This is a genomic window from Salinibius halmophilus, from assembly GCF_003577475.1.
Lineage (GTDB): Bacteria > Pseudomonadota > Gammaproteobacteria > Pseudomonadales > Natronospirillaceae > Salinibius > Salinibius halmophilus.
Map to the genome: position 1 here is coordinate 1 of NZ_QPEP01000004.1, position 115,343 is coordinate 115,343.

At 49.3% G+C, this 115,343-nt stretch carries 98 protein-coding genes and 4 tRNA genes (1 of these 102 running past the window's edge); 53 read left to right on the top strand and 49 right to left on the bottom strand.

Annotation, left to right across the window (positions count from 1 at the left end; translation table 11 throughout):
* Positions 1-251: 251 nt before the first annotated feature.
* The gene (locus tag DUW71_RS04980; protein ID WP_119394152.1) at positions 252-1,304 is read right to left on the bottom strand and encodes a glycosyltransferase family 4 protein; all 1,053 of its coding nucleotides are present in this window, start codon (positions 1,302-1,304) and stop codon (positions 252-254) included.
* Complete coding sequence (gene zapE / locus DUW71_RS04985; protein ID WP_119394153.1) at positions 1,273-2,358, bottom strand: cell division protein ZapE; 1,086 nt, start codon at positions 2,356-2,358, stop codon at positions 1,273-1,275. The genes DUW71_RS04980 and zapE overlap by 32 nt, the downstream gene beginning before the upstream one ends.
* 145 nt (positions 2,359-2,503) lie before the next feature.
* Between zapE and DUW71_RS04990 the strand changes: the two genes are divergently transcribed.
* The 6 genes from DUW71_RS04990 (at position 2,504) to DUW71_RS05015 (ending at position 11,278) form a co-directional block, all read left to right on the top strand.
* Positions 2,504-2,878 (top strand): YhcB family protein, encoded by a 375-nt coding sequence (locus DUW71_RS04990; RefSeq protein ID WP_119394154.1) that lies wholly within the window; start codon positions 2,504-2,506, stop codon positions 2,876-2,878.
* Between the two features lie 164 nt (positions 2,879-3,042).
* Positions 3,043-3,957, top strand: a complete 915-nt coding sequence (gene cysD / locus DUW71_RS04995) for a sulfate adenylyltransferase subunit CysD (RefSeq protein ID WP_119394155.1) — start codon at positions 3,043-3,045, stop codon at positions 3,955-3,957.
* 11 nt (positions 3,958-3,968) lie between these two features.
* Positions 3,969-5,567: a sulfate adenylyltransferase subunit CysN gene (cysN, locus tag DUW71_RS05000; RefSeq protein ID WP_119394156.1), complete on the top strand. Its 1,599-nt coding sequence runs from the start codon at positions 3,969-3,971 to the stop codon at positions 5,565-5,567.
* A 335-nt stretch (positions 5,568-5,902) separates the two neighbouring features.
* Entirely contained in the window at positions 5,903-7,111 is a 1,209-nt protein-coding gene (locus DUW71_RS05005; RefSeq protein WP_119394157.1) for an acetate/propionate family kinase, read from the top strand.
* Positions 7,112-7,114: 3 nt separating this feature from the next.
* On the top strand, positions 7,115-9,253 hold the full coding sequence (pta, locus tag DUW71_RS05010) for a phosphate acetyltransferase (protein WP_119394158.1): 2,139 nt from the start codon (positions 7,115-7,117) through the stop codon (positions 9,251-9,253).
* Between the two features lie 102 nt (positions 9,254-9,355).
* Entirely contained in the window at positions 9,356-11,278 is a 1,923-nt protein-coding gene (locus tag DUW71_RS05015) for a VacB/RNase II family 3'-5' exoribonuclease (RefSeq protein ID WP_119394159.1), read from the top strand.
* On the opposite strand, the gene DUW71_RS05020 is transcribed toward DUW71_RS05015, so the two are convergent.
* From DUW71_RS05020 to DUW71_RS05030, 3 genes are all read right to left on the bottom strand, one after another.
* Positions 11,275-11,715, bottom strand: coding sequence for a MarR family winged helix-turn-helix transcriptional regulator (locus DUW71_RS05020; RefSeq protein WP_119394160.1), 441 nt, complete (start codon positions 11,713-11,715; stop codon positions 11,275-11,277). The genes DUW71_RS05015 and DUW71_RS05020 overlap by 4 nt on opposite strands.
* 155 nt (positions 11,716-11,870) lie before the next feature.
* A tRNA-Ser gene (locus tag DUW71_RS05025) sits at positions 11,871-11,960 on the bottom strand.
* Between the two features lie 39 nt (positions 11,961-11,999).
* The gene (locus tag DUW71_RS05030) at positions 12,000-12,560 is read right to left on the bottom strand and encodes a nitroreductase family protein (RefSeq protein WP_119394161.1); all 561 of its coding nucleotides are present in this window, start codon (positions 12,558-12,560) and stop codon (positions 12,000-12,002) included.
* Between the two features lie 88 nt (positions 12,561-12,648).
* Between DUW71_RS05030 and DUW71_RS05035 the strand changes: the two genes are divergently transcribed.
* Positions 12,649-14,073: an adenylate/guanylate cyclase domain-containing protein gene (locus tag DUW71_RS05035; protein ID WP_119394162.1), complete on the top strand. Its 1,425-nt coding sequence runs from the start codon at positions 12,649-12,651 to the stop codon at positions 14,071-14,073.
* Positions 14,074-14,100: 27 nt separating this feature from the next.
* Here DUW71_RS05035 and queF read toward each other — a convergent pair whose 3' ends face one another.
* From queF to DUW71_RS05050, 3 genes are read right to left on the bottom strand one after another with little or no spacing between them, the layout of a single operon-like run.
* Positions 14,101-14,922, bottom strand: a complete 822-nt coding sequence (queF, locus tag DUW71_RS05040; protein ID WP_119394163.1) for an NADPH-dependent 7-cyano-7-deazaguanine reductase QueF — start codon at positions 14,920-14,922, stop codon at positions 14,101-14,103.
* The gene (locus DUW71_RS05045) at positions 14,922-15,689 is read right to left on the bottom strand and encodes an ABC transporter permease (protein WP_119394164.1); all 768 of its coding nucleotides are present in this window, start codon (positions 15,687-15,689) and stop codon (positions 14,922-14,924) included. The genes queF and DUW71_RS05045 overlap by 1 nt, the downstream gene beginning before the upstream one ends.
* Positions 15,686-16,603: an ABC transporter ATP-binding protein gene (locus tag DUW71_RS05050; RefSeq protein ID WP_119394165.1), complete on the bottom strand. Its 918-nt coding sequence runs from the start codon at positions 16,601-16,603 to the stop codon at positions 15,686-15,688. Before DUW71_RS05050 ends, DUW71_RS05045 begins: the two co-directional genes overlap by 4 nt.
* 98 nt (positions 16,604-16,701) lie before the next feature.
* On the opposite strand from DUW71_RS05050, the gene DUW71_RS05055 reads away from it, so the two are divergent.
* Both DUW71_RS05055 and DUW71_RS05060 read left to right on the top strand, forming a co-directional pair.
* Positions 16,702-17,577, top strand: coding sequence for a TIGR01777 family oxidoreductase (locus DUW71_RS05055; RefSeq protein ID WP_119394166.1), 876 nt, complete (start codon positions 16,702-16,704; stop codon positions 17,575-17,577).
* A complete protein-coding gene (locus DUW71_RS05060; RefSeq protein WP_119394167.1) occupies positions 17,574-17,930 on the top strand; it encodes a hypothetical protein in 357 nt (118 codons plus the stop codon). Before DUW71_RS05055 ends, DUW71_RS05060 begins: the two co-directional genes overlap by 4 nt.
* A gap of 4 nt (positions 17,931-17,934) precedes the next feature.
* On the opposite strand, the gene malQ is transcribed toward DUW71_RS05060, so the two are convergent.
* Positions 17,935-19,854 carry a 4-alpha-glucanotransferase gene (gene malQ / locus DUW71_RS05065; RefSeq protein WP_119394168.1) on the bottom strand — a complete coding sequence of 640 codons (1,920 nt, stop codon included), beginning with the start codon at positions 19,852-19,854 and terminating at the stop codon, positions 17,935-17,937.
* 8 nt (positions 19,855-19,862) lie between these two features.
* Complete coding sequence (locus DUW71_RS05070; RefSeq protein WP_158583881.1) at positions 19,863-20,813, bottom strand: glucokinase; 951 nt, start codon at positions 20,811-20,813, stop codon at positions 19,863-19,865.
* Positions 20,814-20,958: 145 nt separating this feature from the next.
* Here DUW71_RS05070 and hexR point away from each other — a divergent pair, with 145 nt between their 5' ends.
* The 6 genes from hexR (at position 20,959) to DUW71_RS05100 (ending at position 30,269) form a co-directional block, all read left to right on the top strand.
* A complete protein-coding gene (hexR, locus tag DUW71_RS05075) occupies positions 20,959-21,828 on the top strand; it encodes a transcriptional regulator HexR (RefSeq protein ID WP_119394170.1) in 870 nt (289 codons plus the stop codon).
* Between the two features lie 271 nt (positions 21,829-22,099).
* Positions 22,100-23,530 (top strand): pyruvate kinase, encoded by a 1,431-nt coding sequence (gene pyk, locus DUW71_RS05080; protein WP_119394171.1) that lies wholly within the window; start codon positions 22,100-22,102, stop codon positions 23,528-23,530.
* 96 nt (positions 23,531-23,626) lie between these two features.
* Positions 23,627-26,287, top strand: a complete 2,661-nt coding sequence (gene aceE, locus DUW71_RS05085; RefSeq protein ID WP_119394172.1) for a pyruvate dehydrogenase (acetyl-transferring), homodimeric type — start codon at positions 23,627-23,629, stop codon at positions 26,285-26,287.
* Positions 26,288-26,327: 40 nt separating this feature from the next.
* A complete protein-coding gene (aceF, locus tag DUW71_RS05090; protein WP_119394173.1) occupies positions 26,328-28,193 on the top strand; it encodes a pyruvate dehydrogenase complex dihydrolipoyllysine-residue acetyltransferase in 1,866 nt (621 codons plus the stop codon).
* Between the two features lie 77 nt (positions 28,194-28,270).
* Complete coding sequence (locus tag DUW71_RS05095) at positions 28,271-29,461, top strand: methyl-accepting chemotaxis protein (protein WP_119394174.1); 1,191 nt, start codon at positions 28,271-28,273, stop codon at positions 29,459-29,461.
* Between the two features lie 136 nt (positions 29,462-29,597).
* Complete coding sequence (locus DUW71_RS05100; RefSeq protein WP_119394175.1) at positions 29,598-30,269, top strand: sulfotransferase family protein; 672 nt, start codon at positions 29,598-29,600, stop codon at positions 30,267-30,269.
* Between the two features lie 22 nt (positions 30,270-30,291).
* Here DUW71_RS05100 and DUW71_RS05105 read toward each other — a convergent pair whose 3' ends face one another.
* Both DUW71_RS05105 and mtnA read right to left on the bottom strand, forming a co-directional pair.
* Positions 30,292-31,377: a diguanylate cyclase gene (locus DUW71_RS05105; RefSeq protein WP_119394176.1), complete on the bottom strand. Its 1,086-nt coding sequence runs from the start codon at positions 31,375-31,377 to the stop codon at positions 30,292-30,294.
* A 67-nt stretch (positions 31,378-31,444) separates the two neighbouring features.
* Positions 31,445-32,455, bottom strand: coding sequence for an S-methyl-5-thioribose-1-phosphate isomerase (mtnA, locus tag DUW71_RS05110; RefSeq protein WP_119394177.1), 1,011 nt, complete (start codon positions 32,453-32,455; stop codon positions 31,445-31,447).
* 133 nt (positions 32,456-32,588) lie between these two features.
* Here mtnA and DUW71_RS05115 point away from each other — a divergent pair, with 133 nt between their 5' ends.
* From DUW71_RS05115 to DUW71_RS05135, 5 genes are all read left to right on the top strand, one after another.
* On the top strand, positions 32,589-33,902 hold the full coding sequence (locus tag DUW71_RS05115; RefSeq protein ID WP_119394178.1) for a TRZ/ATZ family hydrolase: 1,314 nt from the start codon (positions 32,589-32,591) through the stop codon (positions 33,900-33,902).
* Between the two features lie 2 nt (positions 33,903-33,904).
* On the top strand, positions 33,905-34,603 hold the full coding sequence (gene ubiG, locus DUW71_RS05120) for a bifunctional 2-polyprenyl-6-hydroxyphenol methylase/3-demethylubiquinol 3-O-methyltransferase UbiG (protein ID WP_119394179.1): 699 nt from the start codon (positions 33,905-33,907) through the stop codon (positions 34,601-34,603).
* Positions 34,603-35,280: an HAD family hydrolase gene (locus DUW71_RS05125; RefSeq protein WP_119394180.1), complete on the top strand. Its 678-nt coding sequence runs from the start codon at positions 34,603-34,605 to the stop codon at positions 35,278-35,280. Before ubiG ends, DUW71_RS05125 begins: the two co-directional genes overlap by 1 nt.
* Positions 35,264-36,034: a YciK family oxidoreductase gene (locus DUW71_RS05130; RefSeq protein ID WP_119394181.1), complete on the top strand. Its 771-nt coding sequence runs from the start codon at positions 35,264-35,266 to the stop codon at positions 36,032-36,034. The genes DUW71_RS05125 and DUW71_RS05130 overlap by 17 nt, the downstream gene beginning before the upstream one ends.
* Positions 36,035-36,175: 141 nt before the next feature.
* Positions 36,176-37,096: a GGDEF domain-containing protein gene (locus tag DUW71_RS05135; protein WP_119394182.1), complete on the top strand. Its 921-nt coding sequence runs from the start codon at positions 36,176-36,178 to the stop codon at positions 37,094-37,096.
* Between the two features lie 20 nt (positions 37,097-37,116).
* Here DUW71_RS05135 and rluB read toward each other — a convergent pair whose 3' ends face one another.
* Genes rluB through DUW71_RS05160 form a run of 5 tightly spaced genes read right to left on the bottom strand, consistent with a single transcriptional unit; the run spans position 37,117 to position 41,019 of the window.
* On the bottom strand, positions 37,117-37,950 hold the full coding sequence (gene rluB, locus DUW71_RS05140) for a 23S rRNA pseudouridine(2605) synthase RluB (protein WP_119394183.1): 834 nt from the start codon (positions 37,948-37,950) through the stop codon (positions 37,117-37,119).
* Positions 37,937-38,773: an SMC-Scp complex subunit ScpB gene (gene scpB, locus DUW71_RS05145; RefSeq protein WP_119394184.1), complete on the bottom strand. Its 837-nt coding sequence runs from the start codon at positions 38,771-38,773 to the stop codon at positions 37,937-37,939. The genes rluB and scpB overlap by 14 nt, the downstream gene beginning before the upstream one ends.
* The gene (locus tag DUW71_RS05150) at positions 38,751-39,542 is read right to left on the bottom strand and encodes a segregation and condensation protein A (RefSeq protein WP_119394185.1); all 792 of its coding nucleotides are present in this window, start codon (positions 39,540-39,542) and stop codon (positions 38,751-38,753) included. The genes scpB and DUW71_RS05150 overlap by 23 nt, the downstream gene beginning before the upstream one ends.
* Positions 39,543-39,547: 5 nt before the next feature.
* On the bottom strand, positions 39,548-40,168 hold the full coding sequence (locus DUW71_RS05155; RefSeq protein WP_119394186.1) for an L-threonylcarbamoyladenylate synthase: 621 nt from the start codon (positions 40,166-40,168) through the stop codon (positions 39,548-39,550).
* The gene (locus tag DUW71_RS05160; RefSeq protein WP_158583882.1) at positions 40,165-41,019 is read right to left on the bottom strand and encodes a PHP domain-containing protein; all 855 of its coding nucleotides are present in this window, start codon (positions 41,017-41,019) and stop codon (positions 40,165-40,167) included. Before DUW71_RS05160 ends, DUW71_RS05155 begins: the two co-directional genes overlap by 4 nt.
* Before the next feature lie 225 nt (positions 41,020-41,244).
* Here DUW71_RS05160 and DUW71_RS05165 point away from each other — a divergent pair, with 225 nt between their 5' ends.
* The 14 genes from DUW71_RS05165 (at position 41,245) to DUW71_RS05230 (ending at position 52,343) form a co-directional block, all read left to right on the top strand.
* Positions 41,245-41,544 (top strand): YciI family protein, encoded by a 300-nt coding sequence (locus DUW71_RS05165; RefSeq protein ID WP_119394433.1) that lies wholly within the window; start codon positions 41,245-41,247, stop codon positions 41,542-41,544.
* The gene (locus DUW71_RS05170) at positions 41,541-42,206 is read left to right on the top strand and encodes a TIGR04211 family SH3 domain-containing protein (RefSeq protein WP_119394188.1); all 666 of its coding nucleotides are present in this window, start codon (positions 41,541-41,543) and stop codon (positions 42,204-42,206) included. The genes DUW71_RS05165 and DUW71_RS05170 overlap by 4 nt, the downstream gene beginning before the upstream one ends.
* A 3-nt stretch (positions 42,207-42,209) precedes the next feature.
* Positions 42,210-42,554, top strand: a complete 345-nt coding sequence (locus DUW71_RS05175) for a hypothetical protein (protein WP_119394189.1) — start codon at positions 42,210-42,212, stop codon at positions 42,552-42,554.
* Complete coding sequence (locus tag DUW71_RS05180) at positions 42,551-43,108, top strand: peptidylprolyl isomerase (RefSeq protein ID WP_119394190.1); 558 nt, start codon at positions 42,551-42,553, stop codon at positions 43,106-43,108. Before DUW71_RS05175 ends, DUW71_RS05180 begins: the two co-directional genes overlap by 4 nt.
* A gap of 16 nt (positions 43,109-43,124) precedes the next feature.
* Entirely contained in the window at positions 43,125-45,035 is a 1,911-nt protein-coding gene (gene mnmC, locus DUW71_RS05185; protein WP_119394191.1) for a bifunctional tRNA (5-methylaminomethyl-2-thiouridine)(34)-methyltransferase MnmD/FAD-dependent 5-carboxymethylaminomethyl-2-thiouridine(34) oxidoreductase MnmC, read from the top strand.
* Complete coding sequence (gene greB / locus DUW71_RS05190) at positions 45,035-45,517, top strand: transcription elongation factor GreB (protein WP_119394192.1); 483 nt, start codon at positions 45,035-45,037, stop codon at positions 45,515-45,517. Before mnmC ends, greB begins: the two co-directional genes overlap by 1 nt.
* A gap of 200 nt (positions 45,518-45,717) precedes the next feature.
* Complete coding sequence (locus DUW71_RS05195; RefSeq protein ID WP_119394193.1) at positions 45,718-46,935, top strand: EAL and HDOD domain-containing protein; 1,218 nt, start codon at positions 45,718-45,720, stop codon at positions 46,933-46,935.
* A 51-nt stretch (positions 46,936-46,986) separates the two neighbouring features.
* Positions 46,987-47,835, top strand: coding sequence for a 6-pyruvoyl trahydropterin synthase family protein (locus tag DUW71_RS05200; RefSeq protein WP_119394194.1), 849 nt, complete (start codon positions 46,987-46,989; stop codon positions 47,833-47,835).
* A 1-nt stretch (position 47,836) separates the two neighbouring features.
* Entirely contained in the window at positions 47,837-49,216 is a 1,380-nt protein-coding gene (cysS, locus tag DUW71_RS05205) for a cysteine--tRNA ligase (protein ID WP_119394195.1), read from the top strand.
* Positions 49,217-49,220: 4 nt separating this feature from the next.
* Positions 49,221-49,469: a membrane protein insertion efficiency factor YidD gene (gene yidD / locus DUW71_RS05210; protein WP_233546033.1), complete on the top strand. Its 249-nt coding sequence runs from the start codon at positions 49,221-49,223 to the stop codon at positions 49,467-49,469.
* On the top strand, positions 49,462-49,665 hold the full coding sequence (locus DUW71_RS05215; RefSeq protein ID WP_407690490.1) for a Trm112 family protein: 204 nt from the start codon (positions 49,462-49,464) through the stop codon (positions 49,663-49,665). Before yidD ends, DUW71_RS05215 begins: the two co-directional genes overlap by 8 nt.
* Positions 49,662-50,057 carry a sirohydrochlorin chelatase gene (locus DUW71_RS05220; RefSeq protein WP_119394197.1) on the top strand — a complete coding sequence of 132 codons (396 nt, stop codon included), beginning with the start codon at positions 49,662-49,664 and terminating at the stop codon, positions 50,055-50,057. The genes DUW71_RS05215 and DUW71_RS05220 overlap by 4 nt, the downstream gene beginning before the upstream one ends.
* A 75-nt stretch (positions 50,058-50,132) precedes the next feature.
* The gene (locus tag DUW71_RS05225; protein WP_119394198.1) at positions 50,133-51,899 is read left to right on the top strand and encodes a sensor domain-containing protein; all 1,767 of its coding nucleotides are present in this window, start codon (positions 50,133-50,135) and stop codon (positions 51,897-51,899) included.
* Between the two features lie 36 nt (positions 51,900-51,935).
* Positions 51,936-52,343, top strand: a complete 408-nt coding sequence (locus DUW71_RS05230; RefSeq protein ID WP_119394199.1) for a (deoxy)nucleoside triphosphate pyrophosphohydrolase — start codon at positions 51,936-51,938, stop codon at positions 52,341-52,343.
* Here DUW71_RS05230 and trhP read toward each other — a convergent pair.
* From trhP to DUW71_RS05250, 4 genes are all read right to left on the bottom strand, one after another.
* On the bottom strand, positions 52,340-53,692 hold the full coding sequence (trhP, locus tag DUW71_RS05235) for a prephenate-dependent tRNA uridine(34) hydroxylase TrhP (protein ID WP_119394435.1): 1,353 nt from the start codon (positions 53,690-53,692) through the stop codon (positions 52,340-52,342). The genes DUW71_RS05230 and trhP overlap by 4 nt on opposite strands.
* A gap of 95 nt (positions 53,693-53,787) precedes the next feature.
* Positions 53,788-54,609 (bottom strand): alpha/beta hydrolase, encoded by an 822-nt coding sequence (locus DUW71_RS05240; RefSeq protein WP_119394200.1) that lies wholly within the window; start codon positions 54,607-54,609, stop codon positions 53,788-53,790.
* Complete coding sequence (locus DUW71_RS05245) at positions 54,606-55,991, bottom strand: GTPase/DUF3482 domain-containing protein (protein WP_158583883.1); 1,386 nt, start codon at positions 55,989-55,991, stop codon at positions 54,606-54,608. The genes DUW71_RS05240 and DUW71_RS05245 overlap by 4 nt, the downstream gene beginning before the upstream one ends.
* Entirely contained in the window at positions 55,988-57,082 is a 1,095-nt protein-coding gene (locus tag DUW71_RS05250) for a DUF2868 domain-containing protein (RefSeq protein ID WP_119394202.1), read from the bottom strand. Before DUW71_RS05250 ends, DUW71_RS05245 begins: the two co-directional genes overlap by 4 nt.
* Positions 57,083-57,225: 143 nt before the next feature.
* Between DUW71_RS05250 and DUW71_RS05255 the strand changes: the two genes are divergently transcribed.
* On the top strand, positions 57,226-57,540 hold the full coding sequence (locus tag DUW71_RS05255; RefSeq protein WP_119394203.1) for an isoamylase early set domain-containing protein: 315 nt from the start codon (positions 57,226-57,228) through the stop codon (positions 57,538-57,540).
* Positions 57,541-57,591: 51 nt separating this feature from the next.
* On the opposite strand, the gene DUW71_RS05260 is transcribed toward DUW71_RS05255, so the two are convergent.
* Together DUW71_RS05260 and DUW71_RS05265 are read right to left on the bottom strand one after the other, a co-directional pair.
* Positions 57,592-58,206: a riboflavin synthase subunit alpha gene (locus DUW71_RS05260; protein ID WP_119394204.1), complete on the bottom strand. Its 615-nt coding sequence runs from the start codon at positions 58,204-58,206 to the stop codon at positions 57,592-57,594.
* A 3-nt stretch (positions 58,207-58,209) separates the two neighbouring features.
* The gene (locus DUW71_RS05265) at positions 58,210-58,524 is read right to left on the bottom strand and encodes a DUF2185 domain-containing protein (protein ID WP_119394205.1); all 315 of its coding nucleotides are present in this window, start codon (positions 58,522-58,524) and stop codon (positions 58,210-58,212) included.
* Between the two features lie 392 nt (positions 58,525-58,916).
* Between DUW71_RS05265 and DUW71_RS05270 the strand changes: the two genes are divergently transcribed.
* From DUW71_RS05270 to DUW71_RS05280, 3 genes are all read left to right on the top strand, one after another.
* On the top strand, positions 58,917-59,117 hold the full coding sequence (locus DUW71_RS05270; protein ID WP_119394206.1) for a hypothetical protein: 201 nt from the start codon (positions 58,917-58,919) through the stop codon (positions 59,115-59,117).
* 76 nt (positions 59,118-59,193) lie between these two features.
* A complete protein-coding gene (locus DUW71_RS05275; protein WP_119394207.1) occupies positions 59,194-60,966 on the top strand; it encodes a M61 family metallopeptidase in 1,773 nt (590 codons plus the stop codon).
* Between the two features lie 63 nt (positions 60,967-61,029).
* On the top strand, positions 61,030-62,124 hold the full coding sequence (locus DUW71_RS05280; protein ID WP_119394208.1) for an HD-GYP domain-containing protein: 1,095 nt from the start codon (positions 61,030-61,032) through the stop codon (positions 62,122-62,124).
* A gap of 15 nt (positions 62,125-62,139) precedes the next feature.
* Here DUW71_RS05280 and DUW71_RS05285 read toward each other — a convergent pair whose 3' ends face one another.
* From DUW71_RS05285 to DUW71_RS05310, 6 genes are all read right to left on the bottom strand, one after another.
* Positions 62,140-62,787, bottom strand: coding sequence for a DsbA family oxidoreductase (locus DUW71_RS05285; RefSeq protein WP_158583884.1), 648 nt, complete (start codon positions 62,785-62,787; stop codon positions 62,140-62,142).
* A gap of 14 nt (positions 62,788-62,801) precedes the next feature.
* Positions 62,802-63,704: a L,D-transpeptidase family protein gene (locus DUW71_RS05290; RefSeq protein WP_119394210.1), complete on the bottom strand. Its 903-nt coding sequence runs from the start codon at positions 63,702-63,704 to the stop codon at positions 62,802-62,804.
* A 46-nt stretch (positions 63,705-63,750) separates the two neighbouring features.
* Positions 63,751-64,080: a DUF3301 domain-containing protein gene (locus tag DUW71_RS05295; RefSeq protein WP_119394211.1), complete on the bottom strand. Its 330-nt coding sequence runs from the start codon at positions 64,078-64,080 to the stop codon at positions 63,751-63,753.
* 58 nt (positions 64,081-64,138) lie between these two features.
* Positions 64,139-65,206, bottom strand: coding sequence for a DUF3810 family protein (locus DUW71_RS05300; RefSeq protein WP_119394212.1), 1,068 nt, complete (start codon positions 65,204-65,206; stop codon positions 64,139-64,141).
* A gap of 135 nt (positions 65,207-65,341) precedes the next feature.
* A tRNA-Leu gene (locus tag DUW71_RS05305) sits at positions 65,342-65,426 on the bottom strand.
* A gap of 87 nt (positions 65,427-65,513) precedes the next feature.
* The gene (locus DUW71_RS05310) at positions 65,514-65,951 is read right to left on the bottom strand and encodes a DUF3465 domain-containing protein (protein WP_233546035.1); all 438 of its coding nucleotides are present in this window, start codon (positions 65,949-65,951) and stop codon (positions 65,514-65,516) included.
* Between the two features lie 122 nt (positions 65,952-66,073).
* On the opposite strand from DUW71_RS05310, the gene queA reads away from it, so the two are divergent.
* The 7 genes from queA (at position 66,074) to DUW71_RS05345 (ending at position 75,592) form a co-directional block, all read left to right on the top strand.
* A complete protein-coding gene (queA, locus tag DUW71_RS05315; RefSeq protein ID WP_119394213.1) occupies positions 66,074-67,108 on the top strand; it encodes a tRNA preQ1(34) S-adenosylmethionine ribosyltransferase-isomerase QueA in 1,035 nt (344 codons plus the stop codon).
* A 14-nt stretch (positions 67,109-67,122) separates the two neighbouring features.
* Positions 67,123-68,247, top strand: a complete 1,125-nt coding sequence (tgt, locus tag DUW71_RS05320; RefSeq protein WP_119394437.1) for a tRNA guanosine(34) transglycosylase Tgt — start codon at positions 67,123-67,125, stop codon at positions 68,245-68,247.
* Positions 68,248-68,607, top strand: a complete 360-nt coding sequence (gene yajC, locus DUW71_RS05325; RefSeq protein ID WP_119394214.1) for a preprotein translocase subunit YajC — start codon at positions 68,248-68,250, stop codon at positions 68,605-68,607. It abuts the gene before it with no gap.
* Between the two features lie 66 nt (positions 68,608-68,673).
* Positions 68,674-70,536 (top strand): protein translocase subunit SecD, encoded by a 1,863-nt coding sequence (gene secD / locus DUW71_RS05330; protein ID WP_119394215.1) that lies wholly within the window; start codon positions 68,674-68,676, stop codon positions 70,534-70,536.
* Positions 70,537-70,546: 10 nt separating this feature from the next.
* Positions 70,547-71,482, top strand: a complete 936-nt coding sequence (secF, locus tag DUW71_RS05335) for a protein translocase subunit SecF (protein ID WP_119394216.1) — start codon at positions 70,547-70,549, stop codon at positions 71,480-71,482.
* Positions 71,483-71,738: 256 nt separating this feature from the next.
* Positions 71,739-74,543: a hypothetical protein gene (locus tag DUW71_RS17685; protein ID WP_199671158.1), complete on the top strand. Its 2,805-nt coding sequence runs from the start codon at positions 71,739-71,741 to the stop codon at positions 74,541-74,543.
* Positions 74,543-75,592 carry an OmpA family protein gene (locus tag DUW71_RS05345; protein ID WP_119394217.1) on the top strand — a complete coding sequence of 350 codons (1,050 nt, stop codon included), beginning with the start codon at positions 74,543-74,545 and terminating at the stop codon, positions 75,590-75,592. Before DUW71_RS17685 ends, DUW71_RS05345 begins: the two co-directional genes overlap by 1 nt.
* A gap of 285 nt (positions 75,593-75,877) precedes the next feature.
* On the opposite strand, the gene DUW71_RS05350 is transcribed toward DUW71_RS05345, so the two are convergent.
* Positions 75,878-77,386 (bottom strand): fumarate hydratase, encoded by a 1,509-nt coding sequence (locus DUW71_RS05350; RefSeq protein WP_119394218.1) that lies wholly within the window; start codon positions 77,384-77,386, stop codon positions 75,878-75,880.
* A 242-nt stretch (positions 77,387-77,628) separates the two neighbouring features.
* Here DUW71_RS05350 and DUW71_RS05355 point away from each other — a divergent pair, with 242 nt between their 5' ends.
* The gene (locus DUW71_RS05355; protein WP_119394219.1) at positions 77,629-80,148 is read left to right on the top strand and encodes an ATP-binding protein; all 2,520 of its coding nucleotides are present in this window, start codon (positions 77,629-77,631) and stop codon (positions 80,146-80,148) included.
* Here DUW71_RS05355 and DUW71_RS05360 read toward each other — a convergent pair.
* From DUW71_RS05360 to hemA, 4 genes are read right to left on the bottom strand one after another with little or no spacing between them, the layout of a single operon-like run.
* Positions 80,102-80,836: a HesA/MoeB/ThiF family protein gene (locus DUW71_RS05360; protein WP_119394220.1), complete on the bottom strand. Its 735-nt coding sequence runs from the start codon at positions 80,834-80,836 to the stop codon at positions 80,102-80,104. The two genes, DUW71_RS05355 and DUW71_RS05360, sit on opposite strands and share 47 nt — an antisense overlap.
* Complete coding sequence (gene prmC / locus DUW71_RS05365; protein WP_119394221.1) at positions 80,830-81,645, bottom strand: peptide chain release factor N(5)-glutamine methyltransferase; 816 nt, start codon at positions 81,643-81,645, stop codon at positions 80,830-80,832. Before prmC ends, DUW71_RS05360 begins: the two co-directional genes overlap by 7 nt.
* A complete protein-coding gene (gene prfA, locus DUW71_RS05370) occupies positions 81,642-82,724 on the bottom strand; it encodes a peptide chain release factor 1 (protein WP_119394222.1) in 1,083 nt (360 codons plus the stop codon). The genes prmC and prfA overlap by 4 nt, the downstream gene beginning before the upstream one ends.
* Positions 82,721-83,992: a glutamyl-tRNA reductase gene (hemA, locus tag DUW71_RS05375; RefSeq protein ID WP_119394223.1), complete on the bottom strand. Its 1,272-nt coding sequence runs from the start codon at positions 83,990-83,992 to the stop codon at positions 82,721-82,723. The genes prfA and hemA overlap by 4 nt, the downstream gene beginning before the upstream one ends.
* 217 nt (positions 83,993-84,209) lie before the next feature.
* On the opposite strand from hemA, the gene DUW71_RS05380 reads away from it, so the two are divergent.
* The gene (locus DUW71_RS05380; RefSeq protein WP_158583885.1) at positions 84,210-85,832 is read left to right on the top strand and encodes a tetratricopeptide repeat protein; all 1,623 of its coding nucleotides are present in this window, start codon (positions 84,210-84,212) and stop codon (positions 85,830-85,832) included.
* Entirely contained in the window at positions 85,786-86,370 is a 585-nt protein-coding gene (gene lolB, locus DUW71_RS05385) for a lipoprotein insertase outer membrane protein LolB (RefSeq protein ID WP_158583886.1), read from the top strand. The genes DUW71_RS05380 and lolB overlap by 47 nt, the downstream gene beginning before the upstream one ends.
* 53 nt (positions 86,371-86,423) lie before the next feature.
* On the opposite strand, the gene ychF is transcribed toward lolB, so the two are convergent.
* From ychF to DUW71_RS05410, 5 genes are all read right to left on the bottom strand, one after another.
* Positions 86,424-87,521: a redox-regulated ATPase YchF gene (gene ychF / locus DUW71_RS05390; RefSeq protein ID WP_119394226.1), complete on the bottom strand. Its 1,098-nt coding sequence runs from the start codon at positions 87,519-87,521 to the stop codon at positions 86,424-86,426.
* 13 nt (positions 87,522-87,534) lie between these two features.
* Positions 87,535-88,116, bottom strand: a complete 582-nt coding sequence (pth, locus tag DUW71_RS05395; protein ID WP_119394227.1) for an aminoacyl-tRNA hydrolase — start codon at positions 88,114-88,116, stop codon at positions 87,535-87,537.
* Between the two features lie 115 nt (positions 88,117-88,231).
* Positions 88,232-88,846, bottom strand: coding sequence for a 50S ribosomal protein L25/general stress protein Ctc (locus DUW71_RS05400; protein WP_119394228.1), 615 nt, complete (start codon positions 88,844-88,846; stop codon positions 88,232-88,234).
* Between the two features lie 72 nt (positions 88,847-88,918).
* Complete coding sequence (locus DUW71_RS05405) at positions 88,919-89,857, bottom strand: ribose-phosphate pyrophosphokinase (protein ID WP_119394229.1); 939 nt, start codon at positions 89,855-89,857, stop codon at positions 88,919-88,921.
* Positions 89,858-90,054: 197 nt separating this feature from the next.
* Complete coding sequence (locus tag DUW71_RS05410; protein ID WP_119394230.1) at positions 90,055-90,432, bottom strand: VanZ family protein; 378 nt, start codon at positions 90,430-90,432, stop codon at positions 90,055-90,057.
* A gap of 159 nt (positions 90,433-90,591) precedes the next feature.
* Between DUW71_RS05410 and DUW71_RS05415 the strand changes: the two genes are divergently transcribed.
* From DUW71_RS05415 to DUW71_RS05425, 3 genes are all read left to right on the top strand, one after another.
* The gene (locus tag DUW71_RS05415; RefSeq protein WP_119394231.1) at positions 90,592-93,402 is read left to right on the top strand and encodes a hypothetical protein; all 2,811 of its coding nucleotides are present in this window, start codon (positions 90,592-90,594) and stop codon (positions 93,400-93,402) included.
* 11 nt (positions 93,403-93,413) lie between these two features.
* Positions 93,414-97,991 carry a hypothetical protein gene (locus DUW71_RS05420; RefSeq protein WP_119394232.1) on the top strand — a complete coding sequence of 1,526 codons (4,578 nt, stop codon included), beginning with the start codon at positions 93,414-93,416 and terminating at the stop codon, positions 97,989-97,991.
* Between the two features lie 99 nt (positions 97,992-98,090).
* Positions 98,091-99,452 carry an MBL fold metallo-hydrolase gene (locus tag DUW71_RS05425; protein ID WP_199671159.1) on the top strand — a complete coding sequence of 454 codons (1,362 nt, stop codon included), beginning with the start codon at positions 98,091-98,093 and terminating at the stop codon, positions 99,450-99,452.
* Between the two features lie 21 nt (positions 99,453-99,473).
* Here the strand turns inward: DUW71_RS05425 and DUW71_RS05430 are convergent, their stop codons facing one another.
* Complete coding sequence (locus DUW71_RS05430) at positions 99,474-100,643, bottom strand: nucleotide sugar dehydrogenase (RefSeq protein WP_119394233.1); 1,170 nt, start codon at positions 100,641-100,643, stop codon at positions 99,474-99,476.
* Positions 100,644-101,098: 455 nt separating this feature from the next.
* Here DUW71_RS05430 and DUW71_RS05435 point away from each other — a divergent pair, with 455 nt between their 5' ends.
* Positions 101,099-101,776: a hypothetical protein gene (locus DUW71_RS05435; RefSeq protein ID WP_119394234.1), complete on the top strand. Its 678-nt coding sequence runs from the start codon at positions 101,099-101,101 to the stop codon at positions 101,774-101,776.
* Positions 101,777-101,977: 201 nt separating this feature from the next.
* Here the strand turns inward: DUW71_RS05435 and DUW71_RS05440 are convergent, their stop codons facing one another.
* The 7 genes from DUW71_RS05440 to DUW71_RS05470 form a co-directional block, all read right to left on the bottom strand.
* A complete protein-coding gene (locus tag DUW71_RS05440) occupies positions 101,978-102,274 on the bottom strand; it encodes a GIY-YIG nuclease family protein (RefSeq protein WP_119394235.1) in 297 nt (98 codons plus the stop codon).
* 463 nt (positions 102,275-102,737) lie between these two features.
* A tRNA-Gly gene (locus DUW71_RS05445) sits at positions 102,738-102,812 on the bottom strand.
* Positions 102,813-102,814: 2 nt separating this feature from the next.
* Positions 102,815-102,890, bottom strand: a tRNA-Glu gene (locus tag DUW71_RS05450).
* Between the two features lie 186 nt (positions 102,891-103,076).
* Positions 103,077-104,147, bottom strand: a complete 1,071-nt coding sequence (locus DUW71_RS05455) for a peptidase M42 (RefSeq protein ID WP_119394236.1) — start codon at positions 104,145-104,147, stop codon at positions 103,077-103,079.
* Between the two features lie 802 nt (positions 104,148-104,949).
* Positions 104,950-108,843, bottom strand: a complete 3,894-nt coding sequence (gene purL, locus DUW71_RS05460; protein WP_119394237.1) for a phosphoribosylformylglycinamidine synthase — start codon at positions 108,841-108,843, stop codon at positions 104,950-104,952.
* 79 nt (positions 108,844-108,922) lie between these two features.
* Entirely contained in the window at positions 108,923-110,455 is a 1,533-nt protein-coding gene (locus tag DUW71_RS05465) for a serine protease (protein WP_119394238.1), read from the bottom strand.
* Between the two features lie 161 nt (positions 110,456-110,616).
* Positions 110,617-112,326 (bottom strand): serine protease, encoded by a 1,710-nt coding sequence (locus tag DUW71_RS05470; protein ID WP_158583887.1) that lies wholly within the window; start codon positions 112,324-112,326, stop codon positions 110,617-110,619.
* A 582-nt stretch (positions 112,327-112,908) separates the two neighbouring features.
* On the opposite strand from DUW71_RS05470, the gene DUW71_RS05475 reads away from it, so the two are divergent.
* A complete protein-coding gene (locus DUW71_RS05475; protein WP_158583888.1) occupies positions 112,909-113,196 on the top strand; it encodes a helix-turn-helix domain-containing protein in 288 nt (95 codons plus the stop codon).
* 138 nt (positions 113,197-113,334) lie between these two features.
* Here the strand turns inward: DUW71_RS05475 and DUW71_RS05480 are convergent, their stop codons facing one another.
* Together DUW71_RS05480 and DUW71_RS05485 are read right to left on the bottom strand one after the other, a co-directional pair.
* Positions 113,335-114,300, bottom strand: a complete 966-nt coding sequence (locus DUW71_RS05480; RefSeq protein WP_119394241.1) for an Rpn family recombination-promoting nuclease/putative transposase — start codon at positions 114,298-114,300, stop codon at positions 113,335-113,337.
* Between the two features lie 229 nt (positions 114,301-114,529).
* Positions 114,530-115,343: the 3' portion of a mannose-1-phosphate guanylyltransferase/mannose-6-phosphate isomerase gene (locus DUW71_RS05485; RefSeq protein WP_119394242.1), read on the bottom strand. Its footprint extends 620 nt past the window's final position; the window shows 814 of its 1,434 coding nt (coding positions 621-1,434); its start codon lies beyond the right edge, outside the window; the stop codon is at positions 114,530-114,532.

Genomic DNA, 115,343 nt, shown 5'->3' on the forward strand with positions numbered 1-115,343 from the left:
AATGATTCCCCGCAGCGTGTCAACCAGTTTTTCTAAGAAAGTTTCGAAAAGTTTTTCAGAACTTTCAGCAACTTAGCGAAGAGTGAACCCTCGCCAGCCGCTTGGCTGACTCAGCGTTGCTTGCCGTTTTGGCTGTGCCCCGCTGGTGTGGAGGCGCATTATAGAGACAAAGCCAAATGCGTCAACACTTTTTTTGAAGTTTTTTTTAAATTAATCCACCCTTCTAAAATGAGCTAGTAAGGAGGGCCCTTTCAATGCTTTAGCGGCGCTGCACTGAATAGACTGTTATAAGCATTAATGATACCGCTCGCCTCATTGTCTAGGCTGAACTTTCTTACATGATTCAGCGCATTAGTCTTACATGCCAACAACTTTTCAGGTGAAGCAATCAACTTTTCTATCGCACTAGCAAGTTGCTGAACACTGCCGATGTCTATCAAGCTACCAACTTCTGGAGAAACAAGATCCGGGTATGCGCCTGTTTTACTGGCCACAACTGCTGTTCCACACGCCATCGCCTCTAGCGGCACAACACCAAACCCCTCATAGCGAGCCGGAGCACAGACAACATCCAGACTCTGATAAAAAGCAGGCATATCAGCCAAGGCTAGCTCCCCAAGCCAAGCCACTTGAGATTGAACCGGCATAAGTTGCTGTTTTAACCGACGAGCGAACATTTCATATTTAGGTGTCACAGCACCAGCAATTAGCAGCCGTATATTTGGGTAGCGCTTTAGTAGTGGCAACATCGCTTCAACTAGTATGTCAGTTCCTTTTTCGGGCCGCACTCGTCCAGAAACACCAATGGTTAGCGAAGCATCACGTTTTGGCTTAGCCGAAAAGGCTGACAAGTCCACACCGTGAGGGACTATCGCTTGCGCATTTACATACCCAGCCGCAGAGGAGCTCGTGGCAATGATGTAATCCATCGAAGCAATTAGCTTACGAGGCCACCATGAATGGCGACGTATCGCAGCACTGGTAAAAACAATCTTAATTGGTAGGCGCAGCACATGCTTGGCAAACAAGGCTAGCTGCATCTCGTTGTTACGCCTTGCATGCCAGATAAAAAAGCCTCTTTCAGGCTGGTGTTGACGTAATAACTCAACCAATTTCCAAAAGCTGCTTATATGTGTCACGCCACTTAAAGGGTTTTTGCTAAGCAAAATGGTTCGATAGTGCTTCGCAACTAGAGGGGTCACCGCACGACAAGTTGAGCTTACACCAGAAATGCGATGATGAAGGTCAGAGACAATTACTTCTGGCGCCAAATCAAGCCTTGTGTTCACGAGCCAAGTACTCATGTGATTGCATTTCCAATAGTCGGCTTTGCGTGCGTTCAAACTCGAAACTTAGCTTTCCGCTTTCATACAAATGAGCTAGCGACACCTCTGCCGTGATAATCAACTTGACACCGCGGTCGTAAAATTCATCCACTAAGTTAATAAAGCGCCGCGCCTGATCATCTTTTTCAGCGGTAAACTTTGGTACATTTTGTACTAGCACCGTGTGAAACAAACGCCCCAGTTCGATATAGTCATTCTGACTGCGCGGCCCGTCGCATAGAACCAAAAAGTCGAACCAAGCAACATCATCAGCAACTTGCAGTGCAACAAGCTTGCGCCCAAGCACCTCTACCGGCTCGTTGATTTTAATGTCACTATGACCAGGAATCAGATTATCAAATGATGATTGCAATGATGTCTTGGCAGCGTCATCTAACGGGTAGTGATAAAGCTCAGCCTGCTCTAATTGACGCAATCGGTAGTCGGTACCACCATCAACATTCAGCACGTCACAATATTGTTCTATCATTCTAATCGCTGGCAAGAAACGATCTCTTTGCAAACCATCCTTATACAAACCTTGCGGTTCAATGTTTGAGGTAGCAACCAGCGCGACACCACGTTCGAATAGCCCGCCCACAAGGTTAGCTAGAATCATTGCATCACCGATATCAGAGACAAAAAACTCATCAAAGCAAAGCACGCGCGTATTACTTGCCCATTCTTGCGCTACTTTATCGAGCGGGTTTTTCTCACCGGCCAACTCTGACAGGCGCGCATGAACCATTTGCATAAAGCGGTGAAAATGCACCCTTCGTTTGTTATCGAAAGGCAAGCACTCATAAAAGGTATCCATTAAGTAGGTTTTGCCGCGGCCAACGCCGCCCCAAAAATATAGACCACGAGGTGGAACGACCTTTTTGCGTAGCAGCTTTTGAAACATTGTCGGGCCACCATCATCAAGTAGCCGATGGTATAAATCGTTTAATGCCATCACAGCCTCTTTCTGTGCTGCGTCGGCGATGAACCCTTGTTTGTTCAAATCATTTTCATATGCTGCCAATGGCGTCATGATGTCCCCCCTACAATCGCTGCACGCACTTTAGCGCCGACGGCAAATAAAGCAAATTTATCTGAATAATTTTGCCACCGTTCATTCATAGTCGATTCCCGCGCAGTGATTTATACTGCAGCTATGCCATGCAAGAGGATCACACATGGAACTTTCAACTTTAATTCTTGGCACTGCTGTTGGTGCAATTATTGGTGCACTGGTTACTTGGCTGGCATTGCGCAACACAAGCCAAACAGAACTTCAAAAGAAGTACGAAGCATTAAAAGCAACTCACGAAACCTACCAAGTGCAGGTAAATAATCATTTTCAGCATACGTCTGAGCTGATCGAGTCATTGAATGAGCGTTACCAAGCGGTAAACCTTCATATTGCCAAGGGCATCGACGAACTGACCCAGCCGGATGCATTGGTAAACCAAACACGCGACCAAGAAGGCCAAATAGCTGATCAGTCGAAGCAAGACGAACCCGAGATTGAGCCTCCTTCAGCGCCTCGGGACTACGCCGAAAAACACTAACCTTTTGGATAGCAGGCAGGTGGCACCTGCCTCAGTTAAGTAAATCTATACATGCTAACAACCATATTCTTATCACCCAATCTTCTAAATTGCTGACTTATTATTCTCATATGTTTCTGTTAGATTAGCGCCGTTTACGAAATTTCACTTGTTGGAGCACAAGCGTGAGCGACTACAATCTAACTCACCTCAAGGCACTTGAGGCAGAGAGTATCCACATTATTCGCGAAGTAGCTGCAGAGTTCGACAACCCTGTGATGCTTTATTCGATTGGTAAAGATTCAGCAGTAATGCTGCACTTGGCACGCAAGGCGTTTGCACCGGGCCGTTTACCGTTTCCGTTGATGCACGTTGATACCACGTGGAAGTTCAAGGAAATGATTGAATTTCGTGACAACTTAGCGAAGGAGTACGACTTCGACCTAATTGTCGCTAGAAACGAAGAAGGTGTGGCGCAGGGCATTAACCCGTTTGATCATGGCTCTGCTAAGCATACAGACATCATGAAAACACAGGCGCTCAAGCAAGCACTTACCAAATATGGGTTTGATGCGGCATTTGGTGGCGCCCGTCGTGATGAAGAAAAATCTCGTGCAAAAGAGCGCGTTTTTTCATTCCGTGATGAAAACCACCGTTGGGATCCGAAGAACCAACGCCCAGAGCTTTGGAACCTTTACAACGGTAAAGTGAACAAAGGCGAATCGATTCGGGTATTCCCATTGTCGAACTGGACTGAGCTGGATATCTGGCAGTACATCCATTTAGAAGACATCCCGATTGTACCTTTATATTTGTCTGCCCCACGTGAGGTGGTTGAGCGCGATGGCACTCTCATTCAAGTGAACGACGACCGCATGCGCTCTCGCCTTCGCCCTGATGAAGAAGTGATGGTGAAAAACGTTCGCTTCCGCACACTAGGCTGCTACCCGCTGACGGGCGCGGTTGAGTCCAACGCCACCACGCTACCTGAAATCATTCAGGAGATGTTATTAACCACAACATCTGAGCGCCAAGGCCGCGTAATTGACCACGACCAAAGTGCGTCAATGGAGAAAAAGAAACAAGAAGGTTATTTCTAAGCGAGGTATTTATGGCACACCAATCAGAACTCATTGCACAAGATATCAATGAATACCTCGAACAACACGAGCGCAAAGAGCTATTGCGCCTGCTTACCTGCGGCAGTGTTGACGATGGTAAAAGTACGTTAATTGGCCGCTTGCTACACGATTCAAAGATGATCTTTGAAGACCAGCTTGCAGCCATCGCCAATGATTCAAAAAAAGTCGGCACGCAAGGCGATAAAATCGACTTGGCACTACTAGTAGATGGCTTAGCAGCCGAGCGTGAACAAGGCATTACCATTGATGTTGCGTACCGCTATTTCTCTACTGACCGCCGCAAGTTCATTATTGCCGATACACCAGGACACGAACAGTACACGCGCAACATGGCAACCGGTGCATCGACGGCGGATCTTGCGATCATTCTTGTAGATGCCCGTCATGGCGTAATGACGCAGACTCGCCGCCATACGTACTTAGCACACTTGCTCGGTATCAAGCACATAGTCGTGGCGATCAATAAGATGGACTTGGTTGATTTCAGCGAAGACCGTTTCAACGAAATTAAAGCGGACTATCAAGCCTTTGCCGATCAGCTAGGTGTTGAGCATCCAATTTATGTGCCTATTTCAGCGCTCGATGGTGACAACGTTGTATCAAATAGTGAGAAATCACCTTGGTACACCGACAAGCCATTAATGCAGATTTTGGAAGAAGTGCAGATTGTCGATAAGAAAGACCTCGCACGCTTCCGCTTGCCGGTGCAGTACGTTAACCGCCCGAACCTAAACTTCCGCGGTTTTGCTGGCACCATTGCAGCAGGTAAAGTTCATCCAGGTGATGAGGTCATCGCGCTACCGTCAGGCAAGCGCAGTAAGGTTAAAGAAATAGTTACCTTTGATGGCAACCTTGACGAAGCATTTGTTAACCAAGCGGTGACCATTACGCTGCAAGACGAAATCGATGTGAGTCGCGGTGACATGTTGGTAGGCGTTGAAGACCAACCTGTGACCAGCAACTCAATTGATGCAACGCTTGTTTGGATGCATGACCAAGCGATGCAGCCGGGTAAGTTGTACGATATCAAAGTTGGCACCAACATGGCTTCAGGCACGGTGTCTAACATTGCTCATCGCATCGACGTTAATACGCTAGAAAAGCACGATGCCAAGCAACTTGAGTTGAACGAAATCGCTGAGTGCACGGTAACACTAAATAAGTCGATTGCCTTCGACCCTTATTCAGTCAACCGTCACACTGGTGCGTTTATCGTGATCGACCGCCTAACCAACGTAACGGTCGGCGCCGGCATGATCACAGGCAAAGCCGATACATCTAGCGATAAAGACCCAGTGACCGCAGACGAACGTGCCAAGCGTTTTGGTCAGCATGCGCGAGCCGTGAATGTGAGCACATCTGAACTTGCCATCGCACTAGAGCGTCGTTTGTTTGATGCAGGCCATGCCGTTGTTCGCATTGATAGCCCTGATCATGGGGCAACCAAAGCACTACTCAATGCCGGACTAATCGTTATTTGCCAAAATAACGTCGAGGCCGACACACTTGACGGTGACAATGTTGACCAATTACTTAATCAGCTGACTGCTTCACATGATCTAGACTAAACACTAGATGACTAACGAAAAACCCAGCCCACGTGCTGGGTTTTTTTATATTCGCTAAATTGTTCGTTAAACTTTCCACTACTTTTTGAGCTAGATCGTTTAGAAACACTAAACCTTGTTGTAAAATTACGTTTAAGAACTGAATTAAGCAAAACAGTCACCGTTAAAAGCCGAATTGACTGGATAAATCAAGTCACATAGGTAGCTTTTTTACAAAATAAGCCCTAATACCGGCTTAGATCAATGACCTTTGCTGACCTCAGTCCTACACTTGGGCATTCGCTGCCGATAGGTAGCAAAATTTACAAACCACTTTCGTTTTGGTGATCTCTCTCATGTCAGTAGCTAATATTGCAGAAGCTGTTCTTGTTCTTAACAGCGGCAGTTCTTCTCTAAAAACCGCCTTGTTTGTCAATCGTGAAGACCAACCCATCGCAACCTGCTTAGCAGAGCGATTAGGCACAGCTGAAGCGGTATTGCACTGGAGCAACGAGGCCGGCAAAACCACATACGAACTAACTGACGGCTCTATGGCAGAAGCGCTAGCGAAGGTAGTGGAGTTGGTTGAAGCAGCACTAGGCAGCTTGGCGCCATTGGTTGCAGTCGGTCACCGTGTCGTACACGGTGGCGAGTCTTTTGGTAAAGCAACATTGGTAGATGAAGAAGTCGCAGCCGAAATCGCGCGCTTGTCTGCCCTGGCCCCCCTGCATAACCCAGCAAACTTAGCAGGCATCCATGCCATGCGCGATCGCTGCCCGGCCGTACCACAAATAGCCGTATTCGATACCGCCTTCCACCAAACATTACCTGAGCACGCTTACCTATACCCTGTGCCAAAAACCTTGTACCAGGCACATAAAGTTCGCCGTTATGGTTTCCACGGTACATCACACCAGTTCGTCTCTCGCGAGGCGGTAAAAGTTGCGAGTTTACCCGCCGACGACCATGGGTTAATTGTTGCCCACTTAGGTAATGGCTGCTCGGCTACGGCAGTGGTAAACGGTGAGAGCCGTGACACAACAATGGGCCTCACGCCACTTGAGGGGCTAATGATGGGTACTCGCTCGGGCGATGTTGACCCAGGACTCTTATCTTTTTTAGCTGATCAAACTGGCAAAACACTTGATGAAATTACTAGCATGCTTAACAAAGAGAGTGGCTTGCTTGGGTTATCTGGGTTGTCGAACGATATGCGCACCGTGAGCGAAGCAGCCGAGCAAGGTAATCAAAACGCTCAAATTGCGCTAGACGTTTTTTGCTACCGCCTCGCACGACAAATAATGGCACTAACAGCCGCCCTGCCAAAACTCGACGCACTAGTCTTTACTGGTGGTATTGGTGAAAATTCTCGCTTGGTGCGCAAGCGCGTCACCGAGCATCTACGTGTATTAAAAATCGAAATTGCCGATGAGCGAAATGCCGACAACGGTAAGTCTTCGAATCATGTGATCAGCCCAGAGGATGCTGCCGTTAAAGTAATGGTGGTGAATACCAATGAGGAATGGGAGATCGCAAACCAAAGTTTGGCACTACTGGAGAAATAATCGATGCAACATAGCTTTTTTCTTGCTCCAACAGGCCCAGGCACAGGTCTTACCTCGGTATGTATGGGGTTAGTTCGCTCCCTAGATCGGCTTGGCGTGCGCGTGGCGTTCTGCAAGCCAGTAGCACAAACCTTTGGTACCGACACCAACCCTGAGCGTTCAACCTCCTTGATTCGCCAAACCGTAGGTCTTCAGCCAGCTGCCCCTATGACGCTAGAGCGTGCGAAGCAACTGATTGCCGACGGTCAACTCGATCGACTACTAGAGAACGTCGTCGACATCTTTAACCAAAGTGCGCAAGATGCCGACGTCGTCGTGATCGAGGGTCTTGTACCCATTAAAGGCGAAACCTTCGTTACTCGCCTTAACCAAGAAATTGCCAGAGCACTAGGTTCCGAAGTCATTCTGGTAGCTGCCAAGAATGAAGATCGCTCAGCGCAACTTGACGAACGCATTCGAATGGCGGCCAACTTGTTCGGCGGCCCACGTGCACCACATGTTTTAGGTTGTATTCTCAACAAAGTTGGCGCGCCACTACCTGAGCACCAACAAGTGATCGCTGGCGAAGAGCCAGACGAAGCGGAAGTAATTGAACCCGATCGCGAGCGCATTATGCGCAAGCTACCGGTATTCCGTGAACCAGGCTTTCGCTGCCTAGGTGCCATTCGCTGGAATCCAACCTTGGTTGCACCGCGCACCATAGATGTAGCGAACTATCTCAAAGCGGACATTATTAACCCAGGTGCCGCCAAGGAGCGTCGGGTACAGACCGTTACCCTGTCTGCCCGCACTGTACCGAACATGCTGCATACGCTAAAGCCTGGCGCACTCGTGGTAACACCCGCTGATCGCGATGATATTTTTCTAGCGTCCTGCATGGCCACGCTAAATAGCACACCATTGGCCGGCATTCTTCTCACCGGTGAGATGGAAATGGACGCGCGCGTGTTTGAACTCTGTCAAGCTGCGCTGAAGTCAGGCCTACCTGTATTACAAACTCAAACCAATACTTGGAACACCGCCAAACGCTTAACCGAGATGAATACCGAAGTGCCGGCAGATGACCTATCACGCATGGAAATGGTAATGGATGCCGTAGCGGCCGATGTTGACGGCTACTGGATGGCCGCACGTGCTCGTATTCCGCGAGAGCGTCGCATGTCACCGCCAGCCTTCCGCCATATGCTGGTTGAAAAAGCGCGTCGTGCCAACAAACGAATCGTACTACCAGAAGGCGAAGAGCCGCGCACCATTCAAGCAGCCATTCAATGCCAAGAGCAAGGCATTGCCCGTTGTGTCTTGTTGGGTCGCGAAGATGTCATTCGCCAACAAGCCGCTACTGCTGGATTGGTATTACCAGAAGGCATTGAAATCCTTGCACCTGATAGTGTTGCACCCACTTATGTTGAGCCATTGGTTAAACTTCGCCAACACAAGGGCGTTACCCATCAGATGGCGGAAAGCTACCTAGAAGATTGCAACGTGTTGGGCACCATGATGCTGGCTCAGGACGATGTAGACGGCTTGGTATCGGGGGCCATCAACACCACTGCCAATACCATCCGCCCTGCTCTGCAATTAGTCAAAACTAAGCCAGATGCGTCCATCGTATCTTCGATTTTCTTTATGCTCTTGCCCGATCAAGTACTTGTTTACGGTGATTGTGCTGTTAACCCAGACCCAAGTGCAGAACAGCTTGCCGAGATTGCAATCCAATCCGGCGATTCGGCACTAGCATTTGGCATTGAGCCAAGAATTGCCATGATTTCCTACTCAACTGGTCAATCTGGCAGCGGTAGCGACGTGGAAAAAGTGCGTGAAGCCACGGCACTGGTGAAGCAGAAGCGCCCAGACCTATTGGTCGATGGCCCACTGCAATACGATGCGGCATCTGTTGAGTCAGTAGCAAAATCAAAAGCACCAGACTCGCCAGTCGCCGGTCGTGCAACCGTGTTTATCTTCCCAGATCTCAACACCGGCAACACCACCTACAAAGCGGTACAACGTTCAGCGCACGTGGTGTCGATCGGCCCAATGTTGCAAGGTTTGCGCAAGCCAGTAAACGATTTGTCGCGCGGTGCACTCGTTGAAGACATCGTCTACACCATTGCATTGACGGCAATTCAAGCGGATGCACAATAACAGTTGAGCAAAAACCCTGATATAGTATGCAGGCAGTTAAATAAGGGTAGTCATCACTACCCTTTTTTTTGTCATGTCAATTATGGAAAGTAGAAGTCCCCGATGTTCGACGCAAAAACCTTGGCGCAACTTGGCGCACTGAAAAACCAGCTTCATGAAGCGAAAGAAATGCACACGGGCACTGTGCGGGGCTCAAACGGCCGTTTTGGCTTTGTAATTGACGATACCGGAGCCAGTCATTTTTTACCGCCGGAAGAAATGGAAAAAGTCTTTCCGGATGATCGCATTGAGTTTTCCCTTACTACCGGTCGCGACGATAAAGAACAAGCCGAGGTTGAGACGCTGCTTGAAACAAATCTGAGCACCTTTGTTGGTCGTTATGTGGTGCGCGGAAAAGCGCACTGTGTGGAGCCAAGCTTACCAGGATTATCGCGCTGGTTATTCATTCCCCCGCCGTTGCGCAATGGCGCTAAAGAAGGCGACTGGCTGGTTGCTCAGGTACATCAACACCCGTTTGAGCAAGGCAAAGCGCAAGCAAAGGTTGTCGACATCATTGGTGACGCCAGCACCCCTCACCTAGTGCAAAAGGTAACCGCTGCTAAGTACGGCCTAGATTGGCAACTGCCTGAAGCAGCAGAAGCTGAAGCCAGTGCAATCAGCGAAGCAGATATTGAATCACTCGCCGCTGGTCGCGATGATCTGACCGACTTACCGCTGGTGACCATTGACTCAGCATCAACAAAAGATATGGATGATGCGGTGTTTGTTGAAACCACTAACTCAGGCTGGAAGTTAACGGTGGCCATTGCCGACCCGGCAGCCTTTGTTACCCCAGGCACCGCCATGGATGCGTTTGCCAAGGCTCGCGCCGCTACGGTTTATATGCCCGGCAAAACTTTCACCATGCTACCAAGGCCATTAACTGAAGTGGCATGCTCATTGGTGCCAAACAAAAAACGCCTTGCGCTGGTCATCACTCAGAACTTCTCAGCCAGTGGCGAGCCTAGCGGAGAGCCAGTATTACAACGTGCAGTGGTGGAATCAAAAGCAAAGCTTAGCTACGAGGCGGTCAGCCAGTCGCTTGAATCAGGCGAAACAATTGAGTCGCCGGCGATCACCGAAAGCTTAACCGCTGCCAAAGCGCTGGCCGAGCAACTTCTAGCACAACGCCATGCCAATAACATTGTGATGACCGACCGTCCGGATTATGAGTTTAACGTTGATGAACTAGGTGCGCTAAACAATGTCTTGGTAAAGCCACGGACGCTAGCGCACAAGATCATTGAAGAGTTTATGCTTGCCACAAACCAAAGTGTTGCCCGATGGCTAGCCGCACAACAACAAGGGTTCTTCGTCACTAACGCTGGCGTGCGTGATGAGCGAAAAGACGTGGTCAAGTCCGCTCTAGCAGAAACCTGGCAATTAGATGCTAGTAACATAGAATCACTTGCAGGCTACCTAACGCTTGTTCGCCAGCTGAATGATCACGAACAGGGTGAGCACATTCGCCGCCTGCTAGCGAGAAATTTTAGCCGAACTGAAATCAAACACGAGCTATCGCCGCATATGCCACTGGGCATGTCTCACTACACCACCGTCACCTCACCTATTCGCAAATATACCGATCTGATGCTGCACCGTATCATCGTTGCTCTGCTCGAACAGCAGCCGGTACCAAACCTTACGCCAGAAGACCTTGCAATCATTAGTGATCGCCAAGGCGCGTCTCGCCGTCCGGCAAATGAAGCGGAAAGCTGGATGATGTGTGAGTATTTGCAGCGCGATATCGACAAAACTTTCCGAGGCCAAGTAGTTGGTATCAGCAAGGGCGGCGTCAACGTTGTATTAACTGACGTCGGTGCCATGGGCTTTGCACCAATGAAACGGGATGAATCGTTCGAATTTCTAGGCGACAGCCAGCTGGCCAAGCTGGCTGATAAAACCTTAACACTAGGAATTGAGGTGGATGTCCTGCTAGCAGGTGTCGACGTTGAGCGTCGAGCGCTCACCTTTAAGCTCGTTTAAAGTAGATGGCGACTGGCTTCTTCAAGTGCTTTGTCAACATTTGGCCGAATAGCCTGCAAAGCCTTGAAGAGCTCAGGTTCAGACTCCTGGAATGATTGCTGCATCGCCTTGCATTGCCGAGCAAGGCTCTCTCCTCGATCCGTTAATGAGACATATATTACTCGCTCATCCTGCTGGCTTCGCTGGCGATTTACAAGACCATTTACTTCCATTCGTTTTAGTAGTGGCGTAAGCGTATTGGTATTTAACACCAATCGACGGCCAATCTCTCGTACTGGAAGCTTGTCTTCGGGTAAAAGTACTAACAGCACTAAGTATTGTGGGTAGGTGATTGACAAGGCATCTAAGAATGGCTGCTGGCGACGAATCAACACTCTTGCGAGGGCTGCGATAGGAAAACAGCAAAGATCGTCTATCGGTGATGAACTATCTGACATGAATTAGCCTGAGTTATGTAAATTGTTACAGATATTTACACTATGTAACATTTAACAAAAACTGACAATATGGCTAGCATAAATTAAGTGAAAAACGAGACAGACGGCATATTATTGGTGCAAACGGTTTCAAAGGTAGGATATGGGGCATGGCATGGCGGAGAGGAAGGGATTCGAACCCTCGATACGGTTTCCCGTATACACGCTTTCCAGGCGTGCTCCTTCAACCACTCGGACACCTCTCCACTGCGGCTACTATACCTACATCAAAAAGCCTTGGCAAATCAATCGTTTAGCAAATTAGACAAGCTAACAACAGGCAACTCATTGGCGGATTCTGGACGCGTTTTCTCTGCCCCACTTTTGCTACCAATGTATAAAAAACCCACTATTTTTTCATTTGCTTTCAGCTTTAGCAGCTCCCGCACAGCATCGCTATCAGCCATCGCACCCGTGCGCCAGATAGTACCAAACCCTAATGACTCAGCTGTTAACTGGCTATACGCCAAAGCAACACAGGTGGTGGCAACCTGCTCCCATTGCGGGACCTTTGCATGCATCTGCTGTCGACAAACAGCAATAAGCAACATAGGCGCTCTATTAGCCATACTCGCTGCTTTTTCTAACTGTGCCGGCGTACCACCAGTTGCCAAAGTATGGCGATAAAAGGCTTGATTTAGGGCCTCTCGCTCTTCATCGGCAACAGTTATAAAGTAAGTTGGCCTCAACCAAGCGTGATCGGGTGCTCGAACAGCAGCCTGGGTGATTATTTTAACTTGCTCAGCACTTGGCCCTGGCGCTACGAGCTTCCCATGCGAGCTACGTTGGTTAATTAGGTCTATCATAAAAATATCCTGGGGTAAGTATTGAAGTAACCTACAAAAAGTGTGGTATAACTACCTACTAATAATTATTAAAACGCTTTGAAGCCTTATGTCGAGAAACCAGCAGCCGAAAGCAGTTAAAGCAAAGCAACCTAGCTTTGCAGACGCTCGGCAACACGATTTTAACTTGCGTCCAAAAATCTACGCTCGCTACATTGCCTACCTGACACTTGCTTTCGTAACCATGACTGCAACGTGGCGCAGCGGCGTGCCATTATGGGTAGTGCCAATTCTTGCCTGGCAAGTGATTTATCCTTACGCAAGCTCTGTAATATTGCGTCAACGCAGTGAAAACCCAGAGCGCACTAGTCAAGTGTTAACCATCATCGACTCAGTTTTCTTTGGTGCTATGGTCGGCCTATTAAGCAACTATCCAATCACTGGCTTGCTGATCATAATCATGGCGAATGCGTCATACATCGCATTGGGCAGTATTTTAATCTATTTTATTAGTTTGATCACAACCGTCGCCGCAGCAATCCTAGTTTTTCAGGGGAAAAACATACTGCAAGTTGGGAACATTGAACAAATTAGCAATGTAACCCCTTATGTTTGTGGCATCGGTGCAGGTATCTACATTGCTGTTACATCCTATTTCTCTACGCGTCACGCGCAAACATTGATCCAAACGCGCCAGCAGCTGGAGCAGCAGTCGCGCGAGTATCGAAACCTATCAAGACAAATTGCCAAGTACATTTCACCGCAAGTCTGGCAAACCATTTTTTCTGGTAAACGCGATGTCAAATTAGAGAACCAACGCAAGCGTCTAGTTGTGTTCTTCTCAGACATCAAAGGGTTCACCGAGATGTCGGAAATGCTAGAGCCGGAAGCCTTAACGTCCATCTTGAATGAGTACCTCAATGAGATGTCTAAAATTGCGCTTAGATACGGCGGCACGATAGACAAGTTCATGGGCGATGCTGTAATGGTGTTTTTTGGTGACCCAGAAACTAAGGGCGTTAAACAAGACGCCGAATCTTGTGTCGCCATGGCTTTAGAAATGCGCCGCACCATGCACCACCTTTATGCAAAATGGCGCAAACAAGGTATCACACAGGGTCTTGAAATCCGCATGGGTATCAACGCGGGCTACTGTACGGTAGGAAACTTTGGTGCCGAAACACGCTTGGATTACACCATTATTGGCAAAGAAGTAAACCTTGCTAGCCGCCTAGAAACGGCCGCGTCGTCAGGCGAAATCCTCATTTCCTCTGCGGTTTACGAGCTAGTAAAAGACACGATTTCCTGCCGCGAAAAAGACCCAATATCAGTTAAAGGCTTCACTAGACCAGTCCCTGTGTTTAGCGTGGTAGATCACAGACGAGAGCTAGGCTCTAGGCCAAGTTTCACCAATGTAGATATGGACGGGTTCTTCATGCAGCTTGATCTTCAGCACGTGAAAAACTATGACATTGACCGCATTAACACAGCGCTAGAAAAGGCGCGTGAGGCGATCCAGAAAAGCCTTATTTAATCTGGGAGCCACTGCTCCCAGATTAACTTACTGCCTTACATGGCGTCCGTTTTCTGCTTCTGCCTTATCAGTTGAGCGCCAAGGATTAATGTCTAGCCCACCTCGGCGCACATAACGCGCCCACACCGTAAGTGAATCGAATTGACCAATAGCAGCTAAGTCAGCGAAAGCCCGTTCTACGCATTGTTCATGAAAATCAGTGTGTTGGCGAAACGAGATGACATAACGCAGCAGCGCCTCACGGTCAATTTTACTGCCGCGATAGCGAACATAGAGCGAGCCCCAATCGGGCTGTCCGGTAACTGGGCAGTTAGATTTCAACAAATGACTTACTAGCGTTTCATTTGCCTGATCGTTATTGACCGCCAAAAGGTTACCCTGCGGCTGATACTGATCGATCTCAACCGGTAAGTCGTCAATACATATCGCATCGTCGTGCTGCACAGCAAAGGCCGCTTGCGCCTCATTCAAGCCAACTAGGCGAACCTCTACTTCTGCGCCTGCTGCATTCGAGAGGTCTGTGGCAATTGTTTTACCCACCACTTCGGCATCAGGCGATACATGTTGATTCCAAGAGTTTAGGTAGAGTTTTAAGCTTTTTGATTCGATCAAAAACGGGCTCAAAGCAGGTACTCGAATCTCAGCGATCACCACGACAGGCTTGCCCGATGGCAGCAACCAGCTTACCTCCCAAGCATTCCAAACATCTTGACCGACAAAACCCGGTTGCTCAGGTGACAAGCCAATTTCCTCACGCTTTGGCGCTCGTGGCACGGGGAAGAGCAATGATGGATCATACTGCTCTGGATATTGTGAAACCTGCCCCAGTGGCATTTGCTTGGTAGACATTAGTGTCGAAGCCCCTTTCCGCGCTTTAGCAGCCATAGTGCTAACGACCAGAACACCAAGGTGAACGCTGCTAGCATGGCAAAAGCGATGTAAATATTAATGTCCGAATAACCCAAAATTCCGTAGCGAAATGCATTCACCATGTAAAGAATAGGATTAAACAAAGACAAGCCTTGCCAAAACTCTGGCAATAATGAAATCGAATAGAAAACACCGCCTAAATAAGTTAGTGGCGTTAGAATAAAGGTGGGCACAATGGCAACATCGTCAAACTTGTTGGCAAAGATTGCATTAATAAAACCACCAAGTGAAAACACAATCGCTGTCAGTAGAATGACACTGATGACAACAAACAAGTGATGCACTGCTAGGTCAGTAAAGAACAGTGACAATAGAGTAACGATAAAACCAACCGCTAACCCACGGGCCACACCACCTGCCACAAACCCTGCCAACAACACCCAGTCGGGCATTGGCGACACCAACATTTCCTCAACCGAACGTTGAAACTTATTGGAGAAGAAACTTGAAGCGACATTGCCATAACTATTAGTGATCACCGACATCATAATTAAGCCAGGCACAATAAACTGCATGTAATCAAAGCCACCCATCTCGCCGATCCGGCTACCAATCAAGTTACCAAAAATAATAAAGTACAGCACCATGGTAATGGCCGGTGGAACCAATGTTTGCGGCCAAATTCTAAGGAATCGGGTGACTTCCTTGCGCACTACAGTTAACAAGGCAACACTTGTATGCTTCATTGTTTTGACTCCGCCACTAAATCGATAAACATAGACTCAAGTCGGTTCGCTTCTGGGCGAATACTTGCCACGTTTATCCCCTTCTCGTTTAACACCGCAAATAATTCGTTCAAACTAATCGACTTATTCACCTCAACTAAAAAGCTGTGCTCATCAAGAACTTCAATGCTAAACGGCGATAGTGCTGGCAGGCTCTCAGTCGTGCCGGTCACATCGACTACAAAGTAGGCCTTATCCGCTTGTTTTAACAAGGCTTTCGTCGACGTGTTGGTGATTATTTTGCCCTCAGAAATGATTGCCACTCGCTTACACATGGCCTCGGCTTCTTCTAAGTAGTGCGTGGTCAAAATAATCGTAAGCCCTTGCTGATTGAGCTTTTGCAAAAACTCCCACATTGAACGACGAATCTCTATGTCTACCCCTGCAGTTGGCTCGTCTAGAATCAGTACCCGAGGTTTGTGAATCAGGGCCCGGGCGATCATTAGTCGCCGCTTCATGCCACCCGAGAGCATGCGCGCCGGCGTATGACGTTTTTCCCAAAGGTCTAGTTGCTTAAGCAAGGTTTCACAATAAGGCAAAGCTTCTTTGCGGGAGATACCATAATAACCAGCTTGATTAAGTACGATCTGCTCTACTTTCTCGAACGAGTTAAAATTAAATTCTTGTGGCACTACACCTAAATGGCGGCGAACGGCTTGTGGGCTTTGGTCAAGATCATCACCACAAACACTTACACGACCACTACTCTTTCGAACCAGTCCACAAACAATGCCAAGGGTTGTCGACTTGCCAGCACCGTTGGGCCCTAACAGCGCGAAAAACTCGCCAGACTCCACCGAGAATGACACCCCTTTTAGTGCTTGAAAACCGTTGTCGTAGGTTTTCTCAAGCCCCTCTACTGTTAGTGCTTGCATCTATACTCCAACTATCTTTTAGCATAAGGCATCTATGCTAACCCATAATAGCGTAACAACATGGGGGCAAAAGCGATGAATGCAATAGGGAAGGTATTATGAAAGTATTGATCACCGGCGGGCGTGGTTTTCTAGCTAGCCATTTATTAAAACACTTAGGCGAACATGACCTCGCCGTGATTAGCCGATCTGGCAAATCACTAAAGCATTGCCAACAAGTATTTACCAATTTTGAGCAGGCGGCATCGTTCAAACCAGAGGTTGTCATCAACTTAGCAGGCGCTTCACTGTTCGACCAACGCTGGTCGGACAAACGTCGTTTGGAAATGTATCAAAGTCGCGTTGACTATACTCAAAAACTACTTGCAACCCTTGCAAGCCGAGGTGCCCTTCCAAGCACCCTGATTTCAGGCTCAGCTGTGGGTTTTTATGGTGATCAAGGCAATCAGACGATTACCGAAGCTAACGCTAGCGGCAATGATTGGAGTGCCAAACTCTGCGCCAATTGGGAGTCGCAAGCGCTCGCTTACAGTAACAGAGTACGTGTTTGTGTTGTTCGCACCGGGCTAGTGATGCACCCATCAGGCGGTGCAATGGCGCCTTTAATGACACCAGCGAAACTTGGCCTTTTAGGCCCATTCGGCAAAGGCGATAACTACTGGCCTTGGATTGCCCTCAAAGACTGGCTGAATGCGGTCACTTTTTTAATTAACCAACCAACTTGCCAAGGCGCATTCAACCTTACGGCCCCGATGCCGGAAACACAAAAAGACTTCCTAAAACAGCTTAGCAAGTCGTTGTCTCGCCCTAGCTTTTTTGCTATCCCAAGCCCCGCAGTAAACATATTGTTAGGCTCAGACAGAGCTGAGCTTTTAATGGCAAGTCAGCGCGTAAGCCCCTCACGCTTACTAGACGCTGGCTTTGAATTTGTGTATACCAATGCCAACTCCATGTTAGAAGCCTACGCAAAATGAAATATACATTAGCTGCCGAAATCAATCCGTTGATCAACTCGCTAGATAAAGTGCTAGCAGATGAAGGCCTAAGCGATGATGAAGGCAGCCGTGGCTCGCTGAGCTCAGTCAAGCAGGCACTTAATGATGGTAAAGAATGGCGAAACGACCTTGCCGATACACTGCAGCAAGTCTTTCGTAACCTGCCACACATTGGCCACAAAGTCCCTCGCGACCTGCTCTGGTTTGCTGGCAGCGAGTGTTTGCACTTTTTAGATGATGCCGAGATTGAACGGTATGCCAGCATTGATGAAGTCTGGCAAACCACTCAGCTTAGCTGGCAAGAAGCCGTTGCTAAAACACTGTCAAATTAAGTTATCAGGCGAAGCCGCGCTCGCTTGCCATTACCTGTAATACACGTTGCGCCGCTTTGCTCTCATCTAGCGCTATAACAGACTGGGTTAGGCGGCGTCGCCAATTTGGATACTGTGACTCCTCGGTGCCAGGAATATTGACGGGCCGGCTCTCAAACAGCAAATCTTCTAATTGAATACTTACCCATTGAGCTGGGCTAGCTGCCAAGTACTCGTGTAAGCGCACAAGCATTTCTTCATCCCAATGATCGCTACGATAGCCGATGGTGTTAGCGATAGCCCACCGTGCATGCTCCCGTTCTTGGTATTGCTCATTGGCCTGCTGCTCATCCAGTAGCCCGAGCTGGCGGCGAAGATCGATATCCTCCCCCTGCCAATAACAAGCTAATGGCGGCATGTCGTGGCTACTCAATAATGCCAATGCTTGGCGCTTTACTGTCCGGTAAGTGGGTAAACGATCCCCTTCACGCTCGTACAACAATACCTGCATCGACAAGTAGTTCTGCGCCGGGAAGGTCTCGCGCACTTCGTCGGGGACAGTTCCTAAGTCCTCGGCGACCACAACACAGTCGCGCTTTTGTGAGACTAAGTTAAGCAATGCCACGTGCGATTGAAAATCATAGTTCACATACGCACCCTCGGTTGCGGGTGCATGCGACGGTACCGCCCATATCCGCATCAAACCCATAGCATGATCAATGCGTAAAGCGCCACCAAGGGCCATATTAGCATCCATTAGTTCAACAAAATCTTTACCACTCGTAGCTGCTAATGCTTCGGGGTGAGTGATTGGCATGCCCCATATTTGTCCGGTTGGACCAAATGGATCCGGAGGTGCGCCCATATCAAGGCCAGAAACCAGCTGTTTAGCACGGCGTTTGCCTTCTGAACCAGACCCTACACAGCCAACGGCCAAGTCGATGTACAACCCAACCGGCATATGCAACTTTTCGCAAGCAGCCTGTGCTTGCTGTAACTGCATGACCGCTAACCATTGGCAGAAAGCGATAAAGGTCACCAAGCGTGATTTGACGTTTTTACCACGTTTACAGATCGATTTGGCTTCGTGCTGTGCATAATACTCGAGCGTATCACCCTGCTCCGCTCGCCAATTACAAAACGCTTGCCAGTGTGATGATTTCGACGCAACAGCGAACTGCCTCGCAAGTGCCTGCCATTTAATTTTTACCACAGCGGGGTAATCGATGAACTCCTGCTGACGAACTCGCTCACGCCATTCAGTAACATCTTTGCGCGCTCGCCATCCACTAATTGCGTCAGCAAACGGCGTAGCATCTGGATCCAAGTACCAAATATTTAACCATGCTCGGTCGCCAGGGCTATAAGGACTTGCCATCTCAGGCGTTGCCAAAGACAGGGCATGAAGCGGATTTAAGCCGATAAACCCTGGCTGATACGGTGCCAGCTGCTCGATTAATGCCACCAATGAGCTAAAATCGCCGATCCCCCAATCATCATGGCGGCGAAGCGAATAAAGCTGCACCGCAGGCCCCCACAATCTGTTCGTCGGCGGCGCAACGGCACAACTTGGCGCAATGGCAATGATCGAATGGTAAACAGATACGCCTGCCACATTAATCGTTAACTCACCATGCTGACCCTCTCGCCAGGGTAAACAAACACTCAGCAGCCCATTATCAAAAGGTAAATCATGACTTAAATAGCGGTATTGTTCGCCTGCCCAGTTTACTTCTATCACTTGCCCTATTGCTTGCTGGTCGAAGGGCACTTGAACGCAGCCGTCTTGCGTGATCACGTGAAACTGATGTTTTAGGTTGTTTGCTGTTTTGCTCAAAGCCGATGCAACGATATTGCGAGACTTCTCGTCGATTTCTTGCCACTGGCCTGCCGCGTTTACAAATCCATGTAACAACTCATGACCGTAGTATGTGCGCTTACTCATTTAGGCAATCAGCTCCATGTTTTAGCAATTTGTGCAACACCTAGTAGCCCAGGTTGTTCCGCTATGACTAAGTGTAGTGGCACTTGTTGAAGATAGGATGTAAATCGGCCTTTATTAACAAACCGTTGTAGCAATCGGTCATGCTCTAACCAAGGGCGCAAGTGAGACACCAAACCACCAGATAGATACACGCCGCCGGTCGCACCATGCACAAGGGCCATATCACCGGCGTAGCTGCCCAATAGCTCACTAAATAGCACCATGGTGCGCAAGGCTAAACTATCGCCATCTAGCGCTGACGCAGTAATCTGTGCGGGCGATTCACAATGGCCTGGCTGGGCGTGCAAGCGCGCCAATGCCTGGTATAGGTTCAGTAATCCAGGGCCAGATAAAATACGCTCCCATGACACCCGACCAAAACGAGCAGACAAGATATTACCAATCTGCCATTCTTCTTCAGTAACTGGGGCAAATTGAGCGTGGCCAGCCTCAGTTTCAAGCGTAACCAACTGATTGTGTGGTCGTGCGCAAAGGCCCAAACCTGTACCCGGGCCTGTCACTATTCGATTGCCAGCGGCCTGTGGATTAGCTTGTAGTGTAACGAGTTCCTTATCTCCCAACAGTTCTAGTGAGGACCCCTGTGCGGCAAAATCATTAACAAAGCGAACATCACAACCCAAACGCTCACTCAGCCCCTGCTCTGAGAGCGACCACGAACAGTTCGTCATCTGCACCTGTCCATGATTGACTGCGCCAGCAATGGCAAGCACAACAAATTCTGGTTGCCCGGCTAGTTGTTGAACGCACGCAGCCATATAGTCATCACCAACCACAACATCTGTTGGATGCTGGTGAGCAATCACTTCCGATAGAACCTCAGGTATGATGGGCAAACTAGTATCCAGCGCGAACAATCTCACGTTGGTACCACCTATATCGCCAACGACCACCTGTTTCATATTACCTCCTGACATAGTGCAAGGTTTTTCCAAATCTTACAGACTAAACTGTAGTTAAATTACTAAGTTGACTTGACCAGCAACAAAAAAACCGTATTACTTCTTGTAATAAAATTACAAACCCTGCATGGCTGGAGAAGTTCCGATGAGCAGCAACATCCTAGAAGTATTAAAATCCAGGTTGGATTCACTCAGTCGATCTGAGAGGAAAGTAGCAGAAGTCATCCGTGCCGATCCTCAATCAGCCATCCGTTCAAGCATTGCCGCACTAGCGAAGTCTGCCGATGTCAGCGAGCCGACTGTCAACCGCTTTTGCCGCAGCCTCGACTGCAGTGGTTTTCCAGACTTTAAACTTCGCTTAGCTCAATGCCTTGCAACAGGAACGCCATACGTTAGTAAAAATGTAGAAGCCAATGACGGGGTTCGCGAGTTTAGTAGCAAAATATTCCAAGCAACGATCAATGCGCTGAACGACACTAAGCGGAATTTAGATGCACATGAAGTGGAGCGTGCTACCGATGCATTAGCGCAAGCACGGACGATCACGTTTATAGGGTTAGGCGCATCCGGCCCTGTAGCACAAGACGCGCAACACAAGTTTTTCCGCCTCAATACACCAGTCAACTATTGGGTAGATATAATGAGTCAGCGCATGGCCGCCGCAGCTGCTCATCGCGGCGATGTGCTTGTTTTTATTTCTAATACCGGGAGAACCATAGCTTTAGTTGAAGCGGCGGAGCTAGCACGCAACGCTGGTGCAACAGTTATCGCTATCACCCATGCTAACACGCCTTTAGCCGACAAAGCCCATATCATTTTAGATGTTGACTGCTCTGAGGACACTGAGATTTACACGCCAATGACATCTCGAATTGTACACCTAACCTTACTAGATGTTCTGGCGACTGGCGTTTTACTGCGCCGCGGCGAAGACTTCCATGGCCATTTACGCCGCGTTAAAGAATCCCTGTCTGCCACACGTTACGCGGAGCAACGACTGAAAGCTGATAACTAACTCAACAGCTCATTAATTTTTGTCTATAGTGGCTTCGTCGTTCAAATTTATGATATCATCCTGTAAGAAAGTTACAGAAATGCGCTTTGAATCGATTTGGCCACTAGTCGGTATTTTATAGGGCATACCTATAGGCCGAAATTAGTCATTCTTGCAGCGGAAGTCATCCCAAACCTAAGAATGAAACGTAAGCGTTTTTCAGTAGTGACTAGGGCAGCACTATTGAGGCAACCACATCCGTTGGTTGGTGTTTTGGTAATCAGAGTATTTAATGCACCGCAGAACAAAAATTGTTACAACGATTGGACCAGCATCCAGCGATGAGTCGATGCTTGCTCAGCTTATTGAGCATGGCACGAATGTTGTGCGGTTCAATCTTGCACATAATACGCCTGAACGCCTAGCCGCGCACATCGAGAGAGTACGCGCCATCTCGTCGTCGCTGCACAAGTCAATTGGCATATGGGTTGAACTCACCAGTGCACACTTACAGCTTGCTAGCCCTAACCGCCCCACCCTAGATGTGATCGCAGGCGATACGATTTATCTTACTGATGACGACAGCGCTTCTGCATATCATTTTGCTTGCGACCTGGATGTCATTCTGCCTCACATTCGTATCGACGACACCCTATTTTTAGATCGCGGCCGAATACGGCTAACGGTTATCCGTGTCGACAAAACCCTGATTGCTTGCACCGTCACATCGAAAGGATACATTCACGGTAACGAAAGCCTGCATCGAATGGGGGGTGGCCTAAATTACTCAAAGCCATCCGCTCAGTTAGAGCAGGAACTTGCAGCCTGTGTGGCGGTGAATGCAGATTTTATCGCACTACCCAATGTGACCAATGCAGATGAAGTGTTACAGGCAAAAAAACTTGTGCAATCGGCAGATATTCAAGTACTTGCTAAGATCGAACGAGCCGAGGCGGTCGCCAACGAAGATACCCTGCAAGCTATCATTGCAGCGTCCGATGGCGTTATCGTGTCTCGCCGCGACTTAAGCACAGAAGTTGGCGATGCCGAACTGATTGGTCACCAGAAACTGATTATCCAGCGGGCCCGCTTACTCAATAAGTGTGTTGTGACCGCAACTGAAATGATGGCATCCATGCAGCACAACCCTTACCCAACCAGGGCAGAGGTGTTTGATTGTGCTAATGCTGTATTGGATGGCACCGACGCCGTTATGTGTTCAGCAGAAACCGCAACAGGTGAGTTTCCATTGGAAACCCTGCAAGCAATGCATAACGCTTGTATTGGCGCAGAGAAGCAACCTGCAGCCAAAACATCAACGCATAGAATGGATGAAGCATTTACTCGAACTGATGAGGCCATTGCCATGTCGGTTATGTATGCTGCCAACCATTTAAAAGGCGTTAAAGCCATTATCTGTTTGACTGAGTCCGGCTCGACGCCGTTATGGATGTCGCGCATTCGCTCTGGCTTACCGATTTTTGCATACACCCGTCACGCCAAAGCGGCACGCCGTGTTTCGCTTTACCGTGGGGTAGAAGCCATACCATTTGATGTAACCAAACACCCTAACCAGCAAGTGAACCACTTAGCGGTAGATGTACTGCGCCAGCGCGGAACGGTTCGCGACGGTGATCTTGTTATTTTGTCGAAAGGCGATTTTATGGGCGTACATGGAGGCACGAATGGTATGCAAATATTGAGTGTGGGCAGCATTCTTTAAACATTTTTTAAAACTGGTGAAAGCATCAATCGATGATTGGTGCTTTTAATTTTACAATCGCGTTTTTATCGCAACCGCGTCAGAGGTTGAAACTCTATGGAACACGATATCGATCCTATCGAAACGCAGGAATGGCTCGATGCTTTGGCATCTGTGGTACGCCACGAAGGTTCGGACCGAGCTCAATACCTGTTAAAGCAATTGTCTAATGAAGTATCTAGCCAATCAGATACTGATGTGCCATTTGCGATCAACACCCCATACCGCAACACCATTTCAGTGGATGACCAACCACGCTACCCTGGTGACTTGGAGCTTGAACGTCGCATCCAAGCGGTGATCAACTGGAACGCGGTTGCCATGGTTGTTCGTGCAAACAAGAGTGGTGATGACCTTGGTGGTCACATGTCATCATTCCAGTCATCGGCACTGTTATATGATATTGGTTTCAACCACTTTTGGCGTGCGCCAAATGATGGCAAAGAAGGCGACCTAATTTATTACCAAGGCCATATTGCGCCGGGTATCTATGCGCGTTCATTCGTTGAAGGCCGCCTAACTGAAGACCACATGGATAACTTCCGACGTGAAGTAGATGGCAAGGGCCTATCGTCTTATCCACACCCTTGGTTAATGCCTGACTATTGGCAGTTCCCAACAGTTTCTATGGGCCTAGGTCCTATTCAAGCGATCTACCAAGCGCACGTTATGCGCTACCTAAACAACCGTGGTGTTGATATGGGTGATCGTCGTATCTGGGCCTTCCTTGGTGATGGTGAGTGTGACGAGCCAGAAACACTGGGTGCAATCTCACTGGCGGCGCGCGAAAAGCTAAACAACCTGACTTTCGTGATCAACTGTAACCTACAGCGTCTAGACGGCCCGGTACGTGGTAACGGCAAGATCATCCAAGAACTTGAAGGCGTATTCCGCGGTGCCGGTTGGAACGTGGTTAAAGTAATCTGGGGTGCTGGTTGGGACAAGCTGTTCGCTCGTGATAAGTCAGGCCTTCTACAGAAGCGCATGGACGAAGTAGTTGACGGTGAAATGCAAGCCTATAAGGCCCACGGCGGCGCTTATACGCGTGAACACTTCTTTGGCAAGTACCCAGAGCTACTCGAACTTGTTAAGGACATGACTGACGACGAGATCTACCACCTAGCTCGCGGTGGTCACGATGCGTACAAGGTTTATGCAGCGTACAAAAATGCTGTCGAAAGCCAAGACAAGCCGACTGTTATTCTTGCTCACACAGTTAAAGGCTATGGCATCACCGCTGGTGAAGCACAGAACTCTACACACCAGTTGAAGAAACTAGATGTTGATTCACTAAAAGCCTTCCGTGATCGCTGTGGTGTACCAATTACTGATGAACAGTTAGAAGCTGGCGAGATTCCGTTCTACCGCCCAGACGAAAACTCAGACATCATTCAGTACATGAAGAAGCGTCGCCTAGCACTAGGTGGCTACCTGCCGCAACGTCGCACTGAGGCAGATGTACAGCTAGAAGTACCATCATTAGATGCCTTCAAAGCGCAGCTAAAAGATACAGGTGACCGCCAGATCTCTACCACTATGGCTTTGGTGCGCATGATTTCAACGCTGGCAAAAGATAAGAAAATTGGCGACCGTATCGTGCCAATCGTGCCAGACGAAGCGCGTACCTTCGGTATGGAAGGCATGTTCCGCCAGATCGGTATCTACGCTGCTGAAGGTCAGAAATATATCCCACAAGATAAGTCTTCTGTGATGTGGTACAAAGAAGACCAATCTGGCCAGATTCTACAAGAAGGTATCAACGAAGCAGGTGCATTCAGCTCATGGTTAGCCGCTGCAACGTCTTACAGCAGCCACAACCACACGTTGATTCCATTCTACTTCTACTACTCAATGTTTGGCTTCCAGCGCATTGGCGACCTAGCATGGGCCGCTGGCGACATGCAAGCTCGTGGTTTCTTGATTGGTGGCACATCAGGTCGTACAACTCTAAACGGTGAAGGCCTGCAGCACCAAGATGGTCACAGCCATATCCAAGCTGGCACCATTCCAAACTGCGTGACTTACGATGCAACCTTTAGCTACGAAGTAGCTGTGATCGTACAAGACGGTCTACGCCGCATGGTAGAAGAGAACGAGAGTGTTTATTACTACATCACGACGCTGAACGAAAACTATGCGCACCCAGCGATGCCGGAAGGCGCTGAGGAAGGCATTAAGCGTGGTATGTACTTGTTCGAAAGCAACACCAGTAAAGACAGCAAGCGCGCAGTGCAGCTATTGGGCTCAGGTTCAATCTTTAATGAAGTAACGGCTGCCGCTGAATTGTTGAAAGCGGACTGGGATGTTGATTCAGACATTTGGTCTGTAACCAGCTACAACGAGCTAACGCGTGACGGCCTAGATGTAGATCGCCACAATATGCTAAATGCCGATGGCGAGCAAAAAGTTGCTTATGTAACCGAGCAGCTACAAGGCCGTCCAGGCCCTGTTATCTCGTCTGGTGACTACATGAAGAACTATGCCAACCAGATCCGCGCATGGGTTCCTTCAACCTACCGTGTATTGGGTACTGACGGCTTTGGTCGCTCAGACTCTCGCAAGCAGTTGCGCCACTTCTTCGAAGTAAACCGCTACTGGGTAACGGTTGCCGCCCTTAAGTCATTGGCAGATGACGGCGTAATCGAAGCGAAAGTCGTCGCTGAAGCAATCAACAAGTACGGCCTGGATATTAACAAGCCGAACCCTGTAACCGTTTGATGCCCTGCCCGCCTGTTGGCGGGCAGCTTAGGAGTCACACATGGCAACTGAAATTATTCGCGTACCAGACATTGGTACAAGTGACAAAGTCACGATTATTGAAGTATCGGTGAGTGCCGGCGACACGGTAGCAGAAGACGATACACTGATTGTACTTGAGTCAGATAAAGCCTCGATGGACATTCCAGCACCTAAAGCTGGCAAGATCACCTCAATCAAGGTCGCGGAAGGCGATGAGATTGGTGAAGGCGATGAGATCGCTTACATCGAAGTAGAAGGTGCCGCCTCTGAAGAAGCAGCACCAGCAGCCGAAGCACCTGCAGCCGCAGAGCCAGCAGCTAGTGCATCGGAAGTGGTAGAAGTCAAAGTACCAAACATCGACAGCGAAGATGACGTTGAGATCATTGAGATCAATGTTGCAGTCGGCGATACCATTGCAGAAGACGACACTGTCGTCACACTTGAATCGGACAAAGCATCGATGGAAATTCCATCGACGGCAGCTGGTGAAGTGGTCTCTTTAAAAGTTAAAGAAGGCGACAAGGTTAACGAGGGTGCATTGTTGATTGAAGTTCGCACTGCCGGTGGCGCAGCCCCTGCGGCAGCAGAGGCACCTAAGGCCGCAGCGCCTGCAGCCGGTGGCGTCGAAACGATCGAAGTACCAGATATCGACGGCGCCGAAGGTGTTGAAGTCATCGAGGTATCCATCGCGGTCGGCGACGAAGTAGCTGAAGAAGACACGCTTATCACGCTTGAATCTGACAAAGCGTCAATGGAGATTCCAGCGCCTAAGGGTGGCAAAGTCGTGAAGCTGCACGTTGCAGAGGGCGATAAGGTTTCTCAAGGCGACAAGATTGCTGACATTGAAGTTGCCGGTGGCACGGTTGAAGTCGCAGCACCGGCGGCTGAAAAACCAGCAGCACCTGCTCCAGCGGCACCAGCAGCGGTTGAAAAGCCACAAGCAGCGACTTACGCAACAGACGACGAAGAGCTAACGCGTCCAAGCAAGATCGTTCATGCAGGCCCTGCAGTACGTATGCTAGCGCGTGAGTTTGGTGTTGATCTTGCGTTTGTTACGCCAACAGGTCCACGTGGTCGTATTTTGAAAGAAGACGTTGCGAACTGGGTTAAGCAGAAGCTCAAAGAGCCTAAGCAAGTATCTGGTGGTGCTGGTCTTCCTGAGATTCCAGATCAAGACTTCAGCAAGTTCGGTGAAGTGTCTGTTGAGAAGATGTCTCGCATCCAACAGCTGACTGCACAGAACATGGTTCGTAACTGGTTGAACATTCCGCACGTAACGCTGAATGAAGAAGCTGACATTACTGAACTAGAAGCTTTCCGTAAGTCACTAAAAGCAGAAGCAGAGAAGCGTGGCTCTAAGCTATCTTCACTCGCATTTGTTGTGAAAGCGGCAGCATCAGCACTTGAAGCCTTCCCTCAGTTCAACGTATCGCTACTAGCGAACGGCACTGAGTTCGTGCAGAAGCACTACATCAACATCGGTATCGCGGTAGACACGCCTAACGGCCTAGTGGTACCTGTGATTAAAGATGCGGATAAGAAGTCTGTTTGGCAGATTGCTGATGAGATCATTGACGTTGCAACACGCGGCCGTAAAGGTCAGCTGAAAGCAGCAGATATGCAAGGTGGCTGCTTCACGATCTCAAGCCTAGGCGGCTTGGGCTCAACGTCATTCACGCCAATTGTGAATGCACCAGAAGTGGCAATTCTTGGCCTATCGAACAATCAGATCAAACCATTGTGGAATGGCAAAGAGTTCGAACCACGCACGGTTCTACCTATGTCACTATCGTTCGACCACCGCGCGATTAACGGTGCCGACGGCGCCCGTTTTGCAACGTTTATTAAGAACGCCCTGACTGATCTTCGCCGCTTGGTTCTATAAACAAGCAGTTGAAAAAAACCGGCGCCAAGCGCCGGTTTTTTTATGTCTACACTTAGCCATAGCAAGGAGAAATTGCTATGCGCAGCATATTAAAAAAGACCCTGTTATCGTTTCTAGCATTCGGCCTAGGCATGGGAGCCGTGTTCCCGGTTTATGCTCAGTTTTTTGTAGAGTGGAAACCGGGCATGTTTGGCTTCTTTGCTGGTGGCTGTTTGCTCGCCGGTACCTTTATTGGCATCGCCAACTATTGGATAGTGAAAGCCGTTATCATTCGCGAGCTCGACAAGATTGCCGTAGTCAGCAAAGCCATTGTGCAAAAAGATTTAAGCCAATCATGTGACAGCCGAAGTGAAGATGTGGTGGGCGACATCATCAATAGTGTTCATGACAGCCAAACAACTCTGATTCATATGATAAAAGAGTTTCGCAAGCTGCTCAGCCGTCTACTCACTACCCGCAATGAAATGGATCAGCAAGTTGAAACGCTAAATAGCACGACAAGTCAACAAACCGATATCAGCGAAACCATGCAAGCGCGCATGACGGTGCTCACTAGCCTGTGCACAAACTTGCGCACTGAGGCAGATACCGTCGACCAATTCCTCTGCGAGGTAATCGAGCAAATCGCTGAAGCGCAAAAAGCTCAGCACCTGGCCAGCAAACAGTTACACGCATTACAGGAAGGTATAGACGAATCGAGTCGCACGACTAGTGAACTGGTTGCACAAAGTCAGCAGATAGACGAGCTGGTCACCAGCATTAGCAATATTGCCGAGCAAACCAACCTGCTTGCACTCAATGCAGCAATTGAAGCGGCACGAGCTGGTGAGTCTGGTAGAGGCTTTGCAGTGGTGGCAGATGAAGTACGCGACCTTGCGCAAAAAGCCGCGCAAGCCAGCGAGCAAATTCATACCACTATGCACTCAATCAGCACGGGCATTGAAGGCAACCAAAAACAAAGCACGACCAATCAAAACAATATCGTTGAGACGCTCACACAAATCACTAGCATTGCCAGCCAAACTGAGCAGGTACAGAACAATGCCGAGCAACTATCGCTGGCAAATCAACGAGCACTTTCAGTGCAACACGATTTGCAAAGCGAAATAGAGCGCGCCAAAGCCGACACCGAAACACTTACATCCTCTGCACAAGCCTTGCGTACCCTTGGACAACAAACCAAAACATCCAGTAACGCCCTAGAAGTCTTAAACTCTACACTCAACGCCATAACCTTCGCATTCAAACTCCCTGGTGATAAGAATTAACTCAGTTACATAGATGCACAAACACGGCAAACGCGATAAAGTACCGCAAGCGTTGCCTATGTGTGCAACCAAGGAAATAGCAAGCTAGTTGCTGACTCAATTGTCTCGATGCTAACAATCACCAAGGGAAGATTTTATGTCGATAAAAGTTATTGGTGCAGGTTTTGGCCGAACCGGCACCTTGTCCCTCAAAACCGCACTTGAAGAAGTGGGCTTTGACAAGTGCTACCACATGGTAGAGGCCTTTAAGAATCATCAGCATGTAAAACACTGGAAGCGTGCTTCGAAAGGTAAATCTGTCGACTGGGATACTGTCTTCAATGGCTACCAATCTGTCGTAGACTTTCCTGGCTGCCTCTATTACGAAGAGCTATTACAGCACTACCCAGACGCTAAAGTGGTACTCACATACCGAGACCCAATGAGCTGGTACAAAAGTGCATACGATACGATTCTGACGATTCGCCCACGCGATGATCAGATCAAAAAAATGCTAAAAAACTATTTATTCTCGAGCAAAGCACGAAACGTGTTTCATATGGGTCTACAGAACCGCTCGATGATTGTTAAAGATTTATTCCAAAACCGAGTTGAAGATCAACAGTTTGTTGTTGATGTATTTAACAAGCACCTAGAAGAAGTGAAAAGCAAGGTACCGGCAAACCGCCTACTGGTTTATCAAGTATCGGAAGGCTGGCAACCGCTATGTGACTTCCTAGGCGTACCTGTACCAGACAAGCCTTTCCCACAAAGCAATAAGCGCGCAGACTTTGATACTGACTTGCGTGACGAGTTTTTCTCGATCTAATCTCACCTTGCGATGTGAGTGCTTACGCCGCAACCCGCCATTGGTTGCGGCCACTGTGTTTCGCTAGATACAATGCCTCATCCGCTCGCTGCCACAGCGTTTCAAGCGTGTCAGCTGGTTTGCGAACCGCGACGCCGGCACTAAAGGTAATTGGATGATGTTCCAAATCCACACGTTGCCAAGTCGCTTTTAACGTAAACAAGACCCGCTCCAACACCACCGAAGAGTCATTCTCGCAAATGAGCATGAACTCCTCGCCGCCAATTCTACCCACCTCACCAGCGCCACTCTCCGATAACACGCGGCTGAACTCGACCAACACATCATCACCAAACGGGTGACCATAGGTGTCGTTAATCTGCTTGAAATAGTCCAAATCGAAAATAATCACCGACATTGGCGTGTGCCTAGCCATCATAGCGCGAGCATATTCAAAGATGGCTTTGTGATTATAAATATTAGTCAGGCCATCTAAGCGGGCGCGGCGCTCAAGTTCAACCGTTAATCGCCGGGCTCGATAGAGCTCCTGTTTAAAGCGACGTACATGACCAGCCACTATACTGATAAGAAGCGAGGCACAAAGAAAAAAACTGACCCACAAGTCGAGCATTTTAACGCTTGTACTACTGTAGAGATAAACCGCGCTAGGCTGTTGATACTCTAGCACCATGAGTGGAATGGGAATTGTGATACTCAGTGTCATTAACACTATCTTTTCAATGCTGCCTTGTTTAAGCACACCATAGCAGTAAGTCATAACCACTAACGCGTAAAGTAATGCTGGCCCGTTAATACCGCCATTTGCTAGATAAATGGCCGGCAGCAACATAACAATAAGCAAAGCAAGCACACACACCGTAGCGACATAGCAGATGTTGCGCCATCGCCCCAAATACCAGAACCCCGTAGTAACGATCGCCAGCAGCATCATGCCATATGAAAATAATATGTAACCGATACCAAAATACAGGTTAAAAAAGGCGGTCACCCACATGTATATCGCAGCAATCACCATTAGTGATAGCTGCAGCTGTTGCAGCGGTTTGTTGGCAGGGCCTACTAACCATTCTATGGTATTGCGCATTGTTTGTTGGCGACGTCGTTCCACTACAACCACCTAAAGAAACCTGATCCTTTTAGGCTATTTAACCAGCTTTTTTACAAAATGTAACCCGTCAAAGATTGAGCAAGCACTTTGCTATCACTACTTCATTTGGCGATTTAATCACACCATGCTCGCAGACGATGACATCGATTAATTCTGCGGGGGTGACATCAAACACTGGGTTTTCAATCCTCACGCCGGGTGCAATGGTGTTACTAGCGCTAAACTGCTCAAACTCTGAGCCTGGTCGACTTTCGATCTCAATGTCATCACCCGACTTAAGCGTTAGATCAAAAGTTGTCGACGGAGCAACCACCATCACTTTGCAACCTAGCTGTTTAGCTTGTAGTGCAACAGCGAATGTACCCACTTTGTTGGCAACATCACCGTTGGCAGCAATGCGGTCAGCGCCAACAATAAACCATTGAATGTGATGCTTTTTTATCAATAGCGCCGCGGCACTATCGGCATTGAGCGACACTGGCACACCTGCTTTATTTAGCTCCCAGGCTGTTAGCCGTGCACCTTGCATCCACGGGCGCGTCTCATTGGCAAACACCCGGCTGATTTTATTATCTTCGTGGGCACGTTTTATTACCCCTAGAGCAGTACCCAAGCCAGCTGTGGCCAATGAGCCCGTATTGCAATGGGTCATTACGGCACTGTTAGGCGCAATTAACCCAGCGCCAAACTGCGCCATGGCTTCACAAGCTGCTTCGTCATCATTGGCAATTTGCCAAGCACAGCGTTCAATATCTGTGGCACTTGCTGAGGATTCAATTAACGGACGCAGTATTTTCAGGGCCCAAAACAAGTTCACCGCCGTAGGCCTAGAAGCTGCCAATGTATCACAGGCCGACAGTAGCGCCGCTTGACTTGCCCCATTCTTGGCATCCATTGCCAAAGCGAACCCCGCTGCAATCGCGATGGCAGGCGCGCCTCGCACAACCATATCTTTAATCGCTTGCGCACATGCTTGGCTGTTAGTAATTTGCAGCCATTTTTCTTGCTTGGGTAGCAAGCGCTGGTCAAGTAGGCTGAGTTGCTGATTGTGATACTGGATGGCAGATAACTGATTCATAGGATAACAGGCAAATTGATGGATAACGCGTTATTATAAGGCCAATAGTGAATATGCGAAGCAAATTAGCCACTTAATGGATCAAGCGCGTACACATTCGCGAATTTGATTAGTCCATGGCGTAAGGAATTTTATGCAAACTGTAGACCTCATTGTTCATGCAAGCTGGATCATCCCGGTTAACCAAGCACGAGATGTTCTGGCAGACCACGCACTCGTGGTGGATCAAGGCAAGGTTGTTGCCACACTGCCATCAAAAGAAGCGAATCTGGCCTATCAAGCCAAAGAGGAACTAGACCTGGCAGGGCGAGCGCTTATACCGGGCCTCATCAACACTCACGGCCATGCTGCCATGACTTTGTTTCGAGGTATGGCCGACGACCTGCCGCTGATGACTTGGTTAAACGATCACATTTGGCCAGCCGAAGGCAAATGGGTAAGCAGCGAATTTGTTCATGATGGCACTCAAATTGCCATTGCTGAAATGTTGCGCAGCGGTACCACGACCTACAGTGATAACTATTTCTTTCCTGAAGACGCCATTCGCGCCATCTTGCCAACCAAAATGCGTGCACAGTTGAACTTTGCTGTGCTCGACTTTCCCAACAACTGGGCAAGTGGGCCAGATGACGCCTTAGCAAAAGGGACTGAGCTAGTAAAAAGCTACCGCGAACATGATCAAGTGCGTGTAATTTATGGCCCGCACGCGCCTTACACAGTGAGCGATGAGCCACTGCTGAAAATTAAAGCGCTTGCAGAAGAACATGGTGTTGGCATTCAGATGCACGTCCACGAAACCCAAGGCGAAGTGGACGACGCTGTCAAAGCTAATGGTGAACGACCTGTGGCACGCTTGCACAGACTTGGCTTACTTGGGCCACACTTTCAAGCGGTACACATGACAGCCCTGAACGACGATGATATTCGTATGTGTGCCGAGACAGGTACCCATATTATTCACAACCCCGAATCAAACCTAAAGCTTGCATCAGGCTTTTGTCCAGTTGATGCCCTACAAAAATCCGGCGTCAATGTGGCACTAGGCACCGACGGTGCTGCCTCGAACAACGATTTAGATATGTTGGGTGAAATGCGCACTGCCGCCCAACTAGCAAAAGCCGTTGCAATGAATGCCGAAGCTCTGCCAGCTTACGAAGCCTTGGCGGTTGCCACCATCAATGGCGCAAAAGCGATGAACCGCCATCATGAACTAGGGTCACTAGAAGCCGGCAAGCTCGCTGATTTTGCTGCCATTGACCTGTCTGATATCGAGTCGGCGCCAATTTACGACCCAGTTTCACATATCGTCTACGCAACCAGTCGCCAGCAAGTAGAACACGTTTGGATTGGTGGTGAGCAAGTCGTTAAACATCGCGAACTACTGACCATTGATCGCCAAGAAATGATTGCCAAAGCCAGTACTTGGCGCAGCAAAATCAAGGAGTAAACATGAACGTTGATCAGGCTGAAGTGAAAAAGTTTGAAGACCTTGCGGCGCGCTGGTGGGATCCAGACAGTGAGTTTGCGCCCTTGCACGCCATCAATCCATTGCGCGCAAACTGGATTGATAGTCACGCGCAAGTAGCAGGAAAAACCTTATTAGATGTAGGCTGCGGCGGCGGCATTCTCTCGGAAGCGATGGCACAGCGTGGCGCCATGGTAACCGGTTTAGATATGGGCGAGAAACCACTCGCCGTGGCGCGTTTACATGCCTTGGAGTCACAACTAGAGATTGATTACATTCAGCAGCCGGTGGAAACCTTAGCAGAAGAACAGCCGGAGTCGTTTGATGTCGTCACCTGCATGGAAATGCTAGAGCATGTGCCCGATCCAGCATCCGTCATCAGCGCTTGTGCCAAATTGTGCAAACCAGGTGGCTATTTATTTTTCTCCACCATTAATCGCAACCCTAAAAGTTATGCATTTGCCATTTTAGGCGCTGAATACGTGCTCAAGTTATTACCGCGTGGCACCCATGACTGGCAGAAGTTTATCAAACCAGCGGAACTGGCGGCAGCAGTTCGACAAGCAGATTTACTGGTTGGCGAAACACTCGGCATGACCTACAACCCAATTACCAAGCAGTACAAGCTAGTGAACCACGATGTTGACGTCAACTACCTGATGGCAGCAAGGAAACCGGGTTAATGCGTGGCGTTCTATTTGACCTTGATGGCACATTGATCGACAGCAGTGCCGGCTTTTGTAATGCCGTCAATGACGTACTAAGCGAGTTATCGCTGCCACCGGTGGATCTTACTTGGGTTAGTCATCGCTTATCCGGTGGTGCCCGCGGCCTGTTAGCGGACTACTTCGCTACCACACCCGACAGCGAGCAAGTAACCCAGTTGCGCCAACGCTTCCTCGAGCACTATTTGGCCAAACATGTGACTACGAGTGTGCAAGCCTATGCGGGTATTGAGCAGGTGCTCGCATGGCTTGATCAACGTGACATCCCTTGGGGTATCGTTACGAACAAGCCAGAAATGCTAACCACACCAACACTGGAATTTTTGAACTGGCAAGCTCGCTCGCACGTCACCATCTGCCCAGATCACGTGCAACAGGTAAAGCCAGACCCAGAAGGCATTCGCCTAGCCTGTCGCGCCTTGGCACTAACGCCAGAACAAATCATTTATGTTGGCGATCATCGCAAAGACGTGCAAGCTGCTCATAATGCTGGCAGCCGCGCCATCGCATGTGCTTGGGGATTTTACCCGCCCAGCGATGCACCAGAGTTATGGCAAGCCAACTGGATTGCACGCCAACCAACAGACTTAATCAAAATATTCGCGGAGCAAGCGCACAATGCAACCTTGGCATAATTATCAAGCCCCAGACCAACTCTTCGCCCAAAAAGTTGCGCTCGTCACTGGTGCCGGTGCGGGTATCGGTGCTGAGCTGTCGATACAACTAGCACGCCTAGGGGCCACAGTGATTTTACTAGGGCGAACACAAAGCAAACTAGAAGCGGTTTATGATGAGATCGTCGGTAACGGCTATCCGGAACCGGCCATTTTTCCGTGCGATCTAAATGAGCTCGATGAAGCGCAAGCGAAAGGCATTGCCGAAGCCATTCATGAGCAGCTAGGTCAACTAGATATTCTTGTTCACAATGCAAGTGTGCTCGGGCAAAAAACGCCGTTGGAGCAATATAACTTGTCGGCATACGATCAAGTTATGCAGATCAACTGCAAAGCGCCACTGGTATTAACCCAAGCACTATTGCCACTGCTGAATGAATCGACTGCTGGGCGGTTACTCTTTACCTCTTCAAGCGTTGGGCGGCAAGGTCGTGCCTTCTGGGGGGCCTATTCGATCTCAAAGTTTGCCACCGAATCCATGATGCAAATTTTTGCTGCGGAACTAGATCGCGTTACCAACATTGCAGTGCATGCTGTTAACCCTGGTGCTACGCGCACCAATATGCGCGCACAGGCTATGCCTGGAGAGCACCCCGAGAGTGTTACGCCGGCAAGTGATATCATGCCGACCTACTTGTATCTACTAGGCCCAGAAGGTTCTGCGCTTCACGGTCAATCAATTGACGCACAGACCCCAAAAACCGCGTCAAAATAGCACCACGCTCCTATAGGCTAGCCGTTGTGCGGCTAGTCTATCGTGCCTCACCTCGCACTATAAGCGGTCTTCATCGCTTTTTTCAAACTGGCATAGCTTTTGCTGATAAGTAATTAAATTGTCTTAGCGAGAGTAGGCGTCATGGACAGCAGCAACATTTCATCGACCCATCTAAAGGTGATCAGCAACTCACCTGCCGTTCACCAACATAGTGCCGACATCAGCACGGAGCGCCTGCGTCATAGCGTTCTGGAAGTGATGCAAACATCCCTTGATATTGAGCGACAAATTGAACTGTTGTTCGATACACTGCGCGCACCGCTGCAGTTAAGTGGCATTACCTATAAGCACGAGCCTGAGGGGGTGCGACTATTTACCGGCAATAATACCCGCCACAGGGTTCAGTATCAGCTCACAAGTAAAGGCGACTACTATGGCGACCTAGCCTTCACGCGCTCAAAGCGCTGGGACGAAGCAACGCTCACGCTGCTTGAGAATACGCTTGAGCGAGTCGTTTGGCCGCTTCGCAACGCCCTAGCCTATCGCCAAGCTGTGCGTATTTCGTTAACCGATCCACTTACTGGCATTGGCAATAGAGGCGCATTAGAACAAGCCATGGTGCGGGAAATTGCGGGTGCACTGCGTTTTAAACAGCCGTTGTCGCTAATTATTGCTGACATTGACCATTTTAAAGCGATAAATGATCGCTATGGGCACGAGCGAGGCGATACAGTGCTACAAGAGGTAGCCAATAATATTGCCGACTCACTGCGCAAAACCGATACGGTGTATCGCTATGGTGGCGAGGAGTTCGTTGTATTGCTACCGCGTACATCGACCGAGCTTGCAAGAATTGTTGCTGAGCGCCTGCAAAAGGATGTTCAGCAAGTTGTACTGCCAGACAGTAACAAGGTGACCGCCAGCTTTGGTATCGCTGAACTACACAATGGCCAAGATGCAGCCACATTATTGCAGCGGGCAGATCAGGCGCTATACCGCGCGAAGAATGCAGGCCGCAATTGCATTCAATGCGACCAGCTAACGCAGTCCAAGTTTGGCTAGTTTGTGACTAGCCAACGAACCTACTTACGTCGAACAGGCTTGGCTCTGTGCTGCTGAGCCGCCTGTTTGCGCTTAGTTTCTTTATCAGTTTTCACATCCACTTTATTCGACACAACATCCAAGCCAACCAAGTTAGACAACCGGTTCACTTCCGCCTGCTCTAGCTCGCGCCAAGTACCCACTTTGACGGAGTCGAGCATTTGCGTACCGTAGCGAACACGCTTAAGCCGGCTAACTTTATGCCCAACCGCTTCCCACATACGGCGAACTTCTCGGTTGCGCCCTTCCATTAGTACCGCATGAAACCATTGATTAATGCCTTCACTTTCTTTGTAGCGCTGCAAGTCAGTAAAGCGGGCTTTACCATCTTCTAACATGACGCCATCTTTAAGCTGTGTCATGGTTTCATCTGTCACCGCCCCGAGCACACGAATGGCATACTCACGGTCGACATTGTAAGACGGGTGCATTAGCCGGTTGGCCAACTCACCATCTGTGGTAAACAATAGCAACCCAGAGGTATTTAAATCCAAACGGCCAACCATAATCCAGCGCTGGCCTTTCACTTTAGGCAACCGATCAAAAACAGTTGGTCGGCCTTCCGGGTCGTTTTGTGAGCAAACTTCCCCCTCAGGTTTGTTGTACATGAGTACACGGCGAGCATTAACACCTTGGCGCTTTAGTGGCCGCCCATCAATGGTAATCTTCTCTGTTCCATCGACCCGCATGCCTAGCTCTACCGGCTCATCATTAACTTGAATGCGGCCATCCGTAATCATTCGTTCTACTTCACGCCGACTAGCCACGCCCTGATTGGCTAGGTATTTTTGCAATCGATCTTTATTCTGCGTCATTTTCATCTTCTCTTTTTCTAGCAAGCAGTGCTTCCTGCTCAGCAAGCTTGCGGGCAATCAAGGCCTCTTGCTCGTCATCGGTCAGCAAGACTGGCGTTGTATCTTCAGCCACCTGCACGTCATCATGCACTTCATCGGGTGCTTGCGGGGCGGCCATTAGTGCATCAAACTCGGCATTCACATCATCAGCGGCAGTTATCGCTTGATTGATGTCATCATCGTTCGGTGCTTCTTGTTGTTTTTCCATATGCTTGGCTAACAACTTAGCAAAGCTCATGACTTCTTGGTCTTCTACTTCAGCTTCTTGCCACTCACTTGGTTCAACTAACGGAGGCAAGTCTTCTAGGCTGGTTAATCCAAACTCTTGTAAAAATAGATCCGTTGTACCAAATAACGCTGGTCGCCCTGGCACATCCTTATGGCCAACCACAACAACCCAGCCATAATCAACCAAGGTGCGCATCACATTTGATGAGACAGTGACCCCTCGAACGTCTTCAATGGTGGCTCGAGTAACGGGCTGCTGCCAGGCAATGACGGCAAGCGTTTCCCATACGGCGCGCGACAATCTTGGTGCTCGGTCTTCCCATAACCGACCAACCCATGGGGCAAGGCTTTGCTTCGTTTGTAGGTAATAGCCATTGGCTGAATGAGCAAGGTGAAAACCACAATCGGCGAACTGTACTTCGATTGCCGAAAGGATACTAGTGATGTCAGCCACATTAGGCCGCTCGTGATCGTCAAACAAGGCTTGCAGTGTTGCGACCGACAAAGGCTGGCCACTAGCAAATAACGCCGCCTCAATGACTTGTTTCGGTGTCATCTTCAACCTCAACCGATTGTATCCAAATGGGCTCAAATGCTTGCGATTGGTTAATGGTGAGCATTTTTTCTCGGGCTAGCTCAAGCAAAGCGAAAAAAGTCACCACTAAACCGGTACGACCCTCTTGCGGGTCGAGCAACTCATCAAACGCCAGCACAGGTGACTGCTGCAAGCGCAGTAAAATCTGGCTCATGCGCGCACGTGTCGACAACTGTTCTGGGGCAATATCATGGGCTTGCTCGTTTTGTTGGCGCTGCTGCAGCGATTGGTAGGCCTGTTGTAGCCGCGCGACCGAGACAGTCGGGCGCAGTTCACGTCCAGAAGCGATTGGTCGCTGCGGCCCCATCCACCAGTTCATCCCTGCACGAGGCTGGTCAGCCAACCAGATAGCGGCTTGGCGTGTTTGTTCATAAGCCTGCAAACGCCGGATGAGCTCGGCCCTAGGGTCCGACTCTTCGTCGTCTCCTTCTTGACTGTTGCGAGGCAACAGCATGCGCGACTTAACTTCCGCCAATGTTGCAGCCATCACAAGATAGTCAGACGCTAACTCAACGTTGAGTTCCTGCATCATCTGTATGTACTGGCTATATTGCTCACTGATGGCAAAGACATCAATCTCTAGTACATTGATATTTTGTTTTTTGATCAAGTAGAGCAATAAGTCGAGCGGCCCTTCAAAAGCCGACAAAAAGACTTCCAATGCTTGTGGTGGAATATATAAGTCGAGCGGTAACTGCTCGAGCGGCTCCCCATTGATCACAATTGACATACTAGTTACTCAAAAGGTGTTGGATCCCCTGCACCATGGCGAACGATTTCAGGCACCTCACCCGTGCAATCGACCACAGTCGTTGCCTCCATGCCACAAAATCCGCCATCAACCACCAAGTCTAGCTGATGCCCTATGGTATCTTTTATTTCCCATGGCTCTAGCATCGGCATGGTTTCACCGGGCAAAATTAATGACGCACTTGCCAGCGGTTCGCCAAGCTCTGCCAATATCGCCTGGGCAATATTGTTAGCAGGTACACGCAACCCTACTTCGCGTTTCTTTGGGTGCAGTACCAACCTTGGCACTTCTCTCGTTGCCGGCAAAATGAAGGTGTACGCGCCAGGCACGTTGTTTTTCAGCACCCGAAACATGGCGTTGTCGACTTTGGCAAACACAGCCAGCTCGGACAAGTCCCGACAAACCAAAGTGAAATGGTGGTTTTTATCAAGTTGGCGAATTGTGCGCATGCTTTCAACCGCTTTGCGCTCTCCCAAGCAGCACCCCAAGGCATAGCCCGAGTCGGTTGGGTAAGCAATCAGCCCGCCGGCTCTCAGTACTTCCACCACCTGTTTGATTAATCGCTCTTGCGGGTCTTCTGGGTGAATCGACACTAATCTACTCATGATTCTGCATACCTCTGCTGCCACCAAGGGCGGCATTGCTGAAGAACGTTGGGGGCCTGATTAACGCGCGCCCAGCCGCCCAAAAAATGAAAATCAGATCCACGCGAAACACAAAGCGCGTGTTCATCTAGGGTCCGCACTAAACTCACCGCCCAATCCTCACGAAAGCCCGGCGAAGCCATTTCAATGCCTTCACAGCCTAACTCAGCCAGCTGCTCGGTGAGTTTACGCAGCTTAGAAAGGCTCAACTTATACTTGTGAGGGTGAGCCAATATGCACACACCCCCGGCTTGTTTGACCCCAGCAATAATCTCCTCCACTGGCGCCCAAGGCGTTTTCACATCGCCAATTTTGCCTGTTCCCAACCAACGTTTAAAAGCATCTCTGGTATCATTGAGAATTCCTTGCTGCACCATAGCTTGGGCAAAATGAGGGCGACCGACGGCTGCACTACCGGCAATATCTTTCGCTGTGGCCAGCAAGTTAGGTAGCTTGGCGTGCTTCACTAGCTTCTCAGCAATCAGCTCAGCTCGCTTTTCGCGCGACGCGGTTTGCTGAGCCTGCAGTGCCAAAATTGCCTCATGCTGGGGGTCAAAGTCATAAGCCAATAAGTGAATGGGTTGTTTACCTACCTGAGTCGACCATTCTATGCCTGTGCAAAAGTCTATACCTAGGGCATCACTCTCACGTTTGGCCTCTGCCAACCCAGCCACGGTATCATGATCGGTTAAAGACCAAAGCTGTACGTTGGCCTGAGACATCGCTAAAGCTAGCGCTTTTGGGCTTAGCTGACCGTCTGAGTAATAACTATGACAGTGCAAGTCAACGAAGCTTGAATCGTAATGCGACATGATTTCGAGTGGCCCGTAATGCGAAATAGCAAGGCAGATGAGGCAAATAAGCCTACCCATTTGCTTAACTGTAGGTGACTAAGTGGCTTGCCACTAACACTGACAGTGAAAATGTGGCACATTATTGTGTATCATCATGGTAACGAAATTTATCTCAGCATTCATCACTTGATCGCTAGAATTCTAGCCAAGCGCAAGTGTTTCGCTGACTTTAGGGAAGGTTTTATGTGGTACGCCATTATTTCTCAAGATATTGACAACAGTTTGCCGCTGCGCCAGCAGGCACGCCCAGCGCATATCGAGCGCCTAAACACATTAAAAAACGAAGGGCGGCTACTCATCGCCGGCCCGCACCCAGCAGCCGACTGTGGAGACCCGGGTGAAGCCGGTTTTACCGGCTCGCTAGTGGTGGCGCAATTTGATTCATTAGCACAAGCACAAGCGTGGGCCGATGCAGACCCTTATGTCGCCGCAGGGGTATACCAAAGCGTTGTCGTAAAACCATTTAAAAAGGTTCTACCATGAAGAAGATTGCTACCCTAGCCGCAGGCTTGTTAGTGGTTGCAAGCAGCGCCTTGGCTCAAACCTTTTATATCAAAGATGAATTGACGCTCCGCTTACGTGAGGGCCCAGGTACGTCATACGGTGTGGCACACAACGGTGTTGTGTCTGGCACGGCACTAGAAGCCACTGGCAACACCGATTCGGGTTGGCGGGAAGTGATTTTTGAAGGCAAAACTGCTTGGGTCAATGACTTCTACTTGCAAGAAGAGCCTATCGCTGCGGTACGCCTTGAAGCACTGCAAGCAGAGTACGAAGCCTTGCAAGCACAATTAGAGCAAGCCCTAGCGGATGGCCCTTTAACAGCCGAACAAGTAGCACAACTGCGCGCCGACATCGAAAACGCCTACAGTGAACGTGATGCAGCCCTTGCACGGGTAGAAGAAGTTGAGCGCCTATCAGAGAACGCGATCAGCTTAAATGAGCGCAATAATGACCTAAATATGCGCAACCGCGAGCTTGAGCAAAAACTGCAACAACTAGAAGCCGAAAACCAGTTATTGCGCGATGAAGACGCCACCCAGCGCTGGTTAATCATTGGCGTTGCCGTTGTATTAGCACTTTGTGTCGCACTGTTTGTTGTATCGGTGCGACCTAAAAGCAAACGTCATGATACCTGGGTATAGCGCATGACATGGGCAAGTGAAACCATACAGTTTCCCTATGAAGTCGACAGCTTCATCAAGCTGTTGCAAGAAGGCACAAAGGGAAGCTTGTCGCACTATGCCCATGCGCACATCATCGACTGGAGCGATCGGTTCGCGAAGCATTTAGCGGCATTTGCCGTGGCCAACAGCCAGATGGCGGCCATTCAGCAGGTTGCCGATGACCTAGTGGTGCAGTGGGAGCTATTTATTGCTGCCACGTACACACTCGAGCAAATGCAGCAGTTTGATCAAACACACTTATTATTGCCAAGTTATCATTTTGAAGCAGGCCTGGCCGGCGTTGCGACCATTTTGGAGACAACATGAAAAAATTGATCGCCACCATTGCATTGACGACTGCTGCGTGGGCAGCAAGCGAAACCCAAGTTGTGATGGAAACCAGCATGGGTGACCTAACCATCACGCTACATGAAGAAGCAGCGCCCATTACCGTTGAAAACTTTCTTAAGTACGTTGATGATGGTTTTTATGAAGGTATAGTCGTTCACCGCATTGAACCAAACTTTGTTATCCAAGCCGGTGGTTATGATGCGAACCTGAACTACATAACACCCACCTACCCGGGCATTCAAAACGAAAGCGACAATGGCCTCGCTAATGAGCGCGGCACGTTATCCATGGCGCGTACAAGCGATCCAAATTCGGCCAACAGCCAGTTTTTCATCAACCTGGTTAACAACAGCAACTTAAATGGTTCCGCAAGTCGTCCAGGTTATGCGGTGTTTGCCACTGTGGTAGAGGGCATGGACGTGGTGGACGCCATCGCGAGTGTAGAAACCCGTCGCGCACGTGAGTTAGGCGGCATGCCAACCCCAGTAGAGCCTGTGATCATCAAATCTGTTCGCCGCTTAGCTGAGTAGTACGTCAGAATCTCTAATGAGTCAGCCAATATCCCCTGCCAATATCTCGTTTGTTGGCGGCACCCCCTATGCCGCCGACTATGATGATCACTATTTCTCCCAAGATGACGGCTTAGCCGAAAGCCGCTTCGTTTACTTGGATGGCAATCACACAGCCCAAAGGTTTGCCGCGCTCACCGGTAGTTTTCACATTGTTGAAACTGGCTTTGGCACCGGGCTGAATTTTTTATTAACTTGGCAGCAATTTAGCGAGCTGGCAAATCAAGATGCTCGACTGTATTTCACGAGTATTGAACGCCACCCACTGCAAAAAGACGACTTGCGCCAAGCGCTCAGCAACTTCCCAACGCTAGCCCCGTTTGCCGAGGCCTTGCTTAAACAATGGCCCCACCTAGCACGTGGCATGCATCGACTGCATTTTGGCAAGGTAGTGCTGACCTTGTGTTTCGATGATGTCGAAACCGCCCTACCCGACCTAATCAGTCCAGTAGATGCTTGGTATCTAGATGGCTTTGCACCGGCGAAAAACCCACAAATGTGGCAAGCCTACCTGTATCAAAACATGGCACGCTTAGCTAAGCCCTACACAACAGCGGCTAGTTTCACCTCTGCCAACCCAGTTCGACGCGGGTTAGAGCGCTGGGGCTTCGAAGTTACCCACGCACCCGGCTTTGGTCGCAAGCGTTATATGACGCAAGCAGTGTTTAACGCCAATAAAGGCCCACTACGCCCGCAACAAGGCAAACATTATTGGAGCCTACCAACGACTAACCGCCCTGGTCGCGTGGCTATTATTGGTGCCGGCATTGCCGGTATTCAAACCGCTTATGCGCTGTCGCAAAAAGGCATATCCACGACGGTATTTGATGCCCAAGCATTGTGTGCTGGGGCGAGTGGCAATCGCCAAGGCGCGTTATATATTAGGCCTTCTATTGCCACCAGCCCACTGGCCATATGGCAGGCAACTGCTTATCAGTATGCGAGCCGCCAACTGGCACAACTAGATCTTGCCGAGGACGACTACCAACGCTGCGGCGTATTACAACTGCCATTAAACGACAAAGATCAACAGCGCCAGCAAACCATCAGCAACGGCCATGCGCTCTACCCTCGCAGCATGGTTGAGCATATTGATGCACAACGAGCTAGCCAGATTGCCGGCGCCACGCTAGATTGCGGGGGCCTCTATTTTGCTGATGGCGCCTGGGTCTATCCCAAAGCTTGGATGCAAGCATTAAATATCGCCGTCAAAGATGGCCACACACTGAGCAGCATTCAACGCCAGCAAAATGCTTGGCAGCTAGATTTTGAAAACGGCCATAGCGAACAATTTGACCAGGTCGTTTTTTGCAATGGCTGGCAAGCTCAAACGTTTTGCCCAGCGCTGCAAATTAAACCAATTCGTGGCCAAGTGAGCCGATGCGCAACCACGGTTGCATGCCATAGTGTGATATGTAGCGAGCGTTACATCACGCCTGCGCTAGCCAGTAATGAACAGCACTTTGGTGCAACCTATGACCTTGGTAGCAGCCATAGCGAAGTTAGCGATGCGGATCATCAAGAAAACATCCGCGAGCTAGTAGCCCGCTTTGGTGAACGGCCAATCACCATTACAGGTGGTCGCGCGTCAGTTCGAGCAACCACACCAGATACCCTGCCATACTGTGGTGAAATCCCAAACGATGGATTCGCTGACTGGATAAAGCAAAAGCAACGCCAACGCTTGCCAATTAGCGAACAGCCACCGGTTGCATCAGGTTTATATGTCAATACGGGTCATGGCTCGCGAGGCTTGGCTACTAGTGCCTTGGCAGGCGAGGTCATTGCCTGTTTAATCAGTGGTGACCCTCTGCCAGTTGGGCAAGACTTATTAGCCGCCATTCACCCTGGACGCACCTGGTACAAACGAATCATTAAGGGTCAATAATGCCAGCACCGTATATCACACCAGAAGGCCATCAAGCCATGCAGGATGAGCTGGACTTTTTATGGCGCGATGAGCGACCGCGTATTACCCAGTCGGTACACGAAGCAGCACTGCAAGGCGACCGTAGTGAAAATGCCGAGTACATTTATGGGAAAAAGCGACTACGCGAAATTGATCGCCGCGTGAGGTTTCTGCGCAAGCGCCTTGCGGCACATAAAGTCGTGGATCAACTGCCGGACGATACCAGCCGCATTTTTTTTGGTGCTTGGGTGCGGCTGTCTAATGAACAAGACGAGATAATGCATTTGCGTATTGTGGGTAGCGATGAGTTTCGCCCGGACAAAAACTACATCAGCATCGACTCCCCCATGGCCAAAGCGCTACTAGGGAAACAGGTCGACGATGAAGCCCTAGTTAGAACTCCGACGGGGGCAAAGCTTTGGTTTGTTGAGCAGATTTCCTATCACGGGCCGCTTGATTAAGGGAGTCGATCTGCTCGCGCAAAGCTTTCATTGAGGTTGCAACTTGCTCGGCAGCAAGATAACTCGGTGCAAGTGATGCGCGCAGCGTTTTTGCTACATCACCCACGCCATGAATTTGTCCTGATTTCATTAGATGCCTCGGTACATGTCGGCTATGATTTAAGCATAGTGTGAAAAACCGTGTTTGGTAAGGAACCAATATGAATGCTCGACCAGCAGCGCTGTTCGCTCGCCAACCGATCGTAACAGATTCGATGCGAATCGTCGGCTACGAGCTGCTATTTCGTGGCGAAGGATACGACAGCAAAAGCTTCGACGGCGATCGTGCGACCACTGAAGTACTACTTAACGCCTTTACCGAACTTGACCTAGAAAGTGCCGTAAATAATGAACTGGCATTTATCAACTACACGAAACCCCTACTGTCTAATCCGCCCGAGCATTTCAAAGGGCAGCTAGTCATTGAGCTGCTGGAAACCATTGATGTGGATGAAGAGTTTGTACAACTGATTGCCACATTATCACAAAGCGGCTACGTTTTTGCCCTCGACGATTTTGAACCAGGAAGCAAAGCCGAGGCATTAATCCCGCACATAAAGTACATCAAACTAGATGTGCAAGCGCTAACTAATGATCAGATCCAGGCTTTTTGCCACAACACCAAATATCAGCACCTTACAATCATTGCTGAAAAAATTGAAAGCTACGAACAGTACGAGTTCTGCCGAAACCTTGGCATTCCGTTATTTCAGGGCTACTACTTTGCTAAACCTGAAGTCATGTCGGGTGAGAACTTATCGCCTTCAAAGCTCGTTACGCTGCAGCTGTTGGCGAATTTATCGAATCCCAAAGTAGGCTTTGATGAAATACAGGATATTGTTGCCTCGGATGCAACACTCACCTATAAATTACTCAAGCTGGTTAACTCAAGTTATTATCGGCGAGCGACCGAGATAGAGTCATTGCGCCATGCCATGGTAATACTTGGCATCAACGGCATGCGATCTGTGGTCAGCATGCTGTTAATGGTAAGCCTCAATGAAAACAACCCAGCAATGCAGAGCATTTCTCTCACACGGGCACACTTTATGGAGGCGCTCGCACAACGTTTGCAGCCAGATTTAGCCGCCCAAGCATTTACCACTGCGGTACTGTCGGCTTTACAGCAGAGCCTGGGTGAGCGCGCTGACGTGATGATTGCTTCTTTGCAAATCATCGAGCGCATTAAACTGGCCCTGAAAGATCGTTCTGGTTTATTGGGTAGCATGTTAACCATTGCCATCGCCAACGAGCGGCTAGTTGAAGAAGACATGGATTGGAACCTACTTACCTCAAGTGGAATTGATCGCAGTGAGCTAGCAGAAATGTACATCGAAGCAGTTAAAAAAGCCGATGCCTGTATTCGTGCGCTGTCATGAATACAATGCATAACTCCTCTGTTACAATAGCCCGCTGATTTTGGAGGGCATATGGCAACCCTGTTTGTAGACAACCTTACCGTAATTGATTTCAGCTATTTGCATCCGCAGCGTGGTGTTGTGGGCGAAAGCTGGATAGTAGATGTTGAGCTAGATGGCGAGCTAAACGAGGAAGGCATGGTGTTTGATTTTGGCCATGTCAAAAAGCAGATCAAAGCCTGGATTGACCAGTCGGTTGACCACTGTTTGTTGGTCCCTGAAGCCAATCCGGCCATTACTGTCATGTCGGGCAATGACCAACACGACATTCAGTTGTTTGATCAACCTGACCACCTATTAGCTCGCATCACCTGCCCGGCGGAAGCCGTTGAGCTACTTGATTGTGAGAAAATTAGCATCAACGCAGTAACCGAGCTGTTAGAGTCGTCGATCAAAGCCAAGCTGCCCTCTAACGTCTGTGACGTTCGATTAACCTTACGGGTTGAGGCAATTTCTGGTGCCTATTATCACTATTCGCACGGGCTCAAAAAACACAAAGGGGATTGCCAACGCATTGCCCATGGTCATAGATCAGCCATTCATGTTTTGGTAGATGGCCAGCGGGATGAAGAACTTGAAGCCTACTGGGCAAACAAGTGGCAAGACATCTATTTGGTGACAGATGAAGACATCATAAGTGTAAAAGACGGTCTTATTCACTCAGGCTATGAAGCAGAGCAAGGGCGATTTGATATTTGGTTACCTGAAGAGCGCTGTGATGTACTGGCTACCGACACAACAGTAGAGCTGATTGCGCAACACCTAGCGCAAGAAACCGCCACGTTCCAACCAGGTAAAACAGTGCGTGTGCGAGCATTTGAAGGCGTGCAAAAAGGCGCGATAGCAGAATTTAAGGTTTAACATGGCATTATCCATCTACAACACACTAACCGGTTCAAAAGAAGTATTTCAGCCACTAGACCCAAACCGGGTGACACTTTATGTGTGTGGACCAACTGTTTATAACTATTTACATATTGGCAATGGCCGCTCAGCAGTCATTTTCGACACCCTAGTGCGCTTACTACGCTTCCAATATGATCAGGTTGTATTCGCGCGCAATATCACCGACGTCGATGACAAAATTAATCAGGCAGCCGCGCAAGAAGGCATTAGCATTCGTGAGCTAACCGATCGCTACATTCAGGCCTATCACGAAGATATTGACGGCCTAAACGTTGCGCTACCTGATATCGAACCTAGGGCAACCGATCACATTAGCCAGATGATCGCAGCAATTGAACAGATGATCTCTGCCGGCCACGCCTATGCTGCCGATGGTCATGTTTTGTTTAACGTGCCGTCGTTCAAGGACTACGGCAAGCTTTCTAAGCGCAACACCGATGACATGCTAGCCGGTGCCCGCGTAGAAGTAGCAAGCTATAAAAAAGATCCGATGGATTTTGTTTTGTGGAAGCCTTCAGCCGACGACCAACCAGGCTGGGAAAGCCCATGGGGGCGCGGCCGCCCTGGCTGGCACATCGAATGTACCGCTATGATTCAAGCCCATCTTGGCAACACCATCGACATTCATGGTGGTGGTCGTGACTTAACGTTCCCACACCATGAAAACGAGTTAGCTCAGGGCACATGCTGCCATGATGACGAAGAGTATGTACGCTACTGGATGCACAATGGCATGTTAACGGTAGACGGCGAAAAGATGTCTAAATCTTTAGGCAACTTCATCACCATTCGTGACGCACTACAACAATACCACGGTGAGCATTTACGCCTAATGATGCTGTCCTCTCAATATCGCTCGTCGCTCGATTGGACCGATGCACTCATAAAGCAGAGCAAACAAACGCTCGACCGCTTCTACAACGCCCTAGCAGAGGCACAGTCATTAGAAGCCAAGGAGAAACCAGAGCTATTGGCCGATTTTGTCGCGGCAATGAATGACGACCTCAATACGCCGCTTGCCATTGCAGCCATGCATGAGCTAGCCGGTCATATGTTCAAAGCCGAAAGCGATGACGAAAAGCAGCAGCTCAAATGGGCCCTGCTTACTGCTGGCGACCTCCTAGGTATTTTGTATGAATCACCAGAGCAATGGTTTACTGCGGCTAGCGACGACGCAATTAGCCCAGAAGCCATTGAACAGCTTATTGCAGAGCGCACCGCCGCTAAGAAGTCAAAGGACTTTGCCAGGGCTGACGCCATTCGTGTTGAGCTAGATGAAGCCGGCGTTGAAATCCAAGATACCCCTGAAGGGGTTCGTTGGCGCCGTAAAGGGTAATCCAATGAAGCGACTGTTATTGTTATTATTAAAAGGCTATAAGTATTTCATTAGCCCCATGCTTGGCAATAACTGTCGCTACTACCCAAGTTGCTCAGACTATGCCCAAGAAGCCATCCATGTGCATGGCCCCTTTAAAGGAACTAGGCTAGCGCTGTGGCGAATTTTACGATGTAATCCATTTGCCAAAGGTGGTTTAGACCCGGTGCCACCAAAAAAGCAGCCAAACTCTAACGAGGACTCTCATGATTGACCCACAATTATTGGCCATTTTAGTGTGCCCAGTGACCAAAACATCTCTTCAGCTATCAGATGATGGCAATGAACTGATCGCCACTGGCAGCCGTAAAGCTTACCCAATACGTGACAGCATTCCTGTGATGCTGCCAGAAGAAGCTCGCGAGTTAAGCGACGACGAATACGATACCTACATCAAACGGAAATCATGAGTATCAACACACCCGCACTACTAATGGTTGCTCACGGCAGTCGACGCCAAGCAGCCAATCAAGAGTTTACCCAACAAGTCGCCACGACTGCAGCGCAGATTGGCCACTTGTACAGTGCCGTGGAAGCGGCCTTTTTAGAACTTGCCGAGCCAACGATCGAGCAGGGTTTAGAGGCGCTTCGAGATCGTGGGCATTCGGAAATTTATTTGCTACCTTGTTTTCTCAACCGTGGCCGCCATGTTGCACAAGACATTCCAGAAGACATAGAAGCATTCCGATCAAAAAACCCGAACATCACCGTAACCTGCCTACCCTACATTGGCAGCGAAGCGAGTTATCTAGGGTTATTAGCAGAACTTGCAGCGAATGGCTTACAAACTGCAAGCAAATAATAGCTAAGCCAATTTGGCAGTTTATTAACCATTCTGCCAAACTTACCTAGATGTAACGATTGAAGGTAGTTTGGCATGTTCGACTGGCTAGTAACAAACTGGGATACAGGCCTCGCGCTACTCAGCTCTGTTCTGTTGCTCGCTTTAGCAATCAAGTATGGACGCGACCGACAACGCTACAGCGCACTCATCGACAACATTCCCGACCTTGCTTGGGTTAAAGACAAGCAAGGTAGATTTGTTATGGTCAACAAAGCCTTTGGCGAGATATGGGGCGTTAGCCCGAAATCCCTCATAGGTAAAACGGATTTTGACCTGTCCAATGATCAAAACGCCAAACAGTATCAAATCGACGACCTCAATATTATTCGAACTGGCAATCTAATTCGCCGTGAGTCGAAATCTCCGAACGATCTAACCGGCGATTACCAGTGGATCGACCTTATCAAAGCGCCAGTGCGGGCACGCAGTGGCAAAATAATTGGTACTGCAGGTTTGGCTCGCGATATCAGTGAGCGCAAACAGGCAGAAGCCAAGCTACATTGGCTGGCATGGCACGACAATCTAACGGAACTGTTTAACCGAGCCTATCTTGAAAAGCAGCTCAGCAACTTGTGCGCACGTAACGAAGCTTTTTATCTTTTTTTAATCGACTTAGATAACTTTAAACGCATCAATGATGCCTTAGGCCATGCTGCCGGGGACGAGGTTATTGTCACCATTGCATCAAGGTTGAAGACGATTCCAGGCGAATGCTTCCGTTTAGGTGGTGATGAGTTTGTGATCCTAGCCAAAGCAAGCAATATTGATCATGTGCGACCTCTAATTGCACAAGCCTTTCAGGCCCCTGTGATTATTCGCAAGCTGCCATTTGATATCGGCTTTACAGCAGGTGAAGTCGCCTTTCCTCAACATGGCGTTAGCGGCCATAGTTTATTGCAAGCGGCCGACGTGGCACTTTATGAAGGCAAGCGCGCTGGCCGTGGTCAGGTAATGCAGTATCAAGAAGATATGAGCCGCCAAGCCATGCGCCAGCTAGAGCTTGAACAAGACTTGCGCGAGGCATTGCGCAGCAACCAGTTTCGCTTGGTCTATCAACCTCAGGTGGATGTGCAAAGTGGTCAACTGGTTGGTGTTGAAGCATTGATTCGTTGGCGCCATCCAGAGTATGGTGAAATCTCTCCTGGCGAGTTTATTCATTTTGCTGAGCAAACCGGTGTTGTTGCTGATATTGGTAACTGGGTATTGCGCCAAGCCATTAGCCAAATTAAGCAGTGGTACCAACTAGACCTGCCACTACTAGACGTAGCCGTTAATGCCTCCGTCGTACAGTTTGAACAGCACGGATTTGTCGATTCAGTACTCAACATGCTATCGGCGCTGCCCGTTGATGCTGCTGGTAAGTTACATCTAGAGTTAACCGAATCCGTATTAATGAATCAGCGTGCCCGCAAAGCCATTGGCAAGCTGACACTCGCGGGCGTCCACGTCATTATGGATGATTTTGGCACCGGCTACTCCAACCTATCAATGTTATCCGAGCTGTCATTAAGCAAAATCAAGTTCGATCGAAGCCTAATTCAGCAGGTAGCGAGCAATGAAGCCAAGGGCAGAATCTGTGCCGCTCTAATGGCCCTCGCACAAGATTTAGGGCTAACAGTCGTTGCAGAAGGCGTAGAAAGCCAAGCAGATGCCCAGTGGCTTATAGCAAACAACTGTCCACTCGCGCAAGGTTACTTCTTTTCTAAGCCATTAGAAGTAAAGGAAGTGAATGCGCTGTTGCACTCCACCCCGATTGTATTGCCCCTAACCAATCGCAGCATTGTTTCGAATCTTCACTAGCGCTAGACTGCCGACGGATTTAAACCGAGGAACACCATGAGTAAATCAATTCACGTAGCAGTTGGCGTGATAGCGCGCAATAACCAATACCTAGTTGCAAGGCGTGCCAAGCACAAACACCAGGGCGGTTGCTGGGAGTTTCCGGGTGGTAAAGTAGAAGCCTCGGAAGCGGTAACCCAGGCACTGACACGCGAGCTTAAAGAAGAGCTTGCAATCAATGTTGTGGCCAATGACTGTACAAAGTTATGTGATGTAAAACATCAGTACGATGATTTACATGTATGGTTAGACGTTTGGTTAGTACCTCTTGCTAATGATGAAACCCCTCACGGTGCAGAAGGGCAAGAGGTTCAATGGGTAGACTTACCAACCCTGTTAGCACTTGAGTTTCCCGCTGCAAACGCCGAAATCCTTGCGCATTTGCAACAGGCTATGCAGCATTAGAAATTACGCATCAGCAAGGAGAACTCATCCGCTTGCACATCTTCGTCGAGTGTAATCGTCATTTCATGGCCTGACCCTGGCGCAACGTCTGTTGTGCCTTTCATCTTCTTGCTGTACAGAGATTTTAAGGTGAAACGTTTATTACCAGCCGGTGTCATAAGCTCTAACTCATCTCCCACTTGGAAGCGATTTTTCACCGCCACAGTAAGTTTGTTAGCACTTGGCTGATCTAATACTTCGGCTACAAACTGCTGCTGGCTTGCCTTTGAGCTACCGTAATCATAGTTTTGATACGCATCATGCGTATGACGTCGGTAGAAACCTTCGGTGTAACCACGGTTTGCCAAGTTCTCAAGCTCTCCTAGCAGGCTAGGGTCAAACGGTCGCCCCGCTACCGCATCGTCTATGGCGCGCCGATAGGCCTGGGCGGTGCGAGCCACGTAGTAGTGCGACTTGGTGCGACCTTCAATTTTTAACGAGTGCACACCCATTTTGGTTAAACGCTCAACATGCTCCACTGCGCGCAGGTCTTTTGAGTTCATAATATAGGTGCCATGCTCATCTTCAAAAGCAGGCATTAACTCACCGGGGCGCGTTGCTTCTTCTAGCAAGAAGGTTTTACTCGTTGGTGCACCGGCACCCAGGGTAGCATTATCGGAGGCAATCTTATTTTGTGCTGGCGTCCAAATACCAGGCTCAACCGGCACCAAATCACCACTGTCATCTTCTTTGGCTTCATGTGCTTGGTAACCCCAGCGACAGGCATTCGTGCAAGTTCCCTGGTTTGGGTCACGGCGGTTCATATAACCAGATAACAAGCAACGTCCAGAGTAAGCAATACACAGTGCACCATGAACAAAGACTTCCAACTCCATTTCTGGACATTCTTTGTGCACATCTTCAATTTCGTCCAGCGATAGCTCACGCGATAAAATAATGCGTTCTATGCCTTGTTTATGCCAAAACTTGGCCGCGGCAAAGTTGACCACATTCGATTGCACCGACAAGTGCACAGGCATATCCGGCCAGCGCTCACGCACCATCATAATCAGACCTGGATCAGACATAATGAGCGCATCTGGGTTCATCTCGATGATTGGCTCAATATCACGGTAGAACGTACGTACTTTACCGTTGTGGGGGGCAATATTGGCGGCAACGTAAAACTGCTTGCCTTGCTGATGCGCTTCTTCAATCCCTAATGCTAGGTTCTCATGGGTAAAATCATTGTTGCGCACGCGCAGGCTATAACGTGGCTGACCGGCATAAACAGCATCAGCGCCGTAGGCATAGGCGTAGCGCATGTTCTTAAGCGTTCCCGCAGGGGACAATAGTTCAGGTGCGGTCAATTGAGTCACGGCAGAAAACCCTAGTTAGCAAATATGCCGCAATTATACTCAGCTCGCCAACAAGACCAATACCCATGCACTTATTGTGACAATTATTATTGCCACAATTGCGCAAAACGCTGTAATTGATGCTGTACCCATTTGGTTGTAGATGGGTTGCAGAAGTCTCCTGCCAGTACGTGCTGGTTGTCACTGTTTGCTGGCTGAAACCAGGTGACCTGCATCGGTGCCTGCTTTGCCCGCTGTAACTGTTTAAGCACAGCGTAGGGGTTAATCACATTGTCGTGCTCATTTACGGCAACAAAAATGGGTCGAGTTAGGTCACTGACGTTTGCCGCTCGCGCCCACATAATCGCCTGATTCATTTCAAACAATACGGTACTCGGGTAAGGGAGTGCCCAGTAGCGCTCACCCACCTCGTCTGCTGGTTTGAGCTCACCATGCTGGGCACCATAGAGCTTGGGCAGCCAGCGGCGGGCGGCGGGTAAATTCATTAATCGCCAGTATTTATTGCGCGGGGCAAAATTTGGCGACAGCATCGCAACCCCAGCAATACTTGCCTGATATCTAGTAATAAGGGGCCACAGCAATGTGGCACCGGTCGAGGATGCCAACAACCAAATGGTTTGTCCGCGCGCCACTAAAAAATCCAACGCGTTAATCACAGCCGCCTGCCAATCATTTGCGGTAGCAGTTGCTAGAAAAGCGCCATCCGATCCATGCCCTGGCAAGCGCAACTTCAACAAGCTTGCATTAAGCGAAGCGGCAAAATACTCAGGGATTGGGTCAAGTTCGGCTGGCGTGGCACTGAGGCCATGCACAAAGAGCACAGTGTTATTGCTTTGGCGATCGAACCAAAGCGTACGTTTACGGGGGTGAATCTGGTGCTCATCCAGCGAATCAACTTGCTCAATCATGAAAGCTCAGACCTCACTTTTTCAAATAGAGCCAAAATCTGCTCAGCTAATTCAGCTTGTTGTTTGTCGGCCAATGGCGCTTGTTGCATTTTGGCAAACAGGCGCAACCACTGCCCTTGTTCTTTTAGCGACAACTTTTGCCACAGCTGCGATTGCATATCCTGCAACACAATGCGATCTCTCTGAGCGTGAGTACGCTGGTCGACGGCTAGCCAAACCACCAGGGCGCGCGCCAGCAATACAAAGCCAAAGTTGGCGTGTTTAACCGGCCCGCATTGCCAACTTTCTTTTGAACCCAGCAACTGCTTCGCCCATCCTAACTTGGCCAGCTTTCGGTCGGCCCAAAATGCACCGGCACTGGCTACGCCAGCGCCAGTTACTGTGCCCATTAGCAAAGAAGTGCCACCAACGGCTAAATCTAGCGCACCGCCGGCCAGCGCACCGGAGGCACCCGCGGCTAACCATAGCTGCTTACGACTGAGCCCCCAAAGCTGCCATGCCTGCTGATTAAACAAGTCATCTTCGGGTAAGCTTAGCTGATCTATTGATAGATCTAGTTCGCTAAACCGATACGCCGAGGCAATATTATGCCAACAGGCTTGCTCTTGCTGGGCCAGCTGGCTTAACAGGCGCTTTTCTGCCGCCGTGCGGGCCAAATCGCCCTGACCAATAACACTAACCTTGAATGATAAGCTTTGGTTTAACAGCCGTGCAATCCAGCCAGCGGCCTCTAACGCCCTGCTCTGGCGGGCTGCAGCCAACACGGCTTGCAGGTCTTGTAATTGGTGCTGCCACTGGGGCGCTAAAATTGAAAACGCATTAAATAGCTGCATGCGCGTGTTAAAACCACTTGCTAATGGGTTAAATACGCGTACCACCTGAAACTGTTGATTCAACACCTGCTGCCATTGCGCCACATGGCGGTCGCTGCCTATGGGGTTGATCACCGCCATGCGTGGCGCGCTCGTCCAACGCAGAAGTTCCATTTCAGGTGCATACACTTCTTCGTAAGGTCGCCCACCATCAACCACATATAAAATGCCAGCACCGTCCACAATGGGCGCCAACAATGCTGCTTCGTCGGGGAACTGTTGGCACAAATTAATATCGGCTAAAAACGATTGAATCGCGTTAGGGCGCTGATCAAGTGGCAGCTCGTCACCACCGAGCATTTCTAACAAGCGTCGGGCGCGCTGAAAACCTGGGGTGTCGACCAAGGTTAAATAGGGCGTATCGGCGACCGACAAATTAAACGGTTCCGCCACCTCAGTGGTACCCGACACTGGACTTATGGCGATGCGCTCATCCTCAGTAAGGGTTGCTACCAGGCTAGATTTGCCACGATTGGGGTGGCCTACAATGGCCAGCTTTGGCAAGTTCATTTCTGCTCCACTTGCCATGTTGGCAAATACCGAGATAAAAATTGCTGCCAGCTTAGCAGATCACTTTGATTGTCAACTGAATGTAGCACCAGCCAGCCAAATTCTTGCGAATTAACAATATCTGCAAGCTCTGCCGTTGGCGTTGTGTGCGCCAGCACATTAACTGCTACAGGGCTACTTGTATTGGTAAGCAATTCGCAGGCTTGTGCAAACGGCAGCGTGGCTAGGTCATCAGGTTTGCCCATACGCCAATAAAAATGTGTCACATCACCAGAGAGAAAACCGCGAGCTGGCTGCTCTAGCATAGGCTGTGATACTTGCACACTTGCTGCTTGCTGAAGCTCCTGACGCTGAAGATGCTGATGCACAGGACCTGCTTCTAGCGCTTTAAGCGAGCGTTTTATCAGCCACTGATAACGTAAACAATCGATTAGCCTTGGCAGCCATACCCACACCACCATGCTCAGCAATAGAAATGACCACCACTGCCGAGTTGCCAGCGCACTCACTAAATCACCACCTTGGCGGTAGATTTGACTATCTACCAAAAGCTGATTAGATACCGTCGCACTGGGTACCAGCCATTGCCAAGGCAGGCTTAAAAAGTTGAGTGCCGAGAGTAATACTTGGTTTGGCTCCAATAATGTTGATCGCCAAACAAAGGTAATATCCGTGACCAAGAGCCAGAATATGAAAGTAATTAGTGCTGACGTAGTAGAGAACAATTGAACTTGCGCCCACCAACTACGCGAGACCAACCAATGTTGCTGCCAAGGCGCCCCGCCTGTGCGCTTTGGCATCATCCAACTAAAAACTTTCACTAACCATGGTAAAACGACGGTGGCAGCTAAAAACACCATCACGTTAACTGTCTGCTCACTGTTCACCAACAACAGGCCGGTGATGAAAGAGGCGCCTAGCATTGCGCCCAACACCAATGCTAGCCAGGTTGCGTAGTCCAACCACGCGAGTTTTGGCAAGGCTGCCAGCGCTAGCTCTGAGCGCTTCTCGCGCCAATACTGACCTGCCGGCGCAATACCCACCTGCTCCTCAAGCCACTTAGCTTCAACCAGTTTACGAACCTGCGACATGAACAACCTAAATAACCTGACACAAAATTTTAACCATACTGCGCCACGCTGTAGAAAAAATGAACTAATCTAATAAGCGATGGGCAGCGCCGCTGCTGGGAATTTACCCTATTTCCACTTAAATATATGCAAAGGAATCTACCATGCCTGTAGCAAAACGATACCTAAAGTCTAAACCGGTGGCGAAATGCACCTTTAAACTCCCCAAAGATGCAGCCCCAAGCGCACAAGCGGTGATGATCGTTGGGGACTTTACCGACTGGCTTGAAAAGCCAATTGAAATGAAGAAGTTAAAGTCGGGTGATTTTAAAGCCGAACTAGATATCGAGGTAGGCAAAGAATATCAGTATCGCTACTTAATCGACGGCGAAACCTGGGAAAACGACTGGGAAGCCGATGCCTATGCACAGGTACCGGAACTAGGTGTAGAAAACTCAGTGTTACAGCTAACGCAATAAAAATGAAAACGCCACCTAAGGGTGGCGTTTGCTTCTAAGAGTTTGGATCAACTAGCCTTTTTGATTGCTCATGTAGCGCTTTACTGTGTCAACAATGGCTTGCGTTTGGGCGTCCACCTCTAGGTTGATTCGATCGCCCACTTTTTTGAAACCAAAAACTGTGCGAGACAGTGTTTCAGGGATTAAGTGGATATCAAAGCTGTCCTCTCGAACTTCGCCGACGGTGAGTGAACAGCCATCCAGGCCAATAAAGCCCTTCGGCAATACGTACTCTTTCACTTGCTCTGGCAATGATAAGCGCCAACAAACTTTTTGCGCCTGATTCTCGATTGCGAGCACTTCGCAGGTTGTTGCGATATGCCCAGAGATAATATGACCACCAATTTCAGCACCAACGGTAAAGGAGCGCTCTACATTTACCGAGTCACCGACTTCGAGCTGCCCTAGGTTAGTCAGTGACAACGACTCGGCAATCACATCAAAACAAACGCGACTGTCATCAATTTGCTCCACAACCGTTAAGCAGCAGCCATTGATCGCAATACTGGCGCCCAGCTCAATATTGCCTTGAGCGATACTCGGTAAGGCAATCGTTAAACGTTTTAACGATTCAACCTGCTCTATTTGCTCAACTTTAGCTAAGCCCTTCACAATACCTGTAAACATAATCTAGTCCGGAATTCGATAGTCTGTTACCTGAACCCACTGGTCACCTGCTCGCTCCCACACGGTTCCAACCTCCGAGCACATCAACAGCTCGGCAATGCTTGGTTCGATACGCGCCATACTCTCTAGTGGTGCAACACAAGCAGCGTGTTCCTGCTCTAAAAACTCATCCGTTTCAAACCCAGAATAAAATCGAAAGCCAGTATCGTTTTGATGCTCGGGGTGATCACGATAGAAAAAGCGAATAGGCATCGGCCGCTCACTTAAAATCATACTAGACGCTAAACATAAATATCCGCTGTCAACCAACATCGTCATCGCGTGCACACCATAGCGTTAAATGAAAGGGGCGCGAATTATAGGGAGGGAATTGCAGCTTGACTACTCCCTGTTCAGGCGAGGTTACGGCTTTTTTTTAGTGAACAGTGTAAAGTAGTAAAACTTCGAGATAGGAAACAATAACTTAGCATCAATGATAGGTTTTTGTTTCAAAATGTAACTTTGCAATACAAAGATCTCATATGACGACAAATTCCCTTCGATGGTGGCCCATTTTTCTCAAAACCATGATAGACTGCGCCGCCGATCGGGATCCAGATTATTTGGCTTTCGTATTGTCAAATAATAAATTAGCGCTAGTCTTAACCTCAGTAAGGAAAATCTAAGGATGACTGGCGACTCGGTCGTACAGGCAGAGAGAGAGGGTATTAATGGATACACAGGCAAAACTAGAAGCGCTTGAGCGCGCAATTGACGACGCTGAAGCGGCAAAACGAGAGTTCGTAAAGGATAATCCAGCGGGCACTGGGGATAAAAAGGAGCGCGCCAAGCTGTACAACGCAGTTGAACAAGCTCGTAAAGAATTGCGCGCTTTTAAACTTGCTCACCCCGAGCTGATGAAGCTCCGCTAACGCAAGCCCTTGCAAGTTAAGTTACACAGCTATCTAATAAACGGAGCAATCGCTCCGTTTTTTGTTTGAGGAAACTATGTCAATCCACTACGTCGTCAACGCTGATCAACCATATGCGCACCTAATTAATATTACGATGCAGGTAGATGTCTGCGACCAAAGCACACTGAGCCTTTGGCAGCCGGTGTGGATTCCTGGCAGTTATTTGGTACGTGATTTCAATAAAAACATCATCGCACTGACAGCGCAGGATCAAGACGGCAACACTCTTTCGATTGATCAAACACGAAAAAATCATTGGCAAATCGCCTGCGCGAACGCCAACAAAGTAGAGGTAAGCTACCAAGTGTACGCTTGGGACCTTTCTATTCGGTCAGCACATTTTGATCAGCAGCACTGCTTCTTTAACGGCACGTCAACATTCATGGCCGTTGCTGGGCGCGAACATGAACCTGTCACCGTAGAGCTGGTTAAGCCTAACCATGACTGCGCCAAAGAATGGGAAGTAGCGACTACCATGCCACGCGATGGCGCAGAAAAATGGGGCTTTGGCCGTTATAAGGCCGATAACTTTGATGCCCTCATCGACTATCCAGTAGAGTACGCCAAATTCAGCAAAGCGAGCTTTACCACGCACGGCATTGTGCATGACATTGTGATCTCTGGCATCCACGACTGCGATATGGAACGCCTAGCGAAGGATCTTGAACCCATCTGCCAGCTGCAAATCGAAACATTTGGCGACGCACCGTTTAGCCAGTATTTGTTTATGACACAGGCCACTGATAATCAATACGGCGGTCTTGAGCATCGCGATTCTACGGCTCTTATTTGCCCGCGTGACGAACTGCCGAGCGAAGGTGAAGAAGGCGTATCAGACAACTATTTAAATTACTTAACCCTCTGCTCACACGAGTATTTTCATAGCTGGAATGTCAAGCGAATCAAACCAGCCGCTTTTCACCCTTACGACCTAGACCAGGAGTCTTACACTAGGCAGTTATGGTGGTTTGAGGGCATTACCAGCTACTATGAACTTATTTTTGTAAGTCGCGCTGGTTTAATTGATCAACAACAAGCACTCGACTACTTGGCGAAAAAACTGACACGCGTTACCCGCATGCCAGGACGCTTTAAGCAAACCGTTGAAGAATCATCGTTTAATGCCTGGACCAAGTTTTACCAGCAAGACGAAAATGCACCCAATGCCATTATTAGCTATTACACCAAGGGCTATTTTATTGCATTCGCCTTAGACGCCGCGATTAGAGCCAGAACTGAGGGTAAACAATCACTTGATGACCTTCTGGTAGCACTCTGGAAAGAGTTTGGAAAACCGAGCATCGGGGTGCCCGAGGGTGCCATTGAAGTGCTAGCAAAACAGGTCATTGACTGTGATTTGCAAGACATATTCGATACTGGACTGCGTAGCACTGAGGATTTGCCTATCGCTACACTACTAAACGAGATTGGCATAACACTAACCATGCGCCCAGCAACTAGCTTCACCGACTGGGGTGGCAAAGGTAGTGAGACAGCAAAACGCTGGTTAGGCGCTAACTTGGGCAATGATGTAATGGGTGCAAAACTCACGCACGTGTTAACCGATAGCCCAGCCATGCATGCCGGACTATCTGCCGGGGATGTCATTATTGCAGCCGATGGACTAAAAGTTGACCAGAACTCGCTAATGAAGCGCCTACAACGACACGACCAACCAGTTCAGGTGATTGCTTTGCGCCGCGACGTGGTGATTGAAACCCAAATCCCATACGCCCTAGCCCCTGCCGATACCTGCATGCTAACTGCCAAAAATACTGATGCGGTGAAAGCTGTGTTAGGCGTTTAAATCAATCGGCTGCTGGCTTGGTTGTCTTCTATACTGTTGTAACACGACTTTTAGGAGCAACGGGTGAATAGCCAGACTCGCCAGCAGCCATTGCAGTTAGCCGAAATAGTCAATCTTGCTCGCGCCACAGCTCAACGCTATCAACCGTTAAGCAACGAGCAGCTCATGGCATTTATTGAGTCTGCTCTAAGCAAAGACGCAACCCTGCTTGCCCTCCATGAAGAAAACGATATCGGTTTAGCACTGGCGCATCACTGCCTGTCACATAACTTTCCACCGGTATTGATGCAATTGCTGAATCAGCTTGTACAGAGCAGTTCCGAGCTAGCCCAACAAACGGCAATCAGCACTTGGCTGGCGATGGCCATCGCCAAAAGAGCAGGACTGTCGACCACCAGTCAGCACGATATTTTTACTGCCGCATTATTGAAAGACATCTCGTTCAACTACCTAGGCTATGAACTATCGCAAGAACAGGCACCCAATGATGAACAGTGGAAGCGCATACGGGTACATCCGCTCATTTCAGCAAAACTGGTTGAATCAGAGAACTATTACAACAGCACGGTCATAAACGCCATTGCACTGCACCATGAGCGGCTTGACCATAGTGGCTATCCACGCGGAGTGGTGGGCACAATCCCCATGCCTTGCAAAATAGTCGCATTAGCCGATCAGTTATATCGCTTAACGCGAGCACGTGACGAATTTAGTTATTTTAAACTCATGGCCTACCTTCGAATTAACAAAGAAGAACTCGCTGACTCAATTATTAATCCGGCCATTGCATTTTTTAAGCAACAAAATGGTGATTGGAAAGGCCCACAAATTGCTAAAACACTCATTGAATCAAGGCTACAAGTACTTGAGCAAGCAACCAATACTTTGCGCCAGTTCACCAGCACCAGCAAACGAATTAACGAGGCTTTTGCACACTTGCAGTATGCCCTGCACCAAGCAGGGCTGTACCATAGTGACCTACTGGCAATGGCGAGCAGTTCAGAAAACCCAAATGAACTAATTGAACTTAATGCGTTGATCGTAGAGTGGTTTTGGCTGTTCAAGCGCTTTATCAGAGTGATACACCAGCAACAGCCAGATCACCCTTTGCGCTCGGAGCTAGAAAGCGTAAACGAGCGCTTTTGGTTAATTGGTTAATTGGCTAGAGGGAGCCTAACACCAACTGGCCTCGCCATTTGGATGGCGCAACAACTGTTCGCAGTTAGCCGATAAAACCCGGTAGCCTACGTTGCCAAACAGAGTTTGCCGACCGCCATTAAGCAGCCAAGATGGACTTCCATGCAAGCGTTGCTTTTCTGCTTGCTGATAATCTCCAGCCAACTCAGCAAAGGCTACGCCAGAAGCGATAGATTGCTGAACAAGATCAACGTCAATTAGCGGTGCGACTAACTCTAACAATACACTTTGACGAGAAATATCTAACGCTTCAACAAAGAACGCATGGCGAATAATCTTACTCGCTTGCATACTCGCTTCATCGCCGAATTCAGCTCTGATGGCCGCCAATACTAAGTGTGCCGGCATTGAGCTTTTTGGCTGCACTGTTCGCCACACATCCTCATTAACGGGGGCATCTGGATAACTAGCCACGCTGTGTTCCACATGTTCGGCAAAACCATGATAACCACCACGGTCCTGCCAACCTTGCGCGATCCGTTGTTCGGTATTCCCAAACAAATTCATAAACTTTGGGGTTAGGGCAATCTGGTCGCCGTAATCGCTTTGCAGCTTATCGTTGCGTACTTGGGCAATCCAAGCCCATACACACAGCACATCACTAAAATAATCAATCTGCAGCATATCACCCCCAGTCGTTAGCCACCGCCTTCGTAAATAATTTTCCACTGATCGTTGTCTAAGCGTAGCAGTAATCGCTTCCATCCTTTCGAGCGATAATTTGAGCTGTCGTATGACTGATAAAACTCTGCCAACACCATGTTGTCTTCACCTGGATAGGCGTACAACCCAAGTTCAGAAAACTCCACATCGATATAGGTCTTCAGACTGTTGACGCGTTGCTTGTATGCCTCCCATTGCTCAAAATTCATGTCATCACTATGGAAGTCATCAGCGTAGAAACTCATGTACGCGTCGTGATCAAGCTGTTCCCAAGATGCGATCCAAGCCGACAGCGTGTCTTTAAGTTGGCTTCGCCTTTGGGCTACCGCGCTGCGCGTTAGTAACTGCATTTCTGGCGTGCTAATCACATGGGTATAACCCACATCAAGGTACTCAGCTAACTTGTCGATATCATTGTTCGACAAAACGATGCAGCCATCACTATCGCGTAGTGGTCGTGTTTTTTGCTCGTAAGGCTCGGCGTGCAACCAGATACCGCTGCCAGTGCGACCTAAGCGCTTATCCCACACGTTGGGATAGTTCACTGGGTAGGCAGCGTTGCCATAAAAATCGTCGAGCTGCTCATCGGTCAAATAGCTAGTGATTCGGTACACTCCAATTGGCGTTTTGGCATCCCCTTCTATTTGCTTACCGTACCCTTGCTTGCCAATAGAAATGGGCATGGTGTCAATCAACATCACGGATCCATCACTCAGGCGACGGTATATATGCAGATTACCCGTTCTGAGTTCGGCTACCAATGCATGTTGATACCGGCTTGGCACCTCAATCAACTCAGCTGGCTGAAGAACTTCATCAAATGCGGCCGAACTGTGAGTGGCAATAATGAGCGCCAGAATCGCACCTAGTACCTTCATAATCTTTCCATAGTGAAACGTTATTTTTAGAAAGCTATCACAGTTTTTATTGTTCGTCGTCTTCTTGTGCCAAGTCGTAAGGTTCTAACTCACTGGCATAGAGTGAGTTACCAATCAGGAAGAGTTTGCCGGTAAAGCGCGCTTTGCCCGTACTGGTAAACTCAAACTCATACACCCGCGACAAACGCCAACCAACATCGGTTTTTAACACTTTAAACCGGTCAAAGGCGACCGAGTCATCAAGCAGCTGAATCCCCTCGGCAAGACATCGAGACTGCGCTAACTGGCGAGCGCGGTGAAAGAAACCAGTATGCTGCCACCACAGCAAAATCACAAAAGCAATTAACAACAGCAAGCTTAACGCAGATAACGACATTGATTGTTTTCCTATTCATCCTGCTTGATAGCCTACTGAGCAAAAACGAATAAACAAGTTAATTACGGGGCACTCTGTACCAAAAATACAACAATGCGTAGTGCTCGCCCTTCTCATAGTCTTTTACACCACCGCCACCGGCAACCTGTAAATAACTATCGTAGGCTTGCCACATTTGATTCGCTACCGGTAGTGGCTCAAAAACTTGTTGAAACTGTCGTATACACCCCAAATCGGCCACCACATCTGCAGCCAAGTTATCGCGCTCGCCCGTGCGCCACCAAAAGCTTAACCAAGCTGCATATTGCACGAGGGCATCATCGCTGTGCCACATCGACGCATAGGCAGCGAGAGACGCTTCGTCCTCCCCGGCCCAACCAGCAAGATGCGCCAGCTCGTGCTGAGCGGTAAACATGGTTAATACAGGGTGCTGAGCTAACGAATAGGTTGGCTGGAAAAGAAATAAATTGTAAACACCTGACACGCGCAGCCTAGTTGATAGGCCACTGAGCATCATCGGGCGAGCATAGCTATAGACCAGTTCTTTTTGACCCACTGAAGCAGACCATCGACTTAAGGCAGCGCTGTCAAATTGCTCAATCGCCGACATCGCACAAATACTGTCTACTTGCTTGCCCAGCGCATTGGTTTGTTCGGCAGCTGCTTGCAACATTAGCTGCTGCGTCTCAGCTGTCATCTGATACTTATCTAACTCTAATTGCTCAGGTAAAGGTGTGCGAAAATGATTAAACCCCCAAAGCAAGGCAAATGCCGCCCACACCCAGCCAGCGTAATTCAACCACGCCAATAAGGTGCGCCCTACTCCCCACAATAACCCCAGCCGATGCCGTGAGGCCTTTGCGAGAGACAGCATTAATAGAATAAACGGCAAAATGACCACAACGGCCAGCAGAGTAATCTCTAGCGTTGAAAAACTAAGATTCCTTGTGACGCCAGCACCGATTGAACTAACAAAAGCATACCAGCCATCACTATAGAAGTTGTTAACGAAGCTGGGAAACCTAGGGGCAACCGCCCATAAAATAGCGACGACGATGGCAACCCAGATCCCAAGGGTTGCTCGCAACCAGCTTGCTTTTTCGCGCTTGCGGCTATCACTCCACATCGATGTGGCACTCCATGCGTAAATTATTCTTTTAACGCATCATAGCAGTGAAAAACAGCGCTGTGTATGGTTGGGAAACTTCCGATAAACAGGCATAAAAAACCCTGCTTAAAAAAGCAGGGTCTTCTTAAATCTTGGTACCAGTGGGCGGACTCGAACCGCCACTCCCGAAGGAATCGGATTTTGAATCCGACGTGTCTACCAATTTCACCACACTGGCAACTTGTGCTGCGCATTAAACCAAAGGGATTGCCATTGCGCAACCCCTTTTTTCACTTTTCCTCAAATAAATCAGTAAGTTAGCCAACTAGCCGTAGCGCTTACCTTTGTATTCAAGCCACCCATCAACGTGACGGCCATCAGGGTCATGGTGCGTCCAATGTACGACTCCACCTTTACTATTCCACTCGTATTCACCGTAGAAAGCGACTCGATCTCCCTCCACCAAACCTGGTAGCCGAGGCGCTAAGTCAATATTGTGAGCAATCAGTAGCGTCTGCCCAGAATCTAGTTCAAGTAAAAATTTCTGATGCTTGGATCCGTCCGTGTCGTCCGGGAGCACTTTCACTACAGTACCGCTGCCATAAACTTGCAGGTCGCTTGTTTGATTTTCAAACGCTTGCTGCAGAACCATATCCTCAACGGACATCTGACCTACTGAACCAGATGGCTCACCCACTTCTTCGCAAGCACTGAGCAGCAATATTGCAGATAGCGCGTAGGCAAGTAACTTAAATAATTTCAATTTATTAATCCTTTTTATTTACTCGGCAATCCTATTTTACCTTATGTAAATCTTAAATCGCAGTGCAACACTTGGGCAGTGGCGGTTTCGCAGGTAAACTTCCGCCATCTTAGGAGAGAGCCATGAATGTAACCGATTTTGACTTTCAGCTGCCAGATGAACTGATCGCCAGCGAACCAACGGCTAAGCGCACCGACAGCCGTCTACTGACACTAGGCTGGGATAGAACCCCAGTTGCCCATAAAAAATTCACGGATATCGAGGATTTGCTGGAGCCTGGCGACCTACTAATATTTAACAATACCAAGGTCATCCCTGCCCGCCTGCATGGGCAAAAAGCCAGTGGCGGCAAAGTAGAAGTAATGATTGAGCGCCTAATCAATGAGCGCACAGCCCTTGCATTTATTCGCAGCAACAAGTCAGTCAAACTTGGCACAGAGTTATTTCTTGCTAACGGTGAAATTAGCGTGACGGTGAAAGATCGTCGCGACAATTTATTTATTATTGAGTTTGCCAGTGCCGATATTCTTGCGCAGCTAGATGCACATGGCGAAATTCCACTGCCCCCATACATGAAGCGCGAAGCAGCAGACGCTGACAAAGAGCGTTATCAAACCGTTTATGCCAAAGAAGCAGGCGCCGTCGCAGCACCCACTGCCGGATTGCACTTTGATGACGAGCTGTTAGCCAAGCTAGCCAATAAAGGCATCGAACAAGCGTTCGTTACCCTACATGTTGGCGCCGGAACATTTTTACCGGTTAAAGTTGATGATGTAAAAGACCATGTCATGCACTCGGAATGGTTGCGCGTACCGCAAGAAACTGTTGATGCTATTCAGGCGTGCAAAGCTCGTGGCGGCAAGGTCATCGCGGTTGGCACAACCAGCGTTCGCTCACTAGAAACAGCTGCTCAGTCTGGGGGGCTAAAGGCGTTCGAAGGTGAAACCAACATATTTATTTATCCAGGCTTCACCTTTAATGTGATTGATGGCCTATTGACTAATTTCCACTTGCCCCAATCTACTTTAATCATGCTGGTCAGCGCGATGGCTGGCAAGGATCGTATTTTGTCTGCCTATAATGAGGCGGTGAAGGAGCAATATCGTTTCTTCAGCTATGGCGATGCGATGTTTATTCACCCAGAGAGGCAGTCATGACCCGCACCTGTAAAATGACCTTTGAGCTCAAAGCCACCGATGGCAAAGCTCGTCGCGGCGAAATCAGCTTTCCCCGCGGCACCATTCAAACGCCTGCATTTATGCCAGTTGGCACTTACGGCACCGTCAAAGGCATGTTGCCACGCGATATTCATGCAATTGGCGCCGAAATCATTCTTGGCAATACATTTCACTTAATGCTGCGCCCTGGCACGGAAGTCATCAAAGAACATGGCTCGCTGCATGAATTTAACGGCTGGGACAAGCCAATCCTCACTGACTCAGGTGGTTTTCAGGTGTTTAGCCTAGGTGAGATGCGCAAGATCACTGAAGAAGGGGTTACCTTCCGCTCGCCGGTAGATGGCAGCAAGGTAGAAATGACACCCGAGAGTTCAATGGCCGTGCAAGCGGCACTTGGCTCTGACATTGTGATGATTTTTGACGAGTGCACACCTTATCCTGCGACTTTTGCCGAAGCAGATAAGTCAATGCGTATGTCACTACGCTGGGCTCAACGCTCTAAAGATGCACATGGCGACAACCCGTCGGCGCTGTTTGGCATTATTCAGGGTGGCATGTACCCAGAGCTGCGCGACATTTCGCTAAAAGGCCTGACTGAAATTGAGTTTGATGGTTATGCAATCGGTGGCTTGAGCGTTGGTGAACCAAAAGAAGACATGATCAACATTCTTGATCACACCGCAGATCAGATGCCTGCCGATAAACCCCGCTATTTAATGGGCGTTGGCAAACCCGAAGACATTGTTGAGGCGGTGCGGCGCGGCGTTGATATGTTCGACTGTGTAATGCCAACGCGTAATGCACGCAATGCCCACCTGTTCACGGCCGAGGGCACGGTCAAAATCCGAAATGCTAAGCATCGTCACGACCAAAGCCCACTAGAAGCCGACTGTGATTGTTATACCTGTCGCAATTTTTCACGTGCGTACCTGCATCACCTAGATAAATGTGGTGAGATGCTAGGTGCTCAGCTCAACACCATTCACAATTTACGTTATTACCAGCGATTGATGGCCGGATTGCGAGACGCTATCGAAACAGGTAAATTGACCGACTTTGTAGATGAGTTTTACCAACGCCGCGGCATGTCGACCCCGGCGCTCGTTCAGGAGAAATAAATGAAAAAGCTATTTGCTTTATTACTAGTCACGCTTCCAGGCTTCTCAATGGCCGCTGCAGCAGCTGCTGCGCCACCTGCAGCTTCGCCATTTCTAAGCTTTGGTATGATTGCCGTATTTATCGTGATTTTTTATCTAATGATCTGGCGTCCACAAGCAAAACGCCAGAAAGAGCACAAGGCGCTCCTTGAAGAACTGAAACCTGGCGATGAAATTGTTACTTCAAGTGGCCTTGCTGGCAAAGTAGTAAAAATCAAAGACGAATTTTTAGTCATTGAACTAACTGAGAACGTCGAAGTTAAAGTGCAGAAGCACGCTGTCTCAGCCACCCTAGTTAAGGGTACGCTGAAAGGCATTTAAGTCTTAAGAACGCTGGCCTGCGCCAGCGTTTCTGTTTTTGTTAACCCTCTCTCTCTGGTGATCAGTATGAACCGCTACCCTCTGTGGAAGTATTTGCTGATTTTAATGGTTATTGCGTTTGGCGTTGTTTACAGCATTCCTATGTTGTACCAGCCAGACCCTGCCGTTCAAATCACACCGGCCTCTAGTGGCCTTGCAATTGATGAAGGCCTACAGGAAGACATGTTGGCCAAACTAGAAGCCTCTGGCATCCAAGTAAAACTCGACAGTACCGTTGAGCTAAATAATCGCAGTGCCATTATTCGCTTAGCCGATGACGACGAACAGCTACCCGCTAAGTCTGCCCTGCAAGACTTGCTAGGCAACGACTGGGTTGTCGCACTGAACAAGGTGCCGACTACACCAGATTGGCTGACTGCATTAGGCGCGCGACCAATGTCGCTTGGCCTCGACTTGTCTGGCGGCGTGCACTTCCTAATGGAAGTTGATACCGAAGCCTACCTAAATACACGCCAAGCCGATAATGTATCAGCCATAAAACGCGACCTGCGTGGCGAGCGCATCGGTTATCGCCTAGTAGATGCCGACCCAGACACGGCACGGGTAATCTGGCTAGGTTTCCGCGATAATGAAGCTCTACGTGACGGCGAGCGATACCTAGAGCGCAATTACGAGCAGTTCACCATTGACCGCACCGACTACAACGACATGCCAGGCCTGCGCCTAAGCTTGTCGGATCAAGAAGTAGCCAACATTGAAGAAGAAGCAGTTAAACAAAACCTAACTACCATTTCTAACCGGGTAAACGAGTTGGGTGTGGCGGAGCCGATTGTTCAGCAACAGGGTACAAACCGACTACTCATTCAACTACCAGGTGTGCAAGACACAGCACAAGCGAAAAAAGTCATTGGTCGTGCGGCCAACCTTGAGTTTCGCATGGAAGCACAACCAGGTGCTTCGAGTGCAACGTCAGAAACCTTCCGCTATATGAATGCAGCACGCACCGCTAAGCTAGAGCGAGACATTATCATCACCGGTGATGTTGTTACTAATGCGTCCGTATCATTCGATGAGAACAACCAACCTCAGGTAAACATCACGCTAAGCTCTGCTGGTGGCGCGCGGATGAACCAAGCCACACGTGGCAACATTGGTCGTCGCATGGGCACCTTGTTTGTTGAGCAGAAAACTCGTGTGGAACGCACGGTGGTAGACGGCGAAGTGGTTGAGACCACGGAGCGCGAAACCACCAAAGAGATCATCAGCTTGGCAACAGTTCAGTCAGCGTTGAACTCGTCTTTCCGCATCACAGGGGTTGGTGATATTAACGAAGCTAATGAACTAGCCCTTCTACTTCGTGCCGGCTCACTGGCAGCACCTATGTACTTTGTTGAAGAACGCACCATTGGCCCAAGCCTTGGGGCTGAAAATATCCGCATTGGTATCAACTCGCTAATTCTTGGCATGGCGCTCGTAGTTGGCTTTATGCTGATTAAATATCGCGCTTTTGGTGCGTTTGCGACAGTATCCCTTTGCGTTAACATCCTGCTAATTGTTGCATTAATGTCGATTATCGGCGCCACCCTTACCCTACCAGGCATCGCAGGTATCGTATTAACGGTGGGCATGGCGGTCGACGCTAACGTGTTGATCTTTACCAGGATTAAAGAAGAACTCAACAAAGGTGCGCTACCACAAAGTGCGATCAAAGCTGGTTTTGAGCGTGCGGTCGTGACCATTGTAGACGCCAACGTGACCACGCTTATTGTGGCTGCGATTCTATTTGCCGTGGGCACAGGTGCCGTTCAGGGCTTCGCCGTCACATTGGCCTTTGGTATCACCACATCTATGTTTACAGCCATCATGCTAACGCGAGCGCTGACCAACCTAGTTTATGGTCGTCGCAATGTTGAAAAACTGGCAATCTAGGAGCAATGACATGAACGGTAAAATTATAGATTTCATGCAATGGCGAAAGATTGCTGGTGCGGCGTCGATTGCCTTATTTGTGCTATCACTGGTGTTCTTAGTCGTGCGCGGCATCAACTTTGGCCTCGACTTCACCGGTGGCGCACTGATTGAAGTGGAATACGTCGAAGCGGCCCCCGTACAGGAAATTCGCCAAACACTCACCGAAGCTGGCTACCGTGACGTTACGGTGCAGCTATTCGGCTCAGAAACCGATGTTATGATTCGCTTTCAAGCCGACAACGACCCTGACCTTGGCAACAAGGTAGTTGATCTACTCACTGCTAGTGGTGCCGAGCTTGAACTACTGCGCAATGAATTCGTTGGCCCATCTGTGGGTGAGGAACTGCGTGACAAAGGTGGCTTAGGCTTGATGCTTGCACTGGCCGTGGTACTAGTATACGTAGCTTTCCGCTTCCAGTTTAAGTTTGGCATTGGCGCCGTCGCAGCCTTGATTCATGACGTAGTGATTATTGGTGGTATTTTTGCACTGTTCCAGCTGGAGTTCGACTTAACGGTACTAGCGGCCTTGCTTGCGGTGATTGGTTACTCTCTAAACGATACTATCGTAGTGAGCGACCGTATTCGCGAAACCTTCCAAGAATCGACTGAAACTGATGTGGTCAAACTGATCAATATCGCATTAACCGATACACTTAGCCGTACCTTGATCACCTCGTTTACCACAGCGTTGGTGCTTATCGCACTGCTAATATTTGGCGGTCAAATGCTGGCCGGCTTCGCCGAAGCACTGCTTATTGGTGTAGTAGTAGGTACCTACTCGTCGATTTACGTATCGTCGAACATCCTTCTGGCAACCAATCTAACCCGCCAAGATATGATTCCACCGTCACGCGAAGAGCCAGACCTCACCGAAGAAAAACCAAGCTGGCTACAAGACGACTAAAGTCAATTTATTGACAAAATCCTTTCAAAAACCCGTCGCTCGACGGGTTTTTTTACACCTAGACATTTGTTATTGTTTTGTTTATAAATACCAATTTGGTACACCGTTCAAATCATAGAAGGCAGAAACCATCTACAGTTCTTGTAATTCGAACACTGATCTGCAAACCGATACCAAATTACATCTTAATGTGTTCTAATTCACATTAATTAACAAACCCAAAACACTTGTCAGTTTTGTGACACAGGACGACCCAATGAAGATACAGCTCGCTCTACTCGCATCAGCAATAAGCTCTGTTAGTTTCGCGCAGTTTGCCATGCCACTGGATGGCTGCGTAGCACCAGCAACACCCTATCAAGGCCTAAGCTGCGCAAGCGATGTTCAGCAAGCCAGAAACTTTGCCAACATTCAGGGCATTGATAATGGCTGGAGTATCTTCGTTGGCGGCAATGCGAACTTCGCCGCTGTCGGTGAAGGTATTGAAGGTAGGCTTTATGTTGGTGGAGAGCTGAATACAGCTAGCACGCTTGCTGCTGGTTACATTGGTAAAGGTTGGTACTCAGCATTCGTGCCTAGCCCAGAAGTGCCAACGGTAATTTATGGTAGCAAAACTTCAAGTACTGCATTAGATCTGACAGAAACCTATGACAATGCAACACCCATAGGAAGCGAACGCATCGCCACGACGTCGGAAAAATCTATTGCAGCCGATTTTGCAACTGACCTAACCACGCTAGCTGAATGCTTAAATAATGACAGTTTCGGAAGCGACACCAAACTAGGCGACTTTGATTTAACGGGCAATACAGTTGAAATTGAACGTGAAGACGGCGCAAATATTACTATCGTTAACATCAATGAAGACGAAGAAGGTACACCTGTTTACAACGCCATGCAAACAGGTAGCCTTGATGTCAGTTTCGAAGATTTCAACAACTCAGGCACCGTGATTCTAAACTTCACTAAGTCTGGTGACTTAGTGTTGAACATCAATTCAATCAAAGACGTTCAAACGGGGCGCGGTGATTTCGGTTTTGATACCGACATGATTCCTCGTATTCTAATTGCCGCCCCAAATGCTAGCTCAGTAACAATCAAAGGTGGCTCTCAGTGGAATGCCTCGCTGCTAGTCGCCAATGCTGACGCTAATATTGCAACAGACTTAACAATTGAAAACGTTGGAATTAATGGCAGACTCTTCGTTGAAGGCGACCTAGCAGTTAACTCTAGCAACGGTCGCTCTTTTAAGAACTATCCTTATACAGGTGGATTCCCGCAAAGCTGTGGCCAGCCTCAGCTCGCTAATAACGATATTGAGGTGACTGCGCAAGCAACTACCTCAAACGGTTCGCCACTTTCCATCGAACCAAACTGGAGCACTGCTCCTGGCACGATAGACGACCCTTTTGATCAAACATTCACTTTTACTCTTCGTAACACCGGTAAGTTTACCAACTATGGTCATTTTGACTTATTGCAAAGCTTAGCAGCCTCTCCAGCCGATGACAGTGTCTTTGCCAACCTCAAAAACTGGCGTTTGGTAAATGATGGTAAGCAAATTGCCTCCGGCACAAACATTAGCAGCGCTGAAGACCTTTTCATTAGCCTTGCAGGCGGCGAATCAGCCACGTTGGAGCTTGATTATCGTTTTATCGATGGCGGTAATTTCTCGATAGAAGCAGGATATAAAACGGCATCAACATCACCTCTACTTTCTGACTCTGATAGCAGTAACGACCAAGCTACATTACATATTGCGTTGACTGAGAAGGATTTTGATCAGGACGGTATTCTAGACAAGAACGAAAAGAACACTAGCCCTAGTGATCCTGACAGTGATGGCGATGGCATTGAGGATGGCGTAGAAGATAGCAACAAAAACGGTATCTTCGAGCCAGGCGAAACAGACCCAATGGACACCGACACCGATGGTGATGGGTTGAATGATGGCGTAGAAGACGCTAACAAGAACGGTGCTGTAGATGATGGCGAAACAGATCCTCGCAAAGTAGATACTGATGGCGATGGCCTAAATGATGGTGTCACACCAACACCTTCTGTAACACCGACTACTACGCCAACGGCAACGCCAACTGCTACGGCGACACCGACTGCTACGGCGACGGCGACCCCGACGACTCCGGTTACGCCAACCGCTACGGCTACCCCGACAACTCCGGTAACGCCAACCGCTACGGCGACCCCGACAACTCCGGTAACGCCAACCGCTACGGCGACCCCGACAACTCCGGTAACGCCAACCGCTACGGCTACTCCAACAACTCCGGTAACGCCAACCGCTACGGCGACCCCGACAACTCCGGTAACGCCAACCGCTACGGCGACCCCGACGACTCCGGTAACGCCAACCGCTACGGCTACTCCAACAACTCCGGTTACGCCAACCGCTACGGCTACCCCGACAACTCCGGTAACGCCAACCGCTACGGCGACCCCGACAACTCCGGTAACGCCAACCGCTACGGCTACCCCGACGACTCCGGTAACGCCAACCGCTACGGCTACTCCAACAACTCCGGTTACGCCAACCGCTACGGCTACTCCAACAACTCCGGTTACGCCAACACCCGTGGATACAGATAAGGACGGGTTACCAGATAATATCGAAGATCCAAACAACAATGGTGTGGTCGACGATGGTGAAACTGACCCGAATAACCCAGATACCGATGGTGATGGTCTAACAGACGGCACGGAAGACAAAAACAAAAACGGTGTGGTCGACGATGGTGAAACCGACCCGAACAACCGAGACACCGATGGTGATGGTCTAACAGACGGCACGGAAGACAAAAACAAAAACGGTGTGGTCGACGATGGTGAAACCGACCCGAACAAACGAGACACCGATGGTGATGGTACGCCTGATGGCTCATTAACACCGGGTAACGACAACAGCCAGGTTGTTGGTGGTAACCAGCAGCAGGCGAGTGACGAAGGCCTACGCACCGCGGTTAGTGGTACAGGCATTGGCAGCTTTGGCGCTTGGTTATTATTGCCACTGCTCGTGTTACTACGTCGTCGAGGTGCTAAATAATGAAAAAATTGATCATTGCAGCGGCCATTATGGCCGCTTCAAACGCCGCACTTGCAACAGAGCAAGCCAATGCCTGCGACTTTAGTAACCCAGGCTGGTGGAACCAATGTATCTTTATCGGAGCAGGATACGGCGTATCACAGCTGCAGCCAGAACCGGTGGGCGACTCCACTTGGCGAGTTAATAACCCTTGGTCTCACGGGCCGGTGGTCCGTGCTGGCTTGCAAGTATTACCACAGATTTTTGCCGAAGCCTCTTTTGCATACTTGGGTTCTGCTGCCGTGGAAAACACAGCAGACGATACAAAAGGTAAAGTTCATTATTATGCACCGGCGATATGGGGTGCATATGAGTTTTTGCCAACCGAATCTGAATGGAACCTGTTTGCCAAAGCTGGCTTAGGAGTAATTCTTAACGGCTTATCGGAAGATGTCGCCGATACAGTTAAGGAAACACCAGCGCAACTCGCGCTTGGCTTGGGGGCGAATTACCAGTTCCTACCTAACTGGATGGCTCGTGCTGATTTAGACCTATACTCGCTTGACGCTCGTTACTTCTCGGTTGGTGCCCAGTACTTATTTGGCAGCACACCAGAAGTTGAAGTCGAACCAACGCCTGAACCACAACCGGTTACCCGCATTATTACCAAAGAGGTGTGCGAGGAGTTTGGCAGTGCACTGGATGGCGTGAACTTTGACAATGATTCAGCCGAGTTAACAGCAGGCGCTCGTAATCGTTTGCTACAGTCGGTTCGAATTTTAACCGAAAACCCTGAACTCTCAGTGGAAATTGGCGCCCATACCGACTCAATTGCGAGTGATGAGTACAATAACGAACTGTCGCAATCTCGCGCTAACGCAGTGTTAAGGTTCTTTATCGCCAATGGCATTGCACCAGAGCGCTTGAGTGCAGTGGGCTACGGTGAAAGCCAACCAATCGCTAGTAACGAAACTGAAATTGGCCGCGCGCAAAACCGCCGTGTTGAGCTTACAGTAAGCCCAGAAGCGGTATGTGAACAGGTGCAAATAGAAGAAACGGTTGCGCCTTAAGTGCACCTCGGTCACTCCCGCGCAGGCGGGAGCCTAGTTGCAATTTTAAATGATGTAGCTAGATCCCCGATAAAACCACTCGGGGATGACTGGCCGGATATTTCCCTCGAAGCGTTCACACTCATTCGCCGCCCATAAAAAAACCCGAGACATAAGTCTCGGGTCGAATCTTTTGCCAAAACGGCTGGGAATCGAGAACCGCCATGGAGTTGTGGCAATCGCCACAACTTAAATATAGCCCAAGGGCAACCCCCTGTTTGGTTTAAATTGTATCGCTTGGTAACGTTACAGTTCCATGGCGGCTATTTTCTGCGACCAAATCTGCGGCCCTGTCTGGTGTACCGACTCACCATTGCAGTCTACTGCAACAGTGACTGGCATGTCTTCCACGTCAAACTCATAAATTGCTTCCATGCCAAGGTCCTCAAACGCGAGCACTTTTGACTTACGAATGGCTTTGGCAACCAAGTATGCAGCACCACCAACGGCCATAAGATAAGTCGCTTTATGCTTTTTGATGGCGTCAATGGCAATTGGGCCACGCTCAGCTTTACCGACCATGCCTAACAGCCCCGTCTGGGCAAGTACCTGCTCAGTGAATTTGTCCATGCGAGTCGCTGTGGTTGGGCCTGCTGGTCCAACCACTTCATCACCAACAGGGTCAACAGGACCAACGTAGTAGATCATACGATTCTTAAGATCTACCGGCAGGCTTTCGCCTTTGTTAAGCATGTCCACAATGCGTTTGTGCGCAGCATCTCGACCGGTTAGTAACTTGCCGTTTAATAATACCGTTTCACCTGGTTTGAAGCTTTGCACCATTTCTGGGGTCAGTTCATCTAGGTTCACCCGGCGAACATCCTCGCTCAGTTCCCAATCAACTTTTGGCCAATCAGCCAAGCTTGGCGGCGTTAGTTCTGCAATACCTGAGCCGTCTAATACGAAGTGGGCGTGGCGAGTCGCTGCGCAGTTAGGAATAATCGCCACTGGTTTGTTGGCAGCATGAGTTGGGCAGTCTTTTACTTTAATGTCTAACACAGTGGTTAAACCGCCCAAACCTTGCGCACCAATGCCAAGCTTGTTTACTTTGTCGAATAACTCTAAACGCAGCTCTTCTGAGCGATTGCTTGCGCCGCGAGCCTGCAACTCGTGAATGTCGATAGGATCGAGCAACGATTCCTTGGCCATTTTCATTGCTTGCTCGGCTGTACCACCAATGCCTATACCCAACATGCCTGGTGGGCACCAGCCAGCACCCATTTTTGGTACCTGCTCTAGCACCCAAGCTGCCACATCATCCGATGGGTTGAGCATGGCAAATTTAGATTTCGCCTCGCTACCACCGCCTTTAGCAGCAACGTGCACTTCTACCTTGTCGCCTGGCACAATTTTGGTGTGGATGATCGCTGGCGTATTGTCGCCAGTGTTTTTGCGAGCACCATCAGGGTCGGCGAGAATACTTGCCCGTAAAACGTTATCGGGGTGATTGTATGCGCGGCGAACACCCTCGTTAATCATATCCTCCAGCGCCATATCCGCTTGCCACTGAACATTCATCCCAACATTGATAAATACAGTAACAATGCCGGTGTCTTGACAAATTGGGCGCTTGCCTTCGGCACACATGCGTGAGTTAATCAAAATTTGCGCCATGGCATCTTTCGCCGCGGGTGACTCTTCTTTTTGCCATGCTTGATACATCGCGTCGATAAAGTCTTTTGGGTGGTAATAAGAAATGAACTGCAGTGCGTCTGCGACACTTTGAATAAGGTCGTCCTGCTTAATGATGGTCATGTGCCCTCTCCAACATTATTTATTATTGTAACAGTAGCTAGTGGGAACCAAGTCACTTGCCCCATATCTTGGTTATCGTTAGTACAACACTACTACCGTCGTGATGAGCAGCAGTATAAGCCTTCTGCAATGGAGCGGCAAAATTATCATCAATGGAGCATTGGTAATCGACGGGCTTGGGCTATACTCCCTTAAACAGCACTAACATACACTCCTACCTATTTGGGACGCGATACTGGCTAATGCGCATTCTCGTTTTACTAATCGCCTTACTGTACTCCTCTGTGGCAGCTGCACAGCAGCTAGTCGTTGGCGTTAAAGGCAATCCAAACTTTAGCCACGCGGGTATTTTATTGGCCATTGCCAACAACAGTTATCAACAGGCGGGGCTAGAGGTAGAACTTAAAATATTTAATAGCGAGCAGTCTTTACAAGCAGCACTGTTAAACGAAGAAGTTGATATCGCCCTAGCAAACATAAATTTGCTCAAGCAAGTATCGCCAAATCAGCTTCTCGCGGTCATAGAGCAAATTGATGACACCGCTTTTGTGTCGGCTAATGCCAGTAACATTATTAATGAAATTGCCGCTGGTGCTGTGTATGGCAATCCAAATATGTATGCCAGCACACTTAAAATGCTTGAGTTGCACAACTTAAATAATCGTATCGTTTATAAAGTCCCTCCCGACACATCTATGCACAGCGGCATACTGCAAAACTACAATGCAATCATCGTTGATCACAGTACACAGGGCTTGCTGCTTCGCCAACAAGGGCTAAACTTCTGGCAACTAATCAGTCGAGATTTAGGGCAACCAATGTATGGCGATGCACTCTTCGCTAGCAGTGCATTAACCACTGAAGCAGGTGTGCAAACCCAGTTCACCGAGATTACGTTAAACGCTTGGCAAGCCGCTTATTTGGATATAGGTGGAACAGCCAGAACGCTCGCGCGCGCGTTTAAAACAGATAGACAGACGCTAGTAGAGCAAGCTCGAGCAATGATGGCATTTGTGCTGCCAGAGTATCTGCCCATCGGGCAAGTTAGCCAACAAAAGCTTAGCGACATGTTCAATGAATCCTATGACTTCTCTCAAGCCAGTCAAAGGCCATCTCGTACCTCAGTGTCGTTATCTGGTAATAAATTAGCTAACTGGGTTGCGCCACTCGTGATCGTCTTGGTGGCGACGATCATTTTGTTCTGGTGGCAAGCACGCAAAGCAACGCTATTAATCAGGCAGCAAAACCTCCACATCAGAGCGCTAAAACGTAACCAAGAGGACCTGAAGCGCTTAAAAACCGTTATCGCCGACAGCTACCATGGCTGCGTTCATCTTTCGATTAGTGAAAATCGAATGTATTTTGACAGCATGGCAGCAAAAATATTTGACATGCAGGATGTCAAAAAGGAAGTCACGCTAGACAGCTTTTTCGACTATCTAAACCCAGCCAACCAAGAAAGAGTGCGGCGCTTATTTTGGAATGGCATTGCCTCAAACAAAGCATTTACCTTGGTATTCGACGAGCAAACAACAGGCAATACAAGAAGAATCAATGCCCGCTTTGTCCCAACGTCAGAGCGAGAGCAGCTAGAGTATTGTATGCTCGTGCGTGATGATTCTGAGTCGCTGCGATTAGATAACGATATGCGCCAGCTAAGAATGTCACTCGACCAGGCTATGCGGGCGAACGAATCCATTAGATCGCAGATTTCTCGCAGCATTAATAGCCATATTGAAATCATTCATCAACAAATGGTATTGCTTGGTCAGGATCAAACTCAAAGCGACCAAGAAGACAGCATCGCTCGGGCGGTGATTTCAATTGATCATGTTAAGAACATTCTCAAAGATATCACCCTACATGGTAGCCAAGAGGTTAGGCAGCATGCTCGCTTGGATGTAAGCTCGCTAATTAGAAGTTTATATAGCCGAGCAATGGAGAAATCACACTCCCGCGGGCTTAGCGTTGTACTCAATGAGCCATCAGTTGCCGTTACCCTATTGGCTGATTCGGTTCGGGTACGCCAACTACTTGCTGGTATATTAGACAATGCCTTAAAGTACACCGTACATGGGCAGGTATCTATCTCTACGGTCATAGTAGAGCGCCAACTTTCCTTACCTTGGGTTGAGCTGACAGTAAACATTGAAGACAGCGGCATCGGCTTGAGCCCAGAACAGTTGAAGCAATACCAATCTACCGCTTCGGATTACAGCGCGGCTGTGTCGGGCATTCCATATCTTAAGCGTTTAGCCGAACAATGCGGCGCTTCGTTACATGCCGAATCGGTTGAGGGGGAAGGCACATCTGTCTCGCTCTCGGTGAAAGCACCGAAAATGCCAGCGGGTGGAAACCTAGTCGTTGAAAACTTTTCAACGCTCATTGTTGACATGGATAGACCGTACCGGCGCCGCTTAATCGATCAGCTAGAGCTGCTTGGCGTCAACGTATACGTAGCGAGTAATATTCGTGACGCGCTCGACGAGATTAAAGTAAACCGACCAAGTAATGTGCTCCTGGCTGCTTTGAATTCAACCGATGCATCCCACCAGCTCACACGCCTACAAGAGCATCAGCTTGATGTAATGCCGCCTGTTTCGGTATTGATCGATGAATCGGCTGTGAATCGCCAAGCGCTGCTAAACCTAGGCGCAACGGGCGTCTACACAGCGCCCATTGCGGTGAACGTGTTGGCTAACTTAATTGAGCAAGCTATTGAGCATGCACCGGGCAATCAGAACTCTGGGCAATCGTCATAGCACGCCAGCTCATGCGTTTGCCATCAAATAGGTGTAGTTGATTGGCTGCAGGCAGGTTTGACGTAAGCGCCAGTATCACCAACTGAGCCTGCATTGCGCCTACGGCAGCGACTACCGGACCAAGTACACCTGCTTCGCGACAGTTTAGCTGTTGCTCATTTAACTCTGGGAAAACACACTGCCAACAGGGGCTATCTTTGCGATTAAGTGGATACACAGCTACCTGACCAGTTAAGCCAATGGCAGCACCTGATACCAAGCTCACCGCTTGTTCAACGGCCCAGCGGTTTATCAATACACGCGCCGCCAGGTTGTCGGTGCAATCAACTATTAAGTCATAGCCACCTAACTCTTGTGCTTGCGCTAGCATCCTTGGCACAGGCGTTAATCGGCAATCATCATTTAAGCCACTAAGCGCAGCAGCGGCAGCCGTTGCCTTGTTGATACCAACGTCAGAAACACGGTAAAGCGTTTGACGATGTAGATTACTCACATCGACCTGGTCGCCATCCCATATTTCTATCTGTCCAACGCCCGCGCCTACCAACAAAGGCAAAACCGTTGCACCCAAACCACCCGCACCAATCACAGCTACTTTGGCAGCAAGCAGCTTCTCTTGACCATTTACATTGATCTCATCAAGAAAAATTTGGCGCTGATAGCGAAGCAATTGTTCATCACTTAACATGGTCGCCGCCCTAACGTTACCCTATCGTTGCCGCCATAATCTCTCACACCCTGCACTTTCTTGTAGCCAAGTTCTTGTAATAATTCGGCCACCCGTACAGCTTGATCCCAGCCATGCTCTAGCAATAACCAGCCACCTGGCTTCAGTACCACCTTTGCTTGCTGCGCTATTTGTTGAATGTCGGCCAAACCAGAATTGTCGGCGACCAGTGCTGATAACGGCTCAAATCGAACATCGCCTTCACTTAAGTGCTGATCATTTTGGTCAATATAGGGTGGGTTGCTAACAATCATATCCAGGCTGTTGTCAGCAATAGCCGCCAACCAACTGCCTTGCCATAAGCTAACTTTCTGGGGTGCGTTGTTTGCAATATTGCGCTGCGCTAGCTGCGCGGCCGCTAAACTAAACTCTCCTGCAAACACGGTGGCGCTTGGGCATTCTCTTGCAATGGCTATGGCAATCGCCCCCGTGCCCGTGCCGATATCAGCAACCTTGGCATGATGACCAATACGGGCTAGCGCCGCTTCTACTATCACTTCCGTATCTGGACGTGGAATCAGCGTTGCCGGGGTTACCTCAAGGCTGAAGTCCCAAAAATCACGACGCCCAAGAATATGAGCGACGGGCTCACCTTGCTGTCGGCGCGCGATCAACGTATTCGCTCGCGCCGCATCGGCTTCGGATAACTCATCCAAATCATGTGCCAACAGCCAACTGCGCGGTACTGCCAGCGCCTCACACAACAACAGTTCGACATCTATGCGCGCCAGTCTTTGACTGTGCTGCATAATGAACTGCTTAACAATCATTCGCCCGACTCAGCCAACAATAGCGTTTGGTACTCACTCATCAACGGCTCAACCAAATCTTTCAACTCGCCCTGCAGCACGTCATCTAAGCGGTACAGAGTAACGTTGATGCGGTGATCGGTCACGCGCCCCTGCGGAAAGTTATAGGTGCGAATACGCTCAGAGCGGTCGCCACTACCAACGAGCTGCTTGCGAGCATCCGAAATGGCTTGCGCGGCCGAGTCACGCTCAGCTTGTTCTAGGCGCGCCGACAATACTGCCAAAGCTTTTGCTTTGTTCTTGTGTTGCGAGCGCTCATCCTGACATTCCACTACCACGCCCGTTGGTATGTGGGTAATACGAATGGCTGAGTCAGTTTTGTTAACGTGCTGACCACCGGCACCCGAAGCGCGGAAGGTATCGATGCGTAAATCTGCCGGATTAATTTCAACGGCTTGGGTTTCATCTGGCTCTGGCAACACGGCAACAGTACAAGCAGAGGTGTGCACCCGCCCCTGTGATTCGGTTGCCGGTACGCGCTGCACGCGGTGGGCACCGGATTCAAACTTCAAATGACCATAGACGTTTTCTCCGGCCACACGGCAGATGATTTCCTTATAACCACCTACTTCACCCTCGCTGGCACTAATCTGCTCCACTTTCCAGCCCATGTTTTCAGCATAACGGCTGTACATGCGCAGTAGGTCACCCGAGAACAATGCAGCTTCGTCACCACCTGTACCGGCGCGAATTTCCAAAAACGCCGAACGGTGGTCTTCAGGGTCTTTTGGCATCATCAACTTAGTAAGTTGATCTAGTGCTTGCTCAAGGTCTTCTTTAGCTTGCGGCAGCTCTTCTTTTGCCATTTCCCGCATATCCGGGTCGCTATCGCCCAGCATAGCCTGCGCTTCTTCAACCGTGTCTTTTGCGGTGACATAGGTTTGATAAGCTTCATTTAGCGTTTCAAGCTCGGAATACTGGCGAGACAAATCGCGGAATCGGTTTTGATCCGCCATGACCTCGGGCGTGCCAAGTAGCAAGCCAATTTCTTCAAAGTCTTCCAGTTTTCCCTGGACACGTTCGATTAGTCGTTCATTCATTTAGAATCATCCTGTTCACCCGACAAGCCAAGGATCATTTCCAGCTCTGCCAAAGTGCGCTGCCGCTCGTGCGGCGATGCGTGCTTTAAAATATTGGTTGGCTGATGCAGCACCTTGGCCGCAATGCTCTGCCCTAAACGTGCCAACACTCGTTCTGGGTTTTCGCCGCGCTGCAAATACTTTTGGTGACGAGTAATTTCCTGCGCAACGAGATCATTTACCTGCGCTCGCAAGCTTGCCACTTGTTTTGCCGCCGAACGCTGATTCATCTCATCGGCAAACCGTTTCAGGCCATCTTCAATGATAATTTCAGCTTCACTAGCCGCCGCCTGTCGTGAGGCAACGTTTTTGCTAATCACCTGCTGCAAATCATCAACCGTGTACAAGAACACGTCGTTGAGGTTTGCCACTTCGGGCTCGATATCACGCGGCACGGCGATATCCACCATAAACACCGGCTGATGTCGACGCTGCTTAAGGGCTTTTTCGACCATGCCCTTGCCAATAATTGGCAGCTGGCTCGCCGTTGATGAAATCACAATGTCACCCTTGGGCAACACCTCTGGCAAGTCGCCTAATAACACCGCTTTGGCACCAAACTGCTGAGCCAGCTCCTTTGCCCGGCTAAGGGTGCGGTTGGCGATAATAATTTCGCCCACCCCTTTGCTACTTAGATGCTTGGCAACTAGGTCGATGGTTTCCCCTGCCCCAACAAGCACTGCAGTGCAGGCAGTTAAATCGGCAAAAATATGGGTGGCTAAATCCACAGCGGCATAGGCGACCGAAACCGGATTTTCACCAATAGCCGTATTACTGCGCACCCCTTTAGCAATCGAGAAGCAGTGCTGAAAAACGGGCATTAATTGCTTACCAATGGTGCCCGATGCTTGCGACACCGCAAACGCCGATTTAAGCTGCCCTAGAATTTGCGGCTCACCTAATACTAGCGAATCCAAGCCTGCCGCAACCCTTGCAAGGTGGCGAACCATGGATAGCTCACTATGCTGATAGATAGCTGGCTGCAAATCATTAACCGCAATATCGTGATAGTCTGCTAGCCACTGAGTAATGTGACGTTCATCCAAATGATGACCAGCGAGGTATAATTCACTACGGTTGCAAGTCGACAACACCACAGCCTCGCTGACACCAGGAAGCTCAACCAGTGCTTGATGCACCGATTGTAGGTGTTCAGGAGAAAACGCGACTTGCTCACGAATATGAACAGGTGCGGTTTTGTGGTTGATGCCTAGCGTTAGCAATGGCATGGTCAGAGATTCAACATCGCTTATAGAATTCGTTAAAAGGTTGGTAGTTTACATGAAACTCATTCCAAGAGGACAGCAGTCTGTCTTGTATTGCGCGATCCTAGCAGCAGCTACCTTATTCACCGGGTGTGCGAGTTTACCAGACCAACCCAAGGAAACTAAAGAGCAAAGCACACCTTCACCGGTAATATCTCCTACGCCAAAAGTGACACCTGAGATGACAGTCACTGTGGAACCAGAGATTAATGAGCCGCAAACTGTCCAGTTAGACGGCCAATCCTTGTACAACTCGTTCTTGGCACAGCTCGCAGAATCTCGCCAAGACCTAGCCAGTGCCGCGCTCTTCAACTACCGGATTGCCCGAGAAATTAACTCGCAAGCCTACGCTGAGAAAGCGCTGTCGCAAGCGATACAGAGTGGTGATGGCCAGCTCGCTCTGGCAAGTGCCGATTTATTAAAAGAGATCTCGCCAAATAATGCGTTTGGCTACCGTGCATCAGGGTTATTGAGAATCGAAGCGGGTGCATTTGAGCAAGGGTATGCTGACATAGAAAAATGGCTAGCGCTCGACCCAGCAGCCAATACCGCTGCTATTGCGCGCTCATCCGACGAGTTAAGCCGCTCACAAAGGCGCCAACTAGAAGCACTAGTTGCGCCGATTGCCAATCGTTCCACCCCAGCAGCAGCCAGTGCATTATTGGCATTAGGGCTCTTTGCCGAGCTCAATGGCGCTACACCGCAGGTTATCTCAAGCTACGCCGTGCGCTCGATTGAACGCTCACCAAGTGCCGATGCTTGGGCATTGCGAATTCGTCATGAAACCGGCGACACCCTGCAAGCAAGCATTGAAGAAGCATTAAACGACTTTAGTGAAGACCGAGCCCTGCACGTAACTGCCATGCAGCGCCTCATTCAGCTTCAGCAACCTGTCGCCGCACTCACTGTAGGTGCCGACTGGTTACGCTACGCACGGAATGACTATGAGCTGCGCCGATATCTAAGTGGGCTAGCGATTCAACAAGAGCAATGGCCACTGGTTGAAGAGATTGTGCAACCGCTATTGAGCGTGGCGCAATACCGCGACGAAGGCTGGTATCGCATTGCCGCAGCGCGCTACTATCAAGATGACTTAACGGGTGCCAAAAACGCCGCCGCTCGAATTAGCCCACGCAGCGATTATTATGCAGCGGCTTGGGAGATTTCGGCGTTAGTGGAGAGAACCCTTGCAAGCCTAGACAGTGCACGTGAAATTTTGCAAATAGAGCGCAACCGCAACCCTGAGCAAGGCGCAACCCTCTACGCGATTGAAGCAAGCTTACTGCGCGATGATGGTCTGCATGAAGAAGCAGGGCTATTGCTGAAAGAAGCGCTCGCACAATATCCAGACGATCACGATATTCGCTTGCAATATGGCTACTGGGTACTGACCTACGAAAGCCTAGAAGCTGGCATTGCCGTGTTATTACCACTCATTGAAACTGACCCTATGAGCCACGAAGCTGCGAATGCTATTGCATATAGCTATGTAGAACTCGAGCAAAATTTTGCTGAGGCTGAGCGGCTATTAGACTTCGCCTTGGGCGTGCAGCCAAACAACGCCGCCTATTTAGATTCGTTAGGCTGGCTGCGCTTCAAACAAGGCAAACTTAACGAAGCGCTAACCTTGCTAAATAAAGCCTTGGAATTCAGCGACAACCCTGAAATCATTGGCCATAAAGTCGAAGTACTGGTTCAACAGGGCAAAGTAGATGAAGCACGCGCACTCTGGGAAGTATCAACGCAAGCACACCCAAATGATGAATATTTGGCAGAAATCGCTGATCGCTTTGGTTGGCGCTAGTCTAATTGGCTGCGCCACGGTGCCAGAGACCCAAAAGCAAGTCGCTAACTGGGAATCGCACCAGCAAACCATCATGAACATTCGCAACTGGCAAGCAACCGGTAAAGCGTCGGTGCGCAACAGTGAAGAAGCCAGTACGTTATCGATTGATTGGCAACGCCAAGGCGTGCGAGACCAAGTAGTACTAACCGGTCAGCTGGGCATTGGCCGAGCAGAGCTCGAAGGCAGTGGTAACAGCTATGTACTTAAAGCTAATGGCGAAGAGTATCCAGCGTCATCCCTATCAGAAATGGGCGCCATGCTATTTACCCCCGCTCTACCGCTTAATGAAATTGGCTTTTGGATACGCGGCATTCCGGCACCGAATCAACCATTCATCGCTGAGTACAACGAACTTGGCCTGCTAGGGCGCCTAGAACAAGCTGGCTGGGAGATTGAGTATGAAAGGTATCAAGGTGACCAGCCGCCACTACCAGACAAACTTACCATCACCCAAGACGACGCCGTCGCCAAGATCATCGTAAGGGAGTGGCAGTGAAAATTGTCCGCAAGTAACGGCTACGCCATTTTTGCGGACACGCCTTACACCGGTTAAACGTTAAACCGGAAATGCAAAATATCACCGTCTTTAACGATGTAATCCTTGCCCTCAAGGCGCAGCTTACCGGCTTCTTTTGCACCACTTTCACCGTTGTACTGAATAAAGTCGTCATACGCGACACACTCAGCGCGGATAAAGCCTTTTTCAAAGTCGGTGTGGATCACACCTGCTGCATTAGGCGCTGTGGCACCAACAGGAATGGTCCAAGCACGCACTTCTTTCACACCAGCAGTGAAATAAGTATGCAAGTTCAACAGTTTATAGCCAGCACGAATGACCTTGTGAAGCCCTGGCTCGTCCATGCCTAGTTCTTCTAAGAACTCGTCTAACTCTTCGTCATCAAGCTCAGACATCTCTGCTTCAAGCTTGTTACACACAGCAATCACCTCAGCATTTTCGCTGGCGGCAATTTCGCGTACACGATCAAGGTGCGGGTTATTGTCAAAACCGTCTTCAGCAACGTTCGCCACATAAAGTGTTGGTTTAATGGTTAGCATGTGGAATTTCTTTTCCAAATCACGCTTTTCATCATCACTAAGCCCATCGATTGAGCGCAGCGACATGCCTTCTTCAAGCGTTGGACGAACCTTCTCTAATAGCGCTACGTCTTTGATGGCTTCTTTATCTTGGCCTTTTGCCTTTTTGCGCAAACGGTCTAACTGGCGATCACACGACTCTAAGTCGGCCAAAGCTAACTCCATGTTGATGACACCAATATCATCTTCCGGGCTAACGTCGTTAGCAACGTGAATCACATTAGGATCTTCAAAGCAGCGCACAACGTGGGCAATGGCGTCCGTTTCACGAATATTACCCAAGAACTTGTTACCTAGGCCCTCACCTTTTGATGCCCCAGCGACAAGACCAGCAATGTCAACAAACTCCATTGCTGTGGGAATCACTTTCTCCGGCTTAACAATGGCCGCAATTTTGTCTTGGCGTGGATCTGGCACCGGCACAACACCCGTATTTGGATCGATGGTGCAAAACGGAAAGTTCTCTGCACCAATACCAGCTTTAGTCAGTGCATTAAAAAGTGTTGATTTACCTACGTTTGGCAAGCCAACAATACCGCATTTAAAACCCATGCGAGTCTCCTAATTAAGTTGCTTTGAAGCCATTGACTAGGCTCATCGCTTTATCAAAGTTTTCTAGCATCAATGCATCCTGATCTAGGGCTGCATCAATAGCTTGTTGAGTTAATTGCTGTTCGCTGATCGGCGCTTTTCGTAGTACAAAATCAGCCACGTCGCGCGCATTGCCAGGATGACCAATTCCTAACCGTAAACGATAAAAATCTTTATTGTTGGCCAAGGCCTTAATAATGTCTTTCAGGCCGTTATGCCCGCCATGGCCGCCACCTTTTTTCAGCTTGACTGCACCGGGTGGAATATCCAGCTCGTCATGCGCCACCAGAATTTCTTCTGGTTCAATTTTATAAAAGTTAGCCAACGCCCCTACAGCCTGACCTGACCGATTCATATAGGTCATTGGCTTTAACAACCACACTCGCTCACCAGCAATTCGGATATCGCACACATCACCAAAATACTTGCCTTGCGCTTGCCAGTTGCCACTATGGCGACGTGCTAGTTGGTCAACATAGTCGAAACCAGCGTTATGGCGAGTGGCATCATACTGGGCACCAGGATTGCCTAAGCCTACGACTAACTTAATCGTCATTTGTTTACCTAATCGCTTTTCGAGCGCATACACTACGCCACGGTTTATTCAAAGGCGGCTATTGTACATAAAAAAAGGGCTGCAGTTGCAGCCCTCTTTTGCGATTGAGTATAAATTACTCAGCAGCTTCTTCGCCTTCATCGGCAGTAGCAGCGCCTTTAGGCGCGTTGATTGATACAACAGGTAGGTCATGCGACTCACCGTGCTGTAGCTCAACTGCTACCGCGCCTTCTGGCAATGCGATGTCAGAGATGTGTACAACTTGACCTACTTCAACAGCAGTCATGTCCACTTCAATGAACTCTGGCAACTTGCCAGCTGGGCATTTGATTTCTAGCTCAGTGATGTTGTGAGAAATCACACCACCAGCTTTAACGCCAGCAGACTTGTCTTCGTTGATGAAGTGTAAAGGTACTTTTTTATCAACGATGGTATCGGCGGTTACACGCTCGAAATCCATGTGAGTGATTACTGGCTTGTACTGGTGACGCTGAACGTCCATCACTACTGCCTGAGTTTTTTCACCGTCGATGATCAATTCAACAACAGAAGAGAAGAAAGCTTCTTCCAGCGTGGCCTTGTTTACTTCACGCTCAGAAAGCGTTAGTGAAACAGGCTCAGCCTTGCCACCGTAAACGATAGCTGGGATGTTACCTTCGCGACGCAGGCGGCGGCTCGCACCTTTCCCTGTGTCTTTACGAGAGGTTGCGTTAATAGTAAATGTGCTCATGAGTTTTCCTCAATCAATTGCCTATTCATGTTGCGACCGCATCAATAGGCGTTCTGGTAAACAATGTCCCGCTTATCGGAACATTGCGCTAATAGATTCTTCGTTACTAATGCGGCGAATGGCCTCGGCCAATACACCCGACATAGAAAGCTGGCGGATGCTATCACACTTCATTGCTTTTTCCGAGAGCGGAATTGTATCAGTAATCACCAATTCCAACTTAGACTGGTCGATCCGCTCAATCGCAGGCCCTGAAAGCACAGGGTGGGTTGCATAAGCGACTACTTTTTTGGCACCAAACTCGATTAACGCCTCGGCTGCATGGCATAGCGTGCCAGCGGTGTCCACCATGTCATCAACCAGAATACAGGTACGGTCTTTAACATCACCAATAATGTGCATCACTTCAGAGTGATTCGCTTTGGCACGACGCTTGTCGATAATTGCTAGGTCGGCACCTAGCTGCTTGGCAATGGCACGCGCACGAACAACACCACCGATATCTGGTGATACCACGGTCATTTTCTCGTAGTTTTGCGTTTGAATATCGTCAAGCAAGATTGGCGAGCCGTAAATGTTATCTACTGGGATAGAGAAGAAGCCTTGAATCTGGTCGGCGTGTAAATCCACAGTAAGAATTCGGTCAATCCCCACCACAGTTAGCATATCAGCAACTGCTTTAGCCGAAATAGGAACACGCGTAGAACGTGGGCGTCGGTCTTGGCGCGCGTAGCCAAAATAAGGCATAACCGCAGTAATACGACCAGCCGATGCACGACGAAGCGCGTCAGCTAGGAAGATAACTTCCATTAGATGGTCATTGGTTGGTGCGCAAGTTGGCTGAATGATAAAAACATCCGAACCACGAACGTTCTCATTAATTTCAACGGCAATTTCGCCATCGCTGAACTTATTGACTGTGGCATTGCCCAAAGGGATACCTAAACGTTCAACAACTTTATTCGCTAATTCCGGGTTTGCATTGCCCGAGAAGACCATCATTTTAGACACGCCCGCTACCTTTTGATTGTCTGGTGAGATTGGTGTATTACGGCTTTTATAGTAGCCAGCGCACTTTCGAGTTGCGCACTAGCCACTAACACTTTTATGTGACTTTTTGTTTACCTGAGCTCTACCCCAGACAAAAGTCGCGCGTATTGTCGGGTTACACCGCTCGGCTGTCAAATAGATTGGGGATTTTTTGCCGACTAACTGCGTTTTGCAAGCCACCAACGCCATGCCATCAACCAGACTGCAGCCAATAACCAGCCGACAAACGTCACCTGCCAATCAAGCCAGGTTGCATGCCGATGTGCAACAAACTGCTGAATAAACTCGTCCACCGAGAAAATGGCCAGCACCAACAACAAAAATAGCCACTGTACCAGCGCACCACGCGCTCGCAGTACAAGTAAACGGAATAGAGATAATGTAATCAAAAGGCCACCTAACGCATGCAGCCATAAATCGCTACCCAACCAAGACTCCACCGTATCGGTAATAAAGCGGTATTGCGGGTGATATTTAGCCCCCACAAGCAAACTAAAAACAGCAAGTGTTAAAACACTGAGAACAGACTTAAACAACGGCTTCGCCCAAAAAAATGATGGTTCACTCTAGGCGCGCGCCTGAGCAAGGTCAACATTCTGTCTAAGACCCGCCCTTTTGTTACACAATTTTACACAAAATGACCCATGATCAACTTAACTGCTACGAGTGTCTAAAATGCAACGAAAAGGATCACCATGGATAGTATTCGTTTAATAGCTTGCGCAGCATTTTCCTGCCTTGCACTAACAGCGTGTGACGAAACCGCTGGCGCTACTAGCGACCCCACGCCAACCACCTCCCCTACTGCGATTACCACTGCAACACCAAGCGCCACACCCACCACGGTGGCTATTGTTAGCAGCGAGCCAGCCACAGCAGCACGCTCAATCGTTTACTTAAGTGGTATGGCAGCTGAAAGCATCAATGGCGACCAGCCAGTAAGCGAAGCGGTCATTAGCATTACCGTGAAAGACCAAGACTTAAATGGAGCAACACGCGAGCAGACCTACACTGCAACAACAGATGACAGCGGTGCTTATGAAGTCCAGTTGCAAGACGTTGGCATCAGCGGCGAATATGAAACCTTTATTGAAGTCATCGCCCAAAAAGAAGGTTGGACCGATGGCATTAAGCGCTTAACCAGCTTTTCCATAGAAGATTCACAAACCGTTAGCGCAGACGTTGTGATGACGCCGGAACTAGTAACGGTACAAACAGTTCAAAGTGACGACATCCAGCTTGGCACCAGCGCCTCGCAAAACAATGAACTGAGATTTACAGTATTTAGCAAATCGAATGGCCAAAAATATATCGTCGCCGGGCAAGATGCCGCAATTGCTGCCGCGGCCAGCGGCGACAACCAACAGGTTGACGTTCGATTGCCAGTCAATGCACTAGATGACAACGTAAATACAGTGATTGCCGGCATACAAGGCTTTACGCCTGCCGACCCGAATCAAGTACAGAGTTTCCCTGGGGAGTTCGTAGGCAATGGCGACCCAAGTTCAACAAATAATGGCGTAAGCTTTGCTGACAACGACGATTTATCCGATAACTACCGCCTTATTTCCACAGGCTTTGCACAAGTGCGCCTACAAGACCAAGACGGTAATGAACTAGCAATACAAGAAAGTGTTAGTGCGAGTGATACATCACCAAAAATCTTTCTTGCCCTAGACCCTGCAACTTACAGCACCATCACTGAAGATCGCAACCTCGACATAGATGGCATTCAAGTGCCAATTTTCATCTACCGAAAAGGCTGGGAATTTGCTGGAAATGGGACCTTGGTAGTTGATGGCGGTAGCGGCAACTATGTTACGTACACTGGCACACTTGAGAACATTGCCAACGAGACCGGCCTTTTTGTTGAACTGGCCATTACCCAAGGCAATCGCTGGATCCGCTGGGTAAACCTAGACTGGCCAGTGCAAGCTGATGGCACTGTTAGCACCGTTGACGTGTGCTTTCAGGCAAATGTCGCTTATGCCCCAGTGGCGGGTCGTGATGCAGAACCGTTTGAAGGCTATATCAACATAACCACGCCAGACGGCGGCCGCTTAAATAGTTATGTCGCCGCAGGCGCATTTAACTCTGGCCTACAAACCATGACCAGCGACCGCTTCGATACATCGCCAAATGAATGGCAACTCACCGCAGTGAATCGTTTAACTGGTGCGTTTGAGGAAATAGATACCAGCGCCATATCTGAAGTTACTACCGGTGCAAACTGCAACAACCTCGGCAATATTCAACTGGTGAATCCAAACCAATGTATTGTTGAAGGCATTGTCAGTAAACAGACCGATAGTGGTACAACAGGCCAAGGCGGTCAGCTTATCTCTATTAGCGCTGAGCGATACAACCGTCGAGTGATCACCGGCGCAACTGGCTATTATCAAGCCGCTATTCCTTGTGACACCGATGTTGAGATTGCCCCTGTTGGTGGTGAAGGCCAAACACTCGCAGCGGCAAGCAATACTGGTGTGAGTGAAGTCAATATTACCTTCGAGAACATCAAACCAGTGATCGCCGGTGTCACAGCACCAAAAGAAGCACAGTTAACGAATAATGGTGCCACCATCAATATTGAGTACACCGCCTACGACCTAGACAGTGATGACATTACCGTTACACTCACGTGCGAGGCCGCTACGAGCAACCTAGCTGCAGCGCCAGCATTCATTATGGAATCAGGCACCGAAAGCTGTACAGTGCAAGCCGCTGGTGACTACCAATGGACGCTTGAAGTTGAAGACGGGGTAAGCACTACAAGCAAAAGTGGCAAATTTACTGTTTATGCACCCGAGCAAAACCGCCCACCAAGAGTCCGTCTCATCATGGCCAATGATGTACCACTACCTTGTACACGTAACACAAGTGGCACACTGGTTTGTGAGCAAGTCCTTCTGGCAGGTACCACCCAGGTGAGCTACGCCGCTATCGCTACCGACGGCAACGGCAATGCGATGACATATAGTTGGAACAATGCCACTGCCACAGCTAACAACACCCATGAACAAATCATCGACAGCTCGTTAGAAGTTGATTTACAGGTGACTGATAACCACCCAAACAATGCGTTAAGCGACACAGCTATCATTAATGTTGAAGTGAAAGCCAATGAGCCACCACAACTGCGCCAGCTATTTAACGCGAATGGTGATATTGCACTGACAGAGGTAGACGGCAATTATCAAAACAGTGAGGTCGTAAATTTCACTGCCATTGTCTTTGATCTAGAAGCGACAGAAGACATTACCCTCAGCGCCACACTGCAAACTGCCGGTTCCGATTCGGCAACAACCGTTACTAACATTAGCAAAACAGCCACCAACCAACAGCGCAGCACATGGTCGATTCCCTTACCTGCAAACTCGTTGGTATCGGGAAGCAACCTATTAACGGTGAGCATTAGCGACGGCACTAACAACACCACCATCAACCGCACCATCCCTATCCAAGCAGTCGGTAGCAATGATGGCACAACGGTAGTGTTCGACTAAGGAGAGTGATAATGAAAAAACTAATTTCTATTTCCGTATTGACGGCAGCCATTGTTGGCTGCCAACCAAGCTCGGTTGTGCAACCCGTAGCAGATGAGCCAACTGTGCAACCAGGTCAAACCGATGGCGCCGCTATTGAGCAACCCAAAGCACAAATGAACATAGCGTTTAGCTTTCCAGAAACAGCCAATGCAAGCGTTATTCAAAATGACACCACGCAGCTTAAGTTCACCGTATGGCAAGCGCGTGCCAGCACATGGCAAGATGCCTTCCCTTCAGAATACTTCGAAGATCCGGTCCAATCACTATCTCCTGATTCAGACTTTTCAATGGTGGCCGAAACATTGTTCGAGAGAGCATATATTTTAGATCGACTAATTCTGAACCACTCCAAGCCTATCTATCAGATTACGCTAGATGCCGGTACAAACTCCGCTAGTGTAGAGTTGCCACCCGGTAACTACTTTTTAAATGCTGAGCAGGTGAATTCAGCCGGTGATAGCTACTCAACAGGCAACATGCTAGCTGAGCTCAAAAGCGGAAGAAATGACGTGAAGCTTCGAATGCTCTCGGGCAGCTGGCAGTTTGTTGATGAGAACAACCAACCTACCAACATCAACTTGGATATTCTAAGTCACGCGATCACCGACCTAAACGGCGATGATCAAGCAGACAAGGCGATTGACCAAATTGACTACCTACCGAGCGCTAACTTATCGGGAATAACCTTTGGACAAGCAGGCGGAGGCGTAAAACTCAGTTCAGACTTTGTCGAATTAGACTTCAACACTAACAGTGGCACAGTAACACTCCCTAACACCAGCATTTGGGACTTTATTTCGACATATGAGGAATATCAAACGAATAGTAAAGCCCCCTATTTTAATGCAGTAGGTGTGTTCCAAGAATACCGCAGAGACGATAGTAGTACGGCGAGTGAGCGCTTTATAAACGAGAGCCACTTTGAACTGCTTAGTGTGCTTTATCACCAGTTTGACACTTTCGGCCATTGGGACGAGACATATTTTGATAAGCAGATTTACTTAACCACAGTCTCGCCAAGATTGACTTCCTACACCCCCCATAGCGGTGACTTTGATGTCAGCTCTGCATACTCATCTGCCTATTACGCCGACGGACAGTCAATAGAAACGCTAACGGCGCGGGGCAGTATCCGCAGTACAATTGCTAATGACAACAATCTGCTAAATAGCGATGGCACCCTGCCAGAGGGAGTATTCAAACCAGCGACCGTGGTAAACGGCAGTGAAATTACCGGCACCCTGTTGCAATGGTTAGTCGATAGTGACTACTCTCGCCCATCAATCATTGAGACGCCAGCGCTTCCTGACAACCCTCGAAACTCAGCGCCTCCCGTTAATTTCGATAAGTGGCAACAAGCCTTCGTGACAGCTCAAGCCCTACCTGCCAGCACATCTGCTAGCCCTTTTGCCGACGGCCAGCAATGCACTAGTTTGACCAACTTAGAAAATTACTTGAACGAAGCAAATTATGTTTGGTTAAACGATACATGGGTGCCGGGCATCGTAAACCCATTAGGGCAATATAACTCAGAACTTCAAGCCTATGAGTATCCAGACTTAGACCAAGTGGCCGACGACGACACCGACCTCGTCGAAGTTGCCAGCGTTAGCACATTTAACGATACAGAAAACAGCTACTGGGAAGAGATCGACTACACGGTTAGGTCAACTGCCACTAACTGGTATGCCGATGCGGTAACGGGTAAGTACTTTGATGGCTCAAACGTGGCACTTAACTTTCAGTTTGCGATATACCGAACTGAAACGGGCGACTACCGCCGATTAGCCAGTGCCTCGGATATGCCAGAAGGTGAAAGCTGCGAGGTTCGAAACGAGTTGTATCAGAATTTTTGCGAGTTTGATATACCAACCGATACCAATGGAGATGGCACACTAACGTTTGCCGACGGCATTAATCAAACGCTTGTTAACGAAAACTGGGTACTCAATTGGAAAGCAACCGGTAGTCATATCCTGCTAGAAAATGCAGAACTAGGCGTATTTTTAGCCGCCATTGACGGCAGTGATGGTTGGGCTAAAAACGAGAATGGCATTTGGCAAAAAGGCGAACAGCAAGCTTCCGTGCACGGTGCGACGGCTGAAGACTACCTCAATGGCATCGACACTGGGCTTGACTGGCTTAGCGAAGATATTACGTACTATAACGCTAACAGTTTGCCTGAGTATTACTGCAATAACTTCTTTGACCTAGGTTGCACAGTAAATTTAGGCGACCATCGCGATTTAGATGGCGATGGAGTCATTGAACCGGTTGAGATAAGTACAACTGCTATTGCAACCACAAGCAGCACAACTGAAAACGTATATTTATGCTGGCAAGATTTTCGAATGGTGGGAAGCAGCTTTGCCAATACAGTTAACTTTCCAGAGCCAAATCCACAACCTATGCCGGTATATGATGTTGCGCCGGTCACTGCAGTAGCAGACAACCAAAACGGTGACACCACAGGCAGTGCAATAACCATTAACACTGACTATGTTACCAACCCAGTGCACGAGCTTTTCAAGGCAACGCCAGGTTATAGCGAAACAGTGATTGCGACAGCGACTTTAGAGGTAAACAACGGTAGCTGGTATGAAGCACCTAGCTTTGCCTCTGAGTTAGTGCGCAATGGTGAGTTTGAAGAGTTTACCACTCAGCTTACAAGCAACCCAATAGATGTAAGCAACGCGAACTTCATCGAACTCGCCGCAGAAGTAGAAGGCATTGGTGCTTGGCAACTGTATGCAGATGAATGCGGCCCAGGCATAGGCCTGCAGATAAGAGATGCTGACACCGATGAGATTATTCACTCGGGCAGCGCGAAGAACCTAAAAGTCTATTTAAAACCGTCGGTAAACCGCATTTATATTGATTTGCGTGAGTTCTATTACGAGTGCGGGCCAGACTCGCTACTTGGAAAAATGGCGATGTCGAACGTGCGCTTGACGCTTAAGAACATAACGCCAAACCCATTAACTGGCCCTTGGCTACTAGGCTTTGCCATCGGGGGAGAACAATGCCAGGCTAGCGCTACAGGCGAGTTCTATGGTTTGTTCGACGTGCAGCTAAACGAGCCTGCTGAATACACTTTCAACAACGACTATGCCATTGCTTTTAGCATTGATGAAAATGCTCAGGCCAGCATGACACTCACACAACCAGATGGCACCCAACACACAAGTAGCTACGCGGTACCAGATTGGCACAACGGCTTTCATTATTATGGCCTCACAGGCACTGAAAGCGCGTGTGAACACGACTTTATTGCAACCCGCTATGCCTCAGACAGCGACTATCTCTATGAGTTTGAAAACAGCGATGCCTTCGCGATGGTTGCAGAAAAGCTTGTACGCAAAAAGCCGAGCACTAATACGCTCATCATTGCCACGACGGATGAAAATGATGTGCGGTTGTTCAATGCAATTAACGAGGGTAATTTCCTTCCAGGGTTAACGATTAAGACGTATTTAACTGACGATCCAGACGCTGAGTTAGATTTTAGTCTTGATGAGCTTATTAGTTACCCTGGATATGACTTTATCGTTACGAGCAACCCAGATATGTACGAGCTTCCTTGGCGCGCTCGCAACGTAACACTCAACCTCGCCGACCAGCCATTTAGCCAAGTACAGCTATTGGCAGCAACAGACTATGCTGGTGAATTAACTGGCTTACCGATTGGCCAACCTCTGTATGGCTTAAGTTACCGGGTAGATGCCCTAAGCAACTTCACTAGTGTGCCAAGCAATTTGGCTGAGCTAACCTCGCTACTTAATGCCAACAGCACGATGCTAGCACCAATGTCTGTAGGAACCAGCAATCTGTTCAGCCATGAGGCGTTCCTCACCATGCTCGCCGGCACAATGAGCGCAACTGAGCTTGAGCAGTTGCTAAATGGTCAAACTTGCTTTGATGTGGCAAATTGGCAAACAGCAATCACCGAACTACAAGCGCTGCAAGCGGCTAACTTGCTGCAGTCGGGTGCTAACCCTGTGGCCACAAGCATAGACGACTACCTGGACGAGCGAGAGATTGCCGCCATGTGGCTGCGCGGTGATACGGGCGTTTTACTCGGGCCAATTAGCTACCAACGGCTATCTACTCTATACAGCCCAGTACCGGGCAATGGCAGCCGTTATCATGCTGGCAATATGCGCACGCTACATCCAATGATGGGGGGTAATGTGATTAACCAAGGCCGCTTATTGGCCTTTGTGCAAACACCTGCCTTTGCTGAGCTAGTGGCGAATGTTCAAGGCTATTTACCAGCAATCGACCTGCCAAGCAGCAGCAATCGCACAGCACTGGGTACGCTAGTAGAAACGGCCATTGCGAATAACAACATTAGCCAAGACATCACCGAGCTACATTTGTCCACCAAAGCGCAACCTGCGATTGATTATTATTATAACCTCAACAATTTGCGTATCTTCGATGTGATGGCAGGCAATTGGTCAATAGAAAACTTTGGCTATGAGTTTGAACGTTTCTTAGAGCTCAATGGAGTGCCGATGTGCGACCAGCAGTCAAGTCAACAATAACTAGTTCAGCAATGATCTAGCAAACCAAACGCCCTACATAACGCCGGCCCCTGTGCCGGTGTTTTTTTTGCCTACACTATAAAATAAAAAGGAATCATTATGGCGATCAACATCCTTCACCACGGCGCAGCCAGTGGCGTTACCGGCTCATGTCACGAACTGCAGCTCAGCACAGGGCGAAGCTTGTTGATTGATTGTGGCTTATTTCAGGGCAGCGAAGCGCGCAGCACACCAGAAATTGAGTTTGACGTGAGTACCATCGATGCCCTACTCGTGACACATTGCCATATCGACCACGTTGGGCGCATTCCATATTTATTAGCCGCCGGTTTTAATGGGCCCATTTTCGCAACACACGCCACAGCTAAACTGTTGCCACTTGTTATTCGTGATGCATTAAAAGTAGGCGCAACCGACAACGAGCGCTTAATCGAGCAAGTAATCGACCGCTTGCAAGACCGTCTAATTGGTCTGGAATATAATGAGTGGTTTATGCCAACTAATAATGCCCGCGCTCGCTTTCGCATGGCTGGGCACATACTTGGCAGCGCTTACATAGAAATCGACACAGACTACCAGCGAGTAGTGTTCTCTGGCGATCTAGGGGCACCACACACCCCATTATTACCCGCCCCCTCCCCACTTGAATATGCCGACATACTGGTATTAGAAAGCACCTACGGCGACAAAAACCATAGCGACAGAGTTGGGCGAACTGCTAGGCTTAAGCGCTCGATCGAGCGTGCCTTTAAAGACAACGGCACCATATTAATACCTGCATTCTCAATTGGCAGAACACAAGAGCTGCTATATGAACTAGAAGAGATTTTGCACAGCAGTGAACAGTGGGAGTATCTAGACATCATCGTCGACTCGCCACTGGCAGCCAAGTTTACCGACCAATACCGTGCATTGAGTTCGCTCTGGGACCAAGAAGCCAAACAACGGGTAAAATCCGGTCGCCACCCGCTATCGTTCGACCAGCTACTCACCATCAACAGCCATGACGAGCACCTAAAAACCATTGAATATTTGAAGAAAACCGGCCGAGCAGCCATCGTTATTGCAGCCAGTGGTATGTGTACAGGTGGGCGAATAGTGAATTATCTAAAGGCCTTACTACCCGACCCCAGAACCGATGTGCTCTTTGTTGGCTATCAAGCACAAGGCACGCCTGGGCGAGACATTCAACACTACGGCACAGGCGGCTGGGTAAAACTCGAGGGTAAAAAAATCAATATTGCCGCGCAAGTCACCACCATAAGCGGCTACAGCGCACACGCTGGGCAAGACGACTTAATTGGATTTGCCTGCAACACCAGCATTCCCGTGGGTCATATTAGGCTCGTTCATGGAGACTTATCTGCCAAGGAAGCACTGGCCAAGCAGCTTAGTACTAAGCTGCCCGACTCAATCATAGAAGTGATTGTAGAACAGACTGTCTGGCGACCTGTTCAGTAGCCTAACTAACAGGCAGTTAACTTAGCTGTCGCTGCCAAACAAATCACGAGTATAAATTTTATCTGCCACATCGGCTAAGTCATCAGTCATGCGGTTGGCAATAATCACATCGCACTCCGCCTTAAACTTGGCGAAGTCTTTTTCAACACGCGAGTTAAAGAATGTATCTTCTTCAAGCACCGGCTCATATACCACCACAGGTATACCCTTGGCTTTAATACGCTTCATCACGCCTTGAATCGCCGAAGCACGGAAGTTATCCGAGCCCGCCTTCATAACTAAGCGATAAATACCAACCACCTTAGGGTTGCGGGCCACTACGCTGTCTGAAATAAACTGCTTGCGTGTGGTATTGGCATCTACAATCGCTTGAATCATATTACTTGGTACATCGGCATAGTTAGCGAGCAACTGGCGAGTATCTTTTGGCAAGCAATAACCACCATAACCGAAACTAGGGTTATTGTAGTGCTTGCCAATGCGAGGATCTAAGCCAACACCATCGATGATCTGACGCGCATCTAAGCCATGCGTTGCTGCATAGGTATCTAGCTCATTGAAATACGCCACGCGCATTGCAAGGTAGGTGTTTGAGAACAGTTTAATGGCCTCTGCTTCCGTACTGTCGGTAAACAGAATTTCGGTCTCCTTTTTTACCGCCCCTTCTAAAAGTAGGTTGGCAAATACTTCCGCTCGTTCGCTGCGCTCGCCCACGATAATACGCGAAGGGTGCAGGTTATCGTAAAGCGCTTTGCCTTCACGTAGAAACTCTGGCGAGAACATTAGGTTTGGCGTGTTAAAACGCTCTACCGCTGATTTGGTATAACCCACTGGCACCGTCGATTTAATCACCATCACAGCATTTGGGTTGACCGCCATCACGTCCTGAATCACAGCTTCTACAGAATTAGTGTTGAAGTAGTTGGTTTCTGGGTCGTAGTCGGTAGGGGTAGCAATCACCACAAAATCGGCGCCTTCGTAGGCATCGTTTTTGTTCAGCGTTGCTCGGAAATTGATCTTGCCCTCGGCCAAAAATGCTTCAATTTCCTTATCTTCTATTGGGCTCTTGCCTTGATTTAGCAAGTTTACCTTTTCCTCAATAATGTCTAGCGCCACAACCTCGTGGTGCTGACCCAACAACATTGCATTCGACAAGCCAACATAGCCTGTTCCCGCCACAGCAATTTTCATTCGCTTTCCTTTAACAATCATTTCCAACTAGCAAAGTGCCATTAAGCTATCACAAAATTGTTACACGACCTATATGGACGAAAAAAGAGTAAGAGAAATCGTCTTTCTGCATAGATAGGCAATTTCTTATGATTATTTGTTCTATATCAATTAACAAGGCGCCACCGCGTTTCGAACACTGATTTATTACCACTCAAGAAACAAAAGCAACCATGCAACCGATCGCAGTTGCCGCTTATCTGCTAACAGAGTGTCAAAACTACCTACCCTTATAGCGTATTGCGCGACATTTTTTTTGTGACATGATAGCCAGCGTTCTTGTGATGCAAATCACACTTACTTGGTGACTTACCCGTTTCTTATGCGCTAGCCGCTGTTTTGGCTAGGCAAGCGGGCCCACCCAGTAGCGCGGCAACCGCCGCACCCTGTTTCTCTTACTTTTTAAAGGATTGATTATGAACAAGCTAACGCTAGCTATCGCTTCAACTGCACTTGCTACGGCTGCCACAGCACAAATCAGCAACATCGAAATGTCTGAACGCAGCGCCCGCACCATTGCTTTAACCTTCGATGCACCGGCTGAAAACTCAGTCTGCACCGTACGCCTTGGCCACGCTAACGCACCAAGCAACGTATACAACGAAGTAAAAGCTTGGTCGGAAGAAGCAAGCAAAAATCAGCAAGTATTCTTGAGCGTGCCTTCACCGTTGTGGGCAGAGCCAAAGTCTGTGGAAGTAGCCTGCACTTCACCAACTGGCATGCAAACCGCGCAAACTTGGGTACCAGCACCACCAAGCATCGCTTTTAACCTAAACGGCAGCCACGACGGCGAAACCGTCACCATCAAAGGCGGCATCATGGTACAAGGTAACGGCGCCGAGTCTTACTGCTGGGAAAAAGATTTTCCTGTACTGATTGGCAAATCAATCTTTGCCGAGTCGTTTGAAAACCAAGATACTTTCTGGGACACCTACTACACCGTAGACACCCAAATTAGCGACCTGTACCACTCATACGCAGGCACCAACATCGCTTGCTCGGGCAAAGGTGGTGTGAGTGAAGCCATTGTTGAACTACGCATGAACCCTAACGGCGAAGTAGAGTTCATCACCTACCCAACCACGTATCGTTAAGCATAATGGTGTCACACCCGCGCAGGCGGGTGTCTAGCTACAACTGATACGCACAACACCGTCATCCCCGAGTGTTTTTATCGGGGATCCAGTTGGTGGGCCGTGCAATGGCAACTAGATTCCCGCCTTCGCGGGAATGACTCTAAACCGTCACACCCGCGCAGGCGGGTGTCTAGCTACAGAGCTCCAGCCATTAACCACCTAATGATCTAGCAAAGAAGTCGACAAATCCTGCCATTCGGGATTATTGGCTTCAATCAAAGAAATCTTCCAAGCACGATTCCACTTCTTTAGCTGCTTTTCCCTAGCAATGGCAGACTCAATACATTCGTGGTGCTCAATGTAGACGAGCAACTCACAGCCATACTTGGAGGTAAACCCTTCACTAAAGTATCCGGACTTGTGCTGCCACATTCGCTTAATAGGATCACTGGTCACACCAACATATAAAGTTCCATTCTTCTTGCTGGCAAGAATATAAACAGAGGGTACCTTCACAATTATGCATCCATGCTCGTAATGATTTATTCATAGTAGACGAAACGAGCATTTCGTGGCGGGCATTAACCGATGTGGGCTTGTCTTGAAGTCAGGTCAATCAACTAGATTCCCGCCTTCGCGGGAATGACCGAACCGTGTCATCCCCGAGTGCTTTTATCGGGGATCCAGTTGGTGGGCCGTGCAATGGCAACTAGATTCCCGCCTTCGCGGGAATGACCGAACCGTGTCATCCCCGAGTGCTTTTATCGGGGATCCAGTTGGTGGGCCGTGCAATGGCAACTAGATTCCCGCCTTCGCGGGAATGACCGAACCGTCACACCCGAGACGCACAACACCGTCATCCCCGAGTGCTTTTATCGGGGATCCAGTTAGTAGGCCGTGCAATGGCAACTAGATTCCCGCCTTCGCGGGAATGACCTAGAAACAAAAAAACCAGCCAAAAGGCTGGTTTTTTTTAATTTGGAGCGGGAAACGAGATTCGAACTCGCGACCCCAACCTTGGCAAGGTTGTGCTCTACCACTGAGCTATTCCCGCAATGGCATCCCGTAGGGGACTCGAACCCCTGTTACCGCCGTGAAAGGGCGGTGTCCTAGGCCACTAGACGAACGGGACGCAGTTACTAACTTTATAAACCTACCTAGCAGGCTTTGTTAGCTTCCGAACAGCTTGTTAGCTGTTGGCCTCGGAACGGATGCGTATATTACGGATTTCAGATTAGGGTGCAACCCCTTTTTTTACTTTTTTTCAGTTTTTTTTCAAATCTAAGAAAAGTGCATAAAATCCATACAAATCAAAGGCTTACAATAGCGGAGTTGGCGCTAAAGTTATGCCTGCTATACCGCACAATAGGCGGTTAAACGCGTCACTAGCATCCAATGAGCAGGTTTCCCCCATGGTGTGATAGCCAGTGGTTGGGATTTGCAACGTAGTACCCTGCACAAACCCTTTCGACGACGACACGATTCGCCCGAGTTCGGTAGAACCCAAGGAAAAATGCTCACTTTCTGGCAAGCCAGCATTTAATCGGTCGATGTAGTCGTCTTTAAAGCCGTAGGTAATCTGCAAACGATCACATAGCTCGGTTACATAGTCGGTGGTTTTTTGATTAAACACCGCGTTGGCATCACGGCGGCGAAGCACGACTTGCTGCTCGTCGGCGTCTTCTCGGGTTGCATAAGGGCTGGTATCCACCACAATTAGCTGGTCGGTGGCACCACCAAAGCGGCGGAACCATTCTAATAAATAGCGCCAACTACTACCCGACTCTTCCTGTGCGGTAAAAAACGCCGTGCCTTGAAAGCCAAGCGAAAACAAATGCACCAAATGCGCCGCCGTAAGCACGTTATCAAGCTGAGCCGACAGCATGCCATCTTGCTGGGTTAGTCTATCCATAAACGCAATAGGCGTACCTGCCACCACATGCGACAGGCCCTCTACTTCAAAAATTAAGTTGTTGCGAAACTCACATATTTTGGCACTACTAATATGACCATGCCCCAAGTAAGCCCCCGACCAAGGCTCGTAGGCAATTAGTTCAACATCTTTAAAGCGATCGACAATTTTCATCATCAGCTTTTCCGATACCGAGTTACCTAATAGGTCAGACTTACGCCCAGAGACAAACGCAGCATATTGGAACTCGTTTGGTCCAGTGCATACCAAACCATGGCGGTCGATGTGGGCTGAGAACATAGCGGAATGAGGGTCGCTACCCTGTGCGACCAATACGCCCTCGTACCAGGTAACCTTGGCGCCACGTTCTTCCAATTCACGTTGTAAAACACGGAAAAACGAATGTTCAGCGCCAACGACGCAAGGTTGGCGAACAAGCGTTTTGAGCAGATCAAGAAAGTTTTCTTGTGCAAGCATAAGTAGTGCCCTCCCTTATTGAGAATAGAGGCATTCTCAAGGCGGCGCGGATTTTGCGCTCATTTTTTCATCAGGGCAATATTTTTTGATAACAAAAACAAAAACACCGGCAATTGCCGGTGTTTTAAAGAACAACCTCGTCACCCCCGATACGCACAACCCCGTCATCCCCGAGTGCTTTTATCGGGGATCCAGTTAGCAGGCCGTAGTCCGGAAACTAGATTCCCGCCTGCGCGGGGATGACCGAACCGCGTCATACCCGAGTGCTTTTATCGGGGATCCAGTTAGCAGGCCGTAGTCCGGCAACTAGATTCCCGCCTTCGCGGGAATGACCGAACCGCGTCATCCCCGAGTGCTTTTATCGGGGATCCAGTTAGCAGGCCGTAGTCCGGAAACTAGATTCCCGCCTTCGCGGGAATGACCGAACCCCGTCATCCCCGAGTGCTTTTATCGGGGATCCAGTTAGTAGGCCGTGCAATGGCAACTAGATTCCCGCCTTCGCGGGAATGACCGAACCGCGTCATCCCCGAGTGCTTTTATCGGGGATCCAGTTAGCAGGCCGTAGTCCGGAAACTAGATTCCCGCCTTCGCGGGAATGACCGACCCGCGTCATCCCCGAGTGCTTTTATCGGGGATCCTGTTAGCAGGCCGTAGTCCGGAAACTAGATTCCCGCCTTCGCGGGAATGACCGAACCGCGTCATCCCCGAGTGCTTTTATCGGGGATCCAGTTAGCAGGCCGTAGTCCGGAAACTAGACTCCCGCCTTCGCGGGAGTGACGTTAGTACAAGCGAGAATGACTCATTACCCAACAAACTTACGGGCGTTGCGGAACATGCGCATCCATGGGCCGTCTTCGCCCCAGTTATCTGGGTGCCAGCTGTTGGTGACGGTGCGGTATACACGTTCTGGGTGTGGCATCATAATTGTCACACGGCCGTCAGCCGAACATAGGCCTGTCATACCATTTGGCGAACCATTCGGGTTGAATGGGTACTTGGTAGTGACCTTGCCGTAGTTGTCTACATAGCGCAGGGCAACGCAGCCGCTTTCCTCTGCTTTTTGCAAACCACCTTCAGCGAACTCAGTGCGGCCTTCACCGTGGGCTACAGCAATTGGCATACGCGAGCCTGCCATACCTTGCAGCAATACCGATGGGCTGTCTTGTACTTCAACCATAGCGGTGCGTGCTTCAAACTGCTCTGAGTTGTTGCGTACAAAACGTGGCCAGTGGTCGGTACCTGGAATCAGCTCAGCTAGGTTAGATAGCATCTGACAACCGTTACACACACCTAAAGCAAACGTATCTTCGCGCTCGAAGAAAGCTTTAAACTGAGCACGGGCGCCGTCGTTGAACAAAATTGACTTCGCCCAGCCGCCACCTGCGCCAAGTACGTCACCATACGAGAAACCACCACAAGCAACTAGGCCTTTAAAGCCTTCAAGCGTGATGCGACCTTCAAGGATGTCGCTCATGTGAACGTCGGTTGCATCGAAACCAGCTTTGGTAAAGGCTGCTGCCATTTCTAGCTGACCATTTACACCTTGCTCACGCAGAATCGCTACTTTCGGGCGACCCGCCAAGTCGGCAACAATGTTTTCGCTTGGGTCGAACGACAGCGATGCATGTAAACCTGGATCGTTGGCATCCAACAAACCATCGAACTCTTCTTGCGCACAGTCTGCGTTGTCGCGCAGCGCCTGAATGCGGTAAGAGGTTTCGCTCCACTTGCGTAGGAAATCTGTGCGCGTTGACGCCAATACTTCCTCACCATCGTAGGTGAAGCGAATATGGTCATCTTCGTTCACTGTACCAATCACAGCGGTGCAATCTAGGCCTGCAGCAGAGAACTGAGCCAACACGTCTTCGGTGTCTTCACGACGAACTTGCAGTACCGCACCCAGTTCTTCTGAGAACAATGCTGCAGCAGTGCCATCATGTGTTTCAGCGGCAATGTCGAGCTCAATGTCTACACCAGTACGACCAGCAAATGCCATTTCAGTTACCGTAGCGAACAAGCCGCCGTCTGAACGGTCGTGATAGGCCACCACTTGATTGTCTTCTAATAAGCCCTGCATCACTGCAAAGAAGGCTTTTAAATCTTCAGCGCTGTCGACGTCGGCTGGCGTATTGCCCACTTTGCGGTAAACCTGAGCTAGCGCCGAAGCACCTAGGCGGTTTTGGCCGCGACCAAGGTCGACCAAGATTAGGTCGGTTTCGCCAAGGTCGGTGCGCAGCTGAGGGGTAACCGTTTTGCGTACATCGAGTACCGGCGCAAAGCCAGTCATAATAATAGATAGCGGTGCGACAACAGACTTATCTTTACCATCTTCTTGCCACTGGGTTTTCATCGACATTGAGTCTTTACCCACTGGAATGCTGATGCCTAGCTCTGGGCAAAGCTCCATACCAACGGCATGAACTGTGTCGTAAAGCGCCTCGTCTTCACCTGGGTGACCCGCTGCTGCCATCCAGTTAGCCGATAGGCGCACATCAGATAGCTTGCCAATGCGCGTACCAGCCAAGTTAGTGATTACCTCACCAACCGATAAGCGACCTGATGCAGGCGCGTTGAGCAATGCAACTGGCGTACGCTCACCCATTGCCATGGCTTCACCTGTGGTGCTATCGACTGTAGAAGTGGTTACAGCACAGTTGGCAACAGGAATCTGCCATGGGCCAACCATTTGATCGCGAGCCACCATACCGGTAATAGAACGGTCACCAATGGTGATTAGGAATTTCTTGCCAGCAACGGCTGGAAGACGCAATACGCGATCAGCTGCTTCAAACAAATCGATGTCGGTTGCGTCGAACTTTTGTGGTTCAAACGTTGCACGTTCAAACGAGCGTGACATCTTAGGTGGCTTGCCAAGCAGAACCTGTAGCGGCAGGTCGACTGGGAAGTTATCGAACAGCTCATCATGAACTGTTAGGCCTTTTTCTTCTGTTGCTTCACCAATTACTGCGAACGGACAACGCTCGCGACGACAAATTTGCTCGAACTTGGCCATTTCATCGGTAGACACCGCTAACACGTAACGCTCTTGCGATTCGTTCGACCAAATGGCTAGCGGGCTCATGCCTGGCTCATCGTTTGGCACATTACGCAGCTCAAACTTACCACCACGGCCACCGTCGTTGACCAACTCAGGGAACGCATTCGATAGACCACCAGCACCCACATCGTGAATGAATGCAATAGGGTTGGCTTCGCCAAGCGCCCAACAACGGTCGATGACTTCTTGGCAGCGGCGTTCCATTTCTGGGTTATCACGCTGAACCGAAGCGAAATCTAGGTCTTCATTGCCCTCGCCCGAGTTAACCGAAGAGGCCGCACCACCGCCTAGGCCAATCTCCATCGCTGGGCCACCTAAAACGATGAGCTGAGCCCCAACAGGGATGTTGTCCCATGCTTTATCTACGTGTTCTTCTTTAATGTTGCCATAACCACCGGCAATCATAATTGGCTTGTGGTAACCACGAACTTCTTCGCCAGCAACACCCGGCGCCAACATCTCGTAAGTACGGAAGTAACCCACCAAGTTCGGGCGACCAAACTCGTTGTTAAATGCCGCACCACCTAATGGGCCATCAATCATGATATCCAGCGCCGTTACAATGCGCGCTGGTTTGCCATAGTGGCTCTCCCAAGGCTGTTCAAAGCCCGGGATTTTCAAATCTGAAACAGTGAAGCCAACCAAACCAGCTTTTGGCTTGCCACCTTGCCCGGTCGCGCCTTCATCACGGATTTCGCCGCCCGAACCCGTTGCCGCACCCGGCCATGGCGAAATAGCCGTTGGGTGGTTGTGGGTTTCGACCTTCATCAGAATATGAACATTTTCCTGATGGAACTTATAGGTGTTGCTTTCAGCTTCTGGGTAGAAACGTGGCGCTTCAAAACCTGTTATCACCGCTGCGTTGTCTTTATAAGCCGACAACACACCTTCTGGTGAGTTTTCGTTGGTGTTTTTAATCATTTTGAACAGCGACAATGGCTGTTCAACGCCGTCAATGGTCCAAGATGCGTTAAAGATCTTGTGACGACAGTGCTCGGAGTTCGCCTGGGCGAACATCATCAATTCTACGTCGGTTGGGTTGCGCTCGAGCGCTTGGTAGTTTTCTACCAAGTAGTCGATTTCGTCGTCAGCAAGTGCCAAACCAAGTTTGACGTTGGCTGCTTCTAACGCTGGGCGACCGCCAGCCAAAATATCCACCGAGGTCATCGGTTTTGGCTCGTGCTGAACAAATAGCTTCTCGGCTTCGCTCAGGCTAGCAAATACCGACTGCGTCATACGGTCGTGCAATAGGCCATGCGCTAGTGCCAGCTCTTCGGCATTTAGCTCACGCTCAGTATGCAAATAATAGGCAATGCCACGTTCAATGCGCTTCACCTGGCCAAGGCCACAGTTGCGTGCAATGTCGGTTGCTTTTGTCGCCCATGGCGAAATAGTGCCCGGACGTGGCACAACCAAGCACAGCTGGCCTTCTGCTGCTTCGGCCGCAACGCTTGGGCCGTATTGCAACAGTTTACCTAAAACGGCTTCTTGTGCTTGGGTTAGTGGTGACTCACTATCAACAAAATGTACGAACTCCGCGTACACGTCGCGAATCGCAGGGACCGCTTCGTTGAGTGATTGTGATAGCTTTTTACGGCGAAAAGATGAAAGCGCCGGTGCGCCTCGCAGTTCCAGCATTGCCTGGGCCTCTAACATTGATTAAGGAGGGTCAAGTTGCGGCGCGTATCATACTGAAAACTAACGCCGCTTGCACCCGCTATAGGTCAACTCTGTGTTTTTTGCGTGCAGCACAGCTGGCAAGTAGCAACAATAAGCCAGCGAATGCCCACGTAGCGCCACTACCAACTTTAGCTGGTGCACTGCCCGAATAATTACTGGTACTTATAGTAGACCATCGGTACCCGTCGGTACGCCAACGAGGGTTCGATAACCGCATGCGCCCTTCGCCATCGCGAAAATTCACCAGCTCTATGGCCACGCTATGGCTTTTGCGCCCAACGTATACGGCATAGGTGCCTTTATATTCACCAGCCAGCGTGTAGATCCGCTCACCATCGATTGTGAACTGCAACACTTGATTTGTGCTGTGAACTTGCATGTCTAAGTCCACCACTAGCCAGTCGCCACTTTGGTTGCCACTACTATTTACAAACCAGCCCGACACCTCGCCAGCGTTTTTTTGGCTCGCCGACACCGAAGTAGACGTATCGCTAATCAAGCCACTACCGCCATAATAAGAACGGGCTGCCGTTTGCGAGAACTGATTAAAATAGCCTTGCTGAGCAGTGAGTCTAATCGAACTAGCACCAAGCGTTAACTCGCCCACTTTTCGACCAGAGCGAAAACCAAGCGAATTACTCTCTAGCAAAATTTCGCAGCTTGCCAGCGGCGCAACACTGCTGCAGCCGTTTTCGAGCACTCGAAACCCTTCGCTGACTTGAATATTTGCCGCACTTGCGCTGGAAGAACCGGGGTTATAAACAGTAACAGAGCGCGTTACCGGCTGGTTTAACGGCACCAAGCCAAAATTTACCGCATTCGGTAGCAATAACCCGGAAAGCCTTGGCAGCGCTAAGTCGGCGCGGGCGTATACACCAGCGTTGCGCCCGCATTCGCCGCCAAAACTAACCACACCAACCAGCTTACCACCCGCTACCAGCGGCCCGCCGCTGTCGCCTTGGCAACTGTCGCCAACCAGTGTTGTACTTGGGCCCTGCCCTGCACACAGCATATTGTTGGCATCAAACACACTGCCCAGCCATTGGCTACATTGACTCGCTGGCTGCAATGGCAAACTAACCGACCGTAACACCTGACTTGGGCGACCGGTTTCGGTTGTCCCCCAGCCAGCAACTAACGCTTGGCTCTGATTGGCCAGCAGGCTAGATAACTCGCCGGATGATGCCGGCGTGATACGCGCCAAGTTATAGCCCTGTAGGTCGATTTGCATCACACCCAGATCGTTTTGAAACGTAGAGCGCACATAATTGGGATGCTGCTGCCAAGCAAGAACCGGAAAGCGCTTGTCGATGATGCCATCGCCATTGGCGTCGATGGCGGCAAGCATTTGTTGAGGGGCGTACACCAAACAATGCGCAGCCGTAAGCAAGCGGCCATTACCCAAATGACTTGCCGCACAATAAGGCTTGCCAGCCACTTCTAGGGCAACAATAAACGGCCAGTCGTTGCCGCTAGTTGGATTGCCGGCAATAATGCGAGGCATCACTTGCGCGGCTTGGCTGACTGCAGCACAAAAAAGAAGTGTTAAAAAAAGCGCTTGCTTGTACATATCATATTTATTATTCGACCTACCCTTGTTTTCTTTGGCCCGCACCTAACGTAGGTGTGTAAATCATTATGTATGCCTGTAAACATTCCCCACAACGGCACATGTTGCCCGGCTGCAAAAACACGCATCCGTACAACCTACGGTGGATTGCTTTGTAGGTTTTACGAAGCGGAGCTTCGGGAAACATTCTTACTCCTGCGCCCCACACCTAAGAGTAGCAATAACCCTGCCAAAGCGTAGGTTCCGGCACTACCAGTTTTCGTAACTCCGCCAGACCCACCACTAGCGCCGCCAGTGGTAGAAAAATCCTGCTTCACCACACAGCCCGAGCGCAACACGTTAGTAAGCGTAGTAGCTGGCACCACAGTGAGGTTATTGAGCTCAACCACATTACCGCGCCGACCTGAAGCCGCACTGTAGAACACCGATACGGTATCGCCCGGTGCCACTTTAAACGCCAAGCGTTCGGTACATTGCCCAGTTAGCTCAACCCGGCCACCTAGGCCGTCGGCGTCGATAGAAAGCGTATCGAAGCCATCGGCGATATCTAGATTTAAATCGAGCTCCAAAAAGCCCACACCAGCACCATAGAAGCCTTCATTTTTAACGTCGAACACCACATTACCAGTGCTTGGCGCCGCCGTTAACGACGCCGTTACCGAGTCGTACTGCCAGTTTGTTTCGTCATAAACAAAGAAATTAGCATCGTTTGGCGCAAGTGAGCTCTTAACACGCTGATACAAAGGGTAAAAAACGCGCTTACCATCCACATAGAACAGCACCCCACCGCGCAAACTACCGGTTGTAGGGTTGCTCACTTGCACAGTACAGCGCCCGTTAGCCGGCACACTCGTGCAAGTACCATTCACTACAAAATGGCCAAGCGACTGCAGGTTACCTAGTTGAATAGACTGAGCTGTATTGTTCCTAATAGTGAGGGTGCCCACTGTGTTGACTGGGTCGCTTGTTGTTGGCAGGTAAGCCGAAATATTTAACCCAACACTTTCAGGGGTAGGCACATCAAAATGATAAACCTCGTTGAGCCAAAAGTCGTCGGCACGAGCATATACCGAAGCTTGCTGGCCACATACAGCACCAAAACTGACAACCCCTTCTAACATGCGACCAAGCTTGCCGTTGGCTAGCGGTTCATAAGCAATTAGGCCACCGCCGCTGTCGCCGTAACAACTATCTTGCGGATTCGGTTGATTACCCAAAGCACAAATCATGACCGCCGGGTCGTACGTTGGGCCGTATACCTGGGCACAATCATTGTCTTGCTGCAACGCTAAACGTGCGCGCTGCAAGCTATCCGCCGGTTGTGGATTACTAAAACTAGGTGAGGTTGCCCCCCAACCAGCTAAGCGAAAATCAGTACTGACTGCCTTATTCACTGTGGGCAGGTCAACTGGCGAAGTATAGGTATTGAGCGTGCTGATTAGGTCGCTGCGAATACGAATGAGAGCAAGATCGAAGGCGATACTGCCTACATCATAAAGTGGGTGAACCCTTACTTCTTCAACATCGAACACACTGCGCTCAAACTTTCTAAAGCTACCAACAGCCACGCCGTCGGAATTAAACTGAGTTGAATCAATACAGTGCGCCGCCGTTAAAAACCAGCCATGGCCTAAGTAGCTCGCCCCACACTGACTAGCAAAATAAAGGCCATCACTATACTGCTCATACGTGCCGTACGACACAGCAAAATTCCAGTTCAACTCATACTCAGCGCGTGAGCGATCAAGCGCAACAGGCGAACTCACATCAAAGCCATCGCCGTGAATAATACGAGGCTCAAAAGTAGTAACAGCCGTTGCAAAACTTACCGTACTCAACCACAACGCAACACAGGCAACAAACAAACGCATACCAAACACCCGACTAAAAAGTAACCACATTCTGCCACGCCGTGTTAATACAAGCCAGAACAGCACTGTTAGCATTCCGTCAAAGTGTTAACCAGCACACTCATCCCGGCACTGCAAGGTAAACAACGCTTCTCGCCACCGATCAATGTTTCCCAAACCTTCGGTTTGTAAAACCTACGCCAAACCGGTCATTCCCGCGTAGGCGGGAATCTAGTTTCCCAAACCTGCGCCAAACCGGTCATTCCCGCGTAGGCGGGAATCTAGTTTCCCAAACCTGCGCCAAACCGGTCATTCCCGCGCAGGCGGGAATCTAGCTTCCCAAACCTGCGCCAAACCGGTCATTCCCGCGTAGGCGGGAATCTAGTTTCCCAAACCTGCGCCAGCCCGTAGGTTGCACGGCGCGTATTTTTTTTGCGCCGGGCAACGGGTACCACCACCGATCAATGTTCCCCAAACCTTCGGTTTGTAAAACCTACACCTAACAGAAAAACCACCCCTAAATTTTATTCGTAAAACTAACCAAAATATTATGCTATATTTCAAACAGACGCACATTTACGAATTTTTATAAGGGGTATGAAAATGCCTAAGAAAACAGCCGATCTAATGCCCGCCGTAGAACACCACCTACAAGCGTTAGGTAAGCGCATTCACATGGCATGCTTGCGCCGAAAGCTCAGCCAGGGTGATGTGGCAGAACGTTGCGACATGAGCCGCCCAACTGTGCGCAAAATTTTTGAAGGTGACTCTGGTGTTAGCATGGGCCACTACCTAAGCGTAATCGCTCTAGTGAATATGGAAAAAGATATAGACCAACTACTCGCCTTCGACAAAGAAGGCTACGACATCATGGACAAAGAATTGCTTTAAGTTAGCAGCTTCTTGTTTCCCAAACCTTCGGTTTGTAAAACCTACGCCAAACCGGTCATTCCCGCGCAGGCGGGAATCTAGTTTCCCAAACCTGCGCCAACAACCCGTAGGTTGCACAGCTCTGCCGGGCAACGCGCCTTAATGCTTCAGCGCTTCAATTTCGGCAGCTGTAAGCCCAGTAATTTCAGCAATGCGATCGATGTTTACGCCATCTTCAAGCAGTGCCATTGCCGTTTTTTTCATGGCCTTTCGCTCTCCCTGTTCAATGCCTTGCTCAATGCCTTGCTCAATGCCTTGCTCAATTCCCTTTTCCAAACCTTCTTTCAACCCGCGCTGACGTAATAATTCTGCAATTGTTGCCATCTTTTTATCTCCAAGGTGCTTTGATGATTGGCTCACATGCTCAATCACACTATCTAAATGCGCTTCGTTTGTTTGACCTGTTGCCATGGCATATTCTAGCAATGAGCGAAGAAAATCCAACTTTACCTGATCGGTATCGGTGAGCCCATCGAAGCGACTCAATAACTCGATTAACGTAGGGCTAATTTCGGCATCCCGGATGTGCTTCATCAACTGGGCCATCATGCCTATTTGCTGTTGCTGCCGCAGCTGCGCTTCGGGTAAATCGTTCACATCTATTAGCGGGATGGGCTCGCTGAACAAGTTGCGCATTAACCCCAGGGGGTCATTAAAGCAGTCAGCTAGGTGCATGGAATACGGATACGGTACTCCGTGATAAAACACCAAACAATAACACGCAGGAAGCAGTTCACCTTTGTATTCGCTGAGTTGGCGGTTAAACAAACTAAACATATAGTGCCCTACCCGCACTGGCATGAACTTATCTGGCGAAGATTGGTGCTCTATTAGCAGGCTAATGGTTGCTGGCTCGCCTGATAACTCGCAACTAAACACCACATCACTAAACACATTCTTCAACTTCTTGTTGATATAGGTGGTGTTGAGCATGGTTAAAGAGTGCAAGTTCAGTTTATTCAGAAACTGCTCGGGCAAATAATATTGCATGAACTGCCTGGCCAGCAGAGGCTGCTGCATGCTCTGCTTAAAGAACGCATCGTGAGGGTTATTAGGTTTTGCCATGGCTTCGCCCTAAAACTGTATTTATATACAGCTTAGAACAAAGAAAGGGTAATAGTGTTATTTTATACAGTCAACCTGAAAGCAATTGTTTCCCAAACCTTCGGTTTGTAAAACCTACGCCAAACCGGTCATTCCCGCGCAGGCGGGAATCTAGTTTCCAAAACCTGCGCCAACAACCCGTAGGTTGCACGGCGCGTGTTTTTGCGCCGGGCAACGTGTTTTAAAACCTTCAAGAGCGATTGTATCGGTCTTCGAACCTTACAATGTCGTCTTCGCCCAAATACGAACCGGACTGCACTTCAATCATTTCCAATGGAATTTTGCCTGGGTTTTCCAGCGCATGCACAACCCCAATTGGAATGTAGGTTGACTCGTTCTCGGTAACCAAAAATGTATTATCGCCATTGGTTACCTTGGCTGTGCCAGATACTACAATCCAGTGCTCGGCGCGGTGGTGGTGCATTTGCACGCTTAGCTTTTCACCAGGTTTCACCGTGATACGTTTTACTTGGTAACGCTTGCCGTTGTCGATGCTGTCGTAGCAGCCCCAAGGGCGGAACACTTCTCGGTGGAATACGTATTCAGGGCGGTCTTGCGCTTTTAGTGCATTCACCACATCTTTTACTTGTTGCACCTTATCTTTGGCGGCAACCATTACGGCGTCTTTGGTTTCAACCACTACTACGTCGTTTAGGCCGATTACAGTCACCAACTTGCCTTCGGCATTTACATAGCTGTTATGGGAGTCCACCATCATCACATCGCCAGTAGTGGCATTGCCTTGTGCGTCTTTCTCCGACACGTCCCACAAGCTAGACCAGCTACCCACATCGCTCCAGCCTGCATCGAGCGGCACAACCGCTACGGGTGAATCGGCTTTGGCAGCCAAAGGTTCCATGACCGCGTAGTCAATTGAATCATCTGGACAGCTGCCAAAGGCGTCGGCATCAATTCGCACAAAGTCTAGGTCTGGCGTTTCAGTTGCAATAGAGGCTTCGCAAGCTTGCAAAATAGCCGGTGCATACTCTTTTAGCGCTGCCAAA

Excerpts from the sequence above, each read along its gene's own strand:
- DUW71_RS05215 (WP_407690490.1), top strand. The coding sequence starts at position 49,462 with ATGATTGACCCACAATTATTGGCCATTTTAGTGTGCCCAGTGACCAAA.
- pth (WP_119394227.1), bottom strand. The coding sequence starts at position 88,116 with ATGACGATTAAGTTAGTCGTAGGCTTAGGCAATCCTGGTGCCCAGTAT.
- hexR (WP_119394170.1), top strand. The coding sequence starts at position 20,959 with ATGAGCAGCAACATCCTAGAAGTATTAAAATCCAGGTTGGATTCACTC.
- DUW71_RS05265 (WP_119394205.1), bottom strand. The coding sequence starts at position 58,524 with ATGACGATGTTGGTTGACAGCGGATATTTATGTTTAGCGTCTAGTATG.
- DUW71_RS05045 (WP_119394164.1), bottom strand. The coding sequence starts at position 15,689 with ATGAAGCATACAAGTGTTGCCTTGTTAACTGTAGTGCGCAAGGAAGTC.
- ychF (WP_119394226.1), bottom strand. The coding sequence starts at position 87,521 with ATGGGTTTTAAATGCGGTATTGTTGGCTTGCCAAACGTAGGTAAATCA.
- DUW71_RS05425 (WP_199671159.1), top strand. The coding sequence starts at position 98,091 with ATGGCGATCAACATCCTTCACCACGGCGCAGCCAGTGGCGTTACCGGC.
- aceF (WP_119394173.1), top strand. The coding sequence starts at position 26,328 with ATGGCAACTGAAATTATTCGCGTACCAGACATTGGTACAAGTGACAAA.
- DUW71_RS05125 (WP_119394180.1), top strand. The coding sequence starts at position 34,603 with ATGCGTGGCGTTCTATTTGACCTTGATGGCACATTGATCGACAGCAGT.
- DUW71_RS05480 (WP_119394241.1), bottom strand. The coding sequence starts at position 114,300 with ATGGCAAAACCTAATAACCCTCACGATGCGTTCTTTAAGCAGAGCATG.
- DUW71_RS17685 (WP_199671158.1), top strand. The coding sequence starts at position 71,739 with ATGAAGATACAGCTCGCTCTACTCGCATCAGCAATAAGCTCTGTTAGT.
- DUW71_RS05380 (WP_158583885.1), top strand. The coding sequence starts at position 84,210 with ATGACAGTCACTGTGGAACCAGAGATTAATGAGCCGCAAACTGTCCAG.
- hemA (WP_119394223.1), bottom strand. The coding sequence starts at position 83,992 with ATGCCATTGCTAACGCTAGGCATCAACCACAAAACCGCACCTGTTCAT.
- DUW71_RS05060 (WP_119394167.1), top strand. The coding sequence starts at position 17,574 with ATGAAATATACATTAGCTGCCGAAATCAATCCGTTGATCAACTCGCTA.
- greB (WP_119394192.1), top strand. The coding sequence starts at position 45,035 with ATGCCAGCACCGTATATCACACCAGAAGGCCATCAAGCCATGCAGGAT.
- prmC (WP_119394221.1), bottom strand. The coding sequence starts at position 81,645 with ATGATTGTTAAGCAGTTCATTATGCAGCACAGTCAAAGACTGGCGCGC.
- secF (WP_119394216.1), top strand. The coding sequence starts at position 70,547 with ATGAACGGTAAAATTATAGATTTCATGCAATGGCGAAAGATTGCTGGT.
- DUW71_RS05345 (WP_119394217.1), top strand. The coding sequence starts at position 74,543 with ATGAAAAAATTGATCATTGCAGCGGCCATTATGGCCGCTTCAAACGCC.
- queA (WP_119394213.1), top strand. The coding sequence starts at position 66,074 with ATGAATGTAACCGATTTTGACTTTCAGCTGCCAGATGAACTGATCGCC.
- DUW71_RS05220 (WP_119394197.1), top strand. The coding sequence starts at position 49,662 with ATGAGTATCAACACACCCGCACTACTAATGGTTGCTCACGGCAGTCGA.
- purL (WP_119394237.1), bottom strand. The coding sequence starts at position 108,843 with ATGCTGGAACTGCGAGGCGCACCGGCGCTTTCATCTTTTCGCCGTAAA.
- DUW71_RS05245 (WP_158583883.1), bottom strand. The coding sequence starts at position 55,991 with ATGAACTTGCCAAAGCTGGCCATTGTAGGCCACCCCAATCGTGGCAAA.
- aceE (WP_119394172.1), top strand. The coding sequence starts at position 23,627 with ATGGAACACGATATCGATCCTATCGAAACGCAGGAATGGCTCGATGCT.
- DUW71_RS05130 (WP_119394181.1), top strand. The coding sequence starts at position 35,264 with ATGCAACCTTGGCATAATTATCAAGCCCCAGACCAACTCTTCGCCCAA.
- DUW71_RS05020 (WP_119394160.1), bottom strand. The coding sequence starts at position 11,715 with ATGTCAGATAGTTCATCACCGATAGACGATCTTTGCTGTTTTCCTATC.
- scpB (WP_119394184.1), bottom strand. The coding sequence starts at position 38,773 with ATGACACCGAAACAAGTCATTGAGGCGGCGTTATTTGCTAGTGGCCAG.
- DUW71_RS05430 (WP_119394233.1), bottom strand. The coding sequence starts at position 100,643 with ATGAAAATTGCTGTGGCGGGAACAGGCTATGTTGGCTTGTCGAATGCA.
- DUW71_RS05350 (WP_119394218.1), bottom strand. The coding sequence starts at position 77,386 with ATGACCATCATTAAGCAGGACGACCTTATTCAAAGTGTCGCAGACGCA.
- mnmC (WP_119394191.1), top strand. The coding sequence starts at position 43,125 with ATGAGTCAGCCAATATCCCCTGCCAATATCTCGTTTGTTGGCGGCACC.
- DUW71_RS05285 (WP_158583884.1), bottom strand. The coding sequence starts at position 62,787 with ATGCTGCAGATTGATTATTTTAGTGATGTGCTGTGTGTATGGGCTTGG.
- DUW71_RS05355 (WP_119394219.1), top strand. The coding sequence starts at position 77,629 with ATGCGCATTCTCGTTTTACTAATCGCCTTACTGTACTCCTCTGTGGCA.
- DUW71_RS05030 (WP_119394161.1), bottom strand. The coding sequence starts at position 12,560 with ATGATAGACCTAATTAACCAACGTAGCTCGCATGGGAAGCTCGTAGCG.
- DUW71_RS05420 (WP_119394232.1), top strand. The coding sequence starts at position 93,414 with ATGAAAAAACTAATTTCTATTTCCGTATTGACGGCAGCCATTGTTGGC.
- DUW71_RS05135 (WP_119394182.1), top strand. The coding sequence starts at position 36,176 with ATGGACAGCAGCAACATTTCATCGACCCATCTAAAGGTGATCAGCAAC.
- DUW71_RS05050 (WP_119394165.1), bottom strand. The coding sequence starts at position 16,603 with ATGCAAGCACTAACAGTAGAGGGGCTTGAGAAAACCTACGACAACGGT.
- DUW71_RS05470 (WP_158583887.1), bottom strand. The coding sequence starts at position 112,326 with ATGCGTTTGTTTGTTGCCTGTGTTGCGTTGTGGTTGAGTACGGTAAGT.
- DUW71_RS05115 (WP_119394178.1), top strand. The coding sequence starts at position 32,589 with ATGCAAACTGTAGACCTCATTGTTCATGCAAGCTGGATCATCCCGGTT.
- malQ (WP_119394168.1), bottom strand. The coding sequence starts at position 19,854 with ATGAGTAAGCGCACATACTACGGTCATGAGTTGTTACATGGATTTGTA.
- DUW71_RS05250 (WP_119394202.1), bottom strand. The coding sequence starts at position 57,082 with ATGTCGCAGGTTCGTAAACTGGTTGAAGCTAAGTGGCTTGAGGAGCAG.
- DUW71_RS05170 (WP_119394188.1), top strand. The coding sequence starts at position 41,541 with ATGAAGAAGATTGCTACCCTAGCCGCAGGCTTGTTAGTGGTTGCAAGC.
- DUW71_RS05275 (WP_119394207.1), top strand. The coding sequence starts at position 59,194 with ATGTCAATCCACTACGTCGTCAACGCTGATCAACCATATGCGCACCTA.
- DUW71_RS05240 (WP_119394200.1), bottom strand. The coding sequence starts at position 54,609 with ATGATTGAGCAAGTTGATTCGCTGGATGAGCACCAGATTCACCCCCGT.
- DUW71_RS05290 (WP_119394210.1), bottom strand. The coding sequence starts at position 63,704 with ATGAAGGTACTAGGTGCGATTCTGGCGCTCATTATTGCCACTCACAGT.
- cysS (WP_119394195.1), top strand. The coding sequence starts at position 47,837 with ATGGCATTATCCATCTACAACACACTAACCGGTTCAAAAGAAGTATTT.
- DUW71_RS05160 (WP_158583882.1), bottom strand. The coding sequence starts at position 41,019 with ATGTCGCATTACGATTCAAGCTTCGTTGACTTGCACTGTCATAGTTAT.
- yidD (WP_233546033.1), top strand. The coding sequence starts at position 49,221 with ATGAAGCGACTGTTATTGTTATTATTAAAAGGCTATAAGTATTTCATT.
- DUW71_RS05055 (WP_119394166.1), top strand. The coding sequence starts at position 16,702 with ATGAAAGTATTGATCACCGGCGGGCGTGGTTTTCTAGCTAGCCATTTA.
- lolB (WP_158583886.1), top strand. The coding sequence starts at position 85,786 with ATGATGAATATTTGGCAGAAATCGCTGATCGCTTTGGTTGGCGCTAGT.
- DUW71_RS05195 (WP_119394193.1), top strand. The coding sequence starts at position 45,718 with ATGAATGCTCGACCAGCAGCGCTGTTCGCTCGCCAACCGATCGTAACA.
- pta (WP_119394158.1), top strand. The coding sequence starts at position 7,115 with ATGCAACATAGCTTTTTTCTTGCTCCAACAGGCCCAGGCACAGGTCTT.
- DUW71_RS05035 (WP_119394162.1), top strand. The coding sequence starts at position 12,649 with ATGTCGAGAAACCAGCAGCCGAAAGCAGTTAAAGCAAAGCAACCTAGC.
- rluB (WP_119394183.1), bottom strand. The coding sequence starts at position 37,950 with ATGACGCAGAATAAAGATCGATTGCAAAAATACCTAGCCAATCAGGGC.
- DUW71_RS04990 (WP_119394154.1), top strand. The coding sequence starts at position 2,504 with ATGGAACTTTCAACTTTAATTCTTGGCACTGCTGTTGGTGCAATTATT.
- queF (WP_119394163.1), bottom strand. The coding sequence starts at position 14,922 with ATGTCTACCAAGCAAATGCCACTGGGGCAGGTTTCACAATATCCAGAG.
- DUW71_RS05435 (WP_119394234.1), top strand. The coding sequence starts at position 101,099 with ATGAACAAGCTAACGCTAGCTATCGCTTCAACTGCACTTGCTACGGCT.
- DUW71_RS05415 (WP_119394231.1), top strand. The coding sequence starts at position 90,592 with ATGGATAGTATTCGTTTAATAGCTTGCGCAGCATTTTCCTGCCTTGCA.
- DUW71_RS04980 (WP_119394152.1), bottom strand. The coding sequence starts at position 1,304 with ATGAGTACTTGGCTCGTGAACACAAGGCTTGATTTGGCGCCAGAAGTA.
- secD (WP_119394215.1), top strand. The coding sequence starts at position 68,674 with ATGAACCGCTACCCTCTGTGGAAGTATTTGCTGATTTTAATGGTTATT.
- yajC (WP_119394214.1), top strand. The coding sequence starts at position 68,248 with ATGAAAAAGCTATTTGCTTTATTACTAGTCACGCTTCCAGGCTTCTCA.
- DUW71_RS05465 (WP_119394238.1), bottom strand. The coding sequence starts at position 110,455 with ATGTACAAGCAAGCGCTTTTTTTAACACTTCTTTTTTGTGCTGCAGTC.
- DUW71_RS05230 (WP_119394199.1), top strand. The coding sequence starts at position 51,936 with ATGAGTAAATCAATTCACGTAGCAGTTGGCGTGATAGCGCGCAATAAC.
- DUW71_RS05100 (WP_119394175.1), top strand. The coding sequence starts at position 29,598 with ATGTCGATAAAAGTTATTGGTGCAGGTTTTGGCCGAACCGGCACCTTG.
- DUW71_RS05255 (WP_119394203.1), top strand. The coding sequence starts at position 57,226 with ATGCCTGTAGCAAAACGATACCTAAAGTCTAAACCGGTGGCGAAATGC.
- DUW71_RS05005 (WP_119394157.1), top strand. The coding sequence starts at position 5,903 with ATGTCAGTAGCTAATATTGCAGAAGCTGTTCTTGTTCTTAACAGCGGC.
- DUW71_RS05260 (WP_119394204.1), bottom strand. The coding sequence starts at position 58,206 with ATGTTTACAGGTATTGTGAAGGGCTTAGCTAAAGTTGAGCAAATAGAG.
- DUW71_RS05360 (WP_119394220.1), bottom strand. The coding sequence starts at position 80,836 with ATGTTAAGTGATGAACAATTGCTTCGCTATCAGCGCCAAATTTTTCTT.
- DUW71_RS05070 (WP_158583881.1), bottom strand. The coding sequence starts at position 20,813 with ATGAAACAGGTGGTCGTTGGCGATATAGGTGGTACCAACGTGAGATTG.
- DUW71_RS05095 (WP_119394174.1), top strand. The coding sequence starts at position 28,271 with ATGCGCAGCATATTAAAAAAGACCCTGTTATCGTTTCTAGCATTCGGC.
- DUW71_RS05165 (WP_119394433.1), top strand. The coding sequence starts at position 41,245 with ATGTGGTACGCCATTATTTCTCAAGATATTGACAACAGTTTGCCGCTG.
- DUW71_RS05225 (WP_119394198.1), top strand. The coding sequence starts at position 50,133 with ATGTTCGACTGGCTAGTAACAAACTGGGATACAGGCCTCGCGCTACTC.
- DUW71_RS05180 (WP_119394190.1), top strand. The coding sequence starts at position 42,551 with ATGAAAAAATTGATCGCCACCATTGCATTGACGACTGCTGCGTGGGCA.
- DUW71_RS05200 (WP_119394194.1), top strand. The coding sequence starts at position 46,987 with ATGGCAACCCTGTTTGTAGACAACCTTACCGTAATTGATTTCAGCTAT.
- DUW71_RS05175 (WP_119394189.1), top strand. The coding sequence starts at position 42,210 with ATGACATGGGCAAGTGAAACCATACAGTTTCCCTATGAAGTCGACAGC.
- DUW71_RS05015 (WP_119394159.1), top strand. The coding sequence starts at position 9,356 with ATGTTCGACGCAAAAACCTTGGCGCAACTTGGCGCACTGAAAAACCAG.
- DUW71_RS05270 (WP_119394206.1), top strand. The coding sequence starts at position 58,917 with ATGGATACACAGGCAAAACTAGAAGCGCTTGAGCGCGCAATTGACGAC.
- mtnA (WP_119394177.1), bottom strand. The coding sequence starts at position 32,455 with ATGAATCAGTTATCTGCCATCCAGTATCACAATCAGCAACTCAGCCTA.
- cysN (WP_119394156.1), top strand. The coding sequence starts at position 3,969 with ATGGCACACCAATCAGAACTCATTGCACAAGATATCAATGAATACCTC.
- DUW71_RS05475 (WP_158583888.1), top strand. The coding sequence starts at position 112,909 with ATGCCTAAGAAAACAGCCGATCTAATGCCCGCCGTAGAACACCACCTA.
- DUW71_RS05155 (WP_119394186.1), bottom strand. The coding sequence starts at position 40,168 with ATGAGTAGATTAGTGTCGATTCACCCAGAAGACCCGCAAGAGCGATTA.
- prfA (WP_119394222.1), bottom strand. The coding sequence starts at position 82,724 with ATGAATGAACGACTAATCGAACGTGTCCAGGGAAAACTGGAAGACTTT.
- DUW71_RS05455 (WP_119394236.1), bottom strand. The coding sequence starts at position 104,147 with ATGCTTGCACAAGAAAACTTTCTTGATCTGCTCAAAACGCTTGTTCGC.
- tgt (WP_119394437.1), top strand. The coding sequence starts at position 67,123 with ATGACCTTTGAGCTCAAAGCCACCGATGGCAAAGCTCGTCGCGGCGAA.
- zapE (WP_119394153.1), bottom strand. The coding sequence starts at position 2,358 with ATGACGCCATTGGCAGCATATGAAAATGATTTGAACAAACAAGGGTTC.
- DUW71_RS05300 (WP_119394212.1), bottom strand. The coding sequence starts at position 65,206 with ATGTGGAGTGATAGCCGCAAGCGCGAAAAAGCAAGCTGGTTGCGAGCA.
- pyk (WP_119394171.1), top strand. The coding sequence starts at position 22,100 with ATGCACCGCAGAACAAAAATTGTTACAACGATTGGACCAGCATCCAGC.
- DUW71_RS05150 (WP_119394185.1), bottom strand. The coding sequence starts at position 39,542 with ATGTCAATTGTGATCAATGGGGAGCCGCTCGAGCAGTTACCGCTCGAC.
- DUW71_RS05400 (WP_119394228.1), bottom strand. The coding sequence starts at position 88,846 with ATGAGCACATTTACTATTAACGCAACCTCTCGTAAAGACACAGGGAAA.
- ubiG (WP_119394179.1), top strand. The coding sequence starts at position 33,905 with ATGAACGTTGATCAGGCTGAAGTGAAAAAGTTTGAAGACCTTGCGGCG.
- DUW71_RS05295 (WP_119394211.1), bottom strand. The coding sequence starts at position 64,080 with ATGTCGTTATCTGCGTTAAGCTTGCTGTTGTTAATTGCTTTTGTGATT.